Consider the following 112745-nt stretch of genomic DNA (forward strand, 5'->3'; position numbering starts at 1 on the left):
ATGCTGTTGTCGGAGTAATGGAAGCGGCCGGCAGGGCCTGACAAGGGCGCCGGTCCCGCCCGACCAATGGATGGGACCGGCGGCGGCCCGTCAGCGGGCCTGAGCAGGCCTCAAGCGGCCCGCGACTGGTTCAGCGTGAACGACAGCAGATCGCCGTCCGTCGGCTCGCCCCAGGTCTTCTGGGCCAGCCAGTCGAAAAAGGCCGTCTCGGCCAGCTTGGAATCGAGGCCGCGCTTGCGCCAGTCGTCGCGCAGATGCGAGCCCATCGTCGGCAATGCCTCGGATTCGAACGACTCACGCGCCACTTCGCGCTCCGCGTCGCCCTGCTCCTCGTACAGCACCTTCGCTTCCTTGCGGCGGAACGCCGCGAACTCGCTCAGCAGGCGAGCCTTCAGATCGTCCGGCTGCGCAGCCGCAGCCTTCGCGGACGGCGTGCCGGCAGGCAGCGCGTCGACCGACTCGACCGGCGGCGCATAACCCTTCTTCAGCGCGTCCTTGAACAGCGCCGGCGCGCTGCGCACCGGCGGCAGCGTCGTGCTGCGCATCCGCTGCTCGGTCATCTGCAATGCGGCGCGAATCCGGTTTTCCTCGCTGTCCGCATAGAGTGTTTGTGCTTCCTTCAGCGGGATCCCGAGTTTCACCATCCGGTCGACCAGCGTGCTGTCGAACACGTTCGGGTGTTCGTCGAGCGCGAGCATCGGCTGCTTGCGTTCGGTCACGCGAAACTGGATCTCGGCCACCCGACGCCCTTCGCGGTGCTCGATCAGTTCGACGAAGATGTTGGTGACCGCATTGACTTCCGCGATCGCGGGACGCAGGTAGTCGCGCTTGAAGTACTTGTACTCGCGCTTCGCTTCGTCGCCGGCTTCCGTGTCGGGCGTGCCCGACAGAATCGGCCGCCACCATTCCCACGGCTCGCGCATCGTCAAATGGCTCGGGTTCGTCAGGTAGCGCACGCAGATCTCGTACAGCGCGAGCCCCGCGCTGCTGCGTAGCTGGCTCTGGAACTGCAGGCTCAGGCGCGCATACTGGACCGGGTCGAGCAGCTTCTTCTTGATCTTCGGCGCGAACGAGAATTCGACCCATACGCGGCGGGTGGTCGGATCCTCGAGAATTTCCGCATCGGCAATCAGCGTGGAGATCCCCCACTTGCGGCCCGGCTTCTGGCTCGACGTCCCCGTGCTCCATTCGACCTGCACCGACACCATGCGGCGCAGGTGTTCCTTCACCAATGCGGTGTCGTTCGAATCGAAAGCGGAGTTGGCAACGATGTCCGACAGCAGCGCGCGATACGTATCGCCCGAATCGTCGGCCTGCTGCGCGACGGCCAGCAGGACATTGAACAGCTTGCGAGTGAGGAGCGTGATCTTGCCGCTCTTCGGCTGAATGGCGATCGCCTCGACGGCCTTTCGCAATTCGGCTGAACTGGCACTCACCACATCCACATCGGTTTTCTTGGCGCGCTTCGTCGTGGCCATACGTCGGGTCGGAGGAGAAGTTTCCCGGAAGGATAGCGCCTGCGGTGATGTGCGTCCAGAACGACATGCTCACCATAGCCGGTGAAGCGCGCCGGCAAAACGGCACTCACCCGAACCCCTCCCGAAAACGCTCACCGGTCGGCCAGGGCGGCGTTCCGGACTCTTCCAGACGTGCCGCGGCATGCGCCGATTCACAGAATTTCCCCTGTGCGCGACACGTGCGGAATTGGCTCCCGTATCGGCTCACCTTTCGATTTGTCGTAATTTTGCGACTGCGCAGCCGAGAGTTCGACACAGGCTTGCGACTGCACCTCACCGCCCGTCCGCGACTGAAGCACACCGGCCTGTATGCATGTACAGGCATGGCTCGCGAGGAAGTCGATTCGGCTCCGACATAGGGGAAAGCACCGCGGAAACCGGCACGCGCGGCCCGAACAACGCGTGATTGGCTGGCCCGGGCGCGCATTGTACAGCGCGCAAATCGTATCGGGTCCCGAAAATACTCACCTCGAGCACAGCAGGTCGATTCGTCCGGATACCGATAAATGCCCGACGGACGCGGGACCGAGCGCCAACGACTCCCGAAAACGCTCACCTTACCAATCAAATGCGGCACTGCGGCGGGCACGGAAATGGCTCCCGAAAAACCTCACCGTAACCGGCCCGGTATCAAAAACTTCAATTTCTTCCGATACTTATGCACAGAAGGCATTTGGCTGTGCATCGCCGCGATCTCCCGGAAAGCCTCACCTTTCGGCTGGAATCCTTCATACGACGACCGTAGGCCCTCCCCCGAAAAATCTCACCTGTGCCAAAAAGTGGCACAGCAAAAACGAGATTTCTTCCAGTCCTGGCGGGCTTTTCGGCGAATTCGACCGGTCCCTGGTCCTGAAAAGCCTCACCTTTGCCCATTTTTCGAGCAGATATCTCTCCCGGAAAATCTCACCTTTCAGCCAGGCCACAGCCTGTGATCCATGCCCCGAAAAAGCTCACCTTGCGCGCAAAGGGGCAGGAAGACCCGGATTTCCCTCCCGAAAAACCTCACCTTTGGGGCATCACAGGCACCGGAGAGCACTTTTGCTGTGCAAAATGGCGTCCGCTTCCCGGAAATCCTCACAGCAAATTCCCGCGAGGTCCCGTGAAATCTCACCTTTCATCCAATCTGCCCAAAAAATGGGCAAAATCGGGGCGCGAAACAGGTCCCGCAAATTCTCACCTATGTCTGCACAGGCAGAAAACTGTGCGGTCAGGCGCAGTGCGGGTTCCATGGCTGTATGACCCCGAAAACCCTCACCTTTGGGAAAACTCGTGTTTTACTGTGATCCCGAATCCGCTCACGACCCTTCCTGCAACGGCTCACGCAGCTCCCCGAACCCCATCACGTCAGCTCCCGCAGAAGATCACCTTGGCTCCCGTAAAACTTCACCTTGTCGGCCGGAAAGCCTTGTGCCACAAGGCTGTGCCGTGGCGTTAACGTTTTTAACTAAGGGTTCAAGGGTGTTTACTTCTAATACTCTCAAGACATCGGTTGACGAGTTTTCCACAGATACCCCGACCCCTGAACACCCACGGGCCATCGGATCCGATGTCATGTGAAACAAATACCAAAGTTCGGGGTCCGCTGAAAAACGCTTGCCGAACAAAGACTTGGATGATTTTCTTCGCTTTGTTTCACGGAATCCGAGGCCACCTTCGGCCAAACGCGTTCGCAGCGCTGATTTCGGTGCAAAACGACGTAAATTCACAACGGACCGTCGAAATAAGTATCAAAAAATACGTGTTTCGTTATGATTGCAACACTTCATTGCCTGCGAGTGTTGTCATGACCCTGGACGAAATGCGTCAAGTCATTCGGGAAGAACTGGAATCGCTGCGCGCAAGCGGTGCACGGCGTCAGGAATTGTCGCTGCATGCGTGCAAGCGCCTGTTTTTCGATCTCGGCATCCGGCCGTCGGCCGCCAACGTGCGCGATCTCACCCAGACCGGCAGCGCCAGCGACATCCCGAAAGACATCGATCACTTTTGGGAGCGCATCCGTTCCGCCTCCAAGATCAGGCTCGACGGCGCGGCGATCCCGAAGGCCGTCGAGGAAAAGGCCGGCGCATTGCTGGGCGCACTTTATGAAGAGGCGTTGAAAGCGGCGCGCGACAGCCTCGACGGCGACCGCGAGCAGGTTCGCGCCGATGTGGCCGCGGCCGAACAGCGGTTGCGTGACGCAACCGTCCGCCAGGAAACGCTTGAAGAAGCGCTCGCGCGCGGCGAAGCGAGAAACGAGCAATTGCAGGCGCGGGTGACCGAACTCGAGGTCCAGCTTGCGTCGCAGACCACGCACGGTTCGGCAAGCGAAGCAACGTTGCTCACCACAGTCGCCCGACTGGAAAAGGAACTGGCCGCGGCTGCCGGCCGCCTCGATGCCGAACAGGCCCAGAATGCCGCGTTGCGCGACCGCATCGATGCGTTGCAAGCCGAATTGCAGCAGCGCACCGAGCACTATGCGCAGCAAATCAAGGATGCGGTGGCCGAAGCCGAACGCCGCGTCAAGCCGATGCTGGTCGAACTGGACGCGTTGCGCAGCATGGCGTCGACCTACCAGAGCGGGTTGCGCGACGTTCAGCGCAAGGAGTTCGATTTCCTGCAGCAATTGAGCTCGGCCAAGGCGCGCGCCGACCGGCTCGAAGAACAGTTGCGTACCCAGAGCGACGAACTGGACCGCGCGATGCGCGACGCGAACGCGTTGCGCGCGAACCGCGGGATGAATCCGGAAATCGCCGCGCTGCTCCGGCGCCTAGCCGATGCCGGACAACTCGATGCGAACGCGTATGCCGCGATCGGCACCTCGCTGGATCACGAGATTCCGGCGCCGGCCCGGTGCCCGCATTGCGACGGCGAGCCGGAACTGTCACACGGTGACGACGGCTTTGAAGTCGCGTGCCCCGAATGCGAGCACGCTTCGGGCCCATGGCCGTCCCGTTTCGAAGCCGCCGCGCGTTTCGCGCAGACTTGACCCGGAAGCCGGCGACACCGCACAGGTGAGAATATCCGGGAGACTTGAGGTGAGGTTTTTCGGGAGCTGTGAAATGGTGAGGCTGCGCCACGCAAGGCTGCTCACGGATCGTTTTGCGTGAGCAGCCGTTTCCCGATCAGTGAGTTTCGTCGCGGTCGGACGCGTCACCGTTGTCGTCGGCCAGCCCGTCGCGCCAGTTTTTCCATGCGCGATGCAGGCGATTCGACGAGATCGGCCGCATGAAGCCCAGCCATTTGCCGACCCGCTCGGGCGGGACGTCGTGCTCGAACAGTTCGGCCGCGTACGTATTGCGCAATGTTTGCGGGCTTGCGCGCGCGGTGCGTGACGACGTGAGCCCGGCCGATTCGACGATCGCGTCGATCGCGCGCAGCATCGTTGCCTTGTGCATCGGCCGCCCGGCATGCGACGCGGGGAACACGAGTTCTCCCGGAATCTCCTGGCGTTTGCGTTCGGTGAGCCAGGCTTCGAGCAATGCGATCGCGAACGAGGCGAGATGGGTTTCGCGCGCGTAATCGGGATGCGTCGACTCGATCCGCAGCGACGTGCCGCTCGTATTGATGCAACTAATCGTAAGCGCGCGCGCTTCCCCGGTTTTGATGCCGGCGCCGAGAAACGCGGCAACGAGCGCGCGGTCGCGACGCTCCTTCCAGTACGCGGCGCCCGATACGCCGATCGGCGAGAACAGATACGCGAGCAACGTCGCGCGTTCCGCCGGCGTGAGGAAGCCGGTCGGTTCGTTGTCGCGGGCCTTGCGCCAGTTCGCTTCGCCATCCTGAGCAATGAACCGGGCGGGATTGGTCGATGCGTATTCGGTGCGGCGGATATGGTCGAGCACACGCTCGATCAGCCTTAAATAGCGCATCCGCTGTGTCTTCTTGATCGGCAACTCGCCGACGAAGTTCGCGATGGTCGGCGTATCGACCGTCGCCAGATTCTTTTGATGCGCACGCATCCACGCGAGAAACGCGCCCCATTGCGCGCGATAGACATCGGCCGACGAGCGGCGATAGTCCTGCATCGCGAGCCACGCGTCGAACGCGGCTTCGGGCGAGACGACCCAGTCCGATGCGTCGCGGTCGAACAGATCCTTTTCTTCCACACGCGCGGCGGTGTCGGGAGAGGCGGGAAGGGACATGGTGTTAATTCCGTTAGTTGCGTATATCGTAGCCCTTTTCGCAACGTATCGGGCAGCACGCGGGTGAACCGGCCGCCATGCATCGCGGCCGGGGCTCGGCCATCAGTCGCCCCACGCCTTGGACGGGCGGTGAGCGCGCACGGGCCGCGCGGTGTCGTGTGTGGTTGCTGCGGCTTCGTACGCGAGAACGGCGAATGAAAAGACCGCGGGCAGCGCGTTCGAGCGCCCGAAGTCGATCGGATCGTCGGTTTCGGGAAACGTCATGTCGGACGGTCGTTCGAACAGTTGCCGCATGCCGGCGTCGTGCCGGCTCGCAAAGCCGAGATCGGCGAGCGCTTCGGCTTCGATCGCGTGCAGCAGGCGCCATGTCAGCGGTACGCGCTGACGGATGTAGCGCGCGGCGATATGGCGAACGATCAGTTCGAGGTCGTGCGCGGCAGCCTTGAAGCTGAGCGCGGCCAAATCTTGTTCTTCTGTCATTGCAGGCTCCTGTCGACCGGGGCGGGCGCCTCGGTGCGCCGGCTCCGGTCCATGCATGGCGGAATGTCCGTATACTGTACAAACATACAGTGTTTTCCGCAACTGGCCTGCGATCTGCCTTTTGGCCGACTATACGCGCCGTCAGCGATGGATCACGATCAACAAGGCCCGCGCTTCGGTCCTGCCGGGGTTGCGGATCGCATGCGGCTCGTCGGCCGGGTAGCGCGCGGTGTCGCCCGTCTTCAGGCGTCGGCTGGCCGCGGCGGCCTCGATTTCCATCGCGCCCTGCAGCACGGTGAGGTGCTCGCGCGTGCCGGGTTCGTGCGCGTTCGATACCAGTGCGCCGCCGCTTGGCAGCGTCAGCTCGTACCACTCGAACTTGCCGGCGAGGTCGATCGGGCCCCATACGCGCAACTGGTACCGGCCGTCGTGGCCGGCGAGCGTCGGAATGTCGTGCGGGCCGTCCACGCGGATCGTCTCGGGCGCCTTCGGCTGCGAGAACAGTTCATCGAGCGTGATGCCGAGCGCGTTCGTCAGCCGCCACGCGACCGCGATCGTCGGGTTGGCCTTGTCGCGTTCGATCTCGGAGAGCATCGATTTCGATACGCCGGCTGCGCGCGAGAGGTCGTCGAGCGTCAGCTTGCGCTCGTTGCGCAGCCGCTGGATCTGCTCGCCCACGCGCGGCGGGGTCGCGGCAGGCGGTTGCGGGGCGGCGCCGGCAGGCGTGCGCCGTGAACCGGGGGAACTTGCCATTTGGATTCCGTTCGCTTAGAGTTGTTCGATATTTCGAATTCTAGTTCGGAATATCGGATAAATGCGGTCAACCGAACGACCGACTATAACAGTAGCAGGCCGTTGCGCCGCCACGAGCGGTGCGCTGCGGAATGCGAAACCCTGTCAGGAGCTTTGCGATGCGTGATGCCTTTCTCGCCCAGGTGCGCGGGACGCTCGACCAGATCCGCGCGGACGGTTTTTACAAGACCGAGCGCGAGATCGCGAGTCCCCAGGCGGCAGCCGTGCGGCTCGCCGGCGGTGCCGGCGTGCTCAATTTCTGCGCGAACAACTATCTGGGCCTGGCGAACGATCCGCGCCTGGTCGACGCGGCGAAGGCCGGCCTCGACCAGGACGGTTTCGGCATGGCATCGGTGCGCTTCATCTGCGGCACGCAAACCGTGCACAAGCAACTGGAAAGCGCGCTGGCCGCGTTTCTCGGCACCGAGGACAGCATCCTCTATTCGAGCTGCTTCGACGCGAATGGCGGGCTGTTCGAGACGCTGCTCGACGAGAACGACGCGGTGATCAGCGACGAGCTGAACCACGCGAGCATCATCGACGGTATCCGCCTCTGCAAGGCGAAGCGTTTTCGCTACAAGAACAACGATCTTTCCGACCTCGAGGCGAAGCTGAAGGAAGCCGACGCCGCGGGCGCCCGCCACAAGCTGATCGCGACCGACGGCGTGTTCTCGATGGACGGCATCATCGCCGACCTGAAGGGCATCTGCGATCTCGCCGATCGATACGGCGCGCTCGTGATGGTCGACGATTCGCATGCGGTGGGCTTCATCGGCACGCATGGCCGCGGCACGCCCGAGCACTGCGGCGTCGAAGGCCGCGTCGACATCATCACGGGCACGCTCGGCAAGGCGCTCGGCGGGGCGTCGGGCGGCTATGTCGCCGCGCGTCGCGAGGTGATCGAGCTGCTACGCCAGCGCTCGCGTCCGTATCTGTTCTCGAACACGCTCACGCCGAGCATCGCCGCGGCGTCGCTGAAGGTGCTGGAACTGCTCGGCAGCGACGAAGGCGCGAAGCTGCGCGAGCGCGTGCGCGAGAACGGCGCGCGGTTCCGCAAGCAGATGACCGAAGCCGGCTTCACGCTCGTGCCGGGCGCGCATCCGATCATCCCGGTGATGCTCGGCGACGCGCAGCTCGCGACGAACATGGCCGACAGGCTGCTCGGCGAAGGCGTCTACGTGATCGGCTTCTCGTTCCCCGTCGTGCCGCGCGGCCGTGCGCGCATCCGCACGCAGATGAGCGCCGCGCATACGCCCGAGCAGATCGACCAGACGGTCGCCGCGTTCGTGCGCGTCGGCAAGTCGCTCGGCATCATCTGACGGAGGCGCGACCATGAAAGCACTGGCAAAGCTCGAACGCGGCCCCGGCCTCACGCTCACGCGCGTGAAGCGTCCCGAAGTCGGCCACAACGACGTGCTGATCAAGATCCGCCGCACGGCGATCTGCGGCACCGACATCCATATCTGGAAGTGGGACGACTGGGCGCAGAAGACGATTCCGGTGCCGATGCACGTCGGCCACGAATACGTCGGCGAGATCGTCGAGATGGGGCAGGAAGTGCGCGGCTTCGCGATCGGCGATCGCGTGTCCGGCGAAGGCCACATCACGTGCGGTTTCTGCCGCAACTGTCGCGCCGGGCGCCGGCATCTGTGCCGCAACACGGTGGGCGTCGGCGTGAACCGCGAAGGCGCATTCGCCGAATACCTGGCGATTCCGGCGTTCAACGCGTTCAAGATTCCGCCGGAAATCTCCGACGATCTCGCGTCGATCTTCGATCCGTTCGGCAACGCGACGCACACGGCGCTGTCGTTCAACCTGGTCGGCGAAGACGTGCTGATCACCGGCGCGGGGCCGATCGGCATCATGGCCGTTGCGATCGCGAAGCACGTCGGCGCACGCAACGTCGTCATTACCGACATCAACGACTATCGGCTGGAACTCGCGCGCAAGATGGGCGCGACGCGCGCGGTCAACGTCGCGCGCGAGTCGCTGCGCGACGTGATGGCCGACCTGCACATGACCGAAGGCTTCGACGTCGGTCTCGAGATGTCCGGTGTGCCGAGCGCGTTCACGAGCCTGCTCGAGGCGATGAACCACGGCGGCAAGGTCGCGCTGCTCGGCATCCCGCCCGCGCAGACGGCGATCGACTGGAACCAGGTGATCTTCAAGGGGCTCGAGATCAAGGGCATCTACGGCCGCGAGATGTTCGAGACCTGGTACAAGATGGTCGCGATGCTGCAGAGCGGCCTCGACCTGTCGCCGATCATCACGCATCGCTTCGCGGCCGACGATTACGAGCAAGGCTTCGCCGCGATGCTGTCCGGCGAAAGCGGCAAGGTGATTCTCGACTGGACGGTCTGAGTCGGGTATCGAGAGACTGGGCGGCGCGGCACGTTTGCCGGCTGCCCCGTTTTCGTTTGCACACACGCACCGTCGCGCCGCGGACGCACGATTGAACGCTTGAGGTGAGATTTTTCGGGAGCCGTGTTCGTGCGCCGAATCATCACACGATCGCGCATAGGTGATGCGCAATAGCAGGCTCGCGTCACCTCTCGGCAACTGCTTCGCTTCTCGCCGTCATAGCATTCGGCGCCCGTTTCTCCTCTTCCACGCGCTTCCCCGCTTCGCTTGGCGTGCGAGGGTTCGCTCGCGACCGTATGCGAGATCGTACCGACCCGGCACGTCCACCGTGAGCCGCACGCTGCGTTGCGACTCACTGATACGAGGCGTTATCGACACCGATCGGTGCGCCGACCCCTACCTGATTCGTTCACCTTCCCATCCGCACGGCTCGAACGGAAGGCTCACCCCGACGAGCCAGCGCTTCGGGCACGTTTCAGCCCTCCCGCCGACAGGGCTTTTTCATCCGGATATTGACAAGGTAGAACGATCGTTCTACCGTAAACCCATGAACCCACTTCTCGACTCCTCCGGCGAACCGGGCGTTCGCGAGCGGCTGCTCGACGCGGCCGAAGCGCTGATCTATTCGGGCGGCATCCACGCAACCGGTGTCGATGCGATCGTCAAGCGATCCGGCGCGGCGCGAAAGAGCTTTTATTCGCATTTCGAATCGAAAGAGGCGCTGGTGGTCGCCGCGCTCGAACGTCGCGACGAGCGCTGGATGCGCTGGTTCGTCGAAGCCACGCTGGCGCGGGGCAAGACGCCGCGCGCGCAACTGCTCGGCATGTTCGACGTGCTGCGCGACTGGTTCGGGCAGCCCGACTTTCACGGCTGCGCGTTCCTGAATGCGTCGGGCGAGATACCCGACGCCGAGGATCCCGTGCGCGTCGTCGCCCGTATGCACAAGGCACGCCTGCTGGCGTTCGTGCGCGAGCGCTTCGACGCCTATGCCGACGAAACCTGCATCGAGCGCCGCGGGCTCGCGCGCATCGCGCGTCAGTGGCTCGTGTTGATCGACGGCGCGATTGGCGTGGCGCTCGTCAGTGGCGATGCAAACGCCGCGCGCGATGCGCGCGCGACGGCTGAACTGCTGCTCGATACCGTATCGCGGTAGCCGACGCAGCGAATCCGAACCGGCCGCGTGCGTTCGCGGCCACCACCCTGAACAGGAGCAACCCATGTCCGCTTCCCCCGAAGTTCGTCCGCCCGTTCCGCCCTTCACGCTCGAAACGGCGCGCCAGAAAGTGCGCGCCGCCGAGGACGCATGGAACACGCGCGACCCGCAACGCGTGTCGCTGGCCTATACGCCGCAAAGCCGCTGGCGCAATCGCGCGGAATTCGTGACGGGCCGCGACGAGATCGTCGGGCTGCTGCAGCGCAAGTGGGCGCGCGAACTCGACTACCGGCTGATCAAGGAGCTGTGGGCGTTCGACGGCAATCGCATCGCGGTGCGCTTCGCGTACGAGTGGCATGACGATGCGGGCAACTGGTTCCGTTCGTACGGCAACGAGAACTGGGAGTTCGATGAAAACGGCCTGATGGCGCATCGTCACGCGAGCATCAACGATCTGCCGATTCGCGAGGCGGACCGTCTCTATCACTGGCCGCTCGGCCGTCGCCCCGACGATCATCCGGGGTTGTCCGACCTCGGGCTGTGATGCGAGCACGCGTTCAACGGACCGGCGAACGCATCACCGGGGTTCAATGGTGAGGAAATTCGGGAGCCGTCCGCTGAAGGTGAGATTTTTCGGGACGAGGTGAAATGTCGCGTCGAGCTGTGTGCCTCGAACAGGTCGACGCGGCGTTGCGCCCGGTGAGGCGGCGTATGTGGCGACGTGCAGCGGTGTGCTTCACCGCGTGAGGCATCTCACCGATCGCGTCGATGCGATCGTGTGTTGATGATCGGTGTGTGCGAGTGCGGCGTGCAACTCACCGGTCGGATCGACTTCGATTTTCAACGACAAACTGTGCAAGCAGTGCGCGTTGCGATGCGTCGTTGCTCACCGCTCGATTTGACTGCCGACGCATCGACGGAGTCCGCACAAGTGCGCAACCGTATCGCGTGTCGCTCACCGCAGCCGGATTCACGCGACGCCGCCCGGCGCGAGCGCCGGGCATGACCGTCAACCCGCGACCCGCGCGGCGATTGCCTCGCCCACTTCCTGCGTGCCCGCCTTGCCGCCGAGATCGCGCGTATGCGGCCCCGTGCGCAGCACGTCCTCGATCGCGGCGACGATCGCATCGTGCGCGTCGCGTTCGCGGCCCGTGCCGTTGCCGAGGAAGTCGAGCATCATCGCCGCCGACCAGATCATCGCGACCGGATTCGCGATGTATTGCCCCGCGATGTCGGGCGCCGAGCCGTGCACCGGCTCGAACAGCGACGGGAACGTGCGGTCCGGGTTCAGGTTCGCCGACGGCGCGATGCCGATCGTGCCCGTACAGGCCGGCCCGAGATCCGACAGGATGTCGCCGAACAGGTTCGACGCGACGACGACGTCGAAGCGGTCCGGCTGCAGCACGAAGCGCGCGCACAGGATGTCGATGTGCTGCTTGTCGACCGCGATCTCCGGATAGCGTTCGGCCATCTCGGCCGCGCGCGCATCCCACCACGGCATGCTGATCGCGATGCCGTTGCTTTTCGTCGCGACGGTGACGCGCTTCGCGCGCCGCTGCGCGAGCTCGAACGCGAATTTCAGCACGCGCTCGGTGCCGTGCCGCGTGAAGATCGACTGCTGCATCACGACTTCGCGCTCGGTGCCTTCGAACATCGTGCCGCCAACCGACGAATATTCGCCCTCGGTGTTCTCGCGCACGATCATGAAATCGATGTCGCCCGCGCGGCGGCCGGCGAGCGGCGACGGCACGCCGTCGAACAGGCGCGCGGGCCGCAGGTTGATGTACTGGTCGAATTCGCGGCGGAACTTCAGCAGCGAGCCCCACAGCGAAATGTGATCGGGCACGGTCGCGGGCCAGCCGACCGCGCCGAACAGGATCGCGTCGACGCCCGACAGTTGAGCCTTCCAGTCGTCCGGCATCATCGTGCCGTGCTGCGCGTAGTAGTCGCAGCTCGCCCAGTCGATCTCGACGAAGTCGAAGCGGATGCCGAAGCGCGCGGTCACGGCGTCGAGCACGCGCCGGCCCTCGGGCATTACTTCGCGGCCGATGCCATCGCCGGGGATCACGGCGATCCTGTAAGTCCTGTCGGTCATGCAAATCTCCTTGGCTGTTCGGCCGGCTACCGGGAAGGCAGCGGCCCGTCACGTCATTCTATTTGTTTCAATCTGGATTAAAATCACGCAAAAGTTAATCGACTTTCCACGAATCGTGAATAAATCGCCGAACCTCGACGACCTGCGCGTGTTCAGCCTGGTTGTCCGACTGATGAGCTTCAGCGCGGCCGCCGAGCAGCTCGCGGTGTCGCCCGCGTATGTCAGCAAGCGCATCGCGATGCTCGAGGCGCAGCTCGGCACGCGTCTGCTGCACCGCTCGACGCGTCGCATGACGGTGACCGAGGCCGGCGAGCGCGTGTTCGCGCGTGCGGAAAAAATTCTCGACGACGTCGATCATCTCGTCGAGGACGTGTCGACCACGCGCACGGTGCCGCGCGGCACGCTGCGCATGTCGAGCAGCTTCGGCTTCGGCCGGCACGTCGTCGCGCCGGCGCTGCTCGACTTCAGCGCGCGCTATCCGCAACTGAACGTGCGGCTCGATCTGTTCGACCGGCTCGTCGATGTGGCCGGCGAAGGCTACGACCTCGACGTGCGCATCGGCGACGACATCGCCGATCATCTGATCGCGCGCCGACTCGCCGCGAATTACCGCGTGCTGTGCGCGTCGCCCGACTATCTCGCGCGCCGCGGGATGCCGCGCTCGCTCGCGGATCTCGCGTCGCACGACTGTCTCGCGATCAAGGAGCGCGACCATCCGTTCGGCGTATGGCGGCTGAACGTGCGCGGCGAGACGGCCACGGTGAAGGTCGGCGGTGCGCTGTCGACGAACCATGGCGAGGTGGCCGTGCAGTGGGCGCTGGCCGGGCGCGGCATCGTGCTGCGCTCGATCTGGGAAGCCGGGCCGCTGATCGAACGCGGCGCGTTGTGCCGCGTGCTGCCGGACGCGATCCAGCCCGCGAACATCTGGGCCGTGTATCCGGAACGCGTCGCGGCATCGGCGAAGGTGCGCGTGTGCGTGGATTTTCTGGTGGAGACGCTCGCCGGCCTGAATGCGGCCGCGGGTGACGATGCGGCCTGAAACCGGCTAAAGGTGAGCTTTTGCAGGAGACGTGCGCAGGCACCGTCGACGATGCCCGCGGGAGCGTCACGCCGCGTGTCGCGCACCGAGCATCAAGTCGAGATTCTGCACGGCGGCACCGGATGCCCCTTTGCCGAGATTGTCGAACACGGCGGACAGCAGCACCTGGCCACGATCTTCGTTGACGAACACGCCGAGCCGCAGGTCGTTGGTGCCGTTCAGCGCTTGCGGGTCGAGATGCGTTGCCGCGCGTGCGTCCGCGAGCGGCATCACGTCGACGTGATGCGCATCCGCGTAGTGATGCGCGAGACACGCATGCAGGCGCTCGCCCGTCACGCCGGCCGGAAGCAGGCGCAGCTCGATCGGGATGGTGAGCACGATGCCTTGCCGATAGGCACCGTAGGCCGGCACGAAGAACGGGCGGTGCGCGAGCCCCGCATGCTGACGGATCTCGGGCACGTGCTTGTGCTCGAGCGCGAGGCCGTAGACCTGCAGCGGCAACGCGTTGGCGGCGGCGTCGCCCGATTCGAATGCGTCGACGGCGGCCCTCCCGCCGCCCGAGTAACCGGACACCGCGTGGATGCTCACCGGGTAGTCGCGCGGCAGCAGGCCTGCCTGCAACAGCGGGCGAAGCAGGCCGATCGCGCCGGTCGGGTAACAGCCGGGATTGGTCACGCGCTTCGCATGAGCGATGTGCCGTGCATGTCCGTCGGCCATCTCGGGAAAGCCGTAGACCCAGTCGGGCTGCGTGCGATGGGCCGAACTCGCATCGATCACGCGTACCGCCGGGTTGCGGATGAAGCCGACCGCTTCGCGCGCGGCCGCGTCGGGCAGGCACAGGATCGCGATATCGCACGCGTTGAGCGCGTCGGCACGCCGCGCCGCGTCCTTGCGTTCGGCGGCGGGAAGCGTGAGCAGTTGCACGTCGGTGCGGTCGCGCAGCCGCGCGTGGATCTGCAACCCGGTCGTGCCCTGGTCGCCGTCGATGAAGACAATGGGGAGGCTCATGATGGTCGTGTGCGTCGCGTTCGATCGTCGGGGGAAGCCGTATCGTCCACCGAACGCCTAGAATAGGAAAAGTTGAATTTACTGACCGTCCGATTCAGCTTTCCTGAACGAGAGGTGTGTGATGCGCGAGATCAGTCTGGACCGTCTGCGTACGCTGGTCGCGATCGCGGACCACGGATCGTTCGTGGCGGCGGCGCAATGGCTTCATCTCGCGCCGCCGACCGTCAGCCTGCATATCGCCGAACTGGAAAGCCGCGTCGGCGCGCCGCTGCTGTCGCGCACGCGCGGCAACGTGCGCCCGTCGGCGATCGGCGAAGTGCTGGTGGAGCGGGCGCGGCGTCTGCTGGCGGAAGTCGAAGCCACGCTGGACGACGTGCAGCGACAGGTGCAGGGGTTGACGGGGCGTGTCCGCCTCGGCGCATCGACCGGTGCGATCGCGCATCTGTTGCCGCAGGCGGTGGCCGGATTGCGCGCGCGGCATCCGGATATCGACGTGCAGATCGCGGTGCTCACGTCGCAGGACACGCTGGCGCGCATTGCACAAGGCACGCTCGATGTCGGGCTGGTCGCGCTGCCGCAGGCGCCGGTCGCGGGGCTGTCGATCCGCCCATGGCGTCGAGACCCGGTGATGGCTTTCCTGCCTGCGGACTGGCCGCTTCCGGCCCGGGTGACGCCGGCGTATCTGGCCGCGCGGCCGCTGATTCTCAACGATGCGACGACGCGCCTGTCGCGGCTCACGGCCGAATGGTTCGCGCTCGCCGGCCACCGGCCCGAGCCGCGGATCGAACTCAACTACAACGATGCGATCAAGAGCCTGGTCGCCGCAGGGTACGGCGCGACGCTGCTGCCGCACGAAGCCGGGGCCCCGCTGCCGGATGCGCGCATCGTCATGCGGCCGCTACGGCCGGCGTTGTGGCGCGAGTTGGGCATTGCGCATCGGGCGGGCTCGGTCGAACGGGCGACGCAGCACGTGCTCGATGCGCTGTGGGCGCTCGGTGCGCGATAGCGGGCCGTCGTGCGGCTGGCCCGTGCCGGCCGCGCGGCCCGCACGCGTTCAGAGCCGGTTGTCTTTCGCCAGCGTGAGCACGCGCGCCCAGCGCCGCGCATCGCGCTTGTCCATCATCGGCAGCCTCCATTCGCCGTGCACGGCGTCGCGCACGCGCACGACGAGATGCCAGCGGCCGTCGATCGGCGCGGCCTCGCAACCGTCGAGTTGCGACAGCGTATAGCGGCCGTCCGCGCCGTCACGCGACAGCCACAGCAGCCCTTGCGTCGCGGACACGCGCAACTCGCCCCACGCGCGATGCACGACGTGCGTCCAGCCTTCTTCCTTCGTGTTCGGCGCGATGTCGCGGCGGCGCTTGAGCCACCACGCGATCAGCGCGATCAGGAGCGCGGCGGCCAGCACGGCGGCCGCGATCGCGACCGGCTGGCCGAACTGCGCGGCGATGACGTGAAACAGATGAACGGCGCCCCAGCCCAGGGCGATGAGCGCGAATAGCGCAATGAAAATCGGCATGTCGAATCGGAAAGGAGGACGGGCCGGCGCACGCGGCGCACCGGCCCGTTGTACACGGCATTACCGGCGGCGGTGAATGTCGTGCGTGACGAAGCCCGCGTCGTTGACGGGCAGCGCGAGGCCGTCCTTCACCGCGAGCGTCTTGCGGATGTCGTCGAGACCCGCGGACCAGTGGTCGCGCATCGTCGACAGACCGAACTGATAGTCCTTGTAGTGATGCTCGTACGCCTTCTGCTGATAGATCAGGTGCTGGATGTTGTACTTCTTCCCGCTCGACATCGCTTCGGCCTCGACGCACCACGGGTCGTTCTTGCGCTGCGCTTCCGGCACCTGTTCGAGCACGTGGCGCAGCACGTTGCGGTAGCGCTGTTCGCGCTGCAGCGTGTCGGTGACGAAACGCGTGCGGCTCGAATACTGCACGTCCTTCGTGCGCTCGGCGACGTCGGCCATCGTGCGCGGCAGCGGCCCGCGCGCGCTCCACAGATCGACCTGGAACGCGAGCGTGTCGCGGCGCGGATGCGCGCGGAGCACTTCCATCAGCGGCGTGTTCGACACGACACCGCCGTCCCAGTAATACTCGCCGTCGATCTCGACGGGCGGGAACGCGGGCGGCAACGCACCGGACGCCATGAAATGCTCGGGCGCGAGACGGATGCGCGAGTTGTCGAAGTACACGAAGTTGCCGGTGCCGACGTTGACCGCGCCGACCGACACGCGCGTCTCGCCCGAGTTGATCCGGTCGAAATCGCACAGTTTCAGCAGCGTCGTGCGCAGCGCCGACGTGTCGTACCAGCTGATTTTTTCAGGATGGTCGGACACGCCCGGCAGCGGCGGCGGAAAGCGCGGCACGAAGAAGCCCTGCTGGCCCTGCATCATCGCGCTGGCGGCCTGCGACGCGGTGAAGAACGTCCGGATCTGATCGATGCTGTTGAACAGCGCGAATTCGAACGCGGCCGGAATCGTCGGAAAGAACGCCGGCTGGCAGATCGTTTCCCAGAATTCACGCAGACGCTCGACGCGGTGCTCGGGCGCATTGCCGGCGATCAGCGCGGTGTTGAGCGCGCCGATCGAGATGCCCGCGATCCAGTCGAGCGGGATGCCCGCCTCGTGCAGTCCTTCGAATACGCCGGCCTGATACGCGCCCAGCGCGCCGCCGCCCTGCAGGACGAGCGCGATCGTTTCGTACGGCAGCGACCGCGCGGCGGCCGGCGCGCCGGCTTCGTGGTGCAGGTCCGCCGCATCCACGGCCTGCTTTTCGGTGCGGGCGTGCGGCTTCATTGCATGAACCAGCCGTGGCTGACGATGAACGACTGGCCCGTGAGCGCGGCGCTCGGGAACGCCGACAGGAACAGCACCGTCTGCGCGACGTCCTGCACCGTCGTGAACACGCCGTCGACCGTGTTGCCGAGCATCACCTTCTTGATCACGTCCTCTTCGCTGATGCCGAGCTCCTTCGCCTGCTCCGGAATCTGCTTGTCGACCAGCGGCGTGCGCACGAAGCCCGGACACACGACGTGCGAGCGCACGTTGTGCTTCGCGCCTTCCTTCGCCAGCACGCGCGCGAGACCCAGCAGCCCGTGCTTGGCCGTCACGTACGCCGACTTCAGCGGCGACGCTTCGTGCGAATGCACCGAGCCCATGTAGATCACGACGCCGCCGCGATCGTCCTTGTACATGTGCTTGAGCGCGGCCTTCGTCGTCAGGAATGCGCCGTCCACGTGGATCGCCTGCATCTTCTTCCAGTCGGCGAACGAGTAGTTCTCGATCGGGTTGACGATCTGGATGCCCGCGTTCGACACGAGGATGTCCACCGAGCCGAACGTCGCGGCGACCTTGTCGATGCCGCTATTCACCGCTTCCTCGTTGGTCACGTCCATCGCGACGCCGATCGCCTTGCCGCCTGCCTTGACGATCTCGTCGGCGACCGCGTTCGCGCCGTCCTGGTTCAGGTCGGCGATCGCGACGGCCGCGCCCGCCTTGGCGAGCTCGAGCGCGATTTCCTTGCCGATGCCGCTCGCGGCGCCCGTGACGACTGCGGTCTTGCCATTCAGGTTGCTCATGTTCGAATTCCCGTGGTGAAAGGATTGACAGGGAGAAGGGACTGCGGACGCGTTACTGGCCCAGGTAATCGTAGACGACTTCGCCGAGGCCCAGCGTCAAATCCGCGACGATGTGGCGGGCCTCGACGATCTCGAGCACGGGCAGATCGGCCACCGGCGCGAGCGCGTGCGGCGCCAGCTCGAGCGATGCGGGACCCGTCCATGCGCCCTTCATCTTGATGTCCTGCATGTAATAGCGCACCAGTTCGCACACGCGCGCGGTGCCGTCGACGTGCGGAATGATCTTCAGCAGGAAATTGGGGCCGGCGAGCCGCTTTGCCTGCTCGTCGATGTCGAGTTCCTTGTGCTTGTAGCCCATCGTGCCGGTCGCGACGCGCACCTTGCCGTAATCGAGTGTGCCGAGGAGGTGATCGGTGTTCACGTGCAGCGTGGGCGACGCGAGCTTCTTCGGGAAGCCCCACAGCTCGCGGCCGCCGGCGATCGGCGGGTGATCGTCGAGATACATCGCCAACGTATAGCCGCCCCGCTGGCCGTTGTACTCGACCGGAATCACCTGGCCGCTCTCGGTGTAATCGCCGAAACCGGTGGAATCGGCCATGCGGATGAATTCGTACTGCACGAGCGGCTCGGTGACCTGCAGCGGCTCGGGGACGATTTCACGGAGGCGGTCCGGATCGGTGCGGTACGTGATGATCAGGAACTCACGATCGACGAAACGGTACGGGCCCATCGGGAACGCAGGGCTGGTCAACGGCATCGCAAACGCTTTCGATCGGACATCGCTGGGTTTCATGCGGACTCCTTGTTGTTGATCGCTTCGTGGATGAGTGGTCGTAATCGTATGCCTGTGCGTTGCCGTTGTGCGATGCCGCATCTGGAATTAATTGTTGCCGATTTCGAATAATTTGCGGCGTCAATATTGAGATGAACGATGCAAACGGCCGGGACGGCACGCTGGTTGGGGCGATGGTCGCACGCGCCGATGACGCCATGACGTGAAAAGGTGAGCCTTTACGGGAATCGCGGTGAGCTTTTACGGGAGACGGTGGCGCCAGAATATGACAATTGTGTGAACTTGTGTTGCAGTGCAGGCTCTAAGTGCGTTCGCCGCGCGGGCCTTGTCCGGGCGGCGGCCGCATCAGGTACCGCTCGAGCGGCCACGCCCTGGCATCGTTCGTATCCGACCGGGCAACCGGCCGATCTTTTTACGCCCCACGCAACCCGATTCATGCAGAACGTCAATCTCGCCCTCTTTTCCGCCATCAACGTCGGGAGTGCACCGCACCCGGGCATTGCCCGCCTCGCGATCTTCGCCGCCGACTGGCTCGTTTATGCGCTGCCCGCGATGCTGCTGCTGACCTGGATCTTCGGCGCGCGCCCCGCGCGGCGTCAGGCGATCGAGGCCGGGGTCGGCGTTTGCGTGGCGCTTGCGCTCGCGCAGGTACTCGGGCATGGCTGGTTCTCGCCGCGCCCGTTCATGGCGGGCGTCGGCACGCAACTGATTCCGCACGCGCCGGACAGCTCGTTCCCGAGCGATCACATGACGTTCGCGTGGAGCATGGCGGTTGGCCTGCTGCTCGGCGGCACGACGCGGGTGACCGGCTTCGTGATGGCCGCGATGGCCGTGGCGATCGCATGGGGGCGCGTCTATGCGGGCGTGCACTGGCCGCTCGACATGGCGGGCGGCGTGCTGGTCGGCACGGCCGGCGCACTGGCCGCGCACCTGTACGGGCAACGTGTGACCGCGCTGCTCGAACGGCTCGGCGATTCGGTGCATGCCGTCGTGATGGGGCGCCGGCAGGCGCCGTAAGCGGAAGGAAACGCCCGGGCTGCCGTCAGCCGGGCGAGTCGGACGTGCGGGCCGATTCGGCCGACGCGGACGGGCCGCCGCCGCCGTCGCGCAGTTCGGGCGTATCGGCCGGATGCCGGGCGGCATCGCGGTCGAGGGCGCTTTCCTTCAGGATCGCGCACATCGCGACGAACAACGCAAGGACTACCGCGGCGAGGCCGCAATAACCGGCGATCTTCAGGTGGCGAAGGAAAGGCGAAGCGTGGCTTTCTTTTGTCATGACCGGGCGCTCCTGGGCGGGCTGCGGCGGCTGTCGCCCGACAGCGGCGCGCAGACACAGATATATACCAGCCGCGATGCCGGTGCCAAGCCCACCGCTGCGCCGGCGCAACGATTGTTTCGGCCGCCGGCGAACCCGGTGTCTCCGGTCAGTCTTCCAGCGTTTCGTGCACGGCCGCCGCGCCGCGCTTCCAGTAGGCCGCCGCGCGGATGCGCGACTTGTCGATGCCGCGCTCGCCGGTCAGGTGCTGGCGCACCGCGCGCATCGACAACGCTTCGCCGGCCGCCCACACGTAGCCGTCGCCGGACGACGGCAGCGGCAGGCCCCGGACGGCATTGAGCAGCACGTCGCCGTTCGCCGCGGCGGTTTCGGCGCGGAAGCGCCAGATTTCGTGCACGTCGGCGCGCGTGTCGAACGAGATCTGCGCGGTGCGATCGGCCACTTCCAGCACGACCGCCGCGCGCGCGCCGGCCGGCAATTCCTCGAGACGCCGCGCGACGGCGGGCAACGCCGTATCGTCGCCGATCAGCAGATGCCAGTCGAAATCGGTCGGGACCACGAACGAACCGCGCGGGCCGCCGATGCCGAGCCATTGGCCGACGCGTGCCTGCGCGGCCCACTGCGATGCCGGGCCCGGATGGTTCAGCACGAATTCCAGATCGAGCTCGCAGGCGGCGCGGTCGAAACGGCGCGGCGTGAAGTCGCGCGCGACCGGCTTCGGTTCGCCTTCCGGAAACTCGGGGCCGTTCGCGCCGAGCGTCGGCAGCGCGGGCCGCTCCGCGCCGGGCGGCGGGAAAAATACCTTCACGTGATCGTCGAACGACGCGGATTCGAAGTCCGCGAGATCGGGGCCGCCGAGCGTGACACGCAGCAGGTGCGGCGTCACGGCATGCACGCGCAGCACCTGCAGCAGGCGGAACTTGAGGGTGTGGCGCACGCGGGTGACGGTGCGTTCGGACGTGTTCTGCATCAATCCGTTCTCCTTGGGTGGTGACGGGGCGGCGCGGCTCATGCGCCGGCGCCGCCTTCGATTTCGGCCGTCGCGCGGCGCAGGATGGCGGCGATGCGGCGCTGTTCGTCGGTATTGGCGGCGCTCTTGTGCAGCAGCGCGCGCTTGAGCGCGAGACGCGCCTCGACGAATTCCGGCAGCCAGCCGGCTTGCGATTCCTCCTGCGCTTCGTTGCCCGCCGATTCCCCGGCGAACGCGCGGCGCATGAATTCCATCTTGCGGGCAAGGTGCGTGAGACGCGCGAACAGCGTATCGACGCGTTCACGCTGGGTATCGAGGTGCGCGCGGCCCGCGTCGGTCAGCGCATAGCGCTTGCGGTTGCCTTCCGCCTGCGACGCGACGAAGCCGACTTCTTCGAGGTACGTGAGCGCCGGATACACCATGCCGGGGCTTGGGCTGTAGAAGCCGTTCGAACGCGTGTCGAGCGCCTTGATCAGCTCGTAGCCGTGGCTCGGTTGCTCGGCGAGCAGCGCGAGCAGCAGCAGTTGGAGATCGTCGGAGCTGAACTGGCGGCCGCGCGGCATGCCGTCGTCGCCGAAATCGCCGAAGCCGCGCCCGCCGCGGCCACCGAACGGACCGCTGCCGAATGCATCGGGGCCGCCGCGACGGTGGCGGCCGATCGCGTACCAGAGACCGGCGAACCCGTCGGGGCGGGCATACGTACCATGACTGTAGCAGCGGGCATGGCCGCGGAAGGGGTTGTGCCGCATGATCGTGTCCTATGTGTCGCAAAACATATCTAAAGATATATATCGAAAGATAGGGCGTCAAGGGGATTATTGGGGGCGGGATGGTGGCGTTGGGCGGGAGTGGAGGGCTTGTGGTTGACGTTTGCAGAAAAGGTCGCCTTGCCCGCAGTTGACAGGATCTTCTGCCGAAAACATGTCCAGAGTCTCGAGACGGAGATTGTTGCCGTAGCTTTGAGAACCCGGATCCGGGGATGGATTTTTCTCGGAGATGCTGTCCGGACCATCATCGAGGAGGGCGGCATGAGATTGGCGTTTTCAAAGTGCCGCCAATGAATGTTCGACGGCCGCAAGTAATTCGGATCGCGTACTAATGCGGGGCAGGTGCGTGCCTGATAACGGCGCTATTTCGGATCAGCACATTGCTCAACGGAGCGTAATGGTACTGCGCCAGTCTGTCGTCCAGAGAGTCCGGATCGGTGTCACGCTATGTACCGGCGGGTAGGCGGGCGATTCCGTCCAATACGGCGAGCCGCACGCTTCGATCGCGCTGCGCCCGCGGTGCGACTATTAACACCATCGTATAAGGTCCAAACTCCCACGAGGTGATATTGCCGCGGCCGACTGTTCTCTAGACTTCCGGTTAATCCTTCTACCGCAACGATTTCCGGAGAACAGCATGGACCGTACTCTGCATGCGATGTCAGTGTTTAGTCACGTCGCCCGACTGGGCAGTTTCACAGCAGCGGCTGAGATGCTCGGTATCAGTGCAGCGTCGGCCAGCACGCTGGTCCGTCGATTGGAGGAGCATCTCGGCGTCACGCTGCTTCAGCGGTCCACCCGTTGTGTTCGCCTCACCACGGAGGGGGAGCAGTATCAGGAGCATTGCCAGCGCATTCTCGGCGAGATCGAGCATATGCAGCAGCAACTCAGCGGGGCGGGGAAGATCGCGCGTGGGCGGCTGGCGGTGGACCTCGACCAGGAGGTCGCGCATTCGGTTTTGCCGCTCGTGCCGGCTTTCCACGCCAGTTACCCCGAGGTGGGCTTGCGCGTGGACGTCGGCGGGGATGCGGACGGCCTGATCGCCAACGGCGTGGACTGCGCCGTCGTCGTCGGACAACTCGCGGATTCGTCGCTGCGTAGCCGGCGCGTCGGGAATTTTCACGTGGTGACCGTCGCCAGTCCGGACTATCTGCGTGTTCGGGGCACGCCGGCCGACCCGGATAGCCTTCATTGCCACGATGTCATCCATTACACCCCGAGGCGCTTCGGCCCAGCCCGGGAATTCCGCTACACGGTGGACGGAGCAGAGACACGGCTCAAGCTGGCGGAGCGCATTTCCGTCAATGACGTCCGTTCGGCGGTTCGTTATGCGGTAGAGGGTGTCGGTATTGCCCAGGTCAGCGAGCGTATGGTGACGGAAGAGCTCGCAAAAGGGCGGCTCGTCACCGTGCTCGACGAGTATGGTCCGCCGCCGCTACCGATTTCTGTCCTCTATCCGGACCGCCGGCAGGTGCCGATGTCGATACGGGCGTTCATCGACTGGATTCAAGCCCAGCTTCGCGATCTGGAGACTGCCAGCTTCGACGGCACGCCCGCGATCAACGGCGGGCGCGACGCAGCGCCATACTGGATGGCGGGCAGTGGCCGACACGACTCGCGGTTCATGCCCAAGGGGCTGCAGCAACTGGCAGCGACTGCCGCAACTGCATGACACACGCGGGCAACGCACGACGGTGTTGGCCGAGATGGCACTCATACCGACGTATAGTTTGCGCGCCGATTGCCGGCGGCATAGGATGCGGTCGAGCCGCCGACCTGAAATGCTCGCGTTCTCGATATTTTTACTGAATTGAAGGTCAAGGACCGCTCGTATGCCGAACCAAGGTATTGTTTCCATCGTCGATGATGACCGGTCCATCCGCAGGGCCACGCGAAGCCTCGTTCGTTCGCTCGGCTGGGAGGTCAGGGTCTACGAGTCCGGCGAGGAGTTCCTTGACGCCGACTTGATAATGGACGTCGCGTGTATCATTTCGGACGTCCAGATGAAGGGCATCACAGGGCTGGAGATGTACGAAGCGCTTCTCGAGCGCGGACCGGCTCCGCCCGTGATCTTCATCACGGCTTTTCCATCCGAAACCACCCGCGAGCAAGCGATGAAGCTTGGCGCGATCTGCGTATTCAGCAAACCGGTGGATCCGGCGCAGATCAAGCAGCGCCTGGAGGAGATCGGCTCGGAAAGCAATCGGACCTGATCCGGAAATCCGTCTTTACCGAGTGACTCTATGAATAACGACCGCCAGGCGGGTGACGGCCACGGCGCATACGCGGATCCGGTCATCGCTCCGGCCGAACTCGCGGCGGCGCGTGCGTCCGAGCTCGGGCCCAATCTCCAGGCGCAACTCCGGAACAGTCAGCCCGCGGTATACGCGGTCGCGATTGCGTTGGGCCTCGCGGTATTCCTTGTCGACGCGTTTGCGCCCGTCGACGTCGCCGTCGCGGTTCTGTATGTCGTCGTGGTGCTGCTGGTCGCGTCGGTCGCCTCCCAAACGGTCACCGTCGGCGTGGCCTGGGCATGCGTATCCCTGACGGTCCTCGGATTTCTTCTGGCTCAGAGCGACCAGATAGCCGTCAGTTCTCTCGCGCGCTGTATCGTGAGCGTCATCGCGATCGTGACGGTCTCGGCATTGGCGTTGCGCAATCAGAGCAGCAGGGCGACGCTGCAGAACCAGGTCGACTTGCTCAATCTGACCCACGACGCGATCGTGGTGTACGGGCTCGACGGGCGTATCCGCTTCTGGAGCAAAGGCGCGGAGCGCCTATACGGATGGAGCGCGCAAGAAGCGTTCGGGAAAGCGTTCCATGAGCTGACGCGCACCGGCGCCGCGCTGCCGATTGCCGACCTGATCGAGAAGACGGTGGCGCACGGCAACTGGCAGGGAGAGCTCACGCGCATTCGCAAGAACGGCGAGCGCGTCGTGATTTCCAGCCGATGGATCGTGTCGCGAGACAAGTCGGGCCTGCCCGTCGCCATTCTTTCCACCGATAGCGACGTCACTCAGGCGAAATCGCTGGAAGCCGAATTGCGCCGCCAGAAGGAAGAGCTCGTGGCCACCGTCGACGCGATTCCCGCGATGGTCTGGAGCACGGACGAAGACGGGCGCTTGCTGTACCTCAATCGGCGCTGGACGGATTACGGTGTGCGGACCAGTGACGGCACGGATGTATGGCGCGATATCGTTCATGCCGACGACATCGAGACGTTGCGCGCCGCGTGGCGCCAGGCGATTTCCACGGGAAGCCCGTTCGAGGTGACGGCGCGCGTCCAGCTCGGCAGCGGCGAGTATCGTTGCATGATCGTCGGTGCCGCACCTTTGCGCGGCGGAGACGGCCGGATCCTGCGCTGGTACGGCGTCAACACCGACATCGAGGCGCGCCGGCAAGCCGAGCAGGCGCTCGAGCGATCGCACGCGGAGCTCGCGCATGTCACGCGGGTAACGATGCTCGGCGAGCTGGCGGCTTCGATCGCGCATGAAGTCACCCAACCGCTGGCTGCGATAGTCACGTCAGGTGAGGCAGGGCTGCGCTGGCTGGACCACGACGTGCCAGATCTCGTCGAGGTGCGGGATTCCGTCGAGCAGATGACCGACGACGCGAGACGGGCGACGGATATCATCCGGCAGATCCGTGCGATGGCCAAGCGCAGAGACAGGGACGACGCGCTCGTCGACGTGACGTCCATCGTCGAACAATCGATCGATCTCGTGCGCCGCGAGCTTCAGATTCACGGCGTCGAGGTCGCGCAAAGCTGCGAGCCGTCGCTCTGGGTCCGCGGAGATCGTGTCCAGTTGCAGCAGGTCATCATCAACCTCCTGATGAATGCCGTTCAGGCGATGAGCGACGTCGCGGACCGCAAGCGGACCCTCGTCGTGTCGACCGGGCTGGTCGATGGCGCGAACGTGCAGGTACGCGTGGAGGATTCCGGCCCCGGCATTCGTGGCGAAGACGTCAATTCGTTGTTTACGCCGTTCTTCACCACCAAGAAGGAGGGCATGGGCATGGGGCTCTCGATTTGCCGTTCGATCGTTGAGGGGCATGGCGGCCGCATCTGGGCCGAGTCGCAAGAAAACAAGGGGGCATCGATGCAGTTCGTTCTACCGCTTGAAGGAATCACGCAGTCATGAGCCACGGTCCCGATCTCATCGCAACAAACTCCGTCGTGTACGTTGTCGACGACGACGATTCCATGCGCAAGGCGCTCGGCCGGCTGTTTCGCTCGGTTGGCTTGAGTGTCGAGCTCTTTGGCTCCGCGCAGGAGTTTCTGGATTTCGACAAGCCCGATGTGCCGAGCTGTCTGATTCTCGACGTCCGGCTCAAAGGACAGAGCGGACTGGCGTTGCAGGAGCAGATCGTCGCGGGCGACGTGCAGCTGCCGATCATCTTCATTACGGCTCATGGCGATGTCGAGATGTCGGTGAAGGCGATGAAGAACGGGGCGCTGGATTTCCTGTCCAAGCCCTTTCGCGACCAGGACATGCTCGATGTCGTCCAGAATGCATTGCTGAAGGATGAGAAGCGGCGGAAGTCGGAGAGCCGTGTCGCCGACGTGCGCCGCCGCTACCAGACGCTGACGCCGCGCGAGCGCGAGGTGATGAAATACGTCGTGAGCGGCCTTCTGAACAAGCAGATTGCCGCAGAGCTCGGATTGAGCGAAATCACCGTGAAGATCCATCGCGGCCACGCAATGCGGAAGATGGGCGCGCGAACCCTGCCCGAATTCGTGCTGGGCGCGCAATCGCTGGGGCTGGATCCCACCGCGGAGTAGCAGTACCGATCTCGACGCGCGTGGGCGCCGCGCCGCGTCAGCGCAACGGAACACGCCGGTGGGGCGATCCGGCCGCATCGCCCTGTCGATCCGGAGCGAACCGGAATCGCGGCCCGGGGGCTATCTGTTGACGATGTGTTTCGGCAACGACAGCGTCAGGCAGAAGCCCAGCAACAGGCACGCGATCATGCACGAGACGGGAAGCGCGAAGCTCCCGGACGACTGTTTGAGAACGCCGACCACATAGGGGCCGAAAAAGCCGCCGATGTTGCCGATCGCGCTGATCCATGCGATGCCGCTGGCGGCGTTGCCGGGGCCGAGAACCGCCGTGGGCATTCCCCAAAACACCGGGGGAAGAGAAAGCAATCCCGCATTCGCGATGCACAGTGCCATCACGGTAAGCCACAGATTGCCGTGCCAGACGAGGGCGAGTGTCAGCCCCAACGCCGCCAGCAAGAATAGTGCGGCGGTGTGGATGCGCCGCTCTCGGCGGCGATCCGCGCTTTGTCCGGCCGTGATCATCACGATCATCGCGAACGCGTTGGGCAGCGCCGCAATCAATCCGATGAAGAGATCCCTGCCCACGCCGAGCGACTTGATCATCGTGGGCGCCCATAGCGTGTAGCCGTAAATGCCGACGACGTCGAGGAAATAGATCAGCCCGAATACCCAAAAGATCCAGCTGCCGAACATCGCGTTGTTGTTCGCCGAAGCGGCGAGAGCACGATCTTCGGCAAGCGTTCGGGTGAGGTAGGCTCTGTCGGCCTCCGTCTCGTGGCGGCTTTGGGTGACATCGTCCTCGAGATACTTCCAGCAGAGAAGCGCGGCGACGAACGCCGGCAGCGCCTCGACCATCAACATCCATTTCCAGCCGGAAAGCCCGCCGATTCCGTCGAAGTACTCCATGATGAAGCCGCTCAGCGGCGAGCCGATCAGACCGGACAGCGGCAGCGCCGCGTAGAAGGTGGACAGCACCCGCGCGCGGTGGTATCGCGGGAACGACTGGGAGATGTAATAAACGATGCCGGGCACGAGCCCGGCCTCCGCCACCCCGAGCAGATAGCGCATGACGTAGAACTGCTTGGGCGTCGCGATGAAGGTGGTCAATGCCGAAACGATCGCCCACGACAGGATGATTCGCGTGAGCCATCGCTTGGCGCCCACCCGCTGCAGGATCATGTTGCTCGGAACTTCGAACACCACGTAGCCCAGCGCGAAAGTACCCGCGCCGAATCCGAACACCGCATCGGTGAAACCCAGGTCGACCCCCATCTGGAGTTTCGCGAAGCTGACGTTGATGCGGTCGACGTATGCGGCAACATACGCAAACATGAAAATGGGCAGGATTCGCAGGGCGAGATGCCGCGAAATACGATTTTCCCGCGCTTCGTCGTTCGGGTCGTTGCTATCGACCGGACGACCGGATGCGCGCGTCGCGTTCAGATCCAAGAGGTTCCCCCGTTGCTCGGCGAGCAAGGCCGCACAAATGTGTCGACATCGACGCCAGTGATCGTCGATATCGGATGCCAGCAGCAATTCACGTATCCACTCCACGACGCACGGCCGTGCCCGCACTTCGTTCGCGTCGGTAACGAGGCGCAGGCAATGCTGGATGAGGTGGAAGAACGGCGACTTTGCCCATCGTTCACTCGAGGCGTCCGGACCGGGACGCCGGTGTTGACGAAGGCATATTTTTCTCAGGGCCCGCGATCGCGGAACTGCCCGTGCGGCACATGACGGGCTGGCGTTGCGCGATTCGAACTCGTCCGGAGATTTTACCGGATAGTGTCGATCGCAGGAGAGCGGCTGTCAGCATTTTTATCGTGGCGGCGACGACTGAATTGGAAGCGCGAAAGCCGCCGCGACGCAAAGCGCGTCGTGGCGGCACGAGCATCGGGCTGGCCCCGCGTTCGGTGGGGCCAGCCAGGCAAATGGCAAAGGCACTCGCTTATTTGATGGTGGCGAAGAGCAGATTGAGGCCTTCGGCAAGAAGCGGGTGGGCGATGATGGCGTCGCGCACGGACGTGTACGGCAGGTTGCCGATCATTGCCATTTGCACGACCGACATCACTTCGCCCGCCCCCGAGCCGACCATCGTGAAGCCCAGGATCTGTCCGGTTTCGGGCGCCACGAGTGCCTTCATGAAACCTCGCGTCGTTCCGTTGGTGCGGGCTCTCGGCACGGCCGCCATCGGCAATTTCGCGACGATGACGGGCGTGTTGCGCGCCTTGGCGTTCGCTTCGTTCAGGCCGATGCGCCCCAGTTCCGGATCGGTGAACAACGCGTACGGAATGATGCGCGCTGCCGTGCTGCCTGCCCGCCCTTCGATACCGGCCTTCAGTACGCGATAGTCGTCGAACGACGCGTGCGTGAACATCGGCGTGCCGGCGACCTCGCCGATCGCCCACGTTCGTTCCGCGGTGGTCGCGAGCGCGTCGTCGACCTTGATGAAGCCCCGCTCGTCGCGATCGACGCCTGCCAGATCCAGGCCGATGTCGTCGGTGACCGGCCGCCGGCCTGCCGCGACGAGCAGATGACTGCCGTCGATCGATGTGCCGTCGTCGAGCTTGACCGTGACGCCCGTACCCGACCGCCCGGTTACGCCGGTAATCCGGGCAGACAGATGCAGCGAGATGCCGTCGTCCTCGAGCGCGCGCTGGATTTCGACGCTGACGTCCTCGTCCTCGCGAATGGCGACCCGCGGTGCGTCGTGAATGAGTGCGACCTCGCTGCCGAGGCGCCGAAACGCCTGGGCCATCTCCAGGCCGATGTAGCCGCCGCCGATCACGATGAGCTTTTTCGGCAGCACGTCGAGGTTCAGCGCTTCAACGTGTGTGAGCGGGCTCGAGTCACGCAGGCCGGGCACGTCCGGAACCGCCGCCACGGTGCCGGTGTTGATATAGACGTTCTCGCCTTCGAACAGCTGTTCGGTGCCGTCGCCGGCCCGAACGAGGATGCGTCGCGGCGCGACGAACCGACCGGAACCGATCACGAGATCGAGGCCCGACTGTTCGAAAGCGCGGCGGTTGATATCCACCATGCCGTCGACGACTGCGCGGACGTTCGCATGCACGCGCGCCATGTCTGCAAGATGGTGCGCGTCGGCGGACGCCGCTCGCCACGCATGCATGTTGCGCGCGTTCTGAATCAACGTCTTGCTGGGGATGCACGCGACGTTGATGCATGAACCGCCGATCATGCCGCGTTCGATGATGGCGACGCGCTTGCCGCTTCGGGCGAGGTCCATCGCCAGGGATTTTCCGCCCTTGCCGCCGCCGAGGAACAGATATTCGTATTGCTTCGCGCTTTCCATAACGTTACTCCTTGATTAATCCGACAGACGAATCCGCGAGATCGACGCGCGACGTCCGCTCGGCGCGCGCACGCCGGCCTTACTCGGCCCAGATCGCAGTACGGACACCGGCGGCATACGCCGGATCGATGCGCTCGAGATGGGCGAGCACTCTGTCGACCACGTCCTGCGGGACGCCGCTGATCGCCCGCCCGATGTTGGCGAACAGTCTCTCCTTCTGGTCGGCGCTGAACAGACGGAACAGCGCGCGGGGCTGGCTGTAATAGTCGTCATCGTCACGATGGTCGTAACGGTCGATCGTGCCTGCCTGCACCGGCGGTTCGGCCGCTGCCGGATTCGCGGCGAAGTCGCCTTGACGGCTGGGTTCGTAGTTCACGGTGCTGCCGAGGTTGCCGTCGACACGCATCGCGCCATCGCGATGGAACGAGTGAAACGGGCAGCGCGGCGCGTTGACGGGAATCTGGTGATGATTGATGCCGAGCCGGTAGCGCTGCGCGTCGCCGTACGAAAACAGCCGCCCCTGAAGCAGGCGGTCCGGCGAAAACCCGATTCCGGGTACGACGTTCGCCGGCGTGAACGCGGCCTGCTCGACGTCCGCGAAATAGTTCTCGGGGTTCCGGTTCAGCTCGATCGTCCCGACGTCGATCAGCGGGTAATCGTTGTGCGGCCAGACTTTGGTGATGTCGAACGGGTTGTACGGCACCTTCGATGCGTCCGCCTCCGGCATCACCTGGATGCGGAAATGCCATCTCGGGAAGTTACCGTGTTCGATCGCCTCGTAGAGATCGCGCTGCGCGGACTCGCGATCCTGACCGACCACGCGAGCGGCTTCCGCATCCGTATAGTTTTCGATGCCTTGTGCGGACTTGAAATGGAACTTCACGTAGAAGCGTTCGTTCGCCGCGTTGACGAACGAGAACGTGTGCGAGCCGAAGCCGTGCATTTGCCGGTAATTCTTCGGGATGCCGCGATCGCTCATCAGGATCGTGACCTGATGCAGCGACTCGGGATGGCGCGACCAGAAATCCCACACCGCGACGTTGTTGCGCATGTTCGTCCGCGGATCGCGCTTTTGCGTGTGGATGAAATCCGGAAACTTGAGCGGATCCCGCACGAAGAACACGGGCGTGTTGTTGCCGACGATGTCCCAGTTCCCTTCCTCCGTGTAGAACTTGATCGAGAAACCGCGCACGTCGCGCTCCGCGTCGGCGGCGCCGCGCTCGCCCGCGACCGTCGAGAATCGCATGAAAATCGGCGTTTCCTTGCCAACCTGGTCGAAGACCTTGGCTTTCGTGTAGCGCGAGATGTCGTGCGTGACCTTCAGCGTTCCGAAGGCGCCCGATCCCTTCGCATGTACGCGACGCTCGGGAATTACCTCGCGGTCGAAATGGGCCAGCTTTTCAACGAGCCACATGTCCTGCAGTACGACCGGGCCACGCGCGCCGGCGGTCATCGAGTTCTGGTTGTCGGATACGGGGGCGCCGGCGGCGGTCGTCAGGCTCTTGTCGGACATTGTTGTCAGCCTCAAGTCGTTTGTCGTTCGGTGAGTGATCGAATTGCGGGGGGCGGAAGGCGGCGTCGCAGGGCCGCCTTCCGGAGTCCTTCTTCGCGGCGGCTCAGGCTACCGGAATGGGGTTCTCGACGAGCGCCTGATTGAACTGATCGACGAACGCATACTCGTCGGGGCCGACGTTGTTACGCAGCGGCTGCGCCATCTGGACCACGACTTCCGTCGTCGCGGTTTCGAGACGCTGGATCGTCTCGGCGATGAAGGCGTCCAGCGGCATTGCTCGCGGATCACCGCTCTTGTGGATCAGATCCGTGTCGACCCACGGCGGGGCGATTTCCAGCACGCGGACACTCGTATTGCGCAACGCAAAGCGTTGCGACATCGTGTACGAATGAATGGCCGCCTTCGTCGCGGAGTAGAGCGCCGTGGCGGCAAGCGGGACGAATGCCAGTACGGAGCTGTTGTTGATGATGAACGACTCGGGTTGCGCCTTCAGATGTTCGACGAGCGCGGCGCTGACACGCACCGGCCCGAGCAGGTTCGTGTTCACGAGCCGGACGGCTTGCGCGTCGTCCAGCGCACCGCCGGCGTCATCGAACGGCATGATGCCCGCGTTGTTGATCACGACGTTCAGCGTCGGATAGTCCGCGATCAGCTGTCGCGCGACACGCTCGATCTGCGTGGGGTCGCCGACGTCCAGCTCCACGGTGTCGATACCCGGATTGGCCCGAGCGATCTCGTCCAGCAACGCCTTGCGACGCCCCGCGACAATGACCTTGTTGCCACGCTTGTGAAGGTTTTCTGCGAAAGCGCGGCCGATACCCGACGTGCCGCCGGTGATGAAGACAGTGTTTCCGGTGAGTTTCATGATCGGAGTTCCTTTGAATGGACGACTGGAGCGGTTGCGAAAAAGGTTTGCTGCGTTTATTGCGCGACGGCGTAACGCGCCGCGGGGGTATTGCTCGAGAGATGGGGAATCATGACGCGGCGGGCGGCGTCGTATGCGACCCATTCTTCTCCTGCGTGCAGGGATGGAATCGTGACGAGTTCCTGACGGTCGAAGCCGGTCAGCGCTGCGTCGACCATGTCGGAAGCCGACATGACGATCTCCTTCGGGAGGTTGTCCAGCGGGAGCCCGCCAATCTCCCAGAATTCCGTTGCCGTCGCGCCCGGGAGAACGGCCTGAACCTGCACGCCCTTGTCTGCCAGTTCGTGATGAAGGGACTGCGTGAACGCGAGCGTGAATGCCTTGCTTCCGCCATACACGCCGTTCAGCAGCTCGGGCCCGATCGCAACGATGGACGAGATGTTGATGATCGCGCCGTGGCCGCGAGCGACGAAGCCGGGTGCCGCTGCATAGGTGAGGCGCGTCAGAGCCGTGACGTTGAGATCGATCATGCGCGTCATTGCGTCGACGTCGCTTTCGAGCAGCGGCTTATGCGTGCCGACACCGGCATTGTTCACCAGCAGCGTGATGCTCTCGTCCGTGCGCAGCTTCGCTTCGATGGCGGCCAGCGCGCGCGAATCGCCGAGGTCCGCAGCGATCACTTCGACACTGCGCTGCGTGTCGTCGGTCATGCGCTTCGCAAATGCGTCGAGTCGATCCTTGTTGCGTGCAACGAGAATCAGATCGAACCCGCGGCGTGCGAGTCGTTCGGCATAGACCGCACCGATACCCGACGATGCGCCCGTGATCAGTGCGGTGCCTTTGTGTGCTTGCGTCATGATGTTGTTCCGTCGATGGTTACGAAGTGAATGACATCTGCCGGGAAACGCCGAGCCGGTTGCGTCATCTCGGCCGGCTCGTTCCAGTCTTCTGTTTCTCGGCGATTGCGATGTAGTGCGATGCAGTTTATTGGCGAGGCGACGTGTCGATCAACGCGCTCCGCCCATAAAGTCATTTCACTTACTCCGAATATTCGTTCGCGCGAACTGCATAACGGCCGTCGACGTTCGCGGCGGTTTCGGTCGATACGCGTCGTCTACGCGTTCGTCACCGACGATGCTCGCTCGTGGCGCCTCAGGTCGTTCGCTGCGAGCCGGTGCGTGAAAGGACATGGTCCAGACGGCTCGTTTCCCGGTTGCCGAGACTGAGAGTGCGCAGTTCGGACAATGCGGCCAACGGGATCGCGTCAAGCGACGCGTTTCTGACGATCAACGTGGCGTCGTCCGTGCCGCCGAGCAGACCCTTCGGGTCCTTGAGTTCGCGGATGGTGTATTGCTCGTGAAGATACTGTGGAGTCCAAAGCGGAACCACCACCCACCGGCGCGCGGCGACGGCCTCCTCGAAGGCGCGTACGCAATCGTCGAGCGTGCCGTTTTCGAAGTGATACCCTGCGTCCGCCAGGCCGTACTGCGCGACGATTTCGCGGGAAAATCTGCTGATGCCCGCGCCGGGATTGATGCCCTGGATCCGCTTCACCATCCGTGACGCCACATCCGGCCGTTTCAGATCGGAGATGGAGCTCACCGCGCTTTCGGGCACATAGTCGGGTACGCCCCACAATGCATATGGCCGGTAAAGGACGGTGATCTTGTGCACGTCCTGCTCGAACGGAGCGAGGTAGAGACTATGACTGCTCGGGAGCCACGCGCTGCTCAGCATGTCGGCTCGCCCTTCCCGCAGAATCCGGAAGGCTTCTTCGTGCGGTGCGAATATTTCGTCGACCGTTACGCCATGCTCGTTCAATATCCGCCGCACGACGCCGGAGGCCGCGCGATGGAACGACAGGTCGATGGTAACGAGCGTGAGTCTGGGTTGAGTCGGGTCGAGATCGACCATGGCATTCTCCTGGTTCAGACGATCAAGGTCAGCGTGATGCGATAGAGAGCGCGATGCCGGCCACGATGAGAACGACGCTTGCCGCAAGCCCCATCGTGAGATGCTCGTGAAGAAAGAGGACCGACGTCATGAGGCCGACGACGGGAACGCCTAACATCGCCGTCGCCATGCTCGTGCTCGACATGCGCGTGTTGGCGGCATTCACCGCGCAAAAGCAAAATGCAGTTGCAATCGGACCGATGTAGATCAGCGCCGACGTCAGGCTGAGGCTGCCGTCGCCCGTGTAGGGCCCCTCGAGCACTCTGGCAAGCACGGCGAGCGGTACGGCGGCAACGAGCATTTGCCAGGGCGCGAGCACGTAGGCGCTCGACGCGCTGCGGAAATGCCGGAGATGAAGAATGCAGACCGCCCAGCACAGCGACGCGCCGAGCAGCATGACGTGCGCGACAACGGCCTGACGATCGTGCCAGTCGACATCGAGCGGATTGAAAAGCAGCAGCACCCCGGCCACACCAAGTGCCGTGCCGAATGCTTTACGCACGGACAGGTGCTCGCGAAATGCCAGCACCGACGCGGGCGTCACCCAGATCGGCGTCGTATAGGCGAGCACGGCGGAACGGCCGGCGCTCACGTGGTGCAGCGCGACGGCGCTCATCGCGGTGAACGCCAACATCTGAAGCAAGCCGACACTGGCGAGAAACGGCAGGTCGGCGCGCTTCGGCAAGCGCAGCGTCCCGGTCGCAGCTTGCACGACGAACAGGCACAGCGCCCCGGATGCGAACCGTGCTGCCGACAGCCACAGCGGTGTGACGTGCGCCAGGCCGAGCTTCATCGCCGGCCAGTTCGCGCCCCACAACAAAATCGCCGCGCCCAATAACAGCGCACCGCCATATCTGGACGAGGGCACGGTCGCGGTGCGGCCGTGCGTGTCCATCCGAATCAACTCGGACATGATGACGCTCCTCGAAGTCGTGCAGCCGAGCGTGCGCGAAACGGTAGCTCGGAACGCTTGCCGCGCGGGCGGCAAGCCTGCGTCGGGTGATCAAATGAATGTGAATATCCGTTCGCGCGGCAGCCGCGATTTGGGCAGATCCGCGTTGAAGTCGTCGCCGCTGCGAAAACCCAGGGACACGATGACGACGCTCGTCAGGCCTCGTTCGCGCAGGCCGAGGCTTGCATCGAGCGCGCGGCTGTCGAACCCTTCCATCGGCGTTGCATCGACGCCGAGGACCGCCGCGCCGAGCAGCAGGCCGCCCAGCGCCAGATAGACCTGCTTTTCCATCCATTGCGGCGTATCGCGCAGCTCGTATTTGTGCATGTCGACGTACGAGCGGCGGCTCTTGTTCTGCGCGGCGCGCATTTCGGCGGTCTTGAATCGACCATCCACCGATTCGCGCTCCAGAATGGCCTGAAGGTGTTCGTCGTCCATGTCGGTCCGCATGCACATCGCGATGACGTGCGATGCATTGACGACCTTGGCCTCGTTGTACGCGTAGGCGCCCGTTGTGGCGGCCGCGATGCGCGCGCGGCCTTCCGGTGTCGCGGCCACCACGAAATGCCACGGTTGGGAATTCACCGAGGACGGCGACTGGTGAAGCAGCGACAGCAATGTTTCGACCTGCGCGGCGGGAAGCGACTTGCCGCCCTCGAAGGCTTTGACGGTATGGCGGGCATGAATGGCGTCGGCGAGATTCATGTGCGGGACTCCGGTTGTCGGCGATGGCGAAAGGGATTAACGGGTCGGTGCGGGACCTGCGCCGATGCGTACGCGGAACAATGCGTACGGCTTCTGGCGCTCGTCCTTGCCGCCGTGGAATACCGGTTGGCGGTGAAGCTGGTTCGCGGTGAAGTAGAGGTAACCGTCCGGGCCGACCGACAGCGTGTCGGGCCACAGCACGCGCGGATCGTGCAGGATCGTCTGCCATTCGCCGCCCGGCTCGAGCTTGCGAATCGAGTTGTGCTCGTAATCGCCGGCATAGACATTGCCGTTCGCGTCGCTGGCAAGACCGTCGGACGCTCCTTTCTCCCCGAGATCCTTCACCGCGGCCGCCAGTTGCGCGTCGCTGATCGACGGATCGCGCAGCATCGCGGTCGGAATCGAGTAGAGATGGCGACTCGACAGCGGGCAGTAGTAGAGGGTCTGGCCGTCCGCGGAGAGCGCGATGCCGTCGGACGCCACGGAAAAGGGCTTGGTGGTCCCGTTCGGGTCGCGGACTTTCAACGACTGGCCTTCGACGACCGGGACGAAGCGAGGATCCGCCGACGTCGACACGTCGCCGGTCAGGCGGCGTATCGCCTTTCCGCTGTCGAGGTCGATCACGATCAGGCCGCCGATACCCGACAGCGAGGAGTCGGTCACGTAAGCGACCCCGGCCTTTCCGATGCGAAAATCGAAGCGCATGTCGTTCACATAGGTCTGGGCGCGCATCACGTTCGCGGGGAACACGATCGTCTTGACGACGCGGTTGGTCGCGAGATCGATGGCGACGAGCTTCGCGCCGCCCGCGACCGGCTCCGAAAAGTTCGGTGCGGCGGTATCCAGAACCCAGAGCTTGCCGTGACCGTCGGCAACGACGCTTTGGACACTCAGGAAGTGCGTGGACGGGTGCGCCGCATCGGCATGGTTGATCTCGGCGTTTGGATAGGCGACGACGCGGCCGTCACGCAACTCGCCAACGGTGAAAGGCACGGCGTCGCCCCAGCGCGGGAAATTGACGAAAATCCGTCCGTTCTCGGCAACCGTCACGCCGGTGGGCATCGGGCCGGAAAAGGTGGCCACCGTGTCCATCGCGCCGATGGTGCGGTCGGTTGCCTGAACCGCCGGCGCCGTTGCCGGCGCGGACGGTTGCGCCAACACCTGGTTGACCAGCAGCGTGAAACTCAAGCCGGCTGCCAGTGCGGTTGCGGTCCGGCGGAGGGAAGTGAATCTCGTGATGCGTCGATGCGGGAAGTGCATGTTTGTTCTCCGGTCTTGTCCAGCATGTTCGGAATGGCGATACAGGGCATCGTCGGCGTGCGTCAGAAGCCTTCCAGCACGATCTTTCCTCGCGCGCGACCGCTCTCGATGAGGGCATGGGCGCGCCGGAGATTTTCGGCATTGACGGTTCCGAAGTGATCGGCCATGGTCGTGCGCAACGTACCGTCGTCGATCAGGGTGGAGACGCGATCGAGGATTTCGTGCTGCCTGACCATGTCCGCGGTTTCGAACAGCGATCGTGTGAACATGAGTTCCCAATGAAGCGAAATCGACTTGCGTTTGAGCGGCATCGCGTCCAGCGTGTCGGGGTCGTCGATCACGGCAAGTCGGCCCTGCGGCGCCAGCGCCTCGACGAGCTGCGCGTAATGGACGTCCGTCTGAGTGAGGCTGGCGACGTAGCGCACTTGCGGGGCGCCGATGCGGCGCAGCCCCTCGAGTAGCGGCTGCGTATGGTCGATGACGTCGTGTGCACCGAGCGCTTGCGCCCATGCGCGCGTTTCGGGGCGAGACGCCGTCCCGATTACACGCAGCCCCGTCAGTTGACGCGCCAGTTGCGTCAGCATGGAGCCGACGCCGCCGGCCGCACCGACGATCAGCAATGCATCGCCGGCACCGGCGCCCTCGGCGATCCCGAGGCGATCAAAGAGCAGTTCCCACGCCGTCAGCGACGTAAGCGGCAACGCTGCTGCTTGAGCATCGGAGAGCGTCGCAGGCTTGCGGCCTGCAATACGCTCGTCGACGAGAACATATTGCGCATACGCGCCGGGCCGGGCGATCGAGCCCGCGAAGAAAACCTTGTCTCCCGGAGCGAACATGGAAACGTTGCTTCCGATTGCCTCGACGGTTCCGACGGCGTCCCATCCCAGGATCCGCGGCTGCTCGGTGGGTGACCCCATACGAACCTTCGTGTCGACGGGATTGACGGCGATCGCGTCGACCTTCACCAGCAAGTCGCGCGGCTCGGCTTCGGGCTTGGACACCTCGGCATCGAGAAGGGACTCGGGATGGTCCGCGGGCAGGCCATGCTGTGTATAGACAACCGCTTTCATGGATGAACTCCGAATGATGGTTGAGTGGCGCTGGGCTGCTCGCTGCAGACCGGGCGCCAGCGTGTGAGTGAAATACTGCTCGACCTCGACTGCGGGAAAAACGCGTTACATTAGGGAGGACTTTCACTCCAGGAATGAAAATGGTGCGGCTCGAGGACCTTCAACTATTCGTGAGAGCCGCGGCGCTCGGCAGCTTCTCGAATGCGGCGAGGGAAGCCGATCTGCTGCCAGGGCAAGTGAGCGCCGCGATTCAAAGGCTCGAGCGCGAGCTGGATACCCGTCTCTTTGCACGCTCCACCCGAAGCCTGAAACTCACCGCGGAAGGCGAGCAGTACCTGCCCTATGCGGAGGAAGTGCTTTCCATGGTTCACGAGGGGCGTGAGCGGTTGCACGGAGGAAAGCACGCGTTGCAAGGTACGTTGCGAATCGCCGCACCGTCGGATATCGGACGCAATGCATTGCTTTCCTGGCTCGGCGTGTTCCGCGATGCGCATCCGAAGCTGGTGCTGAAGCTTTCGTTGTCCGACTACGTGACCGACGTATTTCGCGATCCGGTGGACGTGGCTATCCGCTATGGCGCGCCGGAGGCCGCAAGCTACGTCGCGCTTCCGCTCGCCGAAAGCAATCGAAGAGTGCTCGTCGCCGCTCCGGAATACGTGAAACGGCACGGCGCGCCTGCGTCGCTCGACGAGCTCGTTTTGCACGACTGTTTGCCCTACGTGCTCGGTGGGCGTGTCTACGATCGCTGGCTGTTCCCCGCAAGCGGCGTGAGGCGGCAGGTCACGGTGAAGGGTGTGCTGCTGTGCGACGATGCCGAAATCGCGCGGCGCTGGGCTGTCGAGGGCAGGGGCATTGCCTACAAATCCTGGCTCGATGTCCATGACGACGTCAGAGCGGGGCGCCTGACAGTATTGCTGCCCGATCAGCGAGGCGAGGCGGCTCCGCTGAGCCTCGTGTGTCCGCATCGTCGCCAGTTCTCGCCGGCGGTCAGATACCTTCATGCGCACCTCCGCGAACGAATTTCGCCGATGATCGCCGCGATGCGCGACTACGTTGGCGACGCGATGGAGTAGCACGGCCTTTTTAGCCGCGCGAGCCGTGACGTGCGGAGGTGAATGGAGAACGACGCGCAACGGAGTATTCATCAGCTTCTCGGCTCCAATTCGGGACGCTGTCTGGTCCCCAGGTTTCGTTAACGTCCAGTCGCGATAGTCCACGGCAACCGGGTTCCCGCTGGCAGATCGCCCACGTTCGAGCGTCGTTCAGGCGCCTTTCGGGTCATCGGGCAACACATGCAGCCAGTTTGGCGTTTCGGAGTTGCCCGGAAAATCGTCTCGCCGTGTATTTGAGCTAGTCGAAAATAGTCAATGCACCTATGCGCAGGTATAGGTGGCTTGCGAGCATCGGCGCGGGAAGGCGAAGAACGCGCGCTGAAAGCTGTTTTCAGGGAGAGGCCATTGAGGTCGGCCCATTGTCTTCCTACCATTCACTCGGGTTTTATCCCTTGATAACTTTACGTTCACGTTGGTTAAGGAGAGTGTGATGAAGAAAACGATCGCGTCGATGCTGTATGTCAGCTATTTGGCCTTCGGTATTTCAGCCCATGCGGCGGAGCAGAATACCGCTCCGCCGCCGGAGCAGGTCGTCAGCCAGAAAGAAGTGACGAAGAGTGAAAAGAAGGCGCAACACGCGGCCGATCGCGCGCTGTCGCGGAAAATCGTATGGGCGCTGTCGAAAACGAAAGGATTGAATGCAATCAACGTGCGGGTGCTCGCTCGCCGGGGAGCCGTGACCCTGACCGGATACGTGCCCGACAGCGAGCAAGTCCAGCTTGCCGGCGATAGCGCCGCGCGGGTCGCGGGCGTGACGTCCGTCGCCAACAATGTGGTGCCGGGCGAACCGGGCCGTTGATTGCCTTCACCGGAGGCCGACGTGCGCGTACCGATGCGTTCGCGCGTCGCTCGGTGTTCGCGGCGGCTCGAAGGCCGAGTTCCGATTTTGAATGTTGCATGGCGCCATGCACGGAAAACGGGTGTGTTCGTCGCGCCGAAATAACGTCCTTTTTGCCGGGTAATTGGTGGGTCGATATCGCGACCGACACGTTCATGACGTGCCTGAAAATGAATGATCTGAAGGCGAAACGGGCCGGCCCCGATGTTGACGAGTAAAGTCAGTTTTTCGGTAAATCGCATTCAAATTCAAGCGGCGAATTTTTATGATGACAAATGCTGCGATTAAATCGGGTCGTGGGTTTTCGATGTCGATAATTGTCGTGCGCGTTGCGTGACGCGACCTATTCGGCATTTGGCGCGGTTATCTGGCAGTAAAACCAGGGGCGCGGGCTCCGACTCGTCATCGTCGCTATCCTGCCGGCCGTTTCCGGTCGGTACTTCGTTATCCAACTCGTTGAGAGATATATGACACGCTTGACTACCCTGAAGCCGTCGGAAGCTACCGGCGAAACCGCAGCTGTGTTCGGTCAGATCAAGGCCGCACTTGGGAAGGTCCCGAACGCCTACGCGACCATCGGCACGCACAGCCCGGCCGGTCTTTCGGCCATGTTGAACGTCGATGCGGCGATCGCGGCAAGTTCTCTGGATCAGGCCGACATTGAAACGGTGCGCCTTGCGGTAAGCGCGCTGTCCGGTTGCGACTATTGCCTGGCCGCTCATACGATGCTCGGCAGGATGTCGGGTCTCACGCCGGAGGTGATGAAGAATATCCGCGCCGGTCGCGCGTCGGGGGAGGCCCGGCGTGATGCGCTGCTCTCGTTCGTGCGATCGATCGCGACGACGCGCGATACCGTGCCCCAGGGCGTGCTGGAGGCGGTGCTGGACGCGGGGTATACCGAGCGGCAGGTCATCGAGATCATCCTGGTCATGACATCGATCACCTTCACCAACCTGGTGAACCGCGTGAACGACACTACGCTGGACTTTCCGGCAGTCGACTGAACGTGTCGGGCGTCGGCTCGACTGACGGCCAATGCCCGGTGTCGTTCCGGAACGCCACACAGCGCCCGTCGGGCGCTGTGTGCATTGACGCTCGCGAAGCAGTTGGAAGACTGAATGAGCGACGGGGCGCCATGCGGACGAACCGATCCGTCCGATCGTGTCGTCGTACTGGCGTGTCAAACGAAAGCAGATGCTCGAAAGATCCCTTTACGATGGAGAATGAAAATGTCAAAGCAGTTTGTCGTTGCCACGATTACCGCGGATCCGCAACACGCGAAGGCGGTGGAAGCGGCGTTGTTGGCGGCCGTACCGGCCGTCCGGACCGAGGATGGGTGCGAGCAGTATGAGCTGCATCGCGACCGCGAGGCGGCTCATCGCTTTACGATGATCGAGCGATGGCGGGACGAACGTGCGCTGAAGGTCCACGGCGAAGCACCGGCGTTCCAGAACCTGGCGCGCGAACTCGCGGGCAAGGCGACGCTCGATGTCGTGCTGCTCGAGAAAGTGATCTAGGCGAACCGAAATCATTCTGGAACAAGCCGGCGGCCGGATCGATTTCCGGCCGCCGTTATTTTTCGTTCGTTCGATCGAGGCCGGACGTCGCGTGCGCGACGTCGATCATCGAACGAGCAGCGCGAGTACGGGCGCGACGAGTGCGGTCAGGACGCCGTTCATTCCGATGGCCTGCTCGCGTATCCGCGGGCCGGTGCCTTGTCTCGATCGCGTCATGATTGAAGCGATTCCCGACACCCGGCCGCGCAGGCCTTCGCGTTGACCGACGCACGGGACACGAGCAGGCTGCCGGTCGCCAGCGCGAGAAACACCAGTGAACTGCCGATCGACCCTGTCAAACCGAACGCGGGATACACCCACCCCGCGACGGCGGAGCCGACGCCGATGCCGCAAAACACGAAGGATGCGGTCAAGGCCAACGCAATGCCCCGCCATTGCGGTACGAGTTCGACGATGCGCCGTTGCTGTGAAGGCCACAGCAGGTCGGTCGCGAACGCCCACGCCGTCAGTGCGACAAAAAGCAGGTGCAGGCTCGGGGGCGTGAACCAGAGAAACACCAGGTCCGCTGCAAGCAGGGCGAGGCCGGCGAGCAGCATCGTTTCCGCGCTATGGCGCCGCGCGGCGCGCGTCACGAACAGGTTGCCCGCGACGCCGGCGACGCCGAGCACCACGAGCGAGGTCGACACCATGTCGGCGCCTGCGTGGAATACGTCGCGAATGATGGGTGCGATAAAAGCGTACGTCGAATAGACGCCGGCCGCGATGAAGAACACGACCAGAAATGCACTGAGCGTAGCGGTGCGCGTCAGAAGAGAGACCATCGTTGCGAATTCGATGTTCTCGCCCCTGCTGGTGTCGGGTACGGCCCATACGATGAGCGCGGCGGTCACGGCGCCGGCGAGTCCGACGGCGACGAAGAGCGACCGTGCGCCCCATGCGTGCGCGATCCATGCGGACAGCGGCATGCCGACCAGGCCGGCGACGCTCAAGCCGAGCAGCACGGTGGCAATCGCGCTGCCCTGCTGGTCGCGCTCGACGAGGCTGGAACCCAAGGCGCCGAGCACGGGGCCGATGAAACCCGCGCCGAGCCCCATCAGCACGCGCGACAGCAGCAGCACGGGATAATTCGGCGCGGCCGCCAGCAGGAGGGCAGCCGTACTGAACAGCGCCAAGCCGAGCAGGACCTGGCGACGGCGTCGCAGATGTCCAAAACCGACTTGCAGCAGCGGAGCGGCGAAAGCGAACGTCACACCGAACACGGTAACGAGGTAAACGCTTTGCGAATCGGCGAGCCCCCATTGACGCGATATCGAGTCGAGGCTGCCGACGACGGAGAGCGCGCCCGTCGCCTGTACGAAGTACGCGAGGCTGAGGGTGTGGAGTGCGCGCGCCGTCCGCGCGGAAAAGGGCGTAGTCATGAGAGAGTCCTTTCGAGGCTTGAGAAGCACGCGGCGCCGCAGACGAGACGGCCGCGCACCGATCAACCGACTACCTGCCGAGCGTGTGCAGAACCAGCGTGGCCGCGGCGTGGAATGCGCCCGCGGCGACAATCAACAGTCCGAACGTTCGACGCAGAAGGCCGGGCATCTGGGTTCAACCCTGCGTCAATGGCGTGTAGTTCGACGCCTTCGTGACATCGGCCCGCGGGTTCGAGATGGCGTTTTCCATCAGGCCGACTACCTTCCCGCCGCTCACCAGCGCGGGCACGTCGTGGCTTGGCAGCAGGAAGCGGCTCGTTGCAAGCGCGCGCTTGATCGCGCGCTTCTCGTCGAGCGTCGACATCGCGCGGTTCGCGGTAATGGTGGGTTCGTGCGCGGCCTGGTCGAGGATCGGGTCGATCAACTGATCCTTCAGGTTGTAGGCGATGTCGCCGCAGATGTTGGCAATGCCTTCGTCGGTTTCGACGAGCACCGACAGCGAACCCGGCGTATGGCCACCGGAGAGACGGACCGCGACGCCCGGAATGACCTCTTCCTCGAACGTGCCGTCCACGTCGAACAGCCGGATTGCGCCGCGCGTATGCAGGCGGTCGATCAGATGCTTCGTATCGGCCGCGGTGTACATCAGCGGGCCCATGATCCCGGATGCCGCGAATTCCAGCTCGCGACGCGAGATACCGACGGTTGTCGTCATGGGAAATCGGTCGGTCATGCCGACGTGATCGATATGTGCGTGCGTATGGACGATGTGACGGATGTCGCTCATCTTCAGGCCGTGTTGAGCGAGGTGATACTCGATCGTCATCTCTGGCGTGACTTCGTAGGGCAGACCGAATTCAGCGTACTGCTCGACGCTGCGCGAACCCGTATCGACGAGCACGGGATGCGCGCCACCCGTGATCAGAAACCCGAGCACCGGTATCGTCACCTGCTTGCCGGGTTCGCGAAACAGGACGAGGCCGCTCGAATCGAGCGACATGTTGCCGAAGTTGATCGGGTGAATCTTCAAGCTCATGGCTGCTCTCCGCTGTAGATCGGTACTTTATTGAACCGATCGGTTCAGTATGATCACGCGAGCGAGGCGGGGCCAATTAAAAAAACCAATCGGTTCAAAACGATTGGTCTATCGCGAAGCGGGCCGACCGCGGACGAGCGTCAAAGGAGGCGTAGCGCTTGCATGAATGCGCCGACGGCGTCGCCTTCGGCCTCGGCGGGCAAATTGCGCTCGATGCAATAGCCGGCAAAGAACACCGTCACGATCGTGGCGATGGTCGCGGCAGGCAGGTGATGAGGCTCGGCCTCGATATTTTCGATGATCTGCGGGATCAGCCGATGGTGATACGCGCCGACGACTTCGCGCACGCGGTCGGACAACGACGGGAATTCACGCAGCGAATTGACGGAGAAACAACCTACGCAGCCGTCGTCTTGCGCATCGCCCAGCCGCAGGAAGCGCTCGATGTTGCCGTAACTTTTCGGCTCCGCGGTAAGGATCTGCAGCGCCCCGCGATGTTCGTAGTAGTAGAGGAGGGTATGCAGGAACAAGTCTTCCTTGTCCCCGAACTCCGCATAGAGCCCCGACTTGTTGACGCCCGACGCCCGTTCCAGCTGCTGGAGCGACGTGCCGGCGAAGCCGTACTTCCAAAAGAGCGGGAGGACCTTTTGCAACACGCCTTCGCGACTGAATTTTTTGGGTCTGCCCATGTCCGTCACACCATGAGATGATTTGCAAACATTTTAAACCGAACGGTTTTTTTGGGGGCCGGGCGAATCGATACGGCGACCGGCGGGGTGCGGGGCTGTATCCGGTGTCGCGGCCGTTCGATCGACTACCCCATGTGCATCGTCGCGCCGACATACCCACGTTAGCCGGCTATCCCGAAAGGCATGAGCGGCGCGGCTTGATTTACGGACGGGTTAAACGGCATCGATTATAAAAACGCCAGGGAAAATTATTTAAACAATCGAAACGGTGTGATTTTATTTTCGCTCGGGCAAACAAAATTTCCGTGTTGGCAAAGGTCATTAATCCCGCTCTGTCATTCAATGTCGCCATACCGGTCGGATGTATGTCTGGCGGCGATTTGCGAGACGATGAATAATTTCGACCCCTTATTGGTAACCCGGAAATTTATCGGAAACGTAAAGGATTGCAATATGAAGTCGTTATCCGTGCATTCCGGTTGCGGGGCATGATTTTATTTGGCAGGATTTCATCGGGCGCCCGATTTTAAAACAACAAAGCGATCGACAGTTCAATTTGCTGAAATAACGTGCGATGCCGGGGCGACCCCTTGCAAGACAGCTGATCGGAAAAACAGGTAACGAGGCGGCGAACGTGCGACCGTTCGCGATCATTGAATCAATCGCTTGTCCGGCAACGTCGATGCGGCACTCGAACGATCCGGGCGAATCCGACACGGGGCGGCCATGGCGATACTCAAGAACGACGCTTCCGGAGAAGCATGCCTGCTCCGCGCGTATCACGTGTTCGGCCGCGACGACGCGCGCTGCGACACGGTCATCCGGGACGGCTCGGTGTCCCGCGTCCATGCCCATGTCCGCTGGGCCGGCGGGCTCTGGGAACTCCACGATCACAGCAGCAACGGCACGTCGGTATCGGGCGTATCGCTGCGCGACGGCGAGCATGCGGTGCTGCGGCAAGGCGACGTGATTCGCTTCGGCAGGGCCGGCATCGCGCCCTGGCGCGTCGAATCGCTCGACGATCCGGCCGATACGCTGTGGCCGATCCGCGGCGCCGTCGCGCCGATCGTGCTCGCGCCGCGCCAGATCCTGCCGGCCCCTGCCGCGCAGCCGGTCACGATCGTCCGATCGCCGGCCGGCGAATGGCTGTGCGACGACACGCTGCCGCCGCGCGCGCTCCATGACGGCGACGAAGTGTCGACCGGCGACTTCGCATGGCGCCTCGCCCTCGCGCGCCAAGGCTCGACGGTGACGCTCGCCGCCCACGCCGATCCGGCCGCGCCGGCGCAACTGCTCGAATTCTTCGTCAGCCGGAACGAGGAGCACGTGCGCATGCTGCTGCATGTCCGCGGCGGCGTGGTCGACCTCGGCGAGCGCGCCCATCACTACAGCCTCGTCACGCTCGCCCGCGCGCGCTCGGCCGACAGGCAGGCCGGCCACGACGCCGCCACGCAGGGATGGATCGAGCTCGACCGGCTCGCGCGCATGCTCGGCATCGACACATCCCACGTCAACGTGCAGATTCATCGCGCCCGGAGCCAGTTCGCGGCGCTGCCCGGGCTGGGCGCCAGCCAGCTCGTCGAGCGTCGGCGCGGCAGCGTCCGCTTCGGCGATGTTCCGTTCCGGATCGTGCGCGGCGAGCATCTCGAATGCGAGTGGGTGCCGACCGGCGGACCGCGTCCCGGCGCGCCGCGCGCGGTGCCGGGCCCGGTCGTCCATTGTCCGTGAACGCCGGAGGCCCGGCCGTGCTGCCGATCGTGTCCCGCGCGCCCGCCGGGCCGGATGCATCTGAACCGCCGAGGCATGCGGCGCCTTTCGCGACGCTCGCCGGCAGATGGCATTACCGGCTCGGCGCGCTGCTCGGCGAAGGCGGCAACGGCGTGGTGTTTCGGGCGACCTGCGACGAGACGGGGCTCGCGGTCGCGATCAAGCTGATGCGCGACGACGCCGCGTTGATCGCGCCGGAGCGCATGCGCCGGCGTGCGCGCTTCCGGCGCGAGACGAGCCTGTGCGAGGCGCTGCGGCATCCGAACATCGTGGCGCTGCTGGACCAGGGGCAGGCGCCCGACGGGCGGCTGTTCGCGGTATTCGAACTGGTCGAGGGCCGGACGCTGCGCGACCGGCTCGCCGCGGACGGGCCGCTGTCGGCCCTCGACACCGGGCGGCTGATGACGGAAGTGCTCGACGCGCTCGCGGCCGCCCATCGGCGCGGCATCGTGCATCGCGATCTGAAGCCGCAGAACGTCGTGATCGCGATGGCCGACGACGGGCCGCACGCGAAGCTGCTCGATTTCGGCATCGGCGCGTTGCTGCCCGGTACCGAAGACATCACGCGTCGGACCGCGACGCTCGCGACCGAGGTGCTCGGCTCGCCGCCCTACTGTGCGCCCGAGCAATTGCGCAACGAGCCGCCGACGCCCGCCAGCGACCTGTATGCGTGGGGCCTGATCGTGCTCGAATGCCTGACCGGCGAGGTCGTCATGCAGGGCGCGAGCGTGGCCGAGATCCTCCATCAGCAGCTGAGCCCCGTGGATGTCGCGCTTCCACCGCCGATCGCGGCGCTGCCGCTCGGCGCGGTTCTGCGGCATGCGCTGAACAAGAATCCTCGGCAGCGCGCCGCGTCGGCCGACGCGCTCGCGGCGCAGTTTCGTGCGCTCAACTTCGCCGCGCTCGTCGGCCGGTTCGACACCGGTTGCACCGGCCGCCGCGCGCGTGCGCGCTCGCTTGGGTCGCGCGGCGAGACGATCGCGGAGGGGGGCGAGTACCGGCAGATCACCACGCTGTGCTGCTGCGTGACGATCGCCGGAGAGGGCCGCCAACGTCGTGCCGGAACCGAGCAGGGGATGGCGCTCGACGGCTACGAGGCGCAGTGGCTGACGAAGTGCGCCGATATCGCGATCGGTTACGGCGCGCACGCGGGTGGACGGCTCGGCGACACGCTGCTGTTCCATTTCGGCCTGCAAGGGGACATCGACTGGCCCGCGCGTCGCGCGGCGCGGGCGGCGCTCGACATCGTGCGCGTCGCCGAGCGTGCGCGGCTGCCGGTGCCGTCGGCCGCCGGCGGCAGTGCCGGCGGCGCGGAAGAAGGCTGGCGAGTCGAAGTGGCCGCCGCGATTCACGTCGGGCAGATGCTCGCGCATGCGTCGCACATGTCGGGCGCGTCGACGCCGGCCGCGGCGTCGCGGCTGCTGCGGCTGGCCAGGCCCGGACAGATCCTGATCAGCGACGATGCGCGGCTCGTGCTCGAACGGCATGCCGATTCGCGTCCGACCGCGTTGCGGCTGCCGCGCGCGGGCCTCGTGTCGCAGCCGGTTCATGAATTGCTCGGCGAGCGGCACGCCGATACGCCGTTCGATTCGCTCGACGCGGGCAGGCGGACGCCCATGGTCGGCCGCGCGCGCGAATTCGACGTGCTGTTGCGCGCGTGGCAGGACACGCACGAGCGGCATCGTCGCGCGATGCGTGGCGAGCAGCCGCGCGGCGTGCCGCGGCTCGTCGTCGGCGATGTGGGCTTCGGCAAGTCGCGGCTCGTGCACGAACTGTGCGAGGCCGTGCGGACGCGCGGCCATGCCTTTGCGCATTGCGGGTGCCTGCCCGAACGCGAGAATCATGCGTTGTTTCCGGTCCTGAGATTCATCGCCTCGCACTGGCACGTCGACGCCGACCACGCGCCCGGCGCCGCGCTCGCGGCGATCGACGCGATGATCGCACCGCTCGATTGCGACCATGCGGCGGCGCGTGTCGCGCTCGCGGCCTGGCTCGGGCTGCCCTGCGATGCGAACGGGCTCCTGTGGTCGAGCGCGCGCGAACAGCACGCGCTGTTCGACGTCCTCGAGCAACTGATCGTGTCGCTCGGCAACGGCGCGCCGGTGCTGCTCGTGATCGAGGACGTTCAGTGGCTCGATCGCTCGACCGAGGATTTTCTCGCGTATCTGCAGCACTCGCCGCGCGCGGCGGCACTGTGCATCGTGCTCACGTCGCGCCCCGACAAGCTCGCGCGCTGGCGCGGCGCGACCGACCGCCTGGTGCTGCGCCGCCTGCCGCGCGACGACGCGCAGCGCCTGATGTCGGCGCATCTGGGCCCGGGCGCGTTCGATCCGGCGTGGCTCGACCGACTCGCCGATCGCACCGCGGGCATCCCGCTGTTCATCGAGGCCGTCGCCCGCGAACTGACGGTGAGCGGCGCGGACGGTCCGATTGCCGAGCCAGCGGCAACGGACCCGTACCCGCTGCCGCTCGGTCTCGGCGGCATGCTCGGCCTGGCCTTCGACCGGATCGACGACGCGCGCGACACCGCGCAGTTGGCCGCGACCATCGGGCTCGAAGTGGATGCGCAATTGCTCGCCGACGCGTCGCCGCACGATCGCGCCACGCTCGACGCACATCTGCGGCTGCTGCTCGAAGAGCGGATCGTGTACGCGCAGCATCGGCGCGACCGCGTGTTCTATGCGTTCCGCCATGCGCTGATTCGCGACGCCGCGTACGAATCGATGCCGCCTGCCGTACGGCGCGGCAATCATGCGCGCGTCGGCCGTGCGCTGCTCGCGCAGGCCGATCGCGGTGCCGGTGCGCATGCGTTCGGCGTCGCCGCGCACTTCGCGCGCGCAGGCGCGTACGCGGACGCGATCGCGCACGGCATCGATGCGGCGCATCGCGCGCTCGAGCGTTCGCGATACGACGACGCGATCCGCTACGGGCAGGCCGTGTCCGACTGGCTCGCTACTGCCGATCACGCGCGGCGCGAGCACGACAGTGCGCGCATCCGCGCCACGTTGACGCACGCGACGATGGCGCGATTCGGCTGGGCCGACCCGCGGGTGCGCGAGCATGCGGAGCAGTTGCTGCGGCAGACGCAGACGCTCGACGATCCCGAACTTGAGATCAGCGCGCTGTGGACGCTGTCGACGTACTACCACGTCGCCGGCGACCGTCCGACCGTGCGCCGGATCGGCAAGCGGCTCGACACGCTGGCGACCGAGCGCGGCGATGCGGGCGTGCAGGTCGCGGCGGACGCGATGCGCGGTATGAGCCTGTGGATCGACGGCGACTATGCGCGCGCCCGTGCCGCGTTCGACGCGGTGCTGGCTGGCTACGACGTGCGACGCGACGCGGGGCACCGGCGCGTCCTGGCGCTCGATACGCGCGCGTGGGCGATGGCGTCGCTCGCCAGCGTGCGCTGGTGCATGGACGACGATCCGCAGCCGTCGTTCGCGATGGCGCGCGAAGCCGTCTATTGCGCGACCTGTCTCGATCATCTGCCGACGCTCGGCGTCACGATGCTATACCTCGCGCGCACGCATCAGCTCGCCGGAGACCGCGACGCGGCGCGAGCGGTGTCGGAAGCGATTCTCCGCCTCGCGGACGAGCACCGGCTGCGGGCAGTCGGGCATTACGCCGCGATCATTCATGCGTGGGCGCAACGCGATCGCGCGGGCGTCGTCGCGCACCTCGATGCGCAGCGGCAGTCGGGCGGCCTGCTCGGCATGACCTACTACGCGTCGTTGCTTGCCGAGCTGGATGCCGAACGCGGCGACTACGGCGCGGCGCTCGCGCAGGTCGGACAGTGTCTCGCCTGGTGCGAATCGAGCGGCGAACGGTATTACGAAGCCCAGCTGTTGCTCAAGCAGGCCGAGTTCTTGCGCCGGGCCGATCCGCGCTGCGGCGGCGTGGCCGCGCTCGATGCGTGCCGGCGCGCAGCCGAAATTGCAACGACGGCGGGCATGGGCCGGATCGCGAGGCTCGCCGAGGCGACGTTGCAGTCGTTGCCGTAAGCCGTTCAAACCGACATTCAGCAGAGCAGACGACCGCGCGACCGTCATCCGGGCGATCGCCCTCGCCTGGCATTCGCCGACGTTTCTCGACAAGCTCGAGGCCGGTCCGCCGCACGCTGACGACGCGGCGCTCCGGAGTGCGCTCGACGCGGCCGGTATCGACATTGAAAGGGAGTCCGAACTGACTATCGCGATCGCCGATACGCACGACCGCGACGATCTCGCCGTATGCGTCGCCCGCGCGGCGGTGTGACGAAGCGGAGCTTAATCCGGCGCTGCGGTTTCCATGACCTGGCCTCGGGTCCGCCCGTGGCCGGCTGCGGGATGGAACCGCCAACGGGAAAGCGGAGAATGAGCCGAGGTCGTCCGCCGGGCATGGTCCGGCGCCTTGTTCCGGGTTGCGTCCAAGGCGCCGGCTCGAGTTCACCTGTCGGTGATGGTGATGTACGGATCCCAGGTGACATAGCCCTTCAACTGCGCGTGCCGGTCGTAAATCGCGACGACGAACGTATAGGTCTCGGTGCCGGGGCTGAGCACGGTGGCTTGCGCGTAGTAGTCCGCGCGCGGCTCTTCGTTCACGCGGTTGTTGTCGGGCCAGCCCGGCGCGGGATAAGGCTCGGTGACGTTGGCGGTGAGGTACGAAACCTGCCCAAGCCGATTGGGACCGATCGCAGTGAAGCGATACAGGAAGCACTTGTAGTCCGCCGTGTCGGTCAACGACACGGTGCGCCAGCGGATCACGTCGTTGACGCTGGCCTTGATCCGCAAATTGCTGCCCGCCTCGCCCTGGTCGACGCCCTGCAACGGGCCCTGGCCGTAGCCGTACGCCGCATTCGCCAGCGTGGTGATCATGTAGACGGTGTCGGGATTCTGGCCGAGAGGGGTCGGCGCATCCGGACGCTTGCTGAGCGAGTTGGCGTTCCTGTTCAGGATTTCCTCGACATCGAACGCGGTCAGGACGTCGATGATGTTGTAGGTGCTCAGAATTTCAGGCATGACAGCTCCTTTTCGATTGTACGGCGTTGAAAAAACGATGCTTCGGCCAGCGGCGCCGATGCAGTACGGACCGCCGGGCGCATGAAGCCGGCGCGGCCCTTCCCGACATGCGGGGCGCCCGTGCGCGTTCAGTTGCGGATCGTGATGGACGGGTCCCACTGGAAGTAGCCCACCAGCTCGCCGTTGCGCTGATACATCGCCACGACGAACGTATAGGTGGCCGAGCCCTGGCTGCGCGCCGTGGCTTGCCAGTAGAAGTCCGAGCCGGGTCGTTCCTTCACGCCGTTGTTCGGCCAGCCCGGTGCCGGATCGGGTTCGCTCGGGTAGGTATGTTCGAACGTCGGCTGAGACAGCGGCGGGTCGTTCGGGGAGGTGACCGAGAGGAACTTGAACGTGTGGATGAAGCACTGGTAGTCCGCGACGTCGGTCAGCGAGACGGTGCGCCACCGGACGATGTCGTTGACCTCGACGCGCATGCTCAAGTTGCTGCCGGCCTGGCCGGAAATGACGTTCCTGTCCGTGGTGATCATGTAGACCTCGTCGTAGCCGTTGGACGGCAACGGAGTCGGTCTGGTCGGATCCTGGCTGAGCTGCTTGCCCGGCTTTTGATAGCCGAGGATTTTTTCGACGTCGAACGCGGTCAGGACGTCGACGATGTTGTAGGTACTCAAGATCTGGGACATGGCAGTTCCTTTCACGCTTGATCGTTGGCGAAACACGCCGCCGCGCGACGATGCCCGGGGCGCTTGCACCTCACTCGTCCTGCGAGACCGCGTTCGGGAAGAACGCGGACCTCGCAGGCGTAACGACAGCGTAGGAAGAATCGGATTGCGAAGCGATTACACGCGGTTACAGCGTGCGTGTGACGACGCATGCGGCGTGCGATGGTGTCGGTGCGGGACAGCAACCGTGTCGCGCAAGGCGTTCAGGCAAGGCTCGACGCCTCGGTGCACTGCCGCCAGAAATCCGCTGCCGGCCAGCGCTGCTCGAGGCCGTAGAAGTGATGCCGCATCTGCAGGTAGCGCCGGTATTGCGCGTCGACCATCCGCGCGAACGCTTCCAGTGCATGCGGATCGCCATCCATGTGCTTCCGGATGGTTTCCGCTGCGGCAATGCCGTTCGAGATCGATTTGACGATGCCTTGTGCCGTGATCGGATCGTAGGCCGAGGCGGCGTCCCCGATCGCCAGCCAGTTGTCGCCGTACAGTCGATCGAGGTGATGCGACGGCGCTGGATACGACTTCACGCGCAGATCGGACAGATCGAGGCCCAGGTCGCACACGAGCTGCCATGTGCGCCGCGCGGCCTGCAGCATGCGACGCCATGACTCCGCCCGATACAGCCGCATCGTCCGGACTGCCGGCGCATGCGTGGCGAACATAACGACGACCATCCTGCCGGGCACCGATGCGAGGTACCACCAGCCATGCTCGACCGCTTCGAGGTGTGTGAGCATCGAAGCAGGCGCGCCGGTGTCCGGCCGCGCAAGCCTTGCCGCGATGCAGATCAGCGGATTCGCGTCGAGCCGTGTCGCGCCGCGTTGCCGGGCGAATGCCGCGCGCGCGCCGCTGGCATCCACGACGAAATCCGCCTGAACGCGCGACGCGACATGGGTCGCCCGTCCCAGGCTCAATGTATGCCCGGACGGGGCATGCGGCGCGGATGCCAGCAACGTATGGCCGGTCAGCAATTCCGCCCCGGCGGCGCGCGCCTGCGAGGCGAGGAATGCGTCGAACCTGCGCCGGTCGAGATGCCAGCCATGCCCGTGCGGGCTCAGCACGGAGTCGTTATAGCCGCGTTTGTCGCTGCCCCAGTACGAGCAGCTGCCGTAGCAAGGCTCGTGCGCTTGCGCGACGAAGGCGGCGTCGATGCCGAGGCGGCGGAACAGAATCCGGCTCTCCGGCGGAATGCTTTCGCCGATCCGCGCGTCGGCATAGGAACCGGCCTCGACGAGCAGAATGTCGGCGATGCCGGCCCTTGCCAATGCCAGCGCGCAACTGCTGCCCGCCGGCCCGCCGCCGATCACCGCGACCCGGTAGCGGGCCCGGTCGGGTGCCGGTGCGGCCGGGCGTTCGATGGACGGCGTCTGCACGATCCGTTCGGCGAGCATCGTGCGACCTCAGCTGTTATCGGGCGGCAGGAGCGGGTCGGTCACGGTGTTGGGCCATGGCTGCACGAGGTTGCTGTAGTCCTTCTTGAAGAGGCTCTGCACTTCGAGGTAGTAGTTCGGCGGATACTTGCCGTCGTACTCGTCTATCGCTACGCCCTGTATCACGAAGCCGATCTTGTCCCAGTCGAGCAGGATGTCGACGCGATTCTGATAGCGCCCGACGTTCATGGCCGGCGAATTGAAGGTCTTGCTCGAATCCTGCTGAATGGCGGCCGTGCCTTCGCCGCGTACCGAGTAACGCTGCACGGGCAGCGCGCCGTGGTTCGCGACCAGGTCGTCGTAGGTGTAGACGGCCACTGGTCGCTGCGCGGGCCACGACCAGTACAGGGTCGTGTTCACGCCGCTATACACGTTGCTGCCATCCGGATCGATTTCGCCGCCCGGATTGGGTGTGGGCAAGTGGGTCGAGCAGGAGTTGTAGTCCGTGTGCCACGGAATCGCCATGAATTTGCACAGATCGCCTGGCTCGACCGGGTTGCCGCGCAGCGGGAAATAGCCGACGCCGAGGAACGGCTGGTTCGCGCTGACGGTCGTGTAGTCGAGCGGGCGCATGTTGATGCGGAACGGGCCGACCGCCGGGCCACCCGTGCGGCTGGTCTGCCAGTTCGGGTTGTACAGGTTGGGGTCGCGGACGATGAACGTCAGATCGATGCCGGGGCTGAACCGCCCGCCGAGGCAGTTCGACAGCACGTTCCGGTCGAGCGCCTCGCCCGGGCCGTACGATACCGGCGACGCTTGCTCGGACAGGCCGTTCGCCCATTGCCGGACGAAGAAGTACTGGGCCCGGGTCAGCGTCAGGAAGCTCGCTTGATTGTCGCCGAGCGCGAGCGGCATCAGCGGCGAGCCGACCGCTGCCGCTGGCGACCGCGGATCCGGATCCCGAATGAACGACATGATGTTGAACGGCGGCCTGGCGGCCGTCAGCTTGTCGATATTGTCGTGGCTCTTCATCGCCGTGGCCGGCAAATTGGTATTCCACATCTGCAACGACGCGGCCCGCAGGATCGGGAAGATGTATTCGTCGAACGACGGCCGGAAATCCTCCCGGTAAACGCCTTTGTCGTGGATGTCGGGTCGCAGCCCGAATGTCTCGATCCACGTGGCCAGGATCTCGTCCCACAGCGTCACGATATTTCTCGTCTGAGGCGCGTACGACGGGTCGGTCGAGACCACCCATGCGCCGCTGTCGACGGCGCGGGCGGTACCGTCGTTGAACACGAGGATCGCCGTGACGGGGCCATCGCCGGTATCGTCGAGCCAGTTGTCGTTGTCGACGTCGTGCACCAGCGGAGCGTCGGCGTTGGCGCGGCCGTTGGCGTCGAATCCACACGCGAAGCCATATGCGCCCAGCACGAGCAGCCGCCCGTTCGATTCCGTGGTCAGCGCGCCCAGCGTGGTGATCGGATGGCTGCCCGTGCCGGGCGGCAGGTTCGCGACGTTCGACGCGGGAAACGCGACCGGATAGCGCGGCACGTCGACGATATCGCCGGTGGCCGAGCCGTAACTGGCTCGCGTGTTCTTGTCGAATGGGACGGTGCTGCGCGAGGACGCCTTGATCGCGCGCGGCCCGGCATCGATGATCAGCTTTTGCAGCCGTGTCTGGTTCGACGGATCGGACGTCGATGCAAAGCTCGCGTTGCGGATCGGCGGATGCTGGCCGTTCTCGTACGCGGCCAGTCCCGCCGGCGTCGCCTCCATGATCCAGCAGTTGGCCTTCTTGTTGGCGAGGTGCACGGTCCACACGATGTCCTTCACGACCTTGCCATCCACCGACGAACCGATCACGACTTCGGCGCCTGTCCCGGTCGGGTAACGTGTGAGCGCCGCGTCGTCGTACTGATAGATCCTGAAGCGCGCGGCTTGCCGCTTGAGGCGCCCCGCGGCGTCGCGCAGGTCGCTGCTCGTGATCGGCGTGCTTTCCGTGCCCGGCTTGATCGGCAGGCCGCCGGTGAGGGCCTGCCCGTCGAGAGGCAGGCCGGCCGAGGTCTCCGGCGCAATGTAGTACTCCTCGCTGCTACCGACACGCGCGAAGCCGATAGCGGGATGGATGCGTAACTTCGTGTTTGTCATGACGGGCCTCTGGAATCTCGATGGCGGTCGCGCAGGCGGTCGCCGTCCTGCACGGATGGATGGCAGCGAAACCGGGGCGACGCTATCGCCGGATCTGTGGGTTGTTCATGTACTTGCGCAACAGGATGTGGCTCGTGCTGATGTCCTTGCCCGGCAGCGTCAGCGTCAGGTCGTTCGTGTCGGTGACGGCCATCGTGTTGTGACAGCTGAAGCATTGATGCTTCGAAATCTGGTTCTGCGTGAAGGTCTCGATGACCGAGTTGGACAGTTTCGGCGTGCCGCGGATGGCCTTGGAGTCGAAATTCGGGCTCCAGTCCGGGTGGAACGGCTCGTCGGGATCCTTGATCCAGACCGCGCCCACTTCCCTGTAGTACTGCCAGATGGAGTTGTTCTTCACCAGGCGGGCCAGGATGTCGCCGTTGAGCTCCGTGATGTTGGCCTGGTTCGTGCTGTCGGCCCCGCCATACTGGTATTGCCGGCACACCTGCGTGACCGGCGCCAAGATCTGCGTCTTCTCGTCGATCGTCACCCGCGACGCATTGTTGACGTTGCAATCCGACGCCTTGGTGCCCGCCTGGTAGAACGTGAACGACTTGTCGGAAACCGGTTGCGACGGGCGCTGGTTGGGCTGGAAGTCCGGCGCGTTGTCGACGTGCTCGAACGTCGACCAGATCGCCTCCGGATGACCCTTGACGACCCACGCGATATGAAACCCGACCAGCGCGACCTTCACGGTGGCGGTGCTGGGTTGCGGCGGGATGCCGACCGCATTGCCCGTCTTCGCCAGCAACTGAATTCTCGCGGTGGTCGTGTAGAAGCGGCTCGTGTCTTCATTCGCGCCGACGATTTTCCACGCCGCCTTCAGCGACAGCGCGCCGGTGGTGAATTCGAGCGTGGGTCGCGCGTTCTGCATGCCGGCACGCGTGTACAGCTTGTTGGCGATCGAGAAATCGCGATAGATCGGATTGATGTACATGTTCGTGTAAACCGCGCGGCCATTCCGGTCGATCACGATGCCGAGCGAATCGGCCTGCTGCACGCCGTCCAGCACGTGCTCGGTGGGCAGCGCCACGCTAGGATCGATGGCTGCATCGGAATACAGGCTGTCGAAGCGCGGCGCGCCGTTCAGCGTGTCGGTGAGCCAAAGGAACGCGTGCCAGGAGAAGCGGTGGAAGTTGCAATTCTCGTTCTTGGGATCGTTCGGATCCTGGAACTGCGGATCGAGATAATTTGGCTCGGTGATGCCGGCGGAAGTAAACCACTGGTCGAATGCCGTGCACGGCTTTGCCGCCGCGGGCTGACTGAAACCGGCGCAGCAGCTGATCATCGCGACCGCCACGCAACTGCCAAGGTTTTTCATGCGCTTCTCCGCTCGTTCAAGGGTCGGTGGGGCAAGACGCCGGATGCGGTCCGACGCAGTGCGCTCGCCGTGCTGTCCGGCGTCGCAATGCGAAGCGAACGGTTTGCTGCATCGAGGATGGAAGTGGGGGCGACGGCAATTTCCGTTCGAACCCAAGGCTAGGTCGGCGATGTTCTCGAATCAATTACACGCGATTACGCCGCCGGGGCAGGTTGCAGACCGTGTTGCCGATGCCGGCCATTGAATCGAAAAAGGAAACGGCGTGACGATGCGAGACGGGCCCGTCCGGTTGCGACGCCGCTGCGATGCCGGCGCCGGTTACGCCGTACGCTCGCCGGCGCCGCGCGTGCGCCGGCGGAATGATCCGCCCATCAGAACCGCGCACTGATCCCCACCCGCGCGATCGACTGCAACGCGCCGCTCGCCGCGCCGTCCGCGTCCATCACGCCGTTGATCTGCGCGTGCCTGCCGCGGCTCGCGCGCTGATGCACGCCCGCGACGTACACCATCGTGCGCTTCGACAGCCAATACTGGACGGCGGCGAGCAACTGGTGCGCATGGGCATTGTCGAGCGTGTCGTTGCCCTTCATGTACGTGTAGCTCGCCCCGATCACCCAGGCCGGCGACGGATGCCATGCGGCGCCAGCTTCCGCCGACCACGCGAGCGCGCCGTTCCGCGCATTGCGCACGGTCGTGAAGAGCGCCTTCCCCGTGACCGTGCCGACCGTGTAGTGCATGCCGGCGCCCCAGTTGCGCACGCTGGTGGCGGGCATCCCGCCGGCCGCGCCGTATTTCTGATTCGTATAGGCGGCGCCCGCGCCGAACGGGCCGTTGTCGTAGCTTGCGCCGACGCTGACCGTGTTGTTCGCGCCGATCGATCCCGCGACGTTGCCGAAGCCGTACAGCGCGCCGATGGTTAGGCCCGACAGCGACGGGCTCGTGTACTTGACCGAATTCGCGACGCGATTGCTGCCGGCGACGCGGTCCCAGTCGAACGCGCCGGTCGGGTTGTTCGGTAGCGCGAGCCGGTCGAACGGCCCGTTGCGAAAGCCGTACAGGCCGACGAGATCCTGCGCGATCTCGTTGCCGCCGGCGGCGAGCGAATCGACCATGAACTCGTACTGGTTGCCGAGCGTCAGCGTGCCGTACCGGTCGTTCTGCAACCCGACATAGGCCGTGCGCGCGAACAGCCCGCCGCCGATGATCGAGCCGTTGCCGAGCGAATACTGGTTGACGAGCCGGAAGATCGCGCGCGTGCCCGCGCCGAGATCCTCCTTGCCTTCGAAGCCGAGCAGGTTCGGAAAGAAGATGTTGTCGCCGAATTTCGCGGCGCCGTGGCCGTCTTGATTGCTGACGTAGCTGATGCCGGCATCCATCAGCCCGAACATCGTCACGCTGCTCTGGGCGAATGCCGCGGCCGGAAGCGTGCAGGCCGCGAGCGCCAGAAGGGTCTTTTTCGTCATCTCCAAAGTGCTCCTCACATGTTTCCGATCGAGTCGGATATTTTTTAATGGGACTACTGATTGATACGAATAAACCGAACCGGGTGAACCCGGTTCAGCGACAATCGAAGGGAATCGCGATGTGCAACGGGCATCGGCGGGTCGCGCCGATGCGTCAAGCGTCGTGTGCTACACCGTCGAATACCCGCCGTCCACCGGCACGATCGCGCCGGTGACGAACGACGCGCCGGGCGAGCACAGGAACAGGATCACTTCCGCGACTTCGTCGGCCGTGCCCCAGCGCCCGAGCGGCGTGCGCTCGAGGATCCGTCGCGACGCCTGCGTGTCGGCCATCAGCCCGCTGCTGAGCGGCGTGTCGATCCAGCCCGGCGCGACCGCGTTCACGCGAATGCCGTGATCGGCCCACGCCTGCGCGAGCGAACGCGTGAGCTGCGCGATACCGCCCTTGCTCGCGCTGTACGCGGGCCGGTCCCTGCTGCCGAAGTACGTGTACATCGACGCGATATTGACGATGCTGCCGCCGTGGGCCGCCAGCGCGGGCAGCGCGGCGTCTGATGCTCGCATCACCGACGTCAGGTTCACGTTCAGCACGCGCTCGAACTGGTCCATTCGGTATTCGTCCGCGTGGCGGCTGATGCCGACGCCGTTGACGAGCACGTCGAGCCGCGGCAGCGCGGCGATCGTGCGCGTCAGTGCCGCGCCGTCGGCCACGTCGAGCTCCACGCACCGGACGCCGGCATGCACTGGCGCATGCGGGCCGGCCGCATCGAGCCCGAGGGCGACGACCGATGCGCCGGCCTGCGCGAACCGCAGCGCGGTGCGCGCGCCGATCCCCGACGTGCCGCCCGTCACGACGACGGACTGCCCTTCAAACGTCCACTGACGACTCATGCTCGACACTCCCGAGGGTGGATGCGCGGCGGGCCGGCCGCTGCGCGGGTGAAACGAGGATCTTGATCTGCGCGCGGTCGGCGAGCAGCGCGTCGAAGCCGTCGGTGACGGCGTCTTCGAGCGACACGGTGCGCGTGACGATCGACGTGAGGTCGAGCGCGCCCGACGCGACGATGCGCAGCAGGTCTTCGTACGCATGCCGATAGCCGACGCTCGCGGTGAAGGTCAGCTCGTCGTTGACCGCGCGGAACGCGTCGAAACCCGCGTGCGGCATCAGGCCGACCATCACGACGCGGCCGCCCTTGCGCAGCGCCTGCATCGCGGATTCGAACGTGACCTGCAATCCGGCCGCCTCGAAGCTCGTATCGACGCCGAGCCCGCCCGTGGCCGCGCGAATCGCGTCCTGCAACGCGGACACATCGAGCCCGCGCGGGTCGAACGCATGCGTCGCGCCGAAGCGCGTGGCGGCCGCGAGCCGTTCCGGCGACACGTCGACGGCGACGATCGTCGTCGCGCCCTGCAGCTTCGCGAGCATGATCAGCAGCAGGCCGATCGGCCCGAGCCCGAACACCGCGCAGGTGTCGCCGAGCCGCAGTTCGGCGCGCCGCAGCGCGTGCAGCGCGACGGCGGCCGGCTCCATCACCGCGGCCTGTTCGAGACTCACGCCGTCGGGCAGGCGATGCAGCATGTAGGCCGGCACGACCGCGAAGTCGGCCATCCCGCCGTCGCCCATCAGCCCGGCGAAGCCCATCGACACGCACAGGTTGTACGACCCCGAGCGGCAGTACGCGCACTGGCTGCAGCGATACTCGGGCTCGACCGCGACGCGGTCGCCGGTGCGCAGCGTCGTCACGCGTTCGCCGACTTCGACGACGGTGCCGCAGAACTCGTGGCCGAGCGTCAGCGGCGCGGTGCGGCGCGACAGCGGATGCGGCGCGTCGACCGGAATCGCGTGCGGGCCGTCCGCGTATTCGTGCAGGTCGCTGCCGCAGATGCCGCAATACGCGACCGCGATGCGCACGTCGCCTGGCCCGATGCGCGGCGTGTCGATTTCGACGAGACGGACGTCGCGCGCGCCATGCCATTGAAGTGCGCGCATGTCAGCGTCCTCCGAGGTTCTGCGTGTCGAGGCGGCCGGCGGTGGCGCCTGCCAGCGCGCGCTTGCGCAGCACGGCCGGCGCGGTTTCGACGAGGCCGAACGACAGCACGCACGCGAGGATCGCGCCGATGGTCGACGTCCACATCGCGAACTGCAGGCCATACCTGTCCGCCGCGAAGCCGGCGACGGTCGGCGCGACGAAGCCGCCGATCAGCTCGCCAGCGCCCATGATCAGCCCCAGTGCGCTCGCGATCGCGCGCGGCGGCACCGTTTCGGCCGGGATCGTCGCCATGAACAGCGTGAAGCAGCCCAGCCCCGTGTACGTGACGAACACGAGCGCGCCGAGCGCCCACACCGGGCCGACATGGATCAGCACGACCGGGCACACGGCTGCGATCAGCGCGAACGCGATCATCGTCGGCTTGCGGCCGATCCGGTCGGAGATCGCCGGCACGGCGAAGCCCCAGAACACCCACGCGGCGCCGAGGCAGGTCATCACGACGCCCATGCCGGACGGCGACAGGTGGCGGCTTTCCACGAGGAACACCGGCGCGAACGAGATGATCACGACGAACCACGTGAGGAAGAAGCAGCTGATCAGCACGCAGAGCAGGATGTTGCGTTCCTTCAGCAATGCCCAGCGGCTGACGTCGGCGCCGCGTGCGGCCGGTACCGCGGTGGTATCGGCCTGCGCGTGGCGCGCGCCGCCGGGCGGCATTTCGCGCACCCAGCGCCAGATGCCGAACGCGATCAGGAAGCCCGGAACGCACGACACGTAGAACGCCTCGCGCCAGCCGTATGCGGTGGCGATGCCGATCACGACCGGCGGGCCGATCATCGCGCCGAGCAGGCCAGCGGCCGAGCCCTGCAGCAGGCCCATGTTCAGCCCGCGTCGGCTCGGCGTCGAACTCGCGACCATCAGCGATTGCGACAGCGGCAGCACGGGGCCTTCGGCGATACCCATCAGCGCGCGAAACGCGATCAGGCTCGCGAAGCCGCCGACGAGGCCCGACAGCGCCGAGCACACGGAAAAGCCGAGCACGGCCGCGATCAGCAGCGGCTTGCGCGTGCCGCGCGCGTCGGACCACGCGCCGGTCGCAGCACCCGACAGCGCCCACGTGAGCGCGAGCGCGGACGACACCATGCCGAGCTGCGTGTTCGTCAGGTGCAGCTCGGCCGACATGAACGGGAACAAGAACGACAGCGCGAGGCGGTCGAAGAACACAAAGCCGAACGTCATGAACAGGATCAGCAGCAGCCTGTTCTCGTACGTCCAAGCAGGTCCGGAAGAGGGAGGGGATGTCATCGTGAGCCTCGCCGCGCGTCAGCGGAACAGTTTCTCGATCGCTTGCGCGCCGAGGCCGACCTTCTCGTAGTGCGCCTTGCACATCGCGATGTACGAATGCACGTCGAAGTAGCCGTCGGGATTGCCTTCTTCGTCGAGCCAGATCAGCGGGCCCTTGACGATGAAGAACGCGCGCATCGGTTCGGGGTGATCGAATGCGACGAGCGTGTGGCCTTCGCCCGGCGTCTCGTAGACGAAATCGCCGCGCGTTGCGGTCCATTCGTGTTCCAGGTAGCCCCATTTCCCGGACAGCGTGTACGCGAACACCTCGTGCGGGTGATAGTGCCGGTTCACGAGCCCGGCTTCCTTCGCCATCAGGATGTCGCACCATTTGTTCTGCGACGGCGAGATCCACAGCGGCCGCGACGACACCGTTTCGGTAAACGGAACGTAATAGCGCTCGTCGTCGGTGGCCGCGTTCGGGATGTAGGCTTCGGGGAGCGCATCGGGCTTGAACGGATTGGCAATCGCCGGGATGTTTTGCCAGAATTCGGATACGGCTTGGTCGACCACGGTCTGTCTCCTTGTATGGGTTGTCGTGGGCTCGACTTTAGTCAGCCGGTGCGCGCCGCTCTTGACTGGGCTGGACGAATTGCTTGATCGCGCCGGACATTGCATCGCACCAAGATCCAGACGAACCATTCCCCGATCGGTGCCGCTCCGCACGACTGGCGCCAGCAGGAGGCGACGTGACGAATTCGACCGTTCTTTCATGCACGCGAGGCTCGACGGCCGACGTGCCGGCGCGCGACAGGATGGCGTACTGGGATGCGTTCAACGCGGCGACGCTGGTCGGCCTGCGCTGCTCGTCGCTGTCGCCGGCCGGGCTCGAAGTCGAGAAGACCGACATCGCGCTGCCGGGCCTCGGCATCGCGGACATCAGCGGGCAGGATCACGTGATCGAGCGCGGCCCCGCGCTGGTGCGCCAGTTGCCGAAGGAGTCGCTGTTCGCGTGCCAGATCGTCAGCGGGCGCGCGTATTTCATCCAGCGCGACCGCTGCCTGCTCGCGGAAGCCGGCGATGTCGTCGTCTACGACACGCGCGTGCCCTATCTATTCGGATTCCTGACGCCGATGCGGCAGCTGCTGATCGATATCCCGATCACGACGTTCGACGACCGCCTCGATGCGGAGCTGGCCGCGCTGCCGCTGCGGATCGCGCCGAAGCCGGGTGCGGGCGCGATGCTCGGCGCGACGTTGCGCACGAGCGTCGAGCGGTTCATGAAGGCGCCCATCGAGCGCGACGCCGCGCGGTTCGCCGAGCATGCGCGCACGCTGGTCGCGGAACTCATCGACACCGAAGTGAACGGCGCGGGCGCATCGCGCGCGTCGCTGTCGTACCTGCTGACCGCAAAGCAGTACATCGCGACGCATCTCGGCGAGCCGGAGCTTGCGCCGCAAGCCGTCGCCGATGCGGTCGGGCTGTCGCTGCGGCATCTGGGTCGCCTCTTCGCGGCCGAAGGCGAGTCGATCACGCAGCACATCTGGTCCGAGCGGCTGTCGCACGCGCATCGCGAGCTGACGGATGCGCGGCTACGCAAGACGAGCGTCGGCGAGATCGCGTTTCGCTGGGGGTTCTCGAGCCAGGCGCACTTCAGCCGCGCGATCCGCGAGCGCTACGGCGCGTCGCCGATGGCGCTGCGCGATGCGGCGCGTGAGGCCGTGGGGTGACGCCGGCTTGCGGATGATTCGGCGGCCGCGCGTGCATCACGCGCCGCTCTCGTTTTCGGCGCGGTGGGGTGCAGCGCACGCGCATCGCGTCACGCTGTCAGCATGAACTCGGCGCAGCGCTCCGCGATCATGATCGTCGGCGCGTTCGTGTTGCCGGACACGATGCGCGGCATCACCGAGGCATCGCAGATCCGCAATCCGTCGACGCCCCGCACCGCGAGACGCGGCGTGACGACCGCGTGCGCGTCGCTGCCCATGCGGCACGTACCGGCCGGGTGATAGACGGTTTTCGCGCGACGCCGCACGTAGTCGGCGAGTGCGGCATCGGTCAGCGGCTCGGCTTCGCGGACGATGCACGCGAGCGACGGCGCGCGGAGGATCCGCCGCGCGAGCGCGACGCCGCGCACGAGGCCGTCGACGTCGGCCGGATCCGACAGCGCACCGCTGTCGAACTGGATCGGCGCGGCCGGATCGTTGCCGCGCAGCCGAACGGAGCCGCGCGAGCGTGGGCGGAGCAGGCACGGGTTGATCGACAGGCCGTGGCCGGGCAGCGGTTCGCGGTCGACGTCGCCGACGAGCGTCGGCAGCACGTGGAACTGGATGTCCGGGCGGCCGCTGCCGGTGGTGTCGACGAACGCGCCCGATTCGACGACGTTCGACGTCAGCAGGCCCGTGCGGCACATCAGCCATTGCAGCCCGTGCCGCAACGCCCGCCACCCGCGATCCTCGCCCAGCAGGCTGATGGGCGCATCGCTGCGGCCGTAGATCGATACCTCGAGGTGATCCTGGTAGTGCGCGCCGACGTCGCGGCTGTCGTGCAGCACGTCGATGCCGTGCGCGTGCAGGTGCGCGCCGGGGCCGATGCCCGACAGCATCAGCAGCTTCGGCGTGCTCAGTGCACCGGCCGCGAGCACGACGTCGGCGCGCGCGGCGGCCGATCCCGTCGCGCCGCTCGCGGTGCACCATTCGACGCCGCTCACGCGGCGGCCGTCGAACCGGATGCGCGTCACGCGGCAGCCTGTCAGCACGCGAAGGTTCGGATCGGCGATCGCGTCGGCCAGGTAGGTGGCCGCGGTGCTGCCGCGCTGCCCGTCGAAGATCGTCGTGTGATAGAAGCCGACGCCATGCTGCGCGGCGCCGTTGAAGTCGTCGTTGTACGCGATGCCGGCTTCCTGCGCGGCCTTCACGAACGCGAGGCTCAGCGGATGCCGAAAGCGCGTGTCGCCGACCTTCAACGGCCCGTCGGTGCCGTGGTACGGCTCCGAGAGCCGCAGATGCGATTCGGCGCGCTTGAACACGGGCAGCACGTCGTCCCATCCCCACCCGGTGCAGCCGAGCGCGGCCCAGTCGTCGTAGTCGTCGCGCGTGCCGCGCACGTACAGCATCGCGTTGACCGAGCTGCCGCCGCCGAGCGTGCGGCCCTGCGGCACGTAGGTCTTGCGTCCCGCCGCGCCCGGCTGCGGCTCGCTCTCGAACGTGACCGTGCGTTGCGTGCCGAGCACGCGGATGAACGTCGCCGGAATCCGGATGAACAGGCTGTCGTCCTTCGGGCCGTCCTCGAGCAGCAACACGCGCCGGCCGGCCTTCACCAGCCGGTGCGCAACCGTGCAGCCGGCCGAACCGCCGCCGACGACGATGTGGTCGTACGTCTCCATCCCGCTTCTTCTCCTGGCTGTCGGGCGGCGGAACGAGTGCCGCCGCGCACGAAGTCAGCTTAGCGAGCAGGTTGCGGCCCCATTTGCCCGAGGCGGACGCCGTGCTTGCCTCGCCGGGACATCGCAACAAGCGGCGGTGCGAGCGGGAAACGGGCCAACGCAAGCCCGTTATTGGCGTGAACGGACCCTAGCACGCCGCGGCCGGCGCGCGCGTGTCGCTCGGTGTCTCGCCGAACCGCGCGCGATAGCTGCGGCTGAAGTGCGCGCTGTTGTTGAAGCCCCAGCGGAACGCGATCTCGCTGACCGTCAGGTGCCTCAGCGACCGGTCGCGCAGGTCGGCGCGGCAGCGTTCGAGCCGCCGCGCGAGGATGTAGCGCGTGAGCGGCATCCCCTCGATCTCGAAGACGCGCGCGAGCTGGCGCGGCGACAGGTTGATCGCACGGCTGACCGACCGGCTGTCGAGGTCGTCGTCGGCAAGATGGCTGTCGATGAACGCCTTCGCGCGCGACAGCGTGTGGACCGTCGACTTCGTCGGCGACGCGTCGCCGTCGTGCAGCCGCAGCATCGACTGCACGAGATCGAGGATTGCGGCGGCGCGCCGTTCGCGCGCGTCGGGCGTCGGCTCCGGCGGCGCGGCGAGCAGCGCATACACCTGCCGCACGGCCCACGACGCGACGCCGTCGCCGCGGTCGATCTTGACGAGGCTGCGATAGCGCCACGGGCCGACGCGCGCCTCGAACACGTCGCGCGGCACGTCGAGCACGGTCATCGCCATGTCGGCGGGAAAGCCGTGACCGTACGGCATCGACGTGTCGTACAGCACGAGGTCGCCGGGCCCGTGCTGCATGCAGTCGACGTCCTGGAACGTATAGCCGTGCCCCTCGTGCATCAGGCAGATGAACACGGCGTCGCGCTGGTCCGCGTGGATGTTGTGCGGCGTGCGCACGACCGCGTGCCGGTTTGCGACGATGTCGCATGCGCGGAACAGCCCGAGATCGCGTCTGCGCAGCGACGCGTCGATCCCCTCGGACGACCTTCCGCTGCATTCGATCCGCACGAGCGTGCGCGCGACATGGTCGACCCAGAAGTCGACGCGCTCGGCGCCGCGTACGGCGCGCGTCGAGATCGTGGCGATCTCCGTGCTGGTGTCCGGCATGACGTTCTCCCGATGACGGCCCGAGCGGGGCAGTCTCGGGCACGCCGAACGCCGCGGTCAATCCGTGAAAGACCCGGGGCACGCGCGTAATGCGCTTGCAGTGGGGCGCGGCGGGCGGTTGCGTGGCCGATGTCCGTCCAGGTCAACGAAAGCGGCCGTGCGAGTCAAGACGCGTATGCGGCTTTGGGGCAGGCGTTGCCGGCTTACTTCGACTTCGATGAAGACGACGGCAACCCGAGCGGCACGTCCTCTGTGTAGCCCATCTTGCCGCCGCGGAACTCGACGCTCACGTGGCCCGGCCGCTGTGCGTCGGCGACGTTCGCGTAGATCGACGTCATCACCATGCCTGCGTCGCAGTCGAGCGCGATCGTGCGATCGACGCGGCCCGTCGCGATGTTCACGGCCCGCAGCGACTGCATCGCCACGCCGCACTTGTCGGACAGCGCGTAGACGCCGACCAGCATGTGCGTCTTGGTGCGATACCACATCGGGATATCGACGCTGCCGTCGAGCTGCGGGTGCCGGTCGTCGGTGTCGTTCAGCCGCCCGCCTTGGCTCAGCGTGATCGGCAGCGCGTTGCGGCCGTCGTCCCACGTGCCGGTCGCCGTTTTGCCGACGACGTTCAGCACGATCGGGCAGGGCTTCGGCCGTGACGGCGACGCGGCCGGCACGACCGGCGAGTCGGCGTTAGACGCGGGCGACGAGGCTTCGCACAGCGTCAGGCGGCCGTCGGACTCGCGCTGGCCCCGCAGCGGGATCGGCTTGCGATGCGTGTCGTAGTAGTAGCTGCCGTCGACGCGCCAGCGGCCCGCGTCGTTGCGGTTGAGGGTGTCGTAGGTCTGCAGCGACACGTGCACCGGCGCGTTGCCGATTGTGCCGGTGTAGTTCGCGATTTCGTACCAGCCCGCGAACGACACGGCCGGTGCGCAGGCGAGCAGCGCGGCAATCGTTGCGGCGAGCGGACGGGCATGCCGGGAGCGGCGGGCGAGGTGGATCATCGGTGGTTTTTTATGCGACGTGGATTCGGCGCGAAGAATCCCGATCGAGCTGCGCGGCCATCGGATGTCCGCCATTGTATCCATCCCGCGCGCATCGCAGGCAGGCCGCAGAACCGCAACGCCGTTTTCCCGGTCTGCCTGCCGCCGCCACGGACTCACGGCGCGCTGGCTTCGTCGATCTGGCGGATGTCGTCCTGATCGAGCTTGACGCGGATCGCTTCGCCGAGCAGTTCGAGCTGCTCGAGCGACGTCGCGCTCGCGATCGGCGCGGTGATCGTCGGCCGCGCGATCTGCCATGCGAGCGCGATCGCGGCCGGCTGCGTGCCGTGCTTCGCCGACACGGCGTCGAGCGCCGCGAGGATGCGCAGGCCGCGTTCGTTCAGATAGCCGGCGACGCGATCGCCGCGCACGCTCTTCTTCAGGTCGGCCGCGCTGCGATACTTGCCCGACAGGAACCCGCTCGCCAGTGCGTAGTAGTTGACGACGCCGAGCTTCAGGTCGCGCACGACCGGTTCGAGATCGCGTTCGTAGTCGGCGCGGTTGAGCAGGTTGTATTCCGGCTGGATGACCTGATACGCGGGCAGCCCGTCGCGCGCGCTGATGGCGGCGGCTTCGCGCAGGCGTGCGCCGCTGTAGTTCGACGCGCCGATGATGCGCACCTTGCCCGCTTCGATCAGCGTTTGATACGCGCCGAGCGTTTCTTCGAGCGGGGCCGTGTCGGCGAGATCGCGGTGCGAGAAATACAGGTCGATGTAGTCGGTCTGCAGGCGGCGCAGCGAATCGTCGGCAGCCTTCAGGATGTTGTCTTTCGACAGCCCGGCACGCGCGCCGAGCATGCCGACCTTGGTCGCGATCACGACCTGCTCGCGCTTGCCGGAGCGCTTCAGCCACTTGCCGAGGATCGTTTCCGATTCGCCGCCGTGGTTGCCGGGAACCCACGCCGAATAGACGTCGGCCGTGTCGATGAAGTTGATGCCGGTGTCGGCGAGCGCGTCGAGCAACGCGAACGATGCGTTTTCATCGACGGTCCAGCCGAAGACGTTGCCGCCGAACGCGAGCGGCGAAACCTGGATGCTGGATGTGCCGAGGGTGCGATGTGCCATGTTCCTCTCCGATAACTGCGGGTAACGGGATTGAACTGCGGGATGGGTCGAAGCGATCGCGGCGGGACGGCAGGGTGCGCGGTGCGGTTCCGCCATGGTCGCGGGACACCGGACATTCTCGCCGATCGCTTCGATTCGTGCAGGCGGCGCGCCGCCGCGATGGTGGACGGTTTGCGGCAGATGGCGGATACCGTGTCCGCTGCGTGAGCGCTCCGTGCGGCTGCGTTCGATCGGGAGCGAATTTTTTGCGACGGGTGCGCGACGGAAGGGGGCGGACTGCCCCGGTATTACGGCGGAGCGGGGGAAAGACGGGCGGCAGACCGCCGCCCGTGCGCGGGACGGTTCGGTCAGCGCAACTGCACGGCCGCGAGAAACAGCACCATGCCGCCGATCGCGCCATCCAGCACGCGCCACGCGACCGCCTTGCGGAACCACGGCGCCAGCAATCGCGCACCATAGCCGAGCCCGAGGAACCACACGACGCTGACCGTCATCGCGCCGATCGCGAACGCGAGCCGCGCGCCTTCCGGCTCGCGCGCGCCGGCCGTGCCGATCAGCAGGAACGTGTCGAGATACACGTGCGGGTTGAGCCACGTGAACGCGAGCGTCATCAGCACGATCGCGAGCGCGCCCTGCGGCGGCGGCGCGACCGCGTCGCCGCGCACGTCGAGCGTGTCGTGGCCCGGCTTGAACGCCCGGCGCAGCGCGTTGATGCCGAACCACGCAAGGTACGCGAGGCCGACGTACAGCACCGCATGAACGAAGGTCGGATAGCGCTCGACGAGCGCCGATGCGCCGCCGACGCCCGCGCCGATCAGGATCATGTCGGACACCGCGCACAGCAGCACGATCTTGCCGACGTGCGAGCGCATGATGCCCTGGCGCAGCACGAACGCGTTCTGCGCGCCGATGGTGACGATGAGCGACGCGCACAGTGCGGCGCCGTGGGAAAAAGCGAGCCAGTTCATGATTGGGGGGGAAAGCCGTGGAAGCAGTGGACGAACGAATCGGGTAGCGGTAGTCTGCGATCAGCACGGAAATAAGAGAAGCTAAATCACCTAATGCGGATTAAGGAAATCTAATGCTCGACTACGCGTTGCTCGATGCCCTCGCGGCCGTGATCCGGCACGGCTCGTTCGAGCGGGCGGCCAAGGAGCTGAACGTCACGCCGTCGGCCGTGTCGCAGCGCGTGAAGCTGCTGGAGGAGCGGGTCGGCAGCGTGCTCGTCAAGCGCGGGCAGCCGTGTGTCGCGACCACGTCGGGCGCGCTGCTGTGCCGGCATACCGAACGCGTGCAGTTGCTGGAAGCCGAACTGGGCGGCCGGATGCCGGCATTGCCGGGCCAGATCGCGAGCGCGTGGCCGACGTTGCGCGTGGCCGTCAACGACGACAGCGTCGCGACGTGGTTCATCGACGCGGTCGGGCCGTTCTGCACGGCGCGCGAGACGCTGCTCGACCTCGTGATCGACGATCAGGATTACACGGCGTCGCGCATTCGCGACGGCAGCGTGCAGGGGGCGGTGACCGCACAGGCCGAGCCGATCCAGGGGTGCCGGTCGGAGCGGCTCGGGCGGATCCGCTATCGCGCGGTGTGCTCGCCGGCGTTTTACGCACGTTATTTCGACGCGGGGATCACGCGCGATGCGCTGCGCCGCGCGCCGTGCGTGATGTTCAATCCGAAGGACGGGTTGCAGGCGCGTTTCATCCGGCGCGTGACGCGCGCGGATCTCGATCCGCCGCAGCACTGGATACCGCACGTCGCGGGTTACCTGCGCGCGTGCGAAACGGGATTGGGATGGGGGATGTGCCCCGACCGGATGGTCGACCGCCAACTGGCGGCGGGCGAGTTGATCGACATGTCGCGCGGGCGAACCATCGACATCGATCTGTACTGGCAGAGCTGGCGTCTGTCGATCGGCTGGCTCGACGATTTCAGCGCGGCGCTGAAGGCGCGTGCCGCGCTGTTTCTCGATTGAGCGGCGGCGTCAGACGTGCTGCAGGCCGTCGAAGTCGACGATCTGCACGTGGCGGCCCTGCATTTCGATCAGGCCGCGCTTCTGGAATTTCGACAGCGTGCGGCTGACCGTTTCGAGCGTCATGCCGAGATAGCTGCCGATGTCCTCGCGCGTCATCCGCAGGTTGAATTCCGACGGCGAGTAGCCACGCTTCAGGTAGCGCGACGAGACGTCGAGCAGGAAAGCGGCGACGCGCTCCTCGGCGTTCAGCGAACCGAGCAGCATCGTTTGCGACGTTTCGCGCACGATCTGTTCGCTCATCAGCTTGTGCATGCGCAACTGCATCGAGCCGGCTTCCGAGCACAGCGCCTTGAGCGCGCTGTACGGAATCACGCACACCGAGCTGTCTTCCAGCGCGACCGCGGTGCGCGGGTGCGTATCGTCGCAGATGCCGTCGAGGCCGAGCGCTTCGCCGGCGAGGTGCAGGCCCGTGACCTGTTCGCGGCCGTCGTGGCGCGTCGCGACGGTTTTCAGCGAACCCGAGCGCACCGCGTACAGGTTGTCGAATGCGTCGCCTTCGCGAAACAGCGCTTCGCCGCGCTTGACCGGGCGAGCCGCGCAGATGACCGACTCGAGGCGGCTGAGCGCTTCGGGCGCCAGGCCCTGCGGCATGCAGAGGTGCCGCATCGCGCACGACGAGCAGTGTGCGGCCTGGCGGGGAGCCCAGCTACCGGTATGGGCCGTGGCGGCGGGGCGGGTGGCGACGGGCGTCAGCATGATCGTTTACTCCGGCGTTGAATCGACGAAATCATTGTCCCACCGCAAGTTGCCGCTGTCGGGTGACAAAACGTCGCGACCGGCCGCGCGTGCCGAACGCCGCTCACGCAGCCGGCTCATCCGCGTTGGCGGCGGCCGGGATCAGCAGCACGGGCAGCGTCGCGTGGCGCACGCATTGTTCGGCGATGCTGCCGAGCACGAGGCGGCGGAAGCCGCGGCGGCCGTGCGTGCCGAGCACGAGCAGATCGGCGCCGAACGCTTTCGCGCCGTCGAGGATCAGCGACGATACGTCGTTGAGCGACGTCGCTTCGTTCAGCCGCGTTTCGCCTTTCACGCCGGCGGCCTGCATCCGCTTCGCGAAATCCTGCGCGAGCGCGTTGCCCTGTGCGACGAGCTGATCGCGCAGCACGGACGGATCGTAGCCGGGCACGTTGTAGTAGATCGCGGCGTTCTCGACGACGTAGAACGGCTGCAGCTCCGCGCCGTGCGCTTTCGCGAGCGCCAGCGCGGCGTCGAACGCGTGGCGGGACGTGTCGCTGCCGTCGACGGCAACCAGAATACGCTTGTACATAGTGTCTCCGAGTGGCGGGTTGGAACGAAGTCGGCCGGATGGCCGATCGGGCCGGGCAATGCGCGATGCTGCGAGGCAGAGTAAACCAACGTGCACGATCGTGCAGCGAGGTGTCGCGTGCCGCGCTGTCCCTGTTCAGTTCGTGAACGGACATGCGGTGGCCGCCTCATTGGCGAAAACGCATGCGCGCGCATCGACCCGGCACGGCGATCACGCCGATGCGCCGCACGTATCGCCATTCAATCGCAATCGCGCCGGGGCGCCATGACTTCGGTCAATGCATGTGCGTCGATGCGATGCGCGGCATGCATGAATTGCGAAGGCCGATGCCAATGCGCGGCATCGTTCACTTCGGCATCGTGCGAGCGAGTATCGGCGCGCGGTCCGGTCGCACGCGCCGATGCACCGCCGTCGATCGCCGTCGGCGGCCGACGGCGATTCCCAAACGAACGATCGATTCAAACGCCGCGCCGGCTATTTCGGCACGGCCGTCAGCTCGATGACACGCTCCGGCCGGCGGCCGTGGCCGGGCCAGTACGCGCTGCCGTACATCCGGTGCACGGGACCGAACGGCGCGTCGCCCGCGGGCGGCGTGTCGAAGCCTTTCTCGATCACCACGTAGCCGGCGCGCAACGCGAACGCCGGATGGTTGCCGTCGGGGCGGCTGTCGAAACCGGCGAGGCCGTCGCCGGCTTCCGGCATCGCATTGACGAGCGACGCATTGCTGCGCGTGACCTGGTCGGGCGAGATCGGCCCGGCCCCGGCGACGCGCGCGGCTTCGCGGTTCTTGCCGTCGGTATCGACCGTGCTGTCGTGGGTGGCGTCGTTGTCGAGTTCGATACTGCGCGGATGCGCACGGCCTGTTTGAGCGGATGATTCCATCGCGGCTCTCCTGGCGGCGACACGCTCCGGATCGAAGCAAATCCCGTTCCGGGCACTACGGGAAAAGGCGCGCGGGCGATCGCCGCGGTCGCGCGGCGCGCACTGATTTGTCATGATTTATTTCAGCTAGAAGACGCGTTTTCTACAGAGTATGATTCTTTTCCTGCGAAGCGGCGACAGGGGATGAAGTCTCGCCGCCTCTGCCCGCGCCGGGGCGCCGCAGCACCCTTAAAGACGGGTAGCGAACAACAAAGCAAGGGACTAGAGGTGGCGGACTCATGCAAGCGACTACTGCCTTCACGCACCGCGGTTATCTGTTGAATTGCGCGCCCGCACGCGCCAGTGACGGTTCGTTCAAGCCCTACGTCGTGATCTCCCGATCGAGCGACGGGGAACTCGTGGCGAACCGTTTTTTCCCGATCGAGCTCCAGTTCAACGACGAAGGCGACGCGATCGCGCACGCGCGCGACTGGGCCGTGCGCTGGATCGACGCGAGCAGCATCTCGATGTGATGCCGTCGCGCTCGTACGGCGTCGGCCGTCCGGCCGATCGCCCAGGGGCCGCTCCCGGACAAAAAACGCGGTAATCTTGCGGAACCCGTCACTTTATTCGCGGCCGCGCGACCGAGCGCGGCTGCCCGCTTTGGCCTATGTCGACATCAGCCGCCCGTCAGTGGGGCCTCGAAGAAATCGTCGCCGGCTTGCGCGAATCGCGCGAGGAACTCCATCGCACGCGCCATCCGCGTGGCATCCGCGAACTGCCGTCGCGCGATGCAATCTGCAAGATTGTGACCGGCCTGCGCGCGTCGATGTTTCCGACGCACTACGGCGCGCCCGACCTGACCGACGAAAGCGTCGACTACTACGTCGGCCATACGCTCGAAAGCACGCTTCGCATCCTGTCCGAGCAGATCCGCCGCGCGTTGCCGTTCCTGCCCGAGCACGTCGATACGCCGTTCGCCGAGCTCGACGAACGCGCGTTCGAGATCGCGCGCGAATTCGGCCGGCAGTTGCCGGCGATCCGCGCGCTGCTCGTCAGCGACATCCAGGCCGCGTACGCGGGCGATCCGGCCGCGCAGCACATCACCGAGATCCTGCTGTGCTACCCCGGCGTGTTCGCGATGATGCACCATCGGCTCGCGCACGCGCTGCACCAACTCGGTGTGCCGTTGCTCGCGCGGTTCATCAATGAAATCGCGCATTCGGCCACCGGTATCGACATCCATCCGGGTGCGCAGATCGGCCCGAGCTTCTTCATCGACCACGGCACCGGTGTCGTGATCGGCGAAACCGCGATCATCGGCGAGCGCGTGCGCGTGTACCAGGCCGTCACGCTCGGCGCGAAGAGTTTCCCCGCCGATGGCGAAGGCGCGCTGGTGAAGGGCAATGCACGGCATCCGATCGTCGAGGACGACGTGGTGATCTATGCGGGCGCGACGATTCTCGGCCGCGTGACGATCGGACGCGGCTCGGTGATCGGCGGCAACGTGTGGCTCACGCACAGCGTGCCGCCCGGCACGAGCGTCGCGCAGGGCAAGGTCCGCGAAGGCGGGAGCGCCGAGAAGCCGTAACGCGGCGGGCGGCGCGCCCGGTTCCCCGGCGCGCGCCGCATGCGTCAGTGCTTGCCGTCCGGCGAGCGGTGCTTGTACAGCACGTCCTGGTCGACGCGGATCAGGTTCTGGCCCGCATCGACGACGAAATCCACGCCGTTGTACGCATTGCCCGTCAGCAGCAGGATCGCGCTTGCGACGTCGTCGGGGCCCGCGATGCGCGCGAGCGGTGTCGAGGCGCGGCTCGCGTGTTCGAAGTCGGCTTGCGTCTGGTCGTCGCTCGGCAGCATCAGCCCCGGGAACACCGCATTCACGCGCAGCACCGGCGCGGACGACAGCGCGAGCATCTGCGTCAGGTTACCGAGCGCGGCTTTCGCGACCGTGTAGCTGAAATGGTCGCGGTGGAAGTTTTCCTTGATCTTCTGGTCGACCACGTTCACGACGACGCCCTGCGTGCCGGCCGCGCGGGCCCGTTCGTAGAACGCGCGCGTGAGCAGGATCGGCGCGCGGCAGTTGACCGCCCACGCCTGGTCGAACGCCGCGAGATCGAAGCTCGGGAAATGGTCCTGCCAGAACACCGACGCGTTGTTGACCAGCACGTCGAGACGCCCGAAGCGCGCATAGACCTGGTCGATCAGCGCGGTGATCTGCGCGGCATCGGACAGATCGGCCTGCAGCGCCGCCGAATCGTGCCCGCGTTCGGCAATCGCGCGGGCGGCGGCCTGCGCGGCATCGGCCGAACGGTCGTAGTGCACCGCGGTGCGATAGCCGTGCGCGGCGAAATACTCGGCGAACGCGCGCCCGGCCCGGCGCGCGGCGCCGGTCACGAGCACGACGGGCGCGTGTGCCGTTTGCTTCGTCTGCTCCATCAGGTATTCGTCAGGTTGACCGAGGAAGGATTCGCGACGATCGACAGGAATTCGCGACGCGTCGACGGATCGGTGCGGAACGTGCCCAGCATGCGCGACGTGACCATCTCGACGCCCGGCTTGTGCACGCCGCGCGTCGAGATGCACTGGTGCGCGGCTTCGAGGATCACGCCGACGCCCTTCGGCTGCAGCACGTCGAACAGCGTGTCGGCGATCTGCACGGTCATCTTTTCCTGGATCTGCAGGCGCTTCGCGAATGCGTCGACGAGGCGCGCGAGCTTCGAGATGCCGACGACGCGATGGTTCGGCAGATACGCGACGTGCGCGCGGCCGATGATCGGCACCATGTGATGCTCGCAGTAGCTTTCGAAGCGGATGTCCTTCAGCACGATCATTTCGTCGTAGCCGTCGACCTCGCTGAACGTGCGCGCGAGGATGTCGCGCGGCTCCAGCGCATAACCGGCGAAGAACTGCTCGTATGCGCGCACGACGCGTGCGGGCGTGTCGAGCAGGCCTTCGCGCGCGGGATCGTCGCCGGCCCAGCGCAACAGCACGCGCACGGCGTCTTCGGCTTCTTCACGGCTCGGCCGGGAGGCGACCGCCTCGGGCTGCGCGGATTTCTTTCCCTTACCCATCTAGTGGCTCCATCGAAGGCCGCCTGCGGCGGCCGATATCCGGGCATTGTTTCATGCTTTCGCCGGTCGTGCGTGCGGGCCGCCGCGCGTGCTTCTTCACTTCGGCCATTCGTCCTGCTCGTCGTTGAACAGCGACGCGACGACGCCGCGCAGCCACGCGGTGCGCGGGTCGTTGTGGTACTTGCGGTGCCAGTGCTGCTTCAGGTCGAAGCGCGGCAGCGCGAGCGGCGGCTCGACGGGCACGATGAACGCGTGCTCGGCTGCATACGCATAGCCGATCGCGTGCGGCACCGTCGCGATCAGATCGGTGCGGCTCAGGATGAACGGCAGGCTCATGAAGTGCGGCGTCTCGAGCACCGCGCGGCGCTGCATGCGCTGCTTCGCCAGATATTTCTCGAGCACCTCCTGGCTGCGGCCCTCGGCGCGCACCACCGCGTGTCCGCACGCAAGGAACTGCTCGACCGTGAACGGCGGCGTCTGCTCGAACGGATGGCCGCGCCGCATCAGGCAGACGAACCGGTGCGTGAACAGCCGCTGCTGGAAGAAGTTGTTGCCGTCGAGATCGGGGAAGTAGCCGACCGCGAGATCGATCGACCCGGCCTCGAGGCCGCGTCCGACTTCGTCGTGCGCGAGCGAGACCGAACGCAGGTTCGCGTGCGGCGCATGCGTCGCGAACGCCTGCAACAGCTTCGGCAGGAACACGATCTCGCCGACGTCCGACAGCGCGATCGAGAACGTATGCGTGCTCGCGGCCGGGTCGAAATCGTGCGGCGCGACGAGGCCGCGCTCGATCTGCGCGAGCGCGTCGCGGGCGGCCGGCAGCAACGCGAGCGCGCGCGGCGTCGGCTCCATCCCGCGCGACGTGCGCACGAACAGCGGATCGCCGAAGTACTCGCGCAGCCGGCCGAGCGCCGTGCTCACGCGTGGCTGGCTCACGCCGAGCAGGTCGCCCGCGCGGCTCACGTTGCGCGCGTCGTCGAGGGCGACGAGGTAGGGAATCAGGTTCAGATCGAGCGCATCCATCGCCGGGCCGGTATCTCCAGAACGTATACAACATATCTCCTGAATCGCGTTGCCGCATAGTCGGGAAAGCGCTGAAATGTGTTTCATTACTCGAACCAATGTTCTGGAGACGAACAATGCGCACCCAAGTCGCGATCATCGGCGCCGGTCCGTCCGGCCTTCTGCTTTCCCATCTGCTGCGCCTGCAAGGCGTCGATTCGATCCTCGTTGAAGCGCGTTCGCGCGAATACTGCGAGAACCGCATCCGCGCCGGCGTGCTGGAGCAGGGCACGGTCGACACGCTGAACGAAGCCGGCCTCGGCGACCGGATGCGCCGCGAAGGGCTCGAACATCACGGCATCGAGCTGCTGTTCGACGGCCAGCGGCACCGCATCGACCTGTCCGAACTGACCGGCGGGCGCGCGATCACCGTCTACAGCCAGCACGAAGTCGTGCGCGACCTGATCGCGGCCGGCGTCGAACACGGCCATCAGATGCATTTCGAAGTCAGCGACGTCGCGCTGCACGATGTCGAAAGCGAGCACCCGTTCGTCACGTTCAAGCACGCGGACGGCCGTGCGGACCGCATCGATTGCGATTACATCGCCGGCTGCGACGGCTTCCACGGCATCGCGCGCCAGACGATTCCCGCCGAGCGGCTGAAGACGTTCGAGCGCGTCTATCCGTTCGCGTGGCTCGGCATCCTCGCCGACGCGGCGCCGTCGCTCGACGAGCTCGTCTACGCACATCACGACAACGGTTTCGCGCTGTTCTCGATGCGCTCGCCGACGGTCACGCGCCTGTACCTGCAGTGCAAGCCCGACGAGGATCTCGCTCAATGGTCCGACGCGCGGATCTGGGACGAGCTGCACACGCGCTTCTCGAACGACACCGGCTGGACGCCGACCGAGGGCCGGATCACGCAGAAGAGCGTGACGCCGATGCGCAGCTTCGTGTCGGAGACGATGCAGCACGGGCGCCTGTTCCTCGCCGGCGACGCCGCGCACATCGTGCCGCCGACCGGCGCGAAGGGCATGAATCTCGCGGTGGCCGACGTCCGCGCGCTGTCCCGCGCGCTGGGCGCGCGCTACCGGACGGGCGACGCGGCGCCGCTCGAGCGCTATTCGGCGACCTGCCTCGAACGCGTGTGGCGCGCCGAGCACTTCTCGTACTTCATGACGAACATGTTGCACGCGTCGCCGGACGATTCGCCGTTCGTCAATCGCCTGAAGTTTGCCGAGCTGAAATACGTGACGCGCTCGCGGGCCGCCGCGCAGTCGCTCGCCGAAAACTACGTCGGCCTGCCGTTCGACGACGCGACGGCCCCCGAGGGAACCCGCCTTGACAATGCGCTGTGCGCGCCCCTATGATCGGCTCATCGTTCGCTAATCGAATCTAGGTTCGATTAGCGAACAAATGCCGAGGTCGACGAAGGCCTCCGGCGCGGCACGCGGCACGCGCGTGTCCCCTCGACAGGCCGCGCACGAGCCGCGGGTTCGCATCAGGAAGAGACATGGTCAACAAGATTTTCGAATCGCTTCAGTCGGCGGTCGCCGACGTCCACGATGGCGCGACAATCATGATCGGCGGTTTCGGCACGGCCGGCATGCCGTCCGAGCTGATCGACGCGCTGATCGAACAGGGCGCGCGCGACCTGACGATCGTCAACAACAACGCGGGCAATGGCGAGACGGGCCTCGCGGCGCTGCTGAAGGCGAAAAAGGTGCGCAAGATCATCTGTTCGTTCCCGCGCCAGAGCGACTCGCAGGTGTTCGACGCGCTGTACCGCGCGGGCGAGATCGAGCTGGAACTCGTGCCGCAAGGCAACCTCGCCGAGCGCATTCGCGCGGCGGGCGCCGGCATCGGCGGTTTCTTCACGCCGACGGGCTACGGCACCAAGCTCGCGGAAGGCAAGGAAACGCGCGTGATCGACGGAAAGCCGTACGTGTTCGAGACGCCGATTCACGCCGATTTCGCGCTGGTGAAAGCGTACAAGGGCGACCGCTGGGGCAATCTCGTCTATCGCAAGACCGCGCGCAATTTCGGACCGATCATGGCCAGCGCCGCGAAGGTCGCGATCGTCCAGGTGTCGGAAGTCGTGCCGCTCGGCGCGCTGAACCCGGAACACATCGTGACGCCGGGCATTTTCGTGCAGCGCGTCGTCGAGGTGCCGCAGGCCGCGCACGCGGCCGAGCTGGCCGCCGAACACGCTGCATCGCAAGCCGCCTGACCGGCCTGGAACTTTGTATGGGACCGGAGTAAGCGCTGAAGCGCCAACTCCGGTCGACAGGAAATCGACATGAAACGACTGACCCGCGATGAAATGGCCAAGCGCGTCGCCCAGGACATCCCCGAAGGCGCGTACGTGAACCTCGGCATCGGCGTGCCGACGCTGGTGGCGAACCACCTCGACCCGAGCAAGGAGATCTTCCTGCACAGCGAGAACGGCTTGCTCGGCATGGGCCCGGCGCCCGCGCCCGGCGAGGAAGACGACGAACTGATCAACGCCGGCAAGCAGCACGTGACGCTGCTCACTGGCGGCGCGTATTTCCACCACTCGGATTCGTTCGCGATGATGCGCGGCGGCCATCTCGACTACTGCGTGCTCGGCGCGTTCCAGGTGTCGGCGAGCGGCGACCTCGCGAACTGGCATACGGGTGCGCCCGACGCGATTCCGGCCGTCGGCGGCGCGATGGACCTCGCGATCGGCGCGAAGCAGGTGTTCGTGATGATGGAGCACCTGACGAAGCAGGGCGAGAGCAAGATCGTCGCGCAGTGCTCGTATCCGGTCACCGGCGTGCAATGCGTGAGCCGCATCTATACGGATCTGGCCGTGCTCGACGTGACGGCCGACGGCCTCGCGGTGAGCGAGATCTTCACCGACCTGTCGTTCGACGAACTGCAGAAGCTGACCGGCGTGCCGCTGATCGACGCGACGCAGAAGGCCGCCGCCTGAACGGCAAGCGTGCCGGTGCGCGCATTCGAGCGCACGCCGGCACGCTTGGGTAGACAATAGGCGCACGCCGTTTCCCCATCTTGATGCCATGCTCGAAGACAGCGCCCGCCTGACCTCCCTGATCTGCGGCACCGAGCCGCTCAACCGGATCTGGTCGCCCCGCGCGACGATCCAGCGCATGCTCGACGTCGAGGCCGCGCTCGCGCGTGCGCTCGCGGCGCAGCAGGTGATTCCCGCCACCGCGGTCGCGCCGATCGAACGCGCGTGCGACGCCGGCCGGCTCGACGCCGATGCGCTCGCGCACGGCGCGGCGCTCGGCGGCAATCTCGCGATTCCGCTCGTCAAGCAGCTCACCGCGCAAGTGAAGGCCGACGACCCCGAGGCCGCGAAGTTCGTGCACTGGGGCGCGACCAGCCAGGACATCATCGATACCGCGACCGTGCTGCAGTTGCGCGACACGCTGGACGTGCTCGAGCCGATGCTCGACGAAGCCTGTGCGTCGCTCGCGGCGCTCGCGCGCACGCATCGCGCGACGCCGATGATCGGCCGCACGTGGCTGCAGCAGGCGCTGCCGATCACGCTCGGCCTCAAATTCGCGCAGTGGCTCGACGCGCTGCTGCGCCATCGCACGCGTTTCGCCGAGTTGCGCGAGCGTTTGCTCGTGCTGCAGTTCGGCGGCGCGGCCGGCACGCTCGCGAGCCTGCGCGAACACGCGGCCGGCGTGAGCGCCGCGCTCGCGTCCGATCTGAATCTCGCGCTGCCGGCCGTGCCGTGGCATACGCAGCGCGACCGCATCGCGGAAGCCGCGGCGTGCTTCGGCATGCTGACCGGCACGCTCGGCAAGATCGCGCGCGACGTGTCGCTGCAGATGCAGACCGAAGTGGGCGAGCTCGGCGAACCGGCGGCCGCGGGCAAGGGCGGCTCGTCGACGATGCCGCACAAGCGCAACCCGGTCGGCTGCGCGGCCGTGCTGACGGCTGCCGTGCGTGCGCCGAACCTCGTTGCGACCGTGTTCACGGGGATGGTGCAGGAGCACGAGCGCGCGCTCGGCGGCTGGCAGGCCGAATGGGACGCGTTGCCCGATCTCGCCCGCCTGACGGGCGGCGCGCTCGCGCAGGTCGCGCAGATCGTCGCGGGCCTCGACGTCAACACCGAACGCCTCGCCGCGAACCTCGACCTCACGCACGGGCTGATTCTCGGCGAAGCGGTGATGCTCGCGCTCGGCGACAAGATCGGCCGGCTCGATGCGCACCACGTCGTCGAACATGCGTCGAAGGAAGCCGTGCGCACCGGCGCGACGCTGTTCGACGTGCTCGCGGCCGACGCAACCGTATCGGCCCACCTGTCGCGCGACGCGCTCGCGCGGCTGCTCGATCCCGCACATTACGTCGGCGAGGCGCAGGCCTACGTCGACGCCGTGCTCGCGCTGCACGCGGGCGCGAAACAACCAGGAGAACATTGATGCCTTTCGCCACTGTCAACGGCGTGAAACTGCATTACCGGATCGACCGTGCCGCGCGCGACGACGCGCCGTGGCTCGTCTTCTCGAATTCGCTCGGCGCCGACCTGCAGATGTGGGCGCCGCAGATCCGCCCGCTCACGCAGCACTTCAACGTCCTGCGCTACGACACGCGCGGCCACGGCCATTCCGACGCGCCGGCCGGCTCGTACACGATCGACCAACTGGCGGGCGACGTGATCGGGTTGCTCGACCATGTCGGCATCGAACGCGCGCATTTCTGCGGGATCTCGATGGGTGGGCTGACGGGCGCCGCGCTCGCCGCGCGCTACCCGTCGCGCATCGTGCGCGCGGTGCTGTCGAATACCTCGGCCAAGATCGGCTCGCCGGAAGTGTGGGTGCCGCGTGCGCAGAAGGCGCGCGCCGAAGGGATGGCCGCGCTCGCTGGCGCCGTGCTGCCGCGCTGGTTCACCGACGCATTCGTCGAGCGCGAGCCGCGCCTGTTCGACGCGATCCGCGACACCTTCGTGCATACCGACAAGGACGGCTATGCGGCGAACTGCGACGCGCTGAACGCGGCCGACCTGCGCGAGGAAGTGAAGGGCATCGCGCTGCCGGTGCTCGTCGTGACCGGCGACAAGGACATGTCGACGCCGCCCGACCAGGGCCGCGCGCTGGCTGCCGCGATTCCCGGCGCGCGGCATGTCGAATTCGACGCCGCGCACATTTCGAACATCGAGTGCACGGACGGTTTCAACCGTGCGCTCGTCGAATTCCTGACTGCGTGAGGCCCTGCGATGGACGACCAGCAACGTTATGAAGCAGGGATGAAGGTGCGCCGCGCGGTGCTCGGCGATGCGCACGTCGACCGCTCGCTCGAGAACCGCACGGAGGTGACGGAGGAATTCCAGAACCTGATCACGCGCTATGCGTGGGGCGAGATCTGGACCCGCGACGGGCTGCCGCGCCATACGCGCAGCCTGCTGACCATCGCGATGATGGTCGCGCTGAACCGCGGCGAGGAACTGGCGCTGCACCTGCGCGCCGCGCGCAACAACGGCGTGACGCGCGACGAGATCAAGGAAGTGCTGCTGCAGACCGCGATCTATTGCGGCGTGCCGGCCGCGAATTCCGCGTTCCATCTCGCGGACAAGATCTTTAAAGAGCAGGATGGGGCCGCCTAGGCGGGGCCGCGCAAGACGGCCGGCCGAGTGCCGGCGGCGATCCGATCGCACGGCCGCTGATGCTGGCGAGCCGTGACGATCAACGAGCGCACCGGCAGCGAATCGGCGCGTGAACGAAGGAAAGGCGCGGCCACGAGGCCGCGCTTGTTGCATATATATCAATGTTGGATGCGACCGGTTCGAGCGCTGACGCGCCCACACCGGCCGACAAGGAGACAAGCGATGAACCGCACACCCGTGGTCGATGTCCAGACCTTCATCAACGAGCAGCCGTTCGGCGGCTTTCAATGGCTCGTGTTCCTCATGTGTTTCGTGATCGTGCTGCTCGACGGCTTCGATACGGCCGCGATCGGCTTCATCGCACCGTCGCTGCTCGGCGAATGGAACCTCACCAAACCCGATCTCGCGCCCGTGTTGAGCGCCGCGCTGTTCGGCCTGGCGTGCGGCGCGCTCGTGTCGGGCCCGCTGTCCGACCGGCTCGGCCGCCGCTCGCTGCTGCTCGGCTCGGTGTTCCTGTTCGGCGTCGCATGCCTGATGTCCGCGTTCTCGAACACGATCGGACACCTGACCATCCTGCGCTTCATCACCGGCGTCGGGCTCGGCGCCGCGATGCCGAACGCGGTCACGATGATGGGCGAATTCTGCCCGGACAAGCGCCGCGCGACCGTGATCAACCTGATGTTCTGCGGCTTTCCGCTCGGCGCCGCGTTCGGCGGTTTCCTCGCCGCGTGGATGATTCCGCATTTCGGCTGGCGCAGCGTGCTGGTGCTCGGCGGCGTGACGCCGCTGCTGCTCGGCGTGCTGTTGCTGCTGAAGATGCCGGAATCGGTACGCTTCATGGTCGCGAGCGGCCAGGGCATCGACAAGATCCGCGCCACGCTCGCTCGCATCTCGCGCGACGCGCTGAACGCCGGCTCGTTCGCGCTGACCGAAGCCGCGCCGCAGACCGGCGGCAAGGGCCTCGGCGTCGTGTTGTCGCGCTCGTACATCGTCGGCTCGGTGATGCTGTGGCTCGCGTACTTCATGGGCCTCGTGATCTTCTACGCGTCGATCAACTGGATGCCGATCCTGCTGAAGGATGCCGGCCTGACGCCGAAGAGCGCGACGCTGATCTCGGCGCTGTTCCCGCTCGGCGGCGTGGGTGCCGTGCTGTGCGGCGTGCTGATGGACCGCTTCAACGCAAACCGCGTGATCGCCGTGTGCTACGCGCTGACGGCGGTGAGCGTGTATGCGATCGGGCAGGCGGCCGGCAACGTGGGGCTGCTGGTGCTGGTGGTGTTCGTGGCCGGCGTGCTGATGAACACCGCGCAATCGTCGATGCCGGCGCTGGCCGCCGCGTTCTATCCGACCGAAGGGCGCGGCACGGGCGTCGCGTGGATGCTCGGCGTCGGCCGCTTTGGCGGGATCGCGGGGTCGTTCCTCGTCGCCGAGCTGACGCGTCGGCATTTCTCGTTCGCGGGCGTGTTCGCGACGATCGCCGTCGCGGGCGTGCTCGCGTGTGTCGCGCTGCTGATCAAGCAGTTGGCGCGGCCGCATGGCGTGGCGCAGCCGGCAGGGAAGATCGAGTCGCTCGGGCATTGAGCGACCGGGGGCCGGTATGTTGTGCCGGCCCAGTGATGATGGATTCGGGGCAGTTGCAAGCAGATCGACCGACGCACGACAGCAGACCAGGCCGCCTTCGCGGCCCGTCGACATTCCGGCGGTCGCACCGTTACTCTTCCGCGTCGTGTTCCTTGACGAAGTTGCGCAGATACGCGCGCAACGCGGCTTCCCGGCGGCGATGATCGTCGTGGTTCGCGGCGCCCATTTCCTCCTCGTCGCCGAACAGCGTCGGCGGCGCACAGTAAGTGCCGACTTCGATGTTCTCGCGCAGCACGCGGATATCGTGCGTGAGCGGATGATATTCGGCGATCCAGTGCATGCCTTCGATGTGCTCGCCCGCTCTCAGCATTGGCTTCATCGGCAATCTCCATACAGAGCAGCGGCGCAACCGCCGAAGCGGTTGCACGCGCCCGTATCGAAAGGGTACGCCTGCCTCACGTGAAGCTCAACGGGCGCTTGTGAGCGCTTACTGCGGCAACAGATGGGCGACGAGCGGATACAGCGACAGGATCAGCAGAACGGCCATCGTCACGTTGAAGACGCGCAGCGCGCGGGGATTCGACAGGAAGCGGCGCAGGCCCTGGCCGAACGCGGCCCACAGGCAGATGCACGGGAAGCCGATCAGGATGAACACGACGGACATCCATGCGGCGTTCATTCCGTAGTCGGCGGACAGGCGGACCGTCGTCGCGGCGGTCAGCACCATCATCCACGCCTTCGGGTTGACCCACTGGAACGCGGCGGCTTCGATGAACGTCATCGGCCGCGGCTTGGCGCCGTGAGCCTTCACTTCGCCGGAGGTGCCGATGCGCCATGCGAGGTACAGCAGATAGGCGACGCTCGCGGCTTCGAGGACGGTGTACAGGACCGGCACGCGACGGAACGCTTCGCCGAGACCGAAACCGACGCAGAGCATCAGGATCGCTACGCCGATGCTGATGCCGAACAGGTGCGGCATCGTGCGGCGGAACCCGAAGTTGACGCCGGACGCGAGCAGCATCGTGTTATTGGGGCCGGGCGTGATCGACGTGACGAGCGCGAACAGCATGCCGGCTGGCAGCGCGCTGAGGGTGAGGAATTCCATCGCGGATTCTCCGTTCGGGTTCGAGGCTGGGATGGAGTCAGTGTAGCGACGGTTTTCTGTACAGTACCGGTACAGTTGGATTGACGAATGCCGGTACGGGGAGGGGGTGAAGGTTGGTAGGCGCCCGTTTATTTGTGTGGGCTCTCAGAAAAGATGTGGTCTTTTCGAACGCGGGGCGCGAGCGAGACCAGCAACCCGAGGCAACCCATGCACACGGACAGCACCATGATCACCGTGTCTGGTCCGAAACGCGTCGAGAATACGCCTACCGCGACGCCCGCGAGCGGCTGTGTCATGTTGTTGAGGAGGATGACGACACCCGTCGTCTTGCCGTAGTCGTGTGCGGGGATGATCTTCTGCCGCGTGCTGCGGATGTACACGTTGAACATCTTGTCGAACCCGACGATCAGCAGGAAGCCGAAAACGTACCCCGCAATTCCGGTGCTGGCTGCCGCGATCACGCCGCCGACACAGATCGAACCGAAGCCGACGAGGCCGAGGACGCGCCGCGGGACATGCAACGTCGCCGTCATCAGCAGAATCGCGATCGTCACGCACGCGCCTGCCGTTTGCAGTCCTGCGTAATAGCGTCCGCTTTCGTGATGAAAGCCGGTGACCATCGCGGCGGATGTCGCGAGCGTGACGCCGATCACGAGGTTCTCCGCGGCAGCCAGCATGATGACGGACTTGAGGCCGGGCAGATGGACGACGTGAGACAAGGCCGCCTTGATCGGCTTGAACCAGGTGCCGTGCGAACCTTCCGGCATCGCGAATTCGAACGCGCTGGCCTTTTGCCAATAGGCGAGCGCGACGTCGGCTGTGACGAACAGCACGGCCGCGGCCGCCACGACGAATTCCCAGCGCCACCAGGACAGCAGAATCGCCGCGAGCATGGGGCCAAGCACCAGGCCAAGCTGATCGGCCAATTGCGAATACGACAGCACTTTTTCGAAGCGATGGCTGCTGAATATCTGCGGCAGCATCACCTCGCGCGCAACGATGCCCTGACTCGTCAGCATGCCGCACAACGCGGACAGCGCGATCAGCCATCCGATGCCGCCGACGAGGTCGTAGGCGGCGACGCCCGCGACGCATACCGCCGCGCGGAGAACCTGACTGACGCGCATCAGCTTCGTGGGCGAATACCGGTCGCAAAGCGCGCCGAGAAACGGGAAGCACAGGTATCTCGGTAGTGTTTCGAGCGAAAACGCGATGCCCGACCAGGACACGCGTCCTGTCATCTGGAAGATGACCAGCGGCACGAGAAACAACAGAATCTGGTCGGCGAGGCGGGCAAGGAAAAGCGAATGAAAAAAGGCTTGATGCTGGGCACGCACGAACGGTCACCTTTCTTTTGCGCGGAGCACGCGATGCATGCGCGCTCCCGCGGACGTTGCCGGGAGGGCTGCTACCCCGGGGCCTCCCGGAATGAGCGTATCGGGCCTCAGTAATCGGATGCTTCTGCAGACTCCAGGTTATGCCGTTCGTGTCCCTTGAGCGGGGGATTGAAGACGCTGACAAGCACCAGATCCCCGTCTTTGCCGCCGCGCAGATAATGCTGGTCGTGTTGATCGAGCACGTAGATGGTGCCCGGGGGGATCGGAAAGACGTTGCCGTTCGTGTCCTCGACCTCGCCTTCGCCCGCAATGCAATAACAGGCTTCGAGATGGTTGCGGCATTGCAGCAGCGATTCCGTCCCCGCACGCACCACCGTATGGCACACGCCGTAGCCCATGCCGTCCTTTTCCGTCAACAAGCGACGACTTGTGCCGGACCCCATTCGACAAGCAGTCCGTCTTTCTCGACATCTCTCAGGTTTCCGACAAACAGCATTCCTTTCCTGTGTGTAAGAAATTATTGTCCTGCTCTCAGCGGAAGCGAACCCACGAAGAAGCAAGCCAGTATCCGTAACTGGATGGCCCGCTAGATCATGTAGTTTTTCAACGTTAACAGCGGACGGCCAGGCTGGTCAAGGACGGAATATGGGGGGAATTTCGGGTGCTTATCCAAATCTGACTTGAGCGTGTTGAGGGCGGAACTGAATAAGTGTGTTGTAGTTTATCTACATTTTCTGTGGGCTGCGTGGCTTGTGGTCGACAGGACGATTCGCGCTGGCCGGCTCTCGTTCCTGCTCACCGCGTCGATCTGACGGCGAGGGTTACCCGCCCGCCGCAACCCGTCCCTTCACACACTTGAACCACAGCCTCGCAGCCCCCACCCCACCCGCGACCGGAATCCGCGGCAACAGAAACGAATCGTCGGTCGCACCGGCGCATCCGCGCCGGGTCGTCGTCGCATTGCCGTAACCGGCGGCGATGACCTGGTCGCGCACGCGTGCGTCGAGATCGCCGTACGGATAGCAGAACGATTCGACGCATTGGCCGCTCAGCATTTCGAGCTGCCGCTTCGATTCGGTCAACTGAAACGCCGATACATGTGACGGCGCGTATGAGAGGGCCACATGATCGAGCGTATGCGAGCCGATTTCATGGCCGTGATCGCGCCACGTGAGCATGTCTGCGCACGTCATCAGCGGCGAGCGCGCAGTCGGCGCACCGGCATCCCAGTCGTTCGCGCCGCCGAACCGACCGGCGACGAAATAGCAGGTCGCGGTGAACCCGAGCGCGTCGAGCACGGGCATCGCATGCGTCAGCACGTTGAGAAAGCCGTCGTCGAACGAGATGCCGAAGACCTTGCCCTGCCGTTCGCCGCGCAGGTACGGCTGCAGTTCGCGCACGCTCAACCCGCGGTAGCCGAGCCGCCTGAACAAGGTCATCTGGCGGCGGAACGCGTCGGGCGCGACGCTCAGGCTGCGCAGTCGGTCGGTCGGCGGCGGGAGCGGGCGGATCTGGTGATACATCAGGATCGGATAGCGTGGGGTGCGCGCAAGCATCGGTGGATCGCAGGAAAGTGGGGTTATGCGGCCTTGCGGAAAATCCGCAGGGTCTTGAAGTCGCCGATCTCGGCGAAATCGGCATGCGCGGCCCACTTCGCGATGATCGGCTCGGCTTTCCGGTAGGCCGACGATTCCTTGTGGCGCCGGTCCCGGTACTTCTTCCAGATATTCATTGCCATTTCGCGGATCTCAACGAGGTCACCCAGCGGGAGGAGTTGTGTCGAACCGATTGCTGATAAACGGACAAGGTCGCGTCGACGAACGCGTCGAACGAGAACTCTCGCTTGCCTTTCAGCCGCGCGCTGCGTCCCATCGCGCGGACGCGGCCCGGATCCTCCGCGATCGTGCGCAGGATCGCTTCGATCGCCGCGGGCTCGCGTGGCGGGACGACCCAGCCGTCCACGCCCGGCTCGACGTTCTCGGGCAGCCCGCCCACGCGCGTCACGATCGCGGGGCAGCCGAGCGACATCGCTTCGCGGCATGCATACGACAGGCTCTCGTGATACGACAGCACGAACGACACGTCGATGATCGAGAACGGCGCCCGCACATCGTCGAGTCGCCCGGTGAACGCGGTACGCGACGCCATGCCGTGCCGCGCGAGCTCCTCGCGCTGTTCGCCGGATGGCTCCGCGCCGACCAGCAGCACGCGAAACCGCTCCCGTTCAGTTTCGGGCAGGCGGCCGAGTGCGGCGATCAGGTCCATCCAGCCTTTTTCTGGCGCGGTGCCGGCGCTGCTGCCCAGCACGATCGCATCCGCGCCGGCCGCGCCGAACAGCGCGATCTTGCGGCGGCGGATCTCGTCGGCCGCCAGTCGTTCGGCAGCCGGCCGACGCACGCCGTGCTTGACCACCGTGACGTTGCCGTACGGCGAGCGCAGCGCGAGCATGCTCGCGACGTAGTCGCTGACCGCGATCGTGTGGTCGGTGGCCAGCCGGGCGCGCAGGAGGTTGCCGAAGCTGTCGGCGCGATAGGTGTTGTGCTTGGTCAGCACGACCGCGGGCCGATACCGGCAACCGAGCAGCGCGAGCATGACCTGCCGGTGATCGGCGGACCCGTTCACATGGATCACATCGAAGCGTTCGGCGGCGATCCGCTGGCGCAGCCGGAGAATCTCGCGGCACAGCCGGTTCCAGCGCGGCTTGAATTCCATGTCGAAGATGGCCACGTCGGGAGTGCCCTTCAGCAGTCGCGACAAGCGGCTGCCTTCCGGCGACGCGACGGTCACGCGGTGATGACGGCTCATCGCGACGGCGAGATCGCGGACGTAGGTGTCCTGTCCGCCGCCATAGTCGCCGTGGAAGTTGGTGTAAAGAATGTTCATCACGATGCCGCTTTTTCCCGATCCTTCATTTCAAGGAATACTGACGAAATGAATAACTCGGCCTGATGGAAGCCATGGCGCGAACGCGGTGCCGCATTTCCGGCTCGGAATTGCGCGTTGACGTCGCTGCACGTTGTCAACGCGAATCATTTCCAAATATTACAGACCGTTTACGTGCCGTAGTGTCGAGGTCTGCGCAGGTTTGTGAGAATGTGTCGCGATCGCTTGATCGTGTCGCTGCCTGCGTGACGATTTCGGCAGGCCGGGCGTGGCAGGCGTCCCTTTCCCGGCGGGTTCAGGACGCAGATCAACCCGTGCTGCTTTCAGATTTGAAAGCCGGCGAGCCATTTGCGTTAGAATGCCCCCCCTGTCCGCCATGGCGAGCGCCGATGGCGGGGAGGTCGCACCCAGAGAGACGTGGGTTTCGATTCGCAGCCGGACGCGGAAGCTGTGCCAGCCGTTAGCAACATACGCTTTGTGATTTGGATTACTAATGAAGAAGAAGCACAACATCACCAGGTACATCGTCGTCGCGATGATGCTGGGTATCGCCGTGGGTTATGCCTGCCATAGCGCGTTTCCCGACCCGAAGATGGCGAAGGAGGTCGCCGGGTACGTGTCGTTGCTGTCCGATGTGTTCCTGCGCCTGATCAAGATGATCATCGCGCCGCTGGTGTTCGCGACGCTGACCGTCGGCATCGCGCAGATGGGCGACGGCAGCGCGGTGGGCCGCGTGGGCGTCAAGGCGTTCGGCTGGTTCTTCATCGCGTCGTTTACGTCGCTGCTGCTCGGCCTGCTGACCGCGACGATCCTGCAGCCCGGCAGCCACCTGAGCCTGCCGCTTCCGGCATCCGATGCGGCACTCAACCTGAAGACGGGCACGTTCACGCTGAAGGATTTCGTCGTGCACCTGGTGCCGAAGTCGATCGCCGAGGCGATGGCGAACAACGAAATCCTGCAGATCGTCGTGTTCTCGATCTTCTTCGGCTCCGCGCTGTCCGCGCTCGGCGAAGCGGGCAAGCGCCTGACCGCCGTGATCGACGATCTCGCGCAGGTGATGCTGAAGGTGACGGGCGCGGTGATGTGGTTCGCGCCCGTTGCGGTGTTCGCGGCGCTCGCGTCGACGATCACGACCGAAGGGCTTGGCATCCTGCTCACCTTCGCGAAGTTCATGGCGAGCTTCTATCTGGCGCTCGCGCTGCTGTGGGCCGTGCTGACGCTCGCCGGCGTGACGTTCCTCGGCAAGCGCGCGTTCACGCTGCTCCGGCTGATCCGCGAGCCGTTCCTGCTGTCGTTCGCGACGGCCAGCTCCGAGGCCGCGTATCCGAAGCTGCTGGACGCGCTCGACCGCTTCGGCGTGAACCGCAAGATCTCGAGCTTCGTGCTGCCGATCGGCTATTCGTTCAACCTCGACGGCTCGATGATGTACTGCACGTTCGCGGTGCTGTTCATCGCGCAGGTGTACGGCATCCATCTGCCGCTCGGCACGCAGATCACGATGCTGCTGATGCTGATGGTGACGTCGAAGGGGATGGCCGGCGTGCCGCGCGCGTCGCTCGTCGTGATCGCGGCGACGCTCAATCAGTTCAACCTGCCCGAAGCCGGCTTGCTGCTGATCATGGGCGTGGACATGTTCCTCGACATGGGGCGCTCGGCCACCAACGCCGTCGGCAACTCGATCGCGGCGGCCGTAGTCGCGAAGTGGGAAGGGCAGCTCGACGCGCCGCGCGATGGCGACGATCCGGACGGCGCGCGCGTCGCCGAGGTGAAGGTGAGGGAAACGTCGGCTTGACGCACGGCAATGCGGTGGCGCAAACGCTGCATTGCCTGACCCGCAGCAAATGATATTCGCCGGCCTGGATTCGACACGGATTCAGGCCGGCGTTTTCGTTTGGGGACAGTGGATTTTACCCGATACTGCCGAAATGGCATTCGCCGTTTCAATCTATCGTCGTTGAATCCCCGGCGATATTCCCGGCGGCGAATGCCTGATTTTCTCCATTTCCGATCTGACGCGTAAGTGACCATTTACTGACGCGAAGCCGCGCTCGCCGCAAGCGCGGGCGATTCGCAATTTTTTTCGATTTATATAACGCTATTCTCGCCCTGCGCATTATCGAACGTATGCCGTACGTCATACCGACTGCGCCGGATGATTCAGGGAAGAATTTACATCTCGCGGACTTCAAGCCATCTGGCCGGCCGATCCTTCATGTGAATGTTTGTCTCATTCAGGAGAGCCTCCGTCATGGTCGCCAGACAACGAATCCGGGCCGCGCTTGTTGCCGCGGCGATCGCCGCATGTGCATCCGCCGCGCATGCAGCCAACACGACCGACTGGATCGCGAACACGTACGGCACGCTCGCGGCGCACGTCGGCAACGTGGCGCGCGCGATGTGGGTCGCACCTGAAGGCGTGATCTACACGGCGTCGATGTGGGACGAGGACGAAGGCGGCGTCGCGATCTACCAGAACGGCAAGAGCATCGGCTCGATCGGCGCGCATTCGGAATTCCAGGGCAGCGCGATCACGGGCAACGCGACATCGCTGTTCGTCGCGCTGCAGCCCGGCAAGACCTACGGCAGCGGCGCGGTGGGGCGCTACAACCGCGCGACGAAGTATCGCGACCGCGTGATCCAGATCAGCGCGGCAACCAACCAGCCGCGCATCGACGTCGTCACCGGGCTCGCGACGGCCGGCTCGCTGTTGTATGCGAGCGATTTCTACGGCAATCGCGTGCGCGTGTTCACGACCGATGGCGTGTGGCAGCGCGACATCGGCGTGTCGGCGCCGGGCGCGCTCGCGGTGGACGGCGCGGGCAACGTGTGGGTCGCGCAGAAGCGTGCCGGCTCGATCGTCGGCTTCAGCCCGGCCGGCGCGCTGCTGAACACGATCCGCATGCCGGCCGGCTCGCAGCCGTCGGCGCTGTATGTCGACGCGGCGGCCGGGCAACTGCTGGTGGGCGACGAAGGCCCGGACCAGAACATCAAGCGTTATTCGATCTCGGGCCGGCCGGCGCTCGTCGGCACGTTCGGCGTGCGCGGCGGCTATCTCGACACGGCGACGGGCATCAAGGGGCAGGTCGGCCCGCAACGCTTCACGCGTATCGTCGGGATCGGCAAGGATACCGGCGGCAATCTCTATGTGCTCAACAATCCGTGGGGCGGCAGCTGGGATCTCGGCCGCAACGGCGCGACCGACATTCACGCGTACAGCAGCACCGGCAGCCTGCGCTGGACACTGCAGTCGCTGAACTTCGAAGGCATCGCCGCGCCGGACCCGGTCACGGACGGCGCGCTGTTCTACGGCGGCACGCACATCTACAGCGGCAGCGCAGGCGGCAAGTTCGTCGCGAACACCGTCGACCCGTTCACGTATCCGTCGGACCCGCGCATCAACATGAGCGATACGCAGCGCGACGAACACTTCGGGCTGCTCACGTCGGTCGGCGCGAACCGGATTCTCGTCGCGGCCGGCCAGAACCCGCCGGTCTTCTACTTCTATCATTTCAACGCGGCGAACGGTTACGTCGCGATTCCGGACGGCTCGCTTCCCGGCCCTGCGTTCAACACGACGCAGCGCGTGACGGGCGGCTTCAGCCTCGACAGCCAGGGCGGCGTATGGGCCGGCCTCGACAAGACCGGCGCGATCACGCATTACCCGCTGACCGGCTTCGACGCGAACGGCAAGCCGTCGTGGGGGCCCGGCGTCGCGACCCGCATTCCGGCCAGCATCCAGCCGCTCACGCGCATCGTCTATCTTGCGGACAGCGACACGATGGTGCTCGCGCAGGGCGCGCTCGGCAGCAACGACTGGACGTCGATCGGCACGCGCATCGAGGTGTATCACGGCTGGCGCGCGGGCAACACGACGAAGCCCGACCCGGTGATCACGCTGCCGCACAGCGGCGCGAAATCGATCGACGCGGCGGGCAACCATCTGTTCGTCGGCTACTGGTTCAGCAGCAGCGGGCCGCTGTGGCCGAACGTCGACGCATTCAACCTGACCACGGGAAGCCTCGACACGACGCTGGTCAACACGAGCCCCGCGACCGTCGATACCAGCAGCGCGATCGATGCGATGTACAGCATCCGTGCGTATCGCCGGTCGAACGGCGAGTACGTGGTGATGAAGAACAACGTGAAGGGGAACAGCATCACCGTGTACCGGTGGACGCCCTGACATCGATCACGCATGCGCGGCCGCTGTCCGCCGGCCGTGCCCGCGCGGCAACGACGGAATTCACCGCGTGTCGCCGGACGTCCATCGTGCTTCCACGCAATTTCCGCATCGCGCGTGCGTAATGAGCGGCGTGCGCAACGCGCGCCTCACCGCCCGCCGGGCGGCTGTTCCCGACCACACGGCGCGGAAAGCCCGATCCGGGCACAATAGCGGCGGCACCGGCGGGAGTGCGCGTGCACACGACGATGAACCGAATCGACCGACCGGTTGCGCCGGCACATTGCCGCGCCGGTGAACTTGCGCGGCAGCCCGATGCCGCGATTTTTGAGCCGAAGTGACGACATGACGAAAATGAAAACGACACCGAACCGCCTGTTGCTGATCGCTGCGCTAGCCGGCGCGCTGACGGGCCCCGTCCACGCGGAAACGGCGGCGGGCGCGGCGACCGTCGCGACCGTCAACGGCACGCCGATCACGCAGGCCGACGTCGATACGCTGCTGCGCGCGTCCGGGCAGGCCGATTCGCCGCAGATCCGCGAGGCGATCAAGAATCAGCTGATCACGCGCGTGCTGGTGCAGCAGGCGGCCGAGAAGGCCAACTACGCGGACAAGCCCGAGGTCAAGGCGGCGATGCAGCAGGCGAAGGTGACGGCCGAGGTGCAGCTGTACCTGCGCGACAACGTGAAGCCGGAGCCCGTGACGGACGAGCAGGTCAAGGCGCGCTACGACGAGCTCGTCGCCGCGCTCGGCAAGAACGAATACAAGCCGCGCGTGATCGTCGTCAAGGATCCGGTCGCGGCGGCCACCGTGCTGAGCGAGTTGAAAGCGGGCAAGTCGTTCGACGGGCTCGCGCGCCAGTACAGCGTCGCGCCGAGCCGCGATACCGGCGGCGAGCTGCCGTGGGTGAGCTTCAACACGCCGGCGGCGGCGGGCAAGACGGCCGGGTTGCCGCTGCCGGTCGCGCAGGCGCTCGAGAAACTGCCCGTCGGCGCGGTGACGAAGGATTCGATTCCCGTCGATGGCGTGCGGGCGATCGTGAAGCTGGATGCGAAGCGGCCGACGCAGGTGCCGGCTTTCGAAACCGCGAAGCCGACGCTTCAGCAGCAGTTGCAGGCGATCGCGGTCGAGAAGGCGAGTGCGCAGATGATCGGCAACCTGCTGAAGGGCGCGAAGATCACGCAGTAACAGAAATGTGGCGGCGTCGAAACGACACGTGTCACGCGCGGCGGATCATGTTCGCGCTCGTATCGGTTTCCGATACGACGCGAAAGCCGAGCCGTTCGTAGAGCCGCCGCGCCGGGTTGCCGTGCAGCACGCTCAGCGATACGGATACGCGCTCGCGTGCCGCGTCGGTCAGCAATGCGTTCAGTACGGCCGCGCCGATTCCACGACCCTGGCACGCGGGAAGGATCTGGATCTGATGGACGTGCCATTCGCCGGCCGCGCGCGTCACCTTCAGCAGGCCGATGGCGTCGGCGCCTTCGCAGACGATCATCGCGTCGTCGAAGTTCGCGCGGATGCGTCGGTCGTGTGCTTCGTCGTCGGTCGGCGCGCCGACGCGCTGCAGGTGCTCGGTCATCGTGAGTCGACGGAGCGTCAGCAGGAAGGGGAGGTCTTCCCGCGAGGCGGCACGCAGATGGATCGCCGGTTTCATGAGTGGTGAGAAGTTGCGTCGGGCGCGAGGCGGCGACGTGGATCAGAGGCCCGACAACGGAATCTGCAGGCCCGCCGGGCGATGTTCGAGGACATCCGTGACCTCGTATTCGGTTTTTGCGCCGTCCGAAGTTTGCCACTGCTGCATACGGACATTGCACAGGAGCACGTCGCCCTTGCTGAAACTGATCTGGCTGTTGTTCACGCGCGACAGGAAGCCGGCGTCGGTGATCGTCGCGTGAATCGTCGACGTGCCGTCGTACAGCCGCCACTTGTTGTCGTCCTTGAACGCGAGCGACACGATCGAGAACGCCATCTTGCGATGCTCGTCGAGCAGCAGCGCATCGGCTGGCTCGGGCGCGTGAAACCATGCGATCTCGTTGCGGGCGACTGTCTCGTACACCTCGGTATCGGTGCCCGCCGCGAAAATCTCGATGCCTTCGCGCGCGAGCGGCGCAAGCACTTGCGCGGTTGCACGGCGAACGCGGACGTCGCGCAGCAGTGTGAGCACGGGCAGGTCGATCTCGAGTGTGTCGCCATCGACGTGCAGCACCGCGGTGTGGTCCTTCATCCGCACGTGCGTGATCTCGCGCCCGCGCAGCCATTTGAGGACGGCGAAAAGCCCCTTCCTCGCCTTGGGTGCGGCAATGCCCAGCGCGGTCAGGATCGTGACCGCATTGGCGAGCGCCGTGCCTTCGCTGCCGCTCAGCAGATCGCGCATGCGGCCGAGCAGCGAGGTGGCGAGCGTGAAGTCGATGCCGAAGCTGCCGGTCTTGAAGCTGCCGCGCACGTTCACCCGCGGCCGAACCTGATCGCCGCACAGGGCGCGGGTCGACGCGTCGAGCAAATCGCCGAAGGCGAGCAGCGCGGGCGCGAGTTCGCGCACGTCCATCTCGGACGATTCGAGCGCGGGCCCGTCGTACGTGATGCGGAATCGGCTCATCGCGTCGAAGGGGCCGATATCGGCCGGGGCGGTGCTGTTTTCATTGCGTGCGGTCATGTGGAATGCTGGCGGCAGAGGTGGACGATACCTCGGAACGAACGGTTTCGGATGCCCTTCATCGTAGGGGCGATCGTCCGGCCGCGCGCGTTTTTGGCCATCCGGACAAGACGGCTTGCTGACCCGTCCAATAGCGCCCGGCAAGCACCGGACTTTTCCGAACCTTTCTCGGTCACGATCGCAGGCTTGCGGGCACGCCTGTCGTCCAGGTCGATTTCTACCTGCTTGACGCGTGCCGCCAGGTTCGCCGACGGGGCGGGCCGGCAAATCTTCTCTTCTGCTGCCTATCAGGCCTGACAGCGCGCCGCTTCCGGCCGCCGCGCGACCCGCTCCCGAACTTCCGGCGCCGCCAGGCACGTGGCCACGGCTTCATACCCCGGCGCGCCCGGGTAAGGCGCCACGCGCACAGGCGGGCTGTGATTGGCCGGGCACAGCAGAATGGTTTCGTCGGGGCCGACCGCCGCGAGATCGAGGATCGCCGACGAGCGCGTCAACAAGAACAGCGGCCGCATGCCGGCGGCCGCGCATTCGCGCAGATGCGCGATCAACGCCAGTTGCGTGGCGCGATCGAGATCCTGTTCGATCATGTCGACGATCCGCACGCGCGGGCTTGCTGCTTCGAGGCCGACGAGCAGTGCGGTCAGCGCCGCCGACGGCGTCGCGCCTTTGCCGATGAGCAACGCCGACGTGCGGTCGACACGCGACTTCAGTTCCGGATCGGCACGCAATGCATTCGATGCGGCTGCACCATCGTCGTCGAGCCGATCGAGGCCGACGAACACGGCGCCGGGCAGCGCGTCGGCCAGCCGAAGCGCGAGCCGCGTCTTGCCGCTCCCGAGCGAACCGATGATGTAGTTCAACGGCCGGATATCGCGACACTCGAACCGTTCGCCGCCCCACGGCCACGGCAGGCTGAACGCGACGCCGGCGCTGCCCGTGTCGAGCAGCCGCGTGAGTTCCCCGTCCGCCGGCATCCGTCCCCGAGCCAGGCCGGCGCGCATCGCACGCACGCGGTCGAGCTTGCTCACGAGATCCTGAATTCCGCGATCGAGCGCCGCTTCGTGAGCGCCGAGCGCTGCATCGAGGCTGCGCGCATCGCCGCCGAGCACGCGCGCCACCTGCGCGAGACCGAGGCCGAGCTTGCGCAGCGCCGCGATGTCGGCGGCGCGCGCGAGGTCGTCCGGGCCGTACGCGCGGTAACCGGCCGGCGTGCGCTCGGGCGTGACGAGGCCGTGCCGCTCGTACAGCCGCAGCGCCTTGATCGAGACGCCGAGCCACGCGGCGGCGGCCGATGCGTTCAAACGGGGCGTGGAAGAACCCATCCGTCACCTCTTTGCTGTCGATTCGTTGCGGTCAGCATAAAGGCGATCCCAAGGGCCGGGTCAAGCGCGATCGCTCTAACGCTCAGTCGGCGGCCGCGAACTCATCCCGCAGCGCGCGATACAGCCGCCGATACCGTGCAAGCCGCCCCGCCAGCAGATCGACCGACGCGGCATCGGGCGCGACCGTTTCCGTGACGGGCGGCGCGACACAGACTTCCGCGAGGGTGTCGCTCGTCGCAGCCAGCCGCGCGAGCCGCGCCGCGCCGAGTGCCGCGCCGACCGCGCCGTCCGCGTGGCGCTGCATCGCGAGCCCGGTCGCATTCGCGCACAGCCGCGCCCAGAACGCGCTCTTCGAGCCGCCGCCGATGAACGACACCGCGTCGAGCGTCGTGCCGGCCGCGCGCAGCGCGTCGTAGCCGTCGGCCATCGCGAACGCGACGCCTTCCATCACCGCATACGCGAGGTCGTCCGCACCGTGTTCGTTCGACAGCCCGAAGAACACGCCACGCGCATGCGCATCGTTGTGCGGCGTGCGCTCGCCGCCGAGATACGGCAGGAACAGCGGCGCGCGGGCCGAATCGGCGCGTTCGGCACACGCCGCGAGCACGCCGGGCGTCGTGCCGTGCGCGCGCGCGAGCCAGTCGAGGCTCGCGGCGGCCGACAGGATCACGCTCATCTGGTGCCAGCGCCCTTCGACGCAGTGGCAGAACGCGTGCACGGCGGCGTCCGGATTCGGTGCGAAGCGGTCGTTGCCGGCGAACAGCACACCCGACGTGCCGAGCGACAGGAAGCCGCTGCCGGCGCCCGTGACGCCCATGCCGATCGCGGACGCCGCATTGTCGCCGGCACCGCCGGCGATCGTCACGGGCCCGGCGATGCCCCATTCGCGCCGCAGCGTGTCGCGCAGTTGCGCGGCGGCCGCGTTGCCTTCGACGAGGCGCGGCATCTGCGCGCGCGACAGCTCGGTCGCGGCGAGCATCCGGTCGGACCAGTCGCGGCGCGCGCAGTCGAGCCATAGCGTGCCCGACGCGTCGGACATGTCGGACACGAATTCGCCGGACAGCCGCCAGATCAGGTAGTCCTTCGGCAGCAGCACCTTGTGCACCGCGCGAAACACGGCCGGCTCGTATTTCGCGAGCCACAGCAGCTTCGGCGCGGTGAAGCCGGGCATCGCCATGTTGCCGGTGATCGTGCGCGATTCCGGCACCAGCGCCTCGAGCTCGACGCATTCGGTGCCGGCGCGCGTGTCGTTCCACAGGATGGCGGGGCGCAGTACCTGGTCCGCGCGGTCGATCAGCGTCGCGCCGTGCATTTGCCCGGACAGCGCGATGCCGCGCAGCGCGGCGAAGCCGGCCGGGTGCGCGGCCCGCACCGACGCGATCGCGTCGAGCATCGCGTGCCACCACGCCTGCGGGCTTTGTTCGGACCAGTGCGGATGCGGACGGCTGATCGACAGCGTGGCCGAGCCGGTCGCGAGCGGGACCGATCGGGAATCGGTGAGCAGAACCTTGACCTCGGACGTGCCGAGATCGATGCCGAGATATGTCACGTATGGAGCGTCCTGTCTGGGGCGCGCGGCGGCGCGCGTCGCGGGGGCGGCGCGTCGTCGCGGCCGTGCGGTTCGTTGAGCCGGTGCAGCGCGCGGAACTTCGACGGCGGCACCTGCTTCATCGCGAGAAACTGACGGTTGAAGTTCGACAGGTTGTTGAAGCCAACCCGGTAGCAGATGTCGGTCACCGTCAGGTCGGAAAACATCAGCAGCTCGCACGCCTCGTTGATGCGCAGCCGGTTCAGGTAGCGCACGAACGACGAGCCGGTGTGACGCCGGAAAAACCGCGTGAAGGTGCTCACGCTCATGCCGGCGAACGCGGCGACGTCGGCTTCGCGCAGCATGCCGGGCAGGTTCTGCTGCAGGTACGACAGCACCTGGTTGATGGTCGACGACATGTAGTGCTGCGCGTCGCTGCGGTAGCCGGGGCCCGCGAGCACGCGCCGCTCGCGGCACGACGACAGCCGGTCGAACAGCGACATCAGGATCTCGACGCGCCGGCAGCCGTGCGCGTTAGCGAGTTCGAGCATCAGCGGCGCGACCTCGATGCCGACGCGATCGGGAAACTGCACGCCGCGCGCCGCGTCGTCGATCAGCTCGATCACCGGCTGCAGCTCGCTGAACGCGTCGACCATCTTCTCGATCGCATCGCGCGAGAACTGCAGCACGACGTCGCGCGACGGCACGCGTTCGCCGTCGGCGAGCTCGCTGACCCAGTTGTGCGGCAGGTTCGGCCCGGTGACGATCAGGTTGCCGGGGCCGAAATCGCCGATGTGGTCGCCGACGAACACCTTGCCGCGCGACGCCTGGATCAGGTGAATCTCGTACTCGGGATGGAAGTGCCACTTCGCGACCGAATGCGGATAGTCGTGGACCCACGCGCGGAACGATTCGTCGCGGTGGGTGGGAACGATCTCGAGATCCGGGTTCATCGTGTGCTCCGTCGGGGCGTGCCGGCGTGCTACGGGCGGGACATCGACCAGCCCGTCGCGGCAGGCGGCGTGGTGCGCGTCGCGGCCGCCGGCGGCGCCGCGTGCGCGATCGGGTTCGCGTCCGGCAGCGTGACGTTGCGCTCGGTGCCGGCGTCGAACAGATGCAGGGCTTCTTCGTCGAAGCGAAACGCTACCACGGCGCCCGGCGTCGGGGCCATCGGGGCCGGCACGAGGGCCGCGCACGGCTGGCCGCGCCAGTCCAGCGTGACGAGCGCCTCCGCGCCGAGCAGCTCGACGAGCTCGACCGTGCCGGTGAGCGACAGCGTGCCCGGGGTCGGATCGCCTTCGGCGGCGAGCCGCAGGTGGTTCGGGCGAATCGCCGCCTTGACCTGCTGGCCGTCCTGCAGCCGCGCGAAGCGTGAAGACGCGAGCGGCCAGCGCGCGCCGTTGCAGTCGAGCAGCACGGTCGCGCCGACGCGCTCGATGGTGCCGTCCGCGAAGTTCATCGCGGGCGTGCCGACGAACCCCGCGGCGAATACCGTATGCGGCTGGCCGTACAGCTCGGCCGGCGTGCCGATCTGTTCGATGTGGCCGCCGCGCATCAGCACGACGCGGTCGGCGAGCGTCATCGCTTCGAGCTGATCGTGCGTGACGTACAGCGTGGTCGTCTTCAGTTGCCGGTGCAGCCGCTTGATGTCGCCGCGCAACTGCGTGCGCAGCTTCGCGTCGAGGTTCGACAGCGGCTCGTCGAACAGGAACACGGCGGGCGTCTTGATCATCGCGCGCGCGATCGCCGCGCGTTGCTGCTGGCCGCCCGACATCGCACGCGGGCGGCGCTCGAGCAATGCATCGAGGCTCAGGATGCGCGCGACGTCGCGCACGCGGCGGTCGATCTCGTCGGCGGGCACCTTCAGCCGCCGCAGGCCGAACGCGATGTTGTCGTACACCGTCATGTGCGGGTACAGCGCGTAGTTCTGGAACACCATCGCGACGTTCCGCTCGCGCGACGGCAGATCGTTGACGACCGCATCGCCGATCACGAGCTCGCCGCCGGTGATCGCCTCGAGGCCCGCGATCATCCGCAGCATCGTGGACTTGCCGCAGCCGGACGGGCCGAGCAGCACGATGAATTCGCCGTCGGCGATCTCGAGGTCGAGCGGATGCAGCACGGCGGGGCCGCCGTCGTAGTGCTTCGACAAAGCCTTGCAGGTGATCTGGGCCATGGCTCAATCCATTTCGATCTGAATCTTGACGTCGCGCGGCTGCCCGCTCGCCGCTTCCTCGAACGCGCGCACGCCTTCGGAGAACGGGAACGTGCGCGAGATGAACGGCTTCACGTCGATCGCGCCGGACGCGATCAGCGCGAGCGCGCGCGGGAAGATGTTCGCGTAGCGGAACACCGATTCGATGCGGCCTTCCTTCGCCTGCAGCGCGACCACGTCGAGCGGCACCGGCGCGACCGGCATCCCGATCAGCACCGCGCAGCCGCCCGGGCACATCAGGTCGACGAGGCCCGCATATGCATTCGCGCTGCCGCTCGCCTCGAACACGACGTCCGCGCCCCAGCCGCCGGAGGCGTCGGCCACCGCGTCGGCCAGCGGCCGCGTGCGCACGTCGACGGTCGTGACGGCCGGGTTGGCGGCGAACAGCGCGAGCTTCTCCGGCACGACGTCGGCGAGGATCACGCGCGCGGCGCCGCCGGCGAGCGCGGCGAGCGCCGTCATCGCGCCGATCGTGCCGGCGCCGATCACGACCGCGAGGTCGCCCGGCTTCATCGCCGCCTTCTTCGCGGCCTGCAGGCCGATCGACAGCGGCTCGACGATCGCGCCTTCGGCGAACGACACGTTGTCGGGCAGCCGGTACGTGAACGCGGCCGGATGCACGACGAACGGCGTCAGGCAGCCGTGGATGGGCGGTGTCGCCCAGAAGCGCACGTCGGGATCGAGGTTGTAGAGCCCGCGCAGCGTCGCGGGCGAATCGAGGCGAGGCACGCCGGGCTCCATGCACACGCGGTCGCCGACGCGCAGGTGCGTGACGTCGCTGCCGGTTTCGACGACCGTGCCGGACGCCTCGTGGCCGAGCACCATCGGCGCGTCGACGCGAAACGGGCCGATCCCGCCGTGCACGTAGTAATGCACGTCGCTGCCGCAGACGCCGACCGTATGGACCTTGATCCGGACGTCGCCGGGGCCGACCGCTTGCGGCAGGTCGATGTCGCGCAGCGCGAGTTCGCGCGTGCGTTCGAGTACGAGTGCTTTCAACGTGTTCTCCTCATTTTCCCTTGACGATCGAATTGAGCAGCCGGCTCAGCATGCCGACGAAGACGAGCGGCGGCAGCGCGAGCAGCACCGTCGATGCGTTGATCACGCCCCACGGCACTTCCTGGCCGAGCGACGTGAACGCGGACGCGACCACCGGCAGCGTCGCGCTGCGCGACGACGTGAGCGCGAGCGCGATCATCAGTTCGTTCCATACCAGCACGAAGCTGAACACGATGCCGCCGAGCAGCGTGCTCGCGCACACCGGCAGCGCGATATGCCAGAACACCGCGTACGGGCCGTAGCCGTCGAGCGCGGCGGCTTCCTCGATCTCGCGCGGCAGCCGGCGGAACACGGGGATCGAGAGCCACGTGATGGTCGACAGCGTGACGAGCAGGTACGTGACGATCATCGACAGCTTGGTGTCGTACAGCCCGAGATCGACCCAGATCGCGATCAGCGGCAGCGCGACCGCGACCGGCGGCAAAAAGCGCAGCGACAGCAGGAAGAACTGGATGTCGCGCTTGCCGCGCACCGGGTAGCGCGCGATCGCATACGCGGCCGGCACGCCGAGCACCGCGCCGATCAGAACGGCCGCGCCGACGATCGCGATGCTGTTGCCGAGGCCGATCAGCACCTCGGGGCTCGACAGCACCTGTTCGTAGTTCGCGAGCGTCGGCGTGAAGAAGAAGCGCGGCGCGGGCGTGACGATGTCGAGCAGGTGCTTGAGCGAATTAAGCACGGCCCAGAACAGCGGGAACGCGGCGACGAGCAGGATCGCGCCGGCGATTACGGCGGTGGACACGGTGGCGGCGGGGCCGCGGCGGGCGGTCAATCGTCCCATTTGTTGACCCTCTTCCAGATGAGCGTGAAGACCAGCGTGGTCGCGACCATCATCAGCACCGCCATGCCCGACGCATACGACACCTTGCCGGCGAGGCCGATGCCCTGCTGGTACGCGTAGAGATCGAGCGTTTCGGTCGCGATGCCCGGGCCGCCCTTGGTCATCACGTAGATCAGGTCGAACGAGCGCAGCGACTCGACCATCTTGATGAACACGAGGCTCACGAGCGGCGCCTTCAGCATCGGCAGCGCGATGTACGCATGCACCTGCCACGTCGTCGCGTAGTCGAGCCGCGCGGCTTCGAGCGGCTCGGGCGGCAGCGTCTCGAGCAGCTTCAGGATCACGACCGCGAAGAACAGCCCCCATTGCCACACGTCGACGAGCGCGACCGCGTACAGCGCGAGATGCGGATCGGCGAGGAACGCGGTGTGCTCGACGCCGAGCGTGCCGAGCAGCCAGCTCAGGATGCCTGTGAGCGGCGCGTACATGAACTTCCAGATGAACGCGGCCGACACGCGCGGCAGCAGCACCGGCATGATCAGCACCAGCGACGCGAAGCGGCGCCAGCGGCCGTGCACGCGCTCGAACAGGAACACCGCGAGCGCGATGCCGACGAGCACCGCGCCGGCGACCGTGACGACTTCCCACAGCACCGACACCTCGATCGCGTTCAGGAAGCGCCGGTCCGACGCGAGCCGGATGAAGTTGCGCAGGCCGACGTATTCGCTGTCCGGGTAGCGCAGCACGCGATTGCGCAGCGCAAGGTTGATCGCGGCGATCGTCGGGACGAGGCTCAGGACCGCGAGCAGCGCGAGCGTCGGCGCGAGGAACACCCACGGCAGGCTCGTGCGGTCGCGGCGCGTGCGGCCGCGCCGGGCCGACATTGCGGAAGGGGCCGGGCGGACGCCGAGCGCGCGTCCGCCGGCGCCGTCATTTGCGAGCGCCATGTTCGAGCGCGTCCTTCGCGTACTGGTCCGCATCGTCGAGCGTGCCGCGGATATCCGTCTGCGTGCCGGTGAACACCTGTTCGAGCGCGATGCCGAGGTTGTCGCCGATATCCGGCCACTGCGGCGTGCGCCAGATCGTCACCTGCGTGACGGGGTTCGTGTCGTTCAGTCCGGCCTGGATCTGCGGCGCGACGTGCTGCTTGAAGTACGGGCTGCCGATCGTGCTCGAACGGTTGTAGTCGCTGAACACGCCGTTGCGCAGCCGCGCCTGTTCCTGGTCCTTGCTGGTCGCCCATGCGATGAAGCGGCCGGCGGCCGTCCGCGTGCAGTCGTCCTTCGCGCCGACCGCCGAGATCGCGAAGCCGTGGCCGTATGCGGCCGACGGCAGCGGCGCGGGCGGGCGCGTGTAGCCGACCTTGCCGGCCACGCTCGACTTGCTCGCATCTTCCATCCAGTCGGCGAACGGCGTCGATTCGATCATGAACGCGACCTTGCCCGAGCGGAACGCTTCGAGCGCGTTGCTCCAGTCGTAGGTCGCCGAGCCGGGCGGCGCGTACTTGAACAGGTCGCTGTAGAGTTGCGTGGCCTTCACCGCGGCCGGCGAGTCGAACGCGGGCTGGCCGCCCTTGTCGGTCCACGTGCCGCCCATGCCGAGCATGAACGGCGACCAGCGCCACACGTTCATTCCCGAGCCGCGCTGGCCGCGCGCGACCCAGCCGTACACCTTCGGCGGCGCGTTCAGCTTCTTGATCGCGGCGACGAGCTGGTCGAGCGTCTTCGGCACCGGGATGTGCGCGGCGTCGAGCAGGTCGCGGCGGTAGAACAGGAAGTCGCCGCCGCCGATCAGCGGCGCGAAGTACGCGACGCCGTTGTAGCTCGCGACCGCGCGGCGGCCGGGCAGGAAGTCGTCGTAGTCGTAGTCCTTCGGGTAGTACTTGAGGAGCGGCACGATCCAGTTGGCCGACGCGAATTCGGCGACGTTCGCCTCGTCGACGTAGTAGATCTGGTAGGAACCCGCGCCGGTCGACGCGTCGAGCCGCGATTTCGCGCGGCGATCGTTCTCGCCGAAATAGCTGATCTCGACCTTGGTGCCGCTCTTCTTCTCGTAGTCGGCCAGCGATTTCTCCATCACCGACAGGCCGAGGCTCTTCTGCGCGAGCACCCGAAGGGTCGGCACCTTGCAGGTTTGCGCGGCCGCGACGCCCGGCAGACAGGCGCCGAGCAGCAGGCCGGCTGCGACGATTCGCATCTTGTTCACCCGTGTCTCCTTGATTCTGCTTGTTCGAATGCCGCCGATGACGGCAGGAACAATGGTGTGACGCGGGCGATGCGATCACCACATCAAAAGAGTTCGAGAACCGATACTTTTTGCTCAGGGTCGGTCGTGCGATGCACAAAATGTGGTGGTGGGGGTGCGGCGCGGTGCCGGCCCGACGAGGCGGAACGGCGGGAAACCGGCGCTACCCGCGCGCGGGTTGATGCGGCGCGTCGAGTGCGATCCGGTACGCCCGCAGCGCGTTGTCATGCCAGATCGCGCGGCGCGCCGGGCCGTCGAGGTGCGCGATCGCGCCGGCGAACGTGTGCAGCAGCGCGGGATAGGACACGCGCAGCCCGGCCACCGGGAAATTGCTCGCGAACAGGCAGCGCTGCCAGCCGAAGATCGCGATCGTGTCGCGGATGATCCGCGCGTTGTCCGCGTCGTTCCACCCCGCATCGCGCAGGCCGAGCTCGGAGATTTTCACGGTCACGCGCGGCAACTCGGCGAGCGCCGCCATCCCGCCGCGCCAGCGCGCGAGCCCGGCTTCGGACCGGTCCCACGGCAGCCCCGCATGTTCGAGCACGACGTCGACGTCGGGCGCATCGGTCAGCATCGCGGCCGCGTCGCCGAGATGCCAGAACGGCACGCGCAGATCCCAGCTCAGACCGTGGGCGGCAAGGCGGTCGAGTGCGGCCGGCCAGCGCGGATCATGCAGCGTGCCCGGCCCGTCGATCGATGCATCCGGCGCCGCCGCGGTGCGCGGCTTGAACCGCACGCCGCGCACGCGAGGCCACGCGGCCTGCTCGGCGAGCCGTTCGTCCGCATCGCGAGCCAACAGGTCGACCCACGCGACGATTGCCGAGGGCAGCGCGTGCGTGGCCGCGACCTCATGCAGCCAGCGCGTTTCCACGAGCGCCTCGGCGCGCGCGCGTTCGGCCTCGACATGCACGCTGGCGACGAGCGGCGCGCATTGCGCCGCTCGCCGGAAATCGTCGACGTCGAAGTTGCGGCACAGCGCCGCGTAGTCGCCGAACATGAAGCGCGCCGGATCGTAGTGCGTCTGCAGCCACGGATAGTGCGCGCCCGCATCGAGCCGCCACAGATGGTGATGCGCATCGACGAGCGCATCGGGCATGCCGCCGGGCGGCGCTTCGTCGTGCATGTCAGAGCGCGCCGGCGAGCACGTACGACGCATCGGGTTCGCGCAGCGTCGGGAGCGCGCCGACGAAACGCCACCCGTCGAGGTCGAGTTCGCGCACATGGTCGTCCTGGAACGACACGTACGCGACGCGCCTCGACGGATGGAACGACAGCGCGGTCGGGTTCGCGGGCAGCGCGATGCGCTCGATCTCCTCGAGCTGCCGCGCATCGAATACGGAAATCGACCGCTCGCCCGAATTGGTCAGCAGCAGCAGGTCGCGGCCGTCCCGCGTGCTGGTGCGGTAGATGCGATTCGGATCGCTGCGCGTCTTCACGCGACGGCCACAGGTCATCGTTTCCGTGTCGATCTCGACCAGCGTGTCGTCGCCGCGGTTCGCGACGAACAGCGTGCGCTCGTCGCTCGACAGCGCATTGCCTTCGGGGCGCGGGCCGGGCATCACCGCGCGCGGCGCGACCGTTGCGTCGCGCGGATGGAATTGCGTGACCGTGTTCGACAGCAGATGCACGCCGTACGCGCGGCTCGCGTCGCGCGTGAGCGTCACGAGGTGCGTCTTCACGCCGCCGGACGGCACGGCCATGTTCGGTACCGGCTGCCGGGTCGGCTCGTCGAATACGAGCAGCATGTCGTGTGCCTCGCTCATCGCATACAGCCGACCGTCGCGGTCGCTCGCCATCCCGTGCGGCCGGTAGTACGGCCACAGGTCGAGCATGCGCGTATGGGCGCGCTCGACGAGATCGATCTCGGCGATCCGGTGATCGCCTTCGTGGCCGCGCGACCATGCGGTCTCGATCCCGAAAATGCCGACGTACGCGTATCGGTCGTTCACGTCGACGGTGAATTCATGCGGGAAGTTCGGCAGCACGATGTGCTTGAGCGGCGCTTTCGTGTCGAGGTCGTAGAAGCTGAAAGTGTGCGCGCATTTCTGCACCAGCAGCAGGATGTCGTTCATGGTGGGTCTCCGGTGTGTCGTTCGCTGTCTCGTGTCGTCGTGGTCAGCCCTCGCAGCGCTTCGGCAGCGTCAGCGCGAGCAGGCCGGCCACCGCGAGCGTGGCCGCGAGGCTGTAGACGCCGGCCGCCGCGCTCACGTGCTGCGTCAGCACGCCGACCGCATACGGGCCGCAGAAGCCGCCGAGATTGCCGAGCGCGTTGATCAGGCCGCGTGCGCTGCCGGCCGCCTCGACGCTGCAGAGTTTCGGCGGAATCGCCCAGAACACGCCGGCCGCCGCCTGCAGGAAGAAGCCGCATCCGATCAGGAACGCGAACGACACGGCCATCGACGCATGCGTGAGCACCGACAGCGCAAGGCAGGCGGCGAACGCGACGAGCGGCAGCAGCACGAACAGGCGCCGCTTGCCGGTCCGGTCAGACAAATACGACGTGGCGAGCATCCCGATCACCATCGCGACGTACGGCAGCATCGCGAGCAGGCCGACCCGGCCCATCCCGCCGTGCGTGAGGTTTTTCAGCAGGGTCGGCAACCACATCGTGTAGCCGTAGACGCCGGCCTGGTAGCAGAAGTTGATCGCGATGAGCAGCCAGATCGTCGGGTGGCGCAGCAGCGCGCCGAACGATGCGGCCGCCGGCGTGCCGGCCGCGCGCTTGCGCTCCTGCTCGTCGCGCAACGCGTCGAGGATGTACGCTTTCTCGCGCGGCGACACCCAGCGCGCGGTCTCCGGGCCGTCGTCGGCGAACAGCATCCAGACGACGAGACACAGCACCGACAGCGCGCCCGCGCTGTAGAACAGGTGATGCCAGTCGTACGCGGCGAGGATGAAGCCGGACAGCGGCGCGGTGATCATGCCGGCGAGCGGCACGAACAGGATGACCATCGCATTCGCGCGGCCGCGTTCGCGGTCGGGAAACCAGTGGCTGACCATCGTGAGCACGACGGGCAGCATCCCACCTTCTGCCACGCCGAGCAGGAAGCGCAGCGCCAGCAGCTGCCACGTGTGCGTGACGAGCCCGGTCAGTACCGACAGCACGGCCCAGCTCACGAGCGACCACGCGATGAAGGTCTTGCCGCTGCCGAGCGCCGCGCGCCGGCCGCCGGGAATCTGCAGGAACAGATAGCCGAAGAAGAAGATGCCGCCGGCGAGGCCGGCCATCGTCGCGTCCATGCCGAGATCGGCGTTCATCCCGCCGGGCATCGCGAACGCGATGTTGACGCGATCCATGTAGGAAATGATGCAGGCCAGCAGCAGCGGCGGAATCACGCGCAGCCAGCGGCGGCGCGGAATGGCTTCGCCGGCGTCGTAGGCCGGGGTAGCGGGGTTCAGCAGGTTCATGGTGTCTCCATCCATCCGATGAGCGGCGGCGGCCTTCTGTCGGGCCGCCGTCACGCCGATGCGCAACGCACGCGCGTTGCGGGTGCAAAAACGGTGTCTAGCGCCCCCAGTGCAGTACGAGCGGATCGAGCCGCCGCGCCGTGTCGAGCAACCCCGCGCGTACCAGCGGATGCAGCTCGGGCCACGGCGAGCGCGGCCGGTCACACGCGATCACGCCGCCTTCCTTCATCAGCGCCTTCGCGGTGAGGAAGCCCGACTGGCGGTTTTCGTAGTTGATCAGCGGCAGCCAGCGCGCGTACTCGTCGTATGCATCGTCGCGGCGTCCGGCGAAATACGCGTCGGTGATCCGGCGAATTCCGTCCGGATAGCCGCCGCCCGTCATCGTGCCGGTCGCGCCGGCATCGAGATCGGCGAGCAGCGTGATGCCTTCCTCGCCGTCCCACGGCCCCTCGATCGCGTCGCCGCCGAGCGCGATCAGCTCGCGCAGCTTCGACGCGGCGCCGGCCGTCTCGATCTTGAAGTACGACACCGCGTCGATCTCGCGCGCGAGCGTCGCGAGCAGCGACGCCGACAACGCGACGCCGCTCGCCGGCGCATCCTGGATCATCAGTGGAATGTGGAGGCCGTCGGCGACTTCGCGGAAGTACGCGCGCACCTGTCCATCGGAGACGCGGAACGTCGCGCCATGGTACGGCGGCATCACCATCACCATCGCCGCGCCGAGCGCCTGCGCGTGCCGGTTGCGTTCCGCGCAGATCCGCGCGCTGAAATGCGACGTCGTGACGATCACCGGTACGCGGCCCGCGACGTGTTCGAGCGTGGTGCGGGTGATGAGATCGCGTTCGTCGTCGCCGAGCGCGAACTGCTCGGAATAGTTCGCGTGGATGCAGAGGCCGTGCGAGTCGGCATCGATCATGAAATCGATGCAGCGGCGCTGGCCGTCGAGATCGAGCGCGCCGTGCGCGTCGAAGATCGTCGGCACGACCGGAAAGACGCCCTGGTAGCGCGCGTTCATGGCCGGCCTCACTCGACGATGTCGAACTGGTCGAGGAACGCCGTTTTCAGCGTGAGGCCGAGGCCCGGCACGTCGTCGCGCAGTTGCAGGAAGCCGTTCTCGGCCACCGGCTCGCCGTCGAAGATGTAATAGAACAGCTCGTTGCCGACCTCGACGTCGAACATCGGGAAGTACTCGCTCATCGGCGATGCGAGCGTGCTCATCGTCAGGTGATAGTTGTGCATCTGGCCCGCATGCGGAATCACCGGCACGCTGTACGCCTCGCACAGCGCGTTGATCTTGTGCGCCATCGTGATCCCGCCGACGCGATTCGTGTCGTACTGGACGACCGACACGGCCTTGCGGTCGAGCAGTTGCTTGAAGCCGTACAGCGAGAATTCGTGCTCGCCGCCGGAAATCGGGATGCGCGTCAGCCGGTTCAGTTCCGCGTAGCCGTCGATGTCGTCGGCGATCACCGGCTCTTCCAGCCAGCGCGGCTGATACTTCTCGAGCTTCGGCAGGATGCGTTTCGCGTATTCGAGGTTCCAGCCCATGTAGCACTCGAGCATCAGGTCGTTGTCGTAGCCGATCACCTCGCGGATCGCCGCGACCGATTTCAGGTTTTCGGTCACGCCCTGCTGCCCGTGCGCGGGCCCGTAGCCGAAGCGCATCTTGAACGCGCGAAAGCCTTCGGCCAGATAGCGTTGCGCCTCGTCCTGCATCGCCTTCAGGTCGGTGCGGTACAGCTTCGAGTAGTAGCAGGGGATCTGTTCCTTCGTGCGGCCGCCGAGCAGCTTGAACACCGGCTTGCCAACGCTTTTGCCGAGGATGTCCCAGATCGCGATGTCGACCGCCGAGATCGCCGCCATGCCGATGCCCTTGCGGCCCCACGCGTGGGTTGCGCGGTACATCCGCTGGTTCAGGTATTCGTAGTCCCACGGGTCCTGGCCGATCACGAGCGGCGCGAGGTACTGGTCGATGATGACCTTCGCGACGTGCGGCGCGAGCGCGACGTTGCCGAGGCCGACGATGCCGTCGTCGGTCTCGACTTCGACGACCGTCCACGCATGGAAGCGGAACGTGCTCATCGTTTCCTGCGGCGCGTACAGCAGGTCCATCGCATTCGAGCAGAAGTTGCCCTGGGGCGGAACGGTCTTGCCTTTCCACTGGAATACGCGAGCGCGTACGGAACGGATTTTCATGATGGTGTCTCCGGGAATCGATGTCGTCGTGTGTAAAGGGCGCGCGAACGTCACGCCGAAACGGTGGGCGTGCGGCGCGCGGCGCCCATCCGGCAGGCGATCTGCAGCGCCTGCCAGGTCGCGCCGACGTCGGCCGTGCCGCGGCCCGCGATGTCGTACGCGGTGCCGTGCGCGGGCGTCGTGATCGGCACGGGCAGCCCGCCCTGCACGGTCACGCCGCGCGAAAAGCCGAGCAGCTTGATCGCGATCTGCCCCTGATCGTGGTACATCGTGACGATCGCCTGGTAGTCGCCGGCCTGCGCCTTCAGGAAGATCGTGTCGGCCGGGAACGGGCCGTGGAATGGTGCGTCGGTCGGCCAGTCGCGCGACTGCAGCTTGCGCACCGCCGGCTCGATGATGTCGACTTCCTCGCGGCCGCAGCTGCCGCCGTCGCCGCCGTGCGGGTTGAACGCGGCGATCGCCACCTTCGGCGCCGTGACGCCGTTCTCGAGCAGCGACCGGTAGATCAGTTCGGACGCCTGTTCGATTCGTTCGATGCTCAACTGCGCCGCCGCATTCTTCAGCGGGATATGCGACGAGATCCGCGCGGTCCACAGCTCGCCGAGCGTATTGAATTCGCAGAAGTAGCCGGTCACGCCGAGCGCGGCGGCGAAGTGGTGCAGTTCGTCGTCATGTTCGAGGCCGCCGAGCTTCATCGCGTACTTGTTCAGCGGCGCGAAGCAGATCGCGTCGATGTCGCCGGCGAGTGCGGCGTCCAGGCACTGGTCGAGCACGGCGAGCGTCGAGCGGCCGCCCGGCGCGCCGGCCTGGCCGACCTTGACCTGCGCGGGATCGACCGTATCGACCGCGACGAACGCGGCGCGCGCGGTCGCCGGCCGGCCGCGCACGGCGGCCAGCGACGCGACGGGCTCGACGTCGACGCTGACGCCGGCGACCCGCTGGCCGGCTTCCCACAGCCAGCGGTCGCCGATCAGCACGAGATTCGCGCGGGCGGTCGCGTCGGGGCGGGCGAGCAGTTTCGCGATCAGTTCGGCGCCGATGCCGGCGGGGTCGCCGAGCGTCAGCGCGACGACGGGCAGGGTGGCGGTGGACGAGGGGGTGTTCATGCGGTGTCTCCGGTAGCGGCACGTGGCCGTTCGTTCGTCTACGGGGTTCATGCTAGGTAGACGGAATGAGTCGGTAAATTGAAAACTCTTGATGAATCGATAACCTGGAGTAATCAGAGATGGGCTCGATCGACCGACGAGATTCGACGCCGCAGTTGCTGAACCGGCTGCGCATGCGCCAGATCGCGCTGTTGCTGGCCGTGGACGAATGCTCGACGCTGCGTGCCGCGGCCGAGCAGATGGGCCTCACGCAACCGGCCGCGACGAAGATGCTGGCCGAGCTGGAGAGCGCGCTCGGCCAGCGGCTGTTCGATCGCATCGGGCGCGGGCTCGTGCTGAACCCGGCCGGCGAGCGCGTGCTCGGCTATTTCCGCGGCATCCGCGGCAGCATGGAGGCGCTGAACCGCGAGCTCGGCGAACTGCAGCTCGGCAGCGCGGGGCGACTCGCGATCGGCAGCATCATGGCGGCGTCGCCGGGGCGGCTGACCGAGGCGCTGGTGAGGTTGAAGGCGCGTTATCCGCTGCTCGCGATCGATATCGCGGTCGACACGAGCGACCGGCTGATGCCGCAGTTGCGTGAAGGC

The 112745-nt window shown here is 66.1% G+C and carries 104 protein-coding genes (2 of these 104 only partly in view); 34 read left to right on the plus strand and 70 right to left on the minus strand.

Translation table 11 applies throughout. The annotated features are described in order from the left end of the window. Positions 1-18 carry the end of a ParB/RepB/Spo0J family partition protein gene (locus KPB06_RS01555; protein ID WP_060317669.1) on the plus strand. Its footprint begins 1044 nt before the window's first position, so the window shows 18 of its 1062 coding nt (coding positions 1045-1062); the start codon falls outside the window, past its left edge; its stop codon occupies positions 16-18. Between the two features lie 92 nt (positions 19-110). Here the strand turns inward: KPB06_RS01555 and KPB06_RS01560 are convergent, their stop codons facing one another. After that, positions 111-1478 (minus strand): replication initiation protein, encoded by a 1368-nt coding sequence (locus KPB06_RS01560; protein WP_059581471.1) that lies wholly within the window; start codon positions 1476-1478, stop codon positions 111-113. Between the two features lie 1822 nt (positions 1479-3300). Between KPB06_RS01560 and KPB06_RS01565 the strand changes: the two genes are divergently transcribed. Next, positions 3301-4482, plus strand: coding sequence for a DNA-binding protein (locus tag KPB06_RS01565; protein ID WP_059581468.1), 1182 nt, complete (start codon positions 3301-3303; stop codon positions 4480-4482). Between the two features lie 136 nt (positions 4483-4618). On the opposite strand, the gene KPB06_RS01570 is transcribed toward KPB06_RS01565, so the two are convergent. From KPB06_RS01570 to KPB06_RS01580, 3 genes are all read right to left on the minus strand, one after another. Then, the gene (locus KPB06_RS01570) at positions 4619-5638 is read right to left on the minus strand and encodes a tyrosine-type recombinase/integrase (RefSeq protein ID WP_060317664.1); all 1020 of its coding nucleotides are present in this window, start codon (positions 5636-5638) and stop codon (positions 4619-4621) included. Positions 5639-5740: 102 nt separating this feature from the next. After that, the gene (locus KPB06_RS01575; protein WP_059581462.1) at positions 5741-6118 is read right to left on the minus strand and encodes a DUF2471 family protein; all 378 of its coding nucleotides are present in this window, start codon (positions 6116-6118) and stop codon (positions 5741-5743) included. A 141-nt stretch (positions 6119-6259) separates the two neighbouring features. Then, on the minus strand, positions 6260-6871 hold the full coding sequence (locus KPB06_RS01580) for a helix-turn-helix domain-containing protein (RefSeq protein ID WP_275905276.1): 612 nt from the start codon (positions 6869-6871) through the stop codon (positions 6260-6262). 158 nt (positions 6872-7029) lie between these two features. Here KPB06_RS01580 and KPB06_RS01585 point away from each other — a divergent pair, with 158 nt between their 5' ends. The 4 genes from KPB06_RS01585 (at position 7030) to KPB06_RS01600 (ending at position 10968) form a co-directional block, all read left to right on the plus strand. Then, the gene (locus KPB06_RS01585; RefSeq protein WP_059581457.1) at positions 7030-8229 is read left to right on the plus strand and encodes a glycine C-acetyltransferase; all 1200 of its coding nucleotides are present in this window, start codon (positions 7030-7032) and stop codon (positions 8227-8229) included. Between the two features lie 13 nt (positions 8230-8242). Next, positions 8243-9271 (plus strand): L-threonine 3-dehydrogenase, encoded by a 1029-nt coding sequence (gene tdh, locus KPB06_RS01590; RefSeq protein WP_006480187.1) that lies wholly within the window; start codon positions 8243-8245, stop codon positions 9269-9271. Between the two features lie 547 nt (positions 9272-9818). Further along, complete coding sequence (locus KPB06_RS01595) at positions 9819-10424, plus strand: TetR/AcrR family transcriptional regulator (RefSeq protein WP_275905521.1); 606 nt, start codon at positions 9819-9821, stop codon at positions 10422-10424. Positions 10425-10488: 64 nt separating this feature from the next. Then, positions 10489-10968, plus strand: coding sequence for a nuclear transport factor 2 family protein (locus tag KPB06_RS01600; RefSeq protein WP_059581450.1), 480 nt, complete (start codon positions 10489-10491; stop codon positions 10966-10968). A gap of 465 nt (positions 10969-11433) precedes the next feature. Here the strand turns inward: KPB06_RS01600 and KPB06_RS01605 are convergent, their stop codons facing one another. Beyond that, the gene (locus KPB06_RS01605; protein WP_059581446.1) at positions 11434-12519 is read right to left on the minus strand and encodes a tartrate dehydrogenase; all 1086 of its coding nucleotides are present in this window, start codon (positions 12517-12519) and stop codon (positions 11434-11436) included. A gap of 115 nt (positions 12520-12634) precedes the next feature. On the opposite strand from KPB06_RS01605, the gene KPB06_RS01610 reads away from it, so the two are divergent. Then, positions 12635-13558, plus strand: a complete 924-nt coding sequence (locus KPB06_RS01610) for a LysR substrate-binding domain-containing protein (protein ID WP_226224077.1) — start codon at positions 12635-12637, stop codon at positions 13556-13558. 66 nt (positions 13559-13624) lie between these two features. Here the strand turns inward: KPB06_RS01610 and argC are convergent, their stop codons facing one another. Beyond that, complete coding sequence (gene argC, locus KPB06_RS01615) at positions 13625-14566, minus strand: N-acetyl-gamma-glutamyl-phosphate reductase (RefSeq protein ID WP_059644577.1); 942 nt, start codon at positions 14564-14566, stop codon at positions 13625-13627. 121 nt (positions 14567-14687) lie between these two features. Between argC and KPB06_RS01620 the strand changes: the two genes are divergently transcribed. Then, a complete protein-coding gene (locus KPB06_RS01620; protein WP_099318107.1) occupies positions 14688-15572 on the plus strand; it encodes a LysR family transcriptional regulator in 885 nt (294 codons plus the stop codon). A gap of 48 nt (positions 15573-15620) precedes the next feature. Here KPB06_RS01620 and KPB06_RS01625 read toward each other — a convergent pair whose 3' ends face one another. Genes KPB06_RS01625 through KPB06_RS01640 form a run of 4 tightly spaced genes read right to left on the minus strand, consistent with a single transcriptional unit; the run spans position 15621 to position 18938 of the window. Further along, entirely contained in the window at positions 15621-16085 is a 465-nt protein-coding gene (locus KPB06_RS01625) for a hypothetical protein (protein ID WP_060317653.1), read from the minus strand. Positions 16086-16145: 60 nt separating this feature from the next. Then, on the minus strand, positions 16146-17363 hold the full coding sequence (locus KPB06_RS01630) for a patatin-like phospholipase family protein (protein WP_059644582.1): 1218 nt from the start codon (positions 17361-17363) through the stop codon (positions 16146-16148). After that, positions 17360-18145: a 3-hydroxybutyrate dehydrogenase gene (locus KPB06_RS01635; protein ID WP_089465885.1), complete on the minus strand. Its 786-nt coding sequence runs from the start codon at positions 18143-18145 to the stop codon at positions 17360-17362. Before KPB06_RS01635 ends, KPB06_RS01630 begins: the two co-directional genes overlap by 4 nt. Positions 18146-18197: 52 nt before the next feature. Beyond that, on the minus strand, positions 18198-18938 hold the full coding sequence (locus tag KPB06_RS01640) for an acetoacetate decarboxylase (protein WP_059581426.1): 741 nt from the start codon (positions 18936-18938) through the stop codon (positions 18198-18200). 435 nt (positions 18939-19373) lie between these two features. Here KPB06_RS01640 and KPB06_RS01645 point away from each other — a divergent pair, with 435 nt between their 5' ends. After that, positions 19374-19955, plus strand: coding sequence for an undecaprenyl-diphosphatase (locus KPB06_RS01645; protein WP_059581423.1), 582 nt, complete (start codon positions 19374-19376; stop codon positions 19953-19955). 25 nt (positions 19956-19980) lie between these two features. Here the strand turns inward: KPB06_RS01645 and KPB06_RS01650 are convergent, their stop codons facing one another. The 3 genes from KPB06_RS01650 to KPB06_RS01660 all read right to left on the minus strand — a co-directional run bounded on the left by KPB06_RS01650 (position 19981) and on the right by KPB06_RS01660 (position 21933). Further along, complete coding sequence (locus KPB06_RS01650) at positions 19981-20214, minus strand: hypothetical protein (RefSeq protein ID WP_059581420.1); 234 nt, start codon at positions 20212-20214, stop codon at positions 19981-19983. A gap of 148 nt (positions 20215-20362) precedes the next feature. After that, a complete protein-coding gene (locus KPB06_RS01655; RefSeq protein ID WP_059581418.1) occupies positions 20363-21184 on the minus strand; it encodes a siderophore-interacting protein in 822 nt (273 codons plus the stop codon). Positions 21185-21222: 38 nt separating this feature from the next. Next, positions 21223-21933 carry a PadR family transcriptional regulator gene (locus KPB06_RS01660; protein ID WP_099318117.1) on the minus strand — a complete coding sequence of 237 codons (711 nt, stop codon included), beginning with the start codon at positions 21931-21933 and terminating at the stop codon, positions 21223-21225. 655 nt (positions 21934-22588) lie between these two features. Between KPB06_RS01660 and KPB06_RS01665 the strand changes: the two genes are divergently transcribed. From KPB06_RS01665 to KPB06_RS01680, 4 genes are all read left to right on the plus strand, one after another. After that, positions 22589-23623 (plus strand): LysR family transcriptional regulator, encoded by a 1035-nt coding sequence (locus KPB06_RS01665; protein WP_059581413.1) that lies wholly within the window; start codon positions 22589-22591, stop codon positions 23621-23623. A 160-nt stretch (positions 23624-23783) separates the two neighbouring features. After that, positions 23784-24164 (plus strand): response regulator transcription factor, encoded by a 381-nt coding sequence (locus KPB06_RS01670; protein ID WP_059581410.1) that lies wholly within the window; start codon positions 23784-23786, stop codon positions 24162-24164. A 30-nt stretch (positions 24165-24194) separates the two neighbouring features. Next, complete coding sequence (locus KPB06_RS01675; RefSeq protein WP_059581408.1) at positions 24195-26093, plus strand: PAS domain-containing sensor histidine kinase; 1899 nt, start codon at positions 24195-24197, stop codon at positions 26091-26093. Continuing rightward, positions 26090-26734, plus strand: a complete 645-nt coding sequence (locus KPB06_RS01680) for a response regulator transcription factor (RefSeq protein WP_059581405.1) — start codon at positions 26090-26092, stop codon at positions 26732-26734. Before KPB06_RS01675 ends, KPB06_RS01680 begins: the two co-directional genes overlap by 4 nt. A 120-nt stretch (positions 26735-26854) precedes the next feature. Here the strand turns inward: KPB06_RS01680 and KPB06_RS01685 are convergent, their stop codons facing one another. The 10 genes from KPB06_RS01685 to KPB06_RS01730 form a co-directional block, all read right to left on the minus strand. After that, complete coding sequence (locus KPB06_RS01685; protein WP_275905522.1) at positions 26855-28183, minus strand: MFS transporter; 1329 nt, start codon at positions 28181-28183, stop codon at positions 26855-26857. Between the two features lie 499 nt (positions 28184-28682). After that, positions 28683-30047 (minus strand): FAD-dependent oxidoreductase, encoded by a 1365-nt coding sequence (locus KPB06_RS01690; RefSeq protein ID WP_275905277.1) that lies wholly within the window; start codon positions 30045-30047, stop codon positions 28683-28685. Between the two features lie 79 nt (positions 30048-30126). Further along, positions 30127-31560, minus strand: coding sequence for a catalase (locus KPB06_RS01695; RefSeq protein ID WP_275905278.1), 1434 nt, complete (start codon positions 31558-31560; stop codon positions 30127-30129). A gap of 103 nt (positions 31561-31663) precedes the next feature. Then, entirely contained in the window at positions 31664-32425 is a 762-nt protein-coding gene (locus tag KPB06_RS01700) for an SDR family oxidoreductase (protein WP_275905523.1), read from the minus strand. Between the two features lie 56 nt (positions 32426-32481). Further along, complete coding sequence (locus KPB06_RS01705) at positions 32482-33282, minus strand: SDR family NAD(P)-dependent oxidoreductase (RefSeq protein ID WP_275905279.1); 801 nt, start codon at positions 33280-33282, stop codon at positions 32482-32484. Between the two features lie 295 nt (positions 33283-33577). Then, entirely contained in the window at positions 33578-34339 is a 762-nt protein-coding gene (locus tag KPB06_RS01710) for a glycine betaine ABC transporter substrate-binding protein (RefSeq protein ID WP_275905280.1), read from the minus strand. A 28-nt stretch (positions 34340-34367) separates the two neighbouring features. Next, the gene (locus KPB06_RS01715; protein ID WP_059581387.1) at positions 34368-35291 is read right to left on the minus strand and encodes a DMT family transporter; all 924 of its coding nucleotides are present in this window, start codon (positions 35289-35291) and stop codon (positions 34368-34370) included. Positions 35292-35381: 90 nt separating this feature from the next. Next, positions 35382-36035 (minus strand): oxygen-insensitive NAD(P)H nitroreductase, encoded by a 654-nt coding sequence (gene nfsB, locus KPB06_RS01720; protein WP_059581384.1) that lies wholly within the window; start codon positions 36033-36035, stop codon positions 35382-35384. Between the two features lie 36 nt (positions 36036-36071). Continuing rightward, positions 36072-37295: an SMP-30/gluconolactonase/LRE family protein gene (locus tag KPB06_RS01725; RefSeq protein ID WP_275905281.1), complete on the minus strand. Its 1224-nt coding sequence runs from the start codon at positions 37293-37295 to the stop codon at positions 36072-36074. 62 nt (positions 37296-37357) lie between these two features. After that, the gene (locus KPB06_RS01730; protein ID WP_059581379.1) at positions 37358-38365 is read right to left on the minus strand and encodes a zinc-binding alcohol dehydrogenase family protein; all 1008 of its coding nucleotides are present in this window, start codon (positions 38363-38365) and stop codon (positions 37358-37360) included. A 140-nt stretch (positions 38366-38505) separates the two neighbouring features. Between KPB06_RS01730 and KPB06_RS01735 the strand changes: the two genes are divergently transcribed. The 4 genes from KPB06_RS01735 to KPB06_RS01750 all read left to right on the plus strand — a co-directional run bounded on the left by KPB06_RS01735 (position 38506) and on the right by KPB06_RS01750 (position 41832). Next, positions 38506-39438, plus strand: a complete 933-nt coding sequence (locus KPB06_RS01735; protein WP_059581376.1) for a LysR family transcriptional regulator — start codon at positions 38506-38508, stop codon at positions 39436-39438. Between the two features lie 469 nt (positions 39439-39907). Next, positions 39908-40276 carry a BON domain-containing protein gene (locus tag KPB06_RS01740; protein ID WP_059581373.1) on the plus strand — a complete coding sequence of 123 codons (369 nt, stop codon included), beginning with the start codon at positions 39908-39910 and terminating at the stop codon, positions 40274-40276. 506 nt (positions 40277-40782) lie between these two features. After that, positions 40783-41319, plus strand: coding sequence for a carboxymuconolactone decarboxylase family protein (locus KPB06_RS01745; protein WP_059581370.1), 537 nt, complete (start codon positions 40783-40785; stop codon positions 41317-41319). Positions 41320-41433: 114 nt separating this feature from the next. Then, entirely contained in the window at positions 41434-41832 is a 399-nt protein-coding gene (locus tag KPB06_RS01750; RefSeq protein WP_275920321.1) for a putative quinol monooxygenase, read from the plus strand. Positions 41833-42044: 212 nt separating this feature from the next. Here KPB06_RS01750 and KPB06_RS01755 read toward each other — a convergent pair whose 3' ends face one another. The 3 genes from KPB06_RS01755 to KPB06_RS01765 form a co-directional block, all read right to left on the minus strand. Beyond that, entirely contained in the window at positions 42045-43280 is a 1236-nt protein-coding gene (locus KPB06_RS01755; RefSeq protein WP_230971920.1) for an MFS transporter, read from the minus strand. A 145-nt stretch (positions 43281-43425) separates the two neighbouring features. Further along, entirely contained in the window at positions 43426-44286 is an 861-nt protein-coding gene (locus KPB06_RS01760) for an N-acyl homoserine lactonase family protein (protein WP_059581364.1), read from the minus strand. A gap of 140 nt (positions 44287-44426) precedes the next feature. Further along, positions 44427-44975 carry a TetR/AcrR family transcriptional regulator gene (locus KPB06_RS01765; protein ID WP_059581361.1) on the minus strand — a complete coding sequence of 183 codons (549 nt, stop codon included), beginning with the start codon at positions 44973-44975 and terminating at the stop codon, positions 44427-44429. A 726-nt stretch (positions 44976-45701) separates the two neighbouring features. Here KPB06_RS01765 and KPB06_RS01770 point away from each other — a divergent pair. Then, positions 45702-46703, plus strand: coding sequence for an FHA domain-containing protein (locus KPB06_RS01770; RefSeq protein WP_059581358.1), 1002 nt, complete (start codon positions 45702-45704; stop codon positions 46701-46703). Continuing rightward, positions 46700-50746 (plus strand): TOMM system kinase/cyclase fusion protein, encoded by a 4047-nt coding sequence (locus KPB06_RS01775; protein ID WP_059582166.1) that lies wholly within the window; start codon positions 46700-46702, stop codon positions 50744-50746. The genes KPB06_RS01770 and KPB06_RS01775 overlap by 4 nt, the downstream gene beginning before the upstream one ends. 423 nt (positions 50747-51169) lie before the next feature. Here the strand turns inward: KPB06_RS01775 and KPB06_RS01780 are convergent, their stop codons facing one another. From KPB06_RS01780 to KPB06_RS01825, 10 genes are all read right to left on the minus strand, one after another. Beyond that, the gene (locus KPB06_RS01780) at positions 51170-51742 is read right to left on the minus strand and encodes an AidA/PixA family protein (RefSeq protein ID WP_059581353.1); all 573 of its coding nucleotides are present in this window, start codon (positions 51740-51742) and stop codon (positions 51170-51172) included. Positions 51743-51870: 128 nt separating this feature from the next. Further along, positions 51871-52425: an AidA/PixA family protein gene (locus KPB06_RS01785; protein WP_059581350.1), complete on the minus strand. Its 555-nt coding sequence runs from the start codon at positions 52423-52425 to the stop codon at positions 51871-51873. Positions 52426-52667: 242 nt separating this feature from the next. After that, positions 52668-53852: an NAD(P)/FAD-dependent oxidoreductase gene (locus KPB06_RS01790; protein ID WP_081066502.1), complete on the minus strand. Its 1185-nt coding sequence runs from the start codon at positions 53850-53852 to the stop codon at positions 52668-52670. A 9-nt stretch (positions 53853-53861) separates the two neighbouring features. After that, positions 53862-55982, minus strand: coding sequence for a LodA/GoxA family CTQ-dependent oxidase (locus KPB06_RS01795; protein WP_099318139.1), 2121 nt, complete (start codon positions 55980-55982; stop codon positions 53862-53864). A gap of 82 nt (positions 55983-56064) precedes the next feature. Then, on the minus strand, positions 56065-57342 hold the full coding sequence (locus tag KPB06_RS01800; protein ID WP_275905282.1) for a hypothetical protein: 1278 nt from the start codon (positions 57340-57342) through the stop codon (positions 56065-56067). A 371-nt stretch (positions 57343-57713) separates the two neighbouring features. Beyond that, a complete protein-coding gene (locus tag KPB06_RS01805) occupies positions 57714-58805 on the minus strand; it encodes a porin (protein WP_059581342.1) in 1092 nt (363 codons plus the stop codon). Positions 58806-58973: 168 nt separating this feature from the next. Beyond that, positions 58974-59696, minus strand: coding sequence for an SDR family NAD(P)-dependent oxidoreductase (locus tag KPB06_RS01810; RefSeq protein WP_059581339.1), 723 nt, complete (start codon positions 59694-59696; stop codon positions 58974-58976). After that, a complete protein-coding gene (locus KPB06_RS01815; RefSeq protein ID WP_059581336.1) occupies positions 59674-60795 on the minus strand; it encodes a 2,3-butanediol dehydrogenase in 1122 nt (373 codons plus the stop codon). Before KPB06_RS01815 ends, KPB06_RS01810 begins: the two co-directional genes overlap by 23 nt. A gap of 1 nt (position 60796) precedes the next feature. After that, positions 60797-62101 carry an MFS transporter gene (locus KPB06_RS01820; protein WP_059581334.1) on the minus strand — a complete coding sequence of 435 codons (1305 nt, stop codon included), beginning with the start codon at positions 62099-62101 and terminating at the stop codon, positions 60797-60799. Positions 62102-62119: 18 nt separating this feature from the next. After that, entirely contained in the window at positions 62120-62653 is a 534-nt protein-coding gene (locus KPB06_RS01825; protein ID WP_059581331.1) for a 2,4'-dihydroxyacetophenone dioxygenase family protein, read from the minus strand. 176 nt (positions 62654-62829) lie between these two features. Between KPB06_RS01825 and KPB06_RS01830 the strand changes: the two genes are divergently transcribed. After that, positions 62830-63810, plus strand: coding sequence for a helix-turn-helix domain-containing protein (locus tag KPB06_RS01830; RefSeq protein WP_059581328.1), 981 nt, complete (start codon positions 62830-62832; stop codon positions 63808-63810). 89 nt (positions 63811-63899) lie between these two features. On the opposite strand, the gene KPB06_RS01835 is transcribed toward KPB06_RS01830, so the two are convergent. From KPB06_RS01835 to KPB06_RS01855, 5 genes are all read right to left on the minus strand, one after another. Next, positions 63900-65465, minus strand: a complete 1566-nt coding sequence (locus KPB06_RS01835; protein ID WP_059581325.1) for a GMC family oxidoreductase — start codon at positions 65463-65465, stop codon at positions 63900-63902. Positions 65466-65652: 187 nt separating this feature from the next. Beyond that, positions 65653-66621: a helix-turn-helix domain-containing protein gene (locus KPB06_RS01840; RefSeq protein WP_060011764.1), complete on the minus strand. Its 969-nt coding sequence runs from the start codon at positions 66619-66621 to the stop codon at positions 65653-65655. Positions 66622-66824: 203 nt separating this feature from the next. Then, positions 66825-67619, minus strand: a complete 795-nt coding sequence (locus KPB06_RS01845) for a hypothetical protein (protein WP_059581320.1) — start codon at positions 67617-67619, stop codon at positions 66825-66827. A gap of 155 nt (positions 67620-67774) precedes the next feature. Beyond that, entirely contained in the window at positions 67775-68722 is a 948-nt protein-coding gene (locus tag KPB06_RS01850; RefSeq protein WP_059581317.1) for an aldo/keto reductase, read from the minus strand. Positions 68723-69069: 347 nt separating this feature from the next. Continuing rightward, positions 69070-69690 (minus strand): LysE/ArgO family amino acid transporter, encoded by a 621-nt coding sequence (locus tag KPB06_RS01855; RefSeq protein WP_059581314.1) that lies wholly within the window; start codon positions 69688-69690, stop codon positions 69070-69072. Positions 69691-69803: 113 nt separating this feature from the next. Here KPB06_RS01855 and KPB06_RS01860 point away from each other — a divergent pair, with 113 nt between their 5' ends. Then, positions 69804-70697, plus strand: coding sequence for a LysR family transcriptional regulator ArgP (locus tag KPB06_RS01860; RefSeq protein WP_059581311.1), 894 nt, complete (start codon positions 69804-69806; stop codon positions 70695-70697). A 9-nt stretch (positions 70698-70706) separates the two neighbouring features. On the opposite strand, the gene fnr is transcribed toward KPB06_RS01860, so the two are convergent. From fnr to KPB06_RS01875, 3 genes are all read right to left on the minus strand, one after another. Beyond that, entirely contained in the window at positions 70707-71453 is a 747-nt protein-coding gene (gene fnr, locus KPB06_RS01865; RefSeq protein WP_059581308.1) for a fumarate/nitrate reduction transcriptional regulator Fnr, read from the minus strand. A 103-nt stretch (positions 71454-71556) separates the two neighbouring features. Then, a complete protein-coding gene (locus tag KPB06_RS01870; protein WP_059581304.1) occupies positions 71557-72024 on the minus strand; it encodes a universal stress protein in 468 nt (155 codons plus the stop codon). Between the two features lie 474 nt (positions 72025-72498). Then, complete coding sequence (locus KPB06_RS01875; protein ID WP_059581302.1) at positions 72499-72906, minus strand: DUF3005 domain-containing protein; 408 nt, start codon at positions 72904-72906, stop codon at positions 72499-72501. Between the two features lie 278 nt (positions 72907-73184). Here KPB06_RS01875 and KPB06_RS01880 point away from each other — a divergent pair, with 278 nt between their 5' ends. Next, entirely contained in the window at positions 73185-73418 is a 234-nt protein-coding gene (locus tag KPB06_RS01880) for a hypothetical protein (protein ID WP_006480138.1), read from the plus strand. Positions 73419-73555: 137 nt separating this feature from the next. Continuing rightward, a complete protein-coding gene (gene epsC, locus KPB06_RS01885) occupies positions 73556-74476 on the plus strand; it encodes a serine O-acetyltransferase EpsC (protein WP_059581299.1) in 921 nt (306 codons plus the stop codon). A 44-nt stretch (positions 74477-74520) separates the two neighbouring features. Here epsC and KPB06_RS01890 read toward each other — a convergent pair whose 3' ends face one another. The 3 genes from KPB06_RS01890 to KPB06_RS01900 form a co-directional block, all read right to left on the minus strand. After that, positions 74521-75324, minus strand: a complete 804-nt coding sequence (locus KPB06_RS01890) for an SDR family oxidoreductase (RefSeq protein ID WP_034203083.1) — start codon at positions 75322-75324, stop codon at positions 74521-74523. Continuing rightward, positions 75324-75959: a GTP cyclohydrolase I FolE gene (folE, locus tag KPB06_RS01895; RefSeq protein ID WP_059645050.1), complete on the minus strand. Its 636-nt coding sequence runs from the start codon at positions 75957-75959 to the stop codon at positions 75324-75326. Before folE ends, KPB06_RS01890 begins: the two co-directional genes overlap by 1 nt. 96 nt (positions 75960-76055) lie before the next feature. Then, a complete protein-coding gene (locus tag KPB06_RS01900; RefSeq protein WP_006482291.1) occupies positions 76056-76982 on the minus strand; it encodes a LysR family transcriptional regulator in 927 nt (308 codons plus the stop codon). A 116-nt stretch (positions 76983-77098) separates the two neighbouring features. On the opposite strand from KPB06_RS01900, the gene pobA reads away from it, so the two are divergent. From pobA to KPB06_RS01935, 7 genes are all read left to right on the plus strand, one after another. After that, positions 77099-78331, plus strand: coding sequence for a 4-hydroxybenzoate 3-monooxygenase (pobA, locus tag KPB06_RS01905; protein WP_275905283.1), 1233 nt, complete (start codon positions 77099-77101; stop codon positions 78329-78331). A 143-nt stretch (positions 78332-78474) separates the two neighbouring features. Beyond that, positions 78475-79191 carry a 3-oxoacid CoA-transferase subunit A gene (locus KPB06_RS01910; RefSeq protein ID WP_034205770.1) on the plus strand — a complete coding sequence of 239 codons (717 nt, stop codon included), beginning with the start codon at positions 78475-78477 and terminating at the stop codon, positions 79189-79191. A 69-nt stretch (positions 79192-79260) separates the two neighbouring features. After that, positions 79261-79917 carry a CoA transferase subunit B gene (locus KPB06_RS01915; protein ID WP_059581289.1) on the plus strand — a complete coding sequence of 219 codons (657 nt, stop codon included), beginning with the start codon at positions 79261-79263 and terminating at the stop codon, positions 79915-79917. Positions 79918-80005: 88 nt separating this feature from the next. Continuing rightward, positions 80006-81379 carry a 3-carboxy-cis,cis-muconate cycloisomerase gene (locus KPB06_RS01920; protein WP_059581285.1) on the plus strand — a complete coding sequence of 458 codons (1374 nt, stop codon included), beginning with the start codon at positions 80006-80008 and terminating at the stop codon, positions 81377-81379. Continuing rightward, positions 81379-82164: a 3-oxoadipate enol-lactonase gene (pcaD, locus tag KPB06_RS01925; RefSeq protein WP_059581282.1), complete on the plus strand. Its 786-nt coding sequence runs from the start codon at positions 81379-81381 to the stop codon at positions 82162-82164. The genes KPB06_RS01920 and pcaD overlap by 1 nt, the downstream gene beginning before the upstream one ends. Positions 82165-82173: 9 nt before the next feature. Then, on the plus strand, positions 82174-82560 hold the full coding sequence (gene pcaC, locus KPB06_RS01930) for a 4-carboxymuconolactone decarboxylase (protein ID WP_059581279.1): 387 nt from the start codon (positions 82174-82176) through the stop codon (positions 82558-82560). A gap of 222 nt (positions 82561-82782) precedes the next feature. After that, the gene (locus KPB06_RS01935) at positions 82783-84141 is read left to right on the plus strand and encodes an MFS transporter (protein ID WP_059581277.1); all 1359 of its coding nucleotides are present in this window, start codon (positions 82783-82785) and stop codon (positions 84139-84141) included. Positions 84142-84271: 130 nt separating this feature from the next. Here the strand turns inward: KPB06_RS01935 and KPB06_RS01940 are convergent, their stop codons facing one another. From KPB06_RS01940 to KPB06_RS01970, 7 genes are all read right to left on the minus strand, one after another. Then, the gene (locus KPB06_RS01940) at positions 84272-84520 is read right to left on the minus strand and encodes a hypothetical protein (protein ID WP_059581274.1); all 249 of its coding nucleotides are present in this window, start codon (positions 84518-84520) and stop codon (positions 84272-84274) included. Positions 84521-84628: 108 nt separating this feature from the next. After that, a complete protein-coding gene (locus KPB06_RS01945) occupies positions 84629-85246 on the minus strand; it encodes a LysE family translocator (RefSeq protein ID WP_059581272.1) in 618 nt (205 codons plus the stop codon). 128 nt (positions 85247-85374) lie between these two features. Continuing rightward, the gene (locus tag KPB06_RS01950; RefSeq protein ID WP_275905284.1) at positions 85375-86583 is read right to left on the minus strand and encodes an MFS transporter; all 1209 of its coding nucleotides are present in this window, start codon (positions 86581-86583) and stop codon (positions 85375-85377) included. Positions 86584-86690: 107 nt separating this feature from the next. Beyond that, entirely contained in the window at positions 86691-87002 is a 312-nt protein-coding gene (locus KPB06_RS01955; RefSeq protein ID WP_275905285.1) for an ectoine synthase, read from the minus strand. Positions 87003-87404: 402 nt separating this feature from the next. Next, positions 87405-88139 (minus strand): polysaccharide deacetylase family protein, encoded by a 735-nt coding sequence (locus tag KPB06_RS01960; RefSeq protein WP_226093816.1) that lies wholly within the window; start codon positions 88137-88139, stop codon positions 87405-87407. Between the two features lie 23 nt (positions 88140-88162). Next, the gene (locus KPB06_RS01965; RefSeq protein ID WP_155634572.1) at positions 88163-88315 is read right to left on the minus strand and encodes a hypothetical protein; all 153 of its coding nucleotides are present in this window, start codon (positions 88313-88315) and stop codon (positions 88163-88165) included. Then, positions 88312-89466: a glycosyltransferase gene (locus KPB06_RS01970; RefSeq protein ID WP_099318156.1), complete on the minus strand. Its 1155-nt coding sequence runs from the start codon at positions 89464-89466 to the stop codon at positions 88312-88314. The genes KPB06_RS01965 and KPB06_RS01970 overlap by 4 nt, the downstream gene beginning before the upstream one ends. 493 nt (positions 89467-89959) lie before the next feature. Here KPB06_RS01970 and KPB06_RS01975 point away from each other — a divergent pair, with 493 nt between their 5' ends. The 3 genes from KPB06_RS01975 (at position 89960) to KPB06_RS01985 (ending at position 94834) form a co-directional block, all read left to right on the plus strand. Further along, entirely contained in the window at positions 89960-91258 is a 1299-nt protein-coding gene (locus KPB06_RS01975; protein ID WP_104013227.1) for a dicarboxylate/amino acid:cation symporter, read from the plus strand. A 456-nt stretch (positions 91259-91714) separates the two neighbouring features. Continuing rightward, positions 91715-93649 (plus strand): SMP-30/gluconolactonase/LRE family protein, encoded by a 1935-nt coding sequence (locus tag KPB06_RS01980; protein WP_059581258.1) that lies wholly within the window; start codon positions 91715-91717, stop codon positions 93647-93649. A 342-nt stretch (positions 93650-93991) separates the two neighbouring features. After that, complete coding sequence (locus KPB06_RS01985; RefSeq protein WP_081066504.1) at positions 93992-94834, plus strand: peptidylprolyl isomerase; 843 nt, start codon at positions 93992-93994, stop codon at positions 94832-94834. Positions 94835-94865: 31 nt separating this feature from the next. Here the strand turns inward: KPB06_RS01985 and KPB06_RS01990 are convergent, their stop codons facing one another. The 16 genes from KPB06_RS01990 to KPB06_RS02065 form a co-directional block, all read right to left on the minus strand. Further along, positions 94866-95303, minus strand: a complete 438-nt coding sequence (locus tag KPB06_RS01990; protein WP_059581256.1) for a GNAT family N-acetyltransferase — start codon at positions 95301-95303, stop codon at positions 94866-94868. Positions 95304-95345: 42 nt separating this feature from the next. Then, a complete protein-coding gene (locus KPB06_RS01995; RefSeq protein WP_099318158.1) occupies positions 95346-96302 on the minus strand; it encodes an LAPAL motif-containing putative phage structural protein in 957 nt (318 codons plus the stop codon). Between the two features lie 287 nt (positions 96303-96589). Further along, on the minus strand, positions 96590-97624 hold the full coding sequence (locus KPB06_RS02000) for a MerR family transcriptional regulator (protein WP_104013225.1): 1035 nt from the start codon (positions 97622-97624) through the stop codon (positions 96590-96592). A gap of 82 nt (positions 97625-97706) precedes the next feature. After that, positions 97707-99173 (minus strand): xylulokinase, encoded by a 1467-nt coding sequence (xylB, locus tag KPB06_RS02005; RefSeq protein ID WP_104013224.1) that lies wholly within the window; start codon positions 99171-99173, stop codon positions 97707-97709. After that, complete coding sequence (locus KPB06_RS02010) at positions 99170-100105, minus strand: AraC family transcriptional regulator (protein ID WP_060968105.1); 936 nt, start codon at positions 100103-100105, stop codon at positions 99170-99172. Before KPB06_RS02010 ends, xylB begins: the two co-directional genes overlap by 4 nt. 29 nt (positions 100106-100134) lie before the next feature. After that, entirely contained in the window at positions 100135-101328 is a 1194-nt protein-coding gene (locus KPB06_RS02015) for an ABC transporter ATP-binding protein (RefSeq protein ID WP_275905286.1), read from the minus strand. 3 nt (positions 101329-101331) lie between these two features. Beyond that, positions 101332-102366, minus strand: a complete 1035-nt coding sequence (locus tag KPB06_RS02020) for an NAD(P)-dependent alcohol dehydrogenase (protein ID WP_104013222.1) — start codon at positions 102364-102366, stop codon at positions 101332-101334. 10 nt (positions 102367-102376) lie between these two features. Further along, positions 102377-103207: a carbohydrate ABC transporter permease gene (locus KPB06_RS02025; protein WP_059581236.1), complete on the minus strand. Its 831-nt coding sequence runs from the start codon at positions 103205-103207 to the stop codon at positions 102377-102379. After that, positions 103195-104091 (minus strand): carbohydrate ABC transporter permease, encoded by an 897-nt coding sequence (locus KPB06_RS02030; RefSeq protein ID WP_059581234.1) that lies wholly within the window; start codon positions 104089-104091, stop codon positions 103195-103197. Before KPB06_RS02030 ends, KPB06_RS02025 begins: the two co-directional genes overlap by 13 nt. Positions 104092-104137: 46 nt before the next feature. Continuing rightward, on the minus strand, positions 104138-105403 hold the full coding sequence (locus tag KPB06_RS02035; protein ID WP_264160034.1) for an ABC transporter substrate-binding protein: 1266 nt from the start codon (positions 105401-105403) through the stop codon (positions 104138-104140). Between the two features lie 211 nt (positions 105404-105614). Further along, positions 105615-106574, minus strand: coding sequence for an amidohydrolase family protein (locus KPB06_RS02040; protein WP_104013221.1), 960 nt, complete (start codon positions 106572-106574; stop codon positions 105615-105617). 1 nt (position 106575) lies between these two features. After that, positions 106576-107523 (minus strand): YncE family protein, encoded by a 948-nt coding sequence (locus KPB06_RS02045; protein ID WP_124658899.1) that lies wholly within the window; start codon positions 107521-107523, stop codon positions 106576-106578. 43 nt (positions 107524-107566) lie between these two features. Next, positions 107567-108859, minus strand: a complete 1293-nt coding sequence (locus KPB06_RS02050; protein WP_059574796.1) for an MFS transporter — start codon at positions 108857-108859, stop codon at positions 107567-107569. A 97-nt stretch (positions 108860-108956) separates the two neighbouring features. After that, the gene (locus KPB06_RS02055; protein WP_104013219.1) at positions 108957-109874 is read right to left on the minus strand and encodes a dihydrodipicolinate synthase family protein; all 918 of its coding nucleotides are present in this window, start codon (positions 109872-109874) and stop codon (positions 108957-108959) included. 8 nt (positions 109875-109882) lie between these two features. Continuing rightward, on the minus strand, positions 109883-111055 hold the full coding sequence (locus KPB06_RS02060) for an L-rhamnonate dehydratase (RefSeq protein ID WP_104013218.1): 1173 nt from the start codon (positions 111053-111055) through the stop codon (positions 109883-109885). A 50-nt stretch (positions 111056-111105) separates the two neighbouring features. Further along, positions 111106-112161: a 4-hydroxythreonine-4-phosphate dehydrogenase PdxA gene (locus KPB06_RS02065; protein WP_104013217.1), complete on the minus strand. Its 1056-nt coding sequence runs from the start codon at positions 112159-112161 to the stop codon at positions 111106-111108. 119 nt (positions 112162-112280) lie between these two features. Here KPB06_RS02065 and KPB06_RS02070 point away from each other — a divergent pair, with 119 nt between their 5' ends. Continuing rightward, positions 112281-112745, plus strand: partial view of a LysR family transcriptional regulator gene (locus KPB06_RS02070; protein ID WP_099318166.1) — the start only. Its footprint extends 483 nt past the window's final position; 465 of the gene's 948 nt are visible here — the first part of the coding sequence; its start codon is at positions 112281-112283; its stop codon lies beyond the right edge, outside the window.

The sequence above is a fragment of the Burkholderia semiarida genome, assembly GCF_029268935.1.
In the GTDB taxonomy this organism is placed as follows: Bacteria; Pseudomonadota; Gammaproteobacteria; order Burkholderiales; family Burkholderiaceae; genus Burkholderia; species Burkholderia semiarida.

What these genes read in the sequence shown, in the direction of transcription:
- KPB06_RS01875 (WP_059581302.1), bottom strand. Translation starts at nt 72,906, where the DNA reads ATGGAATCATCCGCTCAAACAGGCCGTGCGCATCCGCGCAGTATCGAA.
- KPB06_RS01860 (WP_059581311.1), top strand. Translation starts at nt 69,804, where the DNA reads ATGCTCGACTACGCGTTGCTCGATGCCCTCGCGGCCGTGATCCGGCAC.
- KPB06_RS01915 (WP_059581289.1), top strand. Translation starts at nt 79,261, where the DNA reads ATGAAACGACTGACCCGCGATGAAATGGCCAAGCGCGTCGCCCAGGAC.
- pobA (WP_275905283.1), top strand. Translation starts at nt 77,099, where the DNA reads ATGCGCACCCAAGTCGCGATCATCGGCGCCGGTCCGTCCGGCCTTCTG.
- KPB06_RS01605 (WP_059581446.1), bottom strand. Translation starts at nt 12,519, where the DNA reads ATGACCGACAGGACTTACAGGATCGCCGTGATCCCCGGCGATGGCATC.
- KPB06_RS02045 (WP_124658899.1), bottom strand. Translation starts at nt 107,523, where the DNA reads ATGAACGACATCCTGCTGCTGGTGCAGAAATGCGCGCACACTTTCAGC.
- KPB06_RS01805 (WP_059581342.1), bottom strand. Translation starts at nt 58,805, where the DNA reads ATGACGAAAAAGACCCTTCTGGCGCTCGCGGCCTGCACGCTTCCGGCC.
- KPB06_RS01715 (WP_059581387.1), bottom strand. Translation starts at nt 35,291, where the DNA reads ATGTCCGAGTTGATTCGGATGGACACGCACGGCCGCACCGCGACCGTG.
- KPB06_RS01870 (WP_059581304.1), bottom strand. Translation starts at nt 72,024, where the DNA reads ATGTACAAGCGTATTCTGGTTGCCGTCGACGGCAGCGACACGTCCCGC.
- KPB06_RS02060 (WP_104013218.1), bottom strand. Translation starts at nt 111,055, where the DNA reads ATGAAAATCCGTTCCGTACGCGCTCGCGTATTCCAGTGGAAAGGCAAG.
- folE (WP_059645050.1), bottom strand. Translation starts at nt 75,959, where the DNA reads ATGGGTAAGGGAAAGAAATCCGCGCAGCCCGAGGCGGTCGCCTCCCGG.
- KPB06_RS01815 (WP_059581336.1), bottom strand. Translation starts at nt 60,795, where the DNA reads ATGCGCGCACTTCAATGGCATGGCGCGCGCGACGTCCGTCTCGTCGAA.
- KPB06_RS01600 (WP_059581450.1), top strand. Translation starts at nt 10,489, where the DNA reads ATGTCCGCTTCCCCCGAAGTTCGTCCGCCCGTTCCGCCCTTCACGCTC.
- KPB06_RS02010 (WP_060968105.1), bottom strand. Translation starts at nt 100,105, where the DNA reads ATGAACCCGGATCTCGAGATCGTTCCCACCCACCGCGACGAATCGTTC.
- KPB06_RS01900 (WP_006482291.1), bottom strand. Translation starts at nt 76,982, where the DNA reads ATGGATGCGCTCGATCTGAACCTGATTCCCTACCTCGTCGCCCTCGAC.
- KPB06_RS01565 (WP_059581468.1), top strand. Translation starts at nt 3,301, where the DNA reads ATGACCCTGGACGAAATGCGTCAAGTCATTCGGGAAGAACTGGAATCG.
- KPB06_RS01645 (WP_059581423.1), top strand. Translation starts at nt 19,374, where the DNA reads ATGCAGAACGTCAATCTCGCCCTCTTTTCCGCCATCAACGTCGGGAGT.
- KPB06_RS01690 (WP_275905277.1), bottom strand. Translation starts at nt 30,047, where the DNA reads ATGGAAAGCGCGAAGCAATACGAATATCTGTTCCTCGGCGGCGGCAAG.
- pcaD (WP_059581282.1), top strand. Translation starts at nt 81,379, where the DNA reads ATGCCTTTCGCCACTGTCAACGGCGTGAAACTGCATTACCGGATCGAC.
- KPB06_RS01935 (WP_059581277.1), top strand. Translation starts at nt 82,783, where the DNA reads ATGAACCGCACACCCGTGGTCGATGTCCAGACCTTCATCAACGAGCAG.
- KPB06_RS01695 (WP_275905278.1), bottom strand. Translation starts at nt 31,560, where the DNA reads ATGTCCGACAAGAGCCTGACGACCGCCGCCGGCGCCCCCGTATCCGAC.
- KPB06_RS02040 (WP_104013221.1), bottom strand. Translation starts at nt 106,574, where the DNA reads ATGCACGACGAAGCGCCGCCCGGCGGCATGCCCGATGCGCTCGTCGAT.
- KPB06_RS01705 (WP_275905279.1), bottom strand. Translation starts at nt 33,282, where the DNA reads ATGACGCAAGCACACAAAGGCACCGCACTGATCACGGGCGCATCGTCG.
- KPB06_RS01730 (WP_059581379.1), bottom strand. Translation starts at nt 38,365, where the DNA reads ATGAAAGCGGTTGTCTATACACAGCATGGCCTGCCCGCGGACCATCCC.
- KPB06_RS01990 (WP_059581256.1), bottom strand. Translation starts at nt 95,303, where the DNA reads ATGAAACCGGCGATCCATCTGCGTGCCGCCTCGCGGGAAGACCTCCCC.
- KPB06_RS01840 (WP_060011764.1), bottom strand. Translation starts at nt 66,621, where the DNA reads ATGCCGGACACCAGCACGGAGATCGCCACGATCTCGACGCGCGCCGTA.
- KPB06_RS01740 (WP_059581373.1), top strand. Translation starts at nt 39,908, where the DNA reads ATGAAGAAAACGATCGCGTCGATGCTGTATGTCAGCTATTTGGCCTTC.
- KPB06_RS01970 (WP_099318156.1), bottom strand. Translation starts at nt 89,466, where the DNA reads ATGAACATTCTTTACACCAACTTCCACGGCGACTATGGCGGCGGACAG.
- KPB06_RS01810 (WP_059581339.1), bottom strand. Translation starts at nt 59,696, where the DNA reads ATGAGTCGTCAGTGGACGTTTGAAGGGCAGTCCGTCGTCGTGACGGGC.
- KPB06_RS02030 (WP_059581234.1), bottom strand. Translation starts at nt 104,091, where the DNA reads ATGTCGGCCCGGCGCGGCCGCACGCGCCGCGACCGCACGAGCCTGCCG.
- KPB06_RS02035 (WP_264160034.1), bottom strand. Translation starts at nt 105,403, where the DNA reads ATGCGAATCGTCGCAGCCGGCCTGCTGCTCGGCGCCTGTCTGCCGGGC.
- KPB06_RS01585 (WP_059581457.1), top strand. Translation starts at nt 7,030, where the DNA reads ATGCGTGATGCCTTTCTCGCCCAGGTGCGCGGGACGCTCGACCAGATC.
- KPB06_RS01985 (WP_081066504.1), top strand. Translation starts at nt 93,992, where the DNA reads ATGACGAAAATGAAAACGACACCGAACCGCCTGTTGCTGATCGCTGCG.
- KPB06_RS01620 (WP_099318107.1), top strand. Translation starts at nt 14,688, where the DNA reads ATGCGCGAGATCAGTCTGGACCGTCTGCGTACGCTGGTCGCGATCGCG.
- KPB06_RS01580 (WP_275905276.1), bottom strand. Translation starts at nt 6,871, where the DNA reads ATGGCAAGTTCCCCCGGTTCACGGCGCACGCCTGCCGGCGCCGCCCCG.
- KPB06_RS02055 (WP_104013219.1), bottom strand. Translation starts at nt 109,874, where the DNA reads ATGAACGCGCGCTACCAGGGCGTCTTTCCGGTCGTGCCGACGATCTTC.
- KPB06_RS01980 (WP_059581258.1), top strand. Translation starts at nt 91,715, where the DNA reads ATGGTCGCCAGACAACGAATCCGGGCCGCGCTTGTTGCCGCGGCGATC.
- KPB06_RS01625 (WP_060317653.1), bottom strand. Translation starts at nt 16,085, where the DNA reads ATGCCGATTTTCATTGCGCTATTCGCGCTCATCGCCCTGGGCTGGGGC.
- KPB06_RS01725 (WP_275905281.1), bottom strand. Translation starts at nt 37,295, where the DNA reads ATGCACTTCCCGCATCGACGCATCACGAGATTCACTTCCCTCCGCCGG.
- KPB06_RS01595 (WP_275905521.1), top strand. Translation starts at nt 9,819, where the DNA reads ATGAACCCACTTCTCGACTCCTCCGGCGAACCGGGCGTTCGCGAGCGG.
- tdh (WP_006480187.1), top strand. Translation starts at nt 8,243, where the DNA reads ATGAAAGCACTGGCAAAGCTCGAACGCGGCCCCGGCCTCACGCTCACG.
- KPB06_RS01765 (WP_059581361.1), bottom strand. Translation starts at nt 44,975, where the DNA reads ATGGGCAGACCCAAAAAATTCAGTCGCGAAGGCGTGTTGCAAAAGGTC.
- KPB06_RS01735 (WP_059581376.1), top strand. Translation starts at nt 38,506, where the DNA reads ATGGTGCGGCTCGAGGACCTTCAACTATTCGTGAGAGCCGCGGCGCTC.
- KPB06_RS01750 (WP_275920321.1), top strand. Translation starts at nt 41,434, where the DNA reads ATGAGCGACGGGGCGCCATGCGGACGAACCGATCCGTCCGATCGTGTC.
- KPB06_RS02025 (WP_059581236.1), bottom strand. Translation starts at nt 103,207, where the DNA reads ATGGGACGATTGACCGCCCGCCGCGGCCCCGCCGCCACCGTGTCCACC.
- KPB06_RS01855 (WP_059581314.1), bottom strand. Translation starts at nt 69,690, where the DNA reads ATGAACTGGCTCGCTTTTTCCCACGGCGCCGCACTGTGCGCGTCGCTC.
- nfsB (WP_059581384.1), bottom strand. Translation starts at nt 36,035, where the DNA reads ATGAATCTCGCCGACGCCATTCATGCCCGCCATACCGTCAAAGCCTTC.
- KPB06_RS01660 (WP_099318117.1), bottom strand. Translation starts at nt 21,933, where the DNA reads ATGCGGCACAACCCCTTCCGCGGCCATGCCCGCTGCTACAGTCATGGT.
- KPB06_RS01700 (WP_275905523.1), bottom strand. Translation starts at nt 32,425, where the DNA reads ATGAAACTCACCGGAAACACTGTCTTCATCACCGGCGGCACGTCGGGT.
- fnr (WP_059581308.1), bottom strand. Translation starts at nt 71,453, where the DNA reads ATGCTGACGCCCGTCGCCACCCGCCCCGCCGCCACGGCCCATACCGGT.
- KPB06_RS01790 (WP_081066502.1), bottom strand. Translation starts at nt 53,852, where the DNA reads ATGCTCGCCGAACGGATCGTGCAGACGCCGTCCATCGAACGCCCGGCC.
- KPB06_RS01745 (WP_059581370.1), top strand. Translation starts at nt 40,783, where the DNA reads ATGACACGCTTGACTACCCTGAAGCCGTCGGAAGCTACCGGCGAAACC.
- KPB06_RS01960 (WP_226093816.1), bottom strand. Translation starts at nt 88,139, where the DNA reads ATGCTTGCGCGCACCCCACGCTATCCGATCCTGATGTATCACCAGATC.
- KPB06_RS01940 (WP_059581274.1), bottom strand. Translation starts at nt 84,520, where the DNA reads ATGAAGCCAATGCTGAGAGCGGGCGAGCACATCGAAGGCATGCACTGG.
- KPB06_RS01570 (WP_060317664.1), bottom strand. Translation starts at nt 5,638, where the DNA reads ATGTCCCTTCCCGCCTCTCCCGACACCGCCGCGCGTGTGGAAGAAAAG.
- KPB06_RS01800 (WP_275905282.1), bottom strand. Translation starts at nt 57,342, where the DNA reads ATGAAAAACCTTGGCAGTTGCGTGGCGGTCGCGATGATCAGCTGCTGC.
- KPB06_RS01575 (WP_059581462.1), bottom strand. Translation starts at nt 6,118, where the DNA reads ATGACAGAAGAACAAGATTTGGCCGCGCTCAGCTTCAAGGCTGCCGCG.
- KPB06_RS01680 (WP_059581405.1), top strand. Translation starts at nt 26,090, where the DNA reads ATGAGCCACGGTCCCGATCTCATCGCAACAAACTCCGTCGTGTACGTT.
- KPB06_RS01920 (WP_059581285.1), top strand. Translation starts at nt 80,006, where the DNA reads ATGCTCGAAGACAGCGCCCGCCTGACCTCCCTGATCTGCGGCACCGAG.
- epsC (WP_059581299.1), top strand. Translation starts at nt 73,556, where the DNA reads ATGTCGACATCAGCCGCCCGTCAGTGGGGCCTCGAAGAAATCGTCGCC.
- KPB06_RS01890 (WP_034203083.1), bottom strand. Translation starts at nt 75,324, where the DNA reads ATGGAGCAGACGAAGCAAACGGCACACGCGCCCGTCGTGCTCGTGACC.
- KPB06_RS01665 (WP_059581413.1), top strand. Translation starts at nt 22,589, where the DNA reads ATGGACCGTACTCTGCATGCGATGTCAGTGTTTAGTCACGTCGCCCGA.
- KPB06_RS01635 (WP_089465885.1), bottom strand. Translation starts at nt 18,145, where the DNA reads ATGAGCAACCTGAATGGCAAGACCGCAGTCGTCACGGGCGCCGCGAGC.
- KPB06_RS01835 (WP_059581325.1), bottom strand. Translation starts at nt 65,465, where the DNA reads ATGGAGACGTACGACCACATCGTCGTCGGCGGCGGTTCGGCCGGCTGC.
- KPB06_RS01975 (WP_104013227.1), top strand. Translation starts at nt 89,960, where the DNA reads ATGAAGAAGAAGCACAACATCACCAGGTACATCGTCGTCGCGATGATG.
- KPB06_RS02050 (WP_059574796.1), bottom strand. Translation starts at nt 108,859, where the DNA reads ATGAACCTGCTGAACCCCGCTACCCCGGCCTACGACGCCGGCGAAGCC.
- KPB06_RS01670 (WP_059581410.1), top strand. Translation starts at nt 23,784, where the DNA reads ATGCCGAACCAAGGTATTGTTTCCATCGTCGATGATGACCGGTCCATC.
- KPB06_RS01820 (WP_059581334.1), bottom strand. Translation starts at nt 62,101, where the DNA reads ATGACATCCCCTCCCTCTTCCGGACCTGCTTGGACGTACGAGAACAGG.
- KPB06_RS01650 (WP_059581420.1), bottom strand. Translation starts at nt 20,214, where the DNA reads ATGACAAAAGAAAGCCACGCTTCGCCTTTCCTTCGCCACCTGAAGATC.
- KPB06_RS02000 (WP_104013225.1), bottom strand. Translation starts at nt 97,624, where the DNA reads ATGGGTTCTTCCACGCCCCGTTTGAACGCATCGGCCGCCGCCGCGTGG.
- KPB06_RS01780 (WP_059581353.1), bottom strand. Translation starts at nt 51,742, where the DNA reads ATGCCTGAAATTCTGAGCACCTACAACATCATCGACGTCCTGACCGCG.
- KPB06_RS01655 (WP_059581418.1), bottom strand. Translation starts at nt 21,184, where the DNA reads ATGCAGAACACGTCCGAACGCACCGTCACCCGCGTGCGCCACACCCTC.
- KPB06_RS01945 (WP_059581272.1), bottom strand. Translation starts at nt 85,246, where the DNA reads ATGGAATTCCTCACCCTCAGCGCGCTGCCAGCCGGCATGCTGTTCGCG.
- KPB06_RS01795 (WP_099318139.1), bottom strand. Translation starts at nt 55,982, where the DNA reads ATGACAAACACGAAGTTACGCATCCATCCCGCTATCGGCTTCGCGCGT.
- KPB06_RS01630 (WP_059644582.1), bottom strand. Translation starts at nt 17,363, where the DNA reads ATGAAGCCGCACGCCCGCACCGAAAAGCAGGCCGTGGATGCGGCGGAC.
- KPB06_RS01910 (WP_034205770.1), top strand. Translation starts at nt 78,475, where the DNA reads ATGGTCAACAAGATTTTCGAATCGCTTCAGTCGGCGGTCGCCGACGTC.
- KPB06_RS01785 (WP_059581350.1), bottom strand. Translation starts at nt 52,425, where the DNA reads ATGTCCCAGATCTTGAGTACCTACAACATCGTCGACGTCCTGACCGCG.
- KPB06_RS01640 (WP_059581426.1), bottom strand. Translation starts at nt 18,938, where the DNA reads ATGAAACCCAGCGATGTCCGATCGAAAGCGTTTGCGATGCCGTTGACC.
- pcaC (WP_059581279.1), top strand. Translation starts at nt 82,174, where the DNA reads ATGGACGACCAGCAACGTTATGAAGCAGGGATGAAGGTGCGCCGCGCG.
- KPB06_RS01965 (WP_155634572.1), bottom strand. Translation starts at nt 88,315, where the DNA reads ATGAATATCTGGAAGAAGTACCGGGACCGGCGCCACAAGGAATCGTCG.
- KPB06_RS01710 (WP_275905280.1), bottom strand. Translation starts at nt 34,339, where the DNA reads ATGGTCGATCTCGACCCGACTCAACCCAGACTCACGCTCGTTACCATC.
- KPB06_RS01760 (WP_059581364.1), bottom strand. Translation starts at nt 44,286, where the DNA reads ATGAGCTTGAAGATTCACCCGATCAACTTCGGCAACATGTCGCTCGAT.
- argC (WP_059644577.1), bottom strand. Translation starts at nt 14,566, where the DNA reads ATGAGCCTCCCCATTGTCTTCATCGACGGCGACCAGGGCACGACCGGG.
- KPB06_RS02065 (WP_104013217.1), bottom strand. Translation starts at nt 112,161, where the DNA reads ATGAACACCCCCTCGTCCACCGCCACCCTGCCCGTCGTCGCGCTGACG.
- KPB06_RS01845 (WP_059581320.1), bottom strand. Translation starts at nt 67,619, where the DNA reads ATGATCCACCTCGCCCGCCGCTCCCGGCATGCCCGTCCGCTCGCCGCA.
- KPB06_RS01850 (WP_059581317.1), bottom strand. Translation starts at nt 68,722, where the DNA reads ATGGCACATCGCACCCTCGGCACATCCAGCATCCAGGTTTCGCCGCTC.
- KPB06_RS01560 (WP_059581471.1), bottom strand. Translation starts at nt 1,478, where the DNA reads ATGGCCACGACGAAGCGCGCCAAGAAAACCGATGTGGATGTGGTGAGT.
- KPB06_RS01995 (WP_099318158.1), bottom strand. Translation starts at nt 96,302, where the DNA reads ATGACCGCACGCAATGAAAACAGCACCGCCCCGGCCGATATCGGCCCC.
- KPB06_RS02015 (WP_275905286.1), bottom strand. Translation starts at nt 101,328, where the DNA reads ATGGCCCAGATCACCTGCAAGGCTTTGTCGAAGCACTACGACGGCGGC.
- KPB06_RS01880 (WP_006480138.1), top strand. Translation starts at nt 73,185, where the DNA reads ATGCAAGCGACTACTGCCTTCACGCACCGCGGTTATCTGTTGAATTGC.
- KPB06_RS01770 (WP_059581358.1), top strand. Translation starts at nt 45,702, where the DNA reads ATGGCGATACTCAAGAACGACGCTTCCGGAGAAGCATGCCTGCTCCGC.
- KPB06_RS01675 (WP_059581408.1), top strand. Translation starts at nt 24,195, where the DNA reads ATGAATAACGACCGCCAGGCGGGTGACGGCCACGGCGCATACGCGGAT.